The sequence below is a fragment of the Pantoea sp. X-Soil-TKNS-1211 genome (assembly GCF_059730495.1).
On sequence record NZ_AP035953.1, the window covers coordinates 1,255,757 to 1,370,543 of the forward strand.

Sequence of the window (114,787 nt, forward strand, 5' to 3'; positions counted from 1 at the left end):
AAAGGCGACACTTCGCTGCTTGGTCTGCCCCATTTTCTGATGCGTGGCTTTCGTCAGCGCTGCATCATCACTACGGCGGATAGCCCGATCACCACCCCGGCCCAGCTCAAAGGTAAGAAGATTGGCGTCACCGGCTGGCAGGATTCCGGCAATACCTGGACGCGTACTGTGCTGCGCGAAGCTGGCGTCGGGATTGATGATGCTTACTGGTTTGCTGGCCGTTTGACGGCAGACCATCCGATTGTGGATCGTCTGGCAGGCTTTGGTCGTCCGGGGCGCATTGAAGTGGCCCCAGGCGAACGCCCCCTGATTGAATTGCTGAAAGCCGGTGAGTTGGATGCCGTTTTCACCCCCTTCATGCCAGACGGTTTCTTCCTGCCGGAATCGGGTTTGCGCCAGTTGCAGCCGGACTTTGCCAGCGCTGAGCGTGATTACTTCAATCGTGTAGGTTATGTACCGGGGATTCATATCCTGGCTATGAAACCGGCGCTGGCGGCGGAGCATCCGTGGCTGCCGCAGGCGTTGAGTGAGATTATCGATCGTTCGTACCAGCTGTGGATGAAGAAACGTGAGAAATATGCCGACACCACGCCGTGGCTACTCGATGATTTGCGACGCACCGCGCAGGAATTACCGGCCGACTGGAATCAAAACGGATTTACCGCTAACAAAAAGATGATTGAGGATTTCGCCAGCGAGTTGTTCGAACAGGGTTTAACCAAAACATTGCTGACACCGGAAGTGATTTTCCCGGTGGCAGCTCAGGGGGAGTGATGATGAAAGTCGCGATGGGACAATTTGCGGTCAGCCGCGAATGGCAGGAAAACACAGATATCTGCATTGATCTGATGAACAAGGCGCTGGCGGGTGGCGCGGATTTACTGGTACTGCCGGAAGGCGTGCTGGCGCGTGATATCGCCGATCCTGATCTGGTACTGAAAGCGGCGCAACCGCTGGATGGTCCGTTCGTCACGCAGCTGTTGGCAGCCAGCAAAGGCAATAACCTGACCACCATGATGAGCGTGCATGTTCCTACGGAAGGACAGAAAGCGCTGAACGTGCTGATCGCTATCCGCAATGGTGAAATCATTGCCGAATACGAAAAACTCCACCTTTACGATGCCTTTGCGATGCAGGAATCACAACGCGTCAATCCCGGTCATGTTATTCCGCCGCTGGTCGAGGTTGCAGGTATGAAAGTTGGCCTGATGACCTGTTATGACGTGCGTTTCCCGGAGCTGGCTCGTCGTCTGGTGCTGGATGGGGCGGATGTGCTGGTGCTGCCCGCCGCTTGGGTGAAAGGACCGTTGAAGGAGATGCACTGGGAGTTACTGACCACAGCCCGCGCGCTGGAGAATACCTGCTACATGGTGGCGGTAGGCGAATGTGGCCCACGCAATATTGGCAACAGCCTGGTGATCGATCCACTTGGAGTCGCCATTGCGAAAGCGCCCGAATCAGCAGCATTAGTGTTCGCTGACCTCGATCCACAACGTATTGCTTACGCACGCAGCGTTTTGCCGGTTCTGGAGAACCGTTGTTTTGCCCGACCGGAATTGAAAACTCACTGACAGCACTGGGAAATTTGAGCATGAACAAAATCACTACCGCTATCGCGCTGGCTTTAGGGCTTGCGGCATCGTTTGCCCAGGCTGCTGACGCTATTCCTGGTCAAAAAGTGGATCAGGCGTTGCATGATCGTCTGCCTGCCGAGATTAAAAGCGCGGGCAAAATGATCGCCGTGAACAACGGATCTTTTCCTCCCTATGAGATCGTCAATGGTCCGCACTCAATGGACGGTGCTTCAGCTGACCTCGCCAATGCGCTGGGTGAGTTGCTTGGCGTGAAAATCGAACACGCGACCGTCAGCGGTCTGTCTGGTGTGCTGACAGGAATTAACTCTGGCCGCTACCAACTGGCGATTGGCCCGATTGGTGACTACCCGGACCGTCAGGAAAAAGTCGACTTTATCGATTTTGTGCAGGAGTTTGTGGTGTTCGGCGTGCAGAAAGGCAATCCGGCGAAGATTAATGGCCTGGATGATACCTGTGGCAAGCGCATCGCGGTGATGGCTGCGGGTTCTGCTGAACAGGTGATCCGCAAGCAGTCTGACGCCTGTGTGGCGGCGGGCAAACCCGCGGTAGTGGTGCAGTCCTTCACTGACCAGCCATCCTCGATTCTTGCTGTGCGTTCAAAGCGTTCTGATGCCTTCTTCTCGTCACAGGCTCCGCTGACTTACTTCGTTGAACAGGCCAACGGTCAACTGGAATTGTCCGGCAAAGGCCAGAAAAACGGCTTCGGCGATATTTTCCAGGGCACCGTCGTACCGAAAGGTTCTGAGCTGGGGAACGTGGTACTGGACGCCTATAAAGAGTTGTTCGACAACGGGACATACGCGGCGATCATGAAGAAGTGGAAGCTGGACGGAAACATGTTGCAGGCACCGGGTCGTAACCTGGCGAAAGGGGCGGCAAAATGAGTTTGAACACCAACGATTCGCGAGCCAGGGATAAGGCCGACGTGCAACAGCGCGACGTGGCTTTTGCCCGCAACGCGCCCACATATGGACGCTGGGTCTCATGGATTGTGGTGCTGGTGATCGCCTCCAACTTTCTCTGGTTGGTGGCGACCAACCCAAACTTTGAGTGGTCCGTGGTGCTGAAATGGTTCACGGAAGGATCCGTGCTGAAAGGTTTGCAGGTTACGCTTGGGCTGACGGTAGTGTCGATGATCCTCGGCACCTTACTGGGTTTGCTGCTGGCGGTGTGGCGTCTGTCGGAAAACAAACTGTTGAGCGGCCTCTCGTCGCTTTACATCTGGTTTTTTCGGGGGACGCCACTGCTGGTGCAACTGATTTTTTGGTACAACCTGTCAACGCTGTTCCCGACGCTGTCGATAACCCTTCCCTGGACCGGTATCACCTTTGCCAGCTGGAACACCAATGATCTGATTACCCCGTTAACCGCAGCGATTGCCGGGCTGGCGTTGAACGAAGCGGCGTATATGGCGGAAATCATCCGCGCCGGTTTGTTATCGGTGGATAACGGTCAGGTGGAAACCACTCAGGCTTTCGGTATGAGCCGTACACGGGCGCTGCGTCGCATTATTATTCCGCAGGCTATGCGCTCCATCATCCCGCCGACCGGCAACCAACTGATCAGCATGATCAAAGCTACCTCGTTGGTGAGCGTAATTGCGATGGGCGATCTGCTGTATTCAGTGCAGGCGGTGTACAACCGTACCTTTGAAATCATTCCGATGCTGATGGTGGCGGTGATTTGGTATCTGATCATTACCTCGATTCTGAATGTCGGTCAGTCGGCTATCGAACGTTACTATGCACGCGGAACCAAACGCACGGTGGTCGCGCCTAAACGCCGCACGCAGGGCGAGGATATTGGCCGTGGTGCCCTGGTGCAGAAGGAGGATGTATGAGTCACGTTCAGCCGCTGGTGCGCGCCCGCAATGTGCAGAAAAGTTATGGTGACAATGAGGTGCTGAAAGGTATCGATCTGGATGTGTTCCCCGGTGAAGTGGTGGTGATCCTCGGGCCTTCAGGCTCGGGTAAGTCGACCTTTCTGCGCTGTATTAACCATCTGGAAGATATGAACGCCGGTTCTATCATGGTCGGTGAGGAACAGATTGGCTATGAACTGAAAAATGGCATTTTGCATCGTCTGTCGCCACGCAAGGTTGCCCACCAGCGTCAGAAGATCGGCATGGTGTTTCAGCAGTTCAACCTCTACCCGCATATGACGGTATTGCAGAACATCATTGAAGCGCCGATTGGCGTGCACAAGTTTCCACGTCAGGAAGCGTTGCAGCATGCTCATGAGTTGCTTGCCACGGTAGGGTTAAGTGATAAAGCAGATGCCTGGCCGCGTCATTTGTCGGGTGGCCAACAGCAGCGTGTAGCAATTGCCCGGGCATTGGCGATCAAACCCGCGCTGATGTTGTTTGATGAACCGACATCAGCGCTCGATCCTGAATTGGTTGGAGAAGTGCTGGCGACCATGCGCACCCTGGCGGACCAGGGGCTGACCATGATTGTGGTGACGCACGAGATTGGTTTCGCCCGTGAGGCTGCTGACCGGGTGGTGTTTATGGATGGTGGCGTAGTGGTGGAGCAGGGCAGCCCGGAGCAGGTGATTGGCAATCCCCAGCATCCGCGTACCCAGGCGTTTTTGAGTCGTTTTATCTGATCGAGGACCTGTAGCGGCGCGATTAATCGCGCCGCTACAAAAGTGTGCCGTCCTGATCTTAATCTGTTACAGATTGCAGTTGAGCTGCTGAGCTTTCTGCGCGTAAATAACAGTCACCGTTTTTCGCTAAGGTTGAAAGGTTAATTATGGAAGGTATCAGTATTGCCAAACTGCTGATCATCGGTGCGCTTATCGTACTGCTCTTTGGCACCAATAAGTTACGTTCACTGGGTGGCGATCTGGGTTCCGCAATCAAGGGCTTCAAAAAAGCCATGAAAGATGATGAATCCACCGCAACCAAAAGCACTGCTGAGGAAGTCCCGGCAGAACGTGTCAGCCATAAAGAGTAATCTTTGCGGCTAACGTCAATAAGTGTAAAAATTTATTACGTTATAAAAAAACCAGACTGCGACCAGTCTGGTTTTTTGTTTTGCGTAGCGGCGCGATTTATCGCGCGCCTTTGACCTTGATGCAGCGGAACAAAAGCGCGATAAATCGCGCCGCTACGGATGGGGCAAGCGGAATTATTTCACTTCCAGCCCTTTGGCCTGCATATCAGCATGGTAAGAGGAGCGAACAAACGGGCCACAGGCTGCATGGGTGAAGCCCATTGCCATCGCTTCCGCTTTCATCTCATCAAACTCCGCCGGACTGACATAACGCTGAACCGGCAGGTGGTGACGGCTCGGTTGCAGATACTGGCCCAGCGTCAACATGGTGACACCATGACGACGCAGGTCGCGCATCACTTCAACGATTTCCGCATTGGTTTCGCCCAAACCGACCATCAGACCGGATTTGGTCGGTACGTTCGGATGCGCTTCTTTAAAACGTTCCAGCAGCTTAAGCGACCACTCGTAGTTCGCGCCGGGACGTACCTGACGGTAGACACGTGGCACGTTTTCCAGGTTGTGGTTGAACACATCCGGTGGGGTCGCGGTGAGGATTTCCAGCGCACGATCCATACGACCACGGAAATCGGGCACCAGGGTTTCAATCTTGATTGACGGGCTTTTTTCACGAATGGCGCTGATGCAGTCGGCAAAGTGCTGGGCACCGCCGTCGCGCAGGTCATCGCGGTCCACCGAGGTGATAACCACATAACGCAGCGCCATATCGGCGATGGTTTGCGCCAGTTTCACCGGCTCGTTGGCATCCGGGGCGTTCGGACGACCATGTGCTACATCGCAGAACGGACAGCGACGGGTACAAATAGCGCCAAGAATCATAAAGGTGGCGGTGCCGTGGTTAAAACATTCTGCCAGGTTAGGGCAGGACGCCTCTTCACATACCGAATGCAGGCCATTTTTGCGCATCGCTGCCTTGATGCCCTGAATACGGCTGGAATCCGCAGGAAGCTTGATCTTCATCCACTCCGGCTTACGCAGAATCTCCTCGCGTTCGGTGACGACGGTTTTCACCGGAATCAGCGCCATTTTGTCGGCATCGCGATATTTGACGCCACGTTCCATCTGAATTGGTTTACTCATAAATCTGCAGGTTCCGGTCGGGATTGCGATTTGAAAGCTTCCTCACTCAAACTGAGAACCAGGCTTTCAACTTTATTTGAAAAAATTGCAAAAATTATATCATCTCGCCGCGCGGGAATCAGCCGCTGTGTATGCCGTTAGGTTACAAAATTGTAAATCCGCACTGACGGATAAGGTCAAAACGGCACATCAGCATTCAACCATTCATTCTGGGCAAAACCCGTCAGACGGGAAAAATGTTGTACCAGGCGTGGCTGCACATCGGCAGTGGTCACGCCAGGCTGAAACTGTCCCAGCTGTGCCATGCGCATGCCAGCGTAGCCGCAGGGATTAATGCGCAGAAAGGGGGCTAAATCCATCGACACATTCAATGCCAGGCCATGAAAAGAGCAGCCCTTACGAATACGCAGACCCAGCGAGCAAATCTTCTCTTCTCCGACATAGACGCCTGGGGCATCAGGGCGCGCATGTGCAGTGACGCCGTAATCCGCGAGGGTCGCAACCACCGTCTCTTCCAGCGCTGTCACCAGCTGACGAACGCCCAGTTTGCGACGTTTAACATCAATCAGCACATACATCACCTGCTGGCCCGGCCCGTGATAGGTCACCTGACCACCTCGGTCGCTCTGTACCACGGGAATATCGCCTGGCGTCAGCAGATGCTCGGCTTTGCCTGCCTGCCCCTGGGTAAACACCGGGTTGTGTTCCACCAGCCAGACTTCATCCGGGGTGTCGCTGTCGCGTTGATCGGTAAAGCGGTGCATGGCGTCAGAAATGGGTTGCCAGTCGCGCTGGCCCAGTTGACGAACAAGAAGCGTATTGGCTGACAAAACGAAGATCCGGTAGAGAGTGAAAAGCAGAGTATAACGCTGGCAAAGATCCCTTTGCCAGCGTCAGCATTACAACACCATCCGAACGATATCGATGTTGCCCAGTTCTTCGTACAGGGTTTCAACCTGTTCAATGTGGGTAGCGATGATGGTGATGGAAACGGAGTGATAATTGCCTTTGCTGCTCGGCTTCACATCGGGCTTGTAGTCGCCGGGCGCATGACGCTGCACCACTTCAACCACTTGATCAACCAGCTCCGGTTGCGCCAGACCCATCACTTTATAGGTAAAGGGGGTAGGGAATTCGAGCAGTTCATTCAGTTTGGTTTTCATATTGACTCCGGTGCATAAAAACAGGCTCCCGCCGGGGCGGGAGCAATAATATTAACTTATATAGGGGCAAAGCGGCGTTTTTTCAATCGCGCCTTAACCGAACCAGTGGTGGAACATCAGTTTGATGTAATCGATGATGCGACTGATGAAACCCCCTTCCTGGACTTCGTTCAGCACCACCAGCGGGCGCTGTTCAACGGTTTTGCCATCCAGCTGGAAGTTAATGCTGCCCACCACCTGATTTTTCTGCAACGGCGCATGCAGTTCGGTGTTGTTCAGCACATAGCTGGCTTTCAGGTCTTTCATGCGGCCACGAGGGATCGTCAGATAAGCATCTTTCTCCACGCCAAGCTGCACACGATCGCTGTTGCCGAACCAAACCGGTTCAGAGGCGAATTCTTTACCTGCTTTCAGCGGTGCCACGGTTTCAAAGAAACGGAAACCCCAGGTCAACAGCTTTTTGCTCTCGGTCTCACGGCCTTTATAAGTGTGGCCGCCCATCACCGCCGAGATCAGACGCATCTGACCTTCAGTCGCTGATGCCACCAGGTTGTAGCCAGCCGCATCGGTATGGCCAGTTTTGATGCCGTCAACGTTCAGGCTGGTATCCCACAGCAGGCCGTTACGGTTCAACTGACGGATGTTGTTAAAGGTAAACTCTTTTTCGTGATAAACCGCGTATTCATCAGGTACGTCACGAATCAGTGCCTGTCCGATCAGCGCCATATCTCGGGCTGAACTGTACTGGCCGTCTGCATCCAGTCCGTGCACGGTCTGGAAGTGGGTGTTTTTCAGACCTAACGCCTGGACGTAGTTGTTCATCAGGCTAACAAACGCATCCTGGCTGCCTGCAACATAATCCGCCATCGCCACACAAGCATCGTTACCGGATTGCAGCACGATACCGCGCGTCAGCTGCGAAACCGGTACGCGATCGCCCGGTTTGAGGAACATCAGCGAGGAGCCTTTAAACACCGGGTTGCCGGTGGCCCAGGCATCTTTACCCACGGTGACGATGTCATCCTGATGGATTTTCCCCGCTTTCACCGCCTGACCAATAACGTAGCTGGTCATCATTTTGGTCAGACTGGCAGGGTCACGGCGCGCATCGGCATTCTTCTCGGCCAACACCTTGCCCGAGTTATAGTCGATCAGCACGTAGGCTTCAGCATCAATGTCCGGTACGCCCGGAATCATGGTTTTGAGGTTTACATCGTCCGCAAAAGCGGCATGGCTGAGAGAGAGGGCGACCAGTGATCCCACTGTCAGGCGTTTCAGAAAACGAGAAGGTTTCAGCGTATTCATGTTCAGGACTACAACATCCGTGGGTTTAGAGTTAAAAAAGTGCCTTACTATAGCAAACACCTGATTTGGCGGCATCTTGCTTTGCAAAACTGTTGTAACCAGGCACAACTATGCCTGGGTATTATCATCACATTCCGTTACGGGAGGTGGTGATGAAGGAACTCAACTGTGCTTCGTTGCTCAGACGCTGTTGCAGCGCTGCCGCTTCGGCACGGGTCTTGAAACCGCCCAACTGCACACGATAAACATTACCGTTGGCTTCAACGTAACCCTGGACACCAAAACGATGGCCGAGGCTGGCCGCTAATTGGTGCGCGCGGGCAGAATCGTTAAGTGCGCCCACCTGCACCACATAACTGCCAGCGCTGGTCGGTGTGGACGCGGCTGCTACTGGCGCGGCTGTAGCGACTGTGGTTGGTGTTGCAACTGCCGGTTGCGGTTCGCTGCCTTCCAGTACCCCATTGGCTAACGGCTGAGGCGCACCAAGGAAACCGTTACTGTGTACCGGCGCGCCCATGCTGTCGCTGCTTTGCAGGGTGCTGTTATCGACCGCACGCACATCCTGCGCTGGCGGCGTGCTGGCTGGAGTGGCGCTACTGCCGCCCATCATCACCGTACCGCCACCCAATTCAGGACGTGCAGGCAAGGCGTAGCTCTGTTTCGCCACGGTGGTGCCGATGGTGCCGGGGCCAGACAGCGTGCCGTCTGGTGCGACATTGATATAGTCAACGCGCACACGGGTGTTATTCGAGGTGTTCAGGCGATCGGCAGCGGCACGCGACAGGTCGATAATACGACCCGGAGTGTAAGGCCCGCGATCATTGACGCGCACCACGATTTGGCGGCCATTTGCCAGGTTAGTGACACGTACATAGCTGGGCAATGGCAGCGTGGGGTGCGCGGCAGTCAGCGCTTCCGGATCAAAGGTCTCGCCGATGGCGGTACGGTTGCCCCGGGCTTCATCACCATAGGAGGTGGCTAAACCGACTTCACTGAAGTTAGCGGGATTTTTAACGATACGGTAGGTTTTTCCGTTAACGCTGTAATCCTGACTGGTCGACGGATTAATCGGTTCATAGCGCGGTTCCACCCCTGGAATTTCAACCACCGGGCCATTGTAAGCCGGTTGTGGTGGGGCGGTATTCTGCGGTTCTTCCTGGGAGGAACAGGCAGCCAGTACCAATGATGCCAGAGCAATCCCAAGCCAGTCCTTACGCATGTGCAGCCTCTTAAACGCTTTTAGATAACATTTTTCGATGAGTATGGATCGACATCACGATGCCAAATCCGGCCATTAACACAATCAATGCCGATCCGCCATAACTGACCAACGGCAGCGGTACACCAACCACCGGTAAGATACCACTTACCATGCCAATGTTAACGAAAACATAAACGAATAAAATCAGCATGAAGCCACCAGCTATCACCCGGCCGAACGTCGTTTGCGCACGGGCTGCAATCACCAATCCGCGCAGAATCAACAGCAGGTAAAGCGCGAGTAGCACCAGAACGCCGACCAGCCCCAGCTCTTCCGCCAGAACCGCAAAGATAAAGTCGGTATGCCGTTCTGGTAAAAATTCCAGCTGTGACTGCGTCCCATGCAGCCATCCTTTACCACGCAGGCCACCTGAGCCAATGGCAATTTTTGACTGAATAATGTGATAACCAGCACCCAGCGGATCGCTTTCCGGGTTGAGCAGCATCATGACGCGAGTGCGCTGATAATCGTGCATCAGAAAGAACCACAGGATCGGGATAAAGGCCGCCAGCAGCAGTGCCGCGATGCCAATCAACCGCCAGCTCATACCTGACAGGAACAGCACGAACAAACCGGAAGCGGCCACCAAAATTGAGGTGCCGAGGTCAGGCTGTGCCGCCACCAATAGGGTAGGGGCGAAAATCAGCACTAACGCGATAGCGGTATTCTTCAGCGTTGGCGGACAGACATCACGGTTGATAAAGCGTGCGACCATTAACGGTACAGCAATTTTAGCGATCTCTGACGGCTGGAAGCGCACCACGCCGAGATCGAGCCAGCGTTGCGCGCCTTTACTGATATGCCCAAAGGCATCAACGGCAACCAGCAGGATCACACAGACAATATACAGATAGGGCGCCCAGCTTTCATACACGCGCGGCGGCACCTGTGCCATGACGACCATCACCAGAAGCCCGATAAGAATCTGCCCCGCTTTGCGCTCCATCATCCCAGGATCCTGTCCGCTGGCACTCCAGATAACCAGTGCGCTATAAATCAGTAGGGTCAGGATCACCAGCATAAAGAGCGGGTCAATATGGATACGCATCCAGATTGTTCTTTTCTGCGGGCTATCATTCATGGACATGCTTAATCACCTTCATAACCGGGCGGCGTCGGCGCGGCTTCAGGCAGCACCGTATTGTTATCGCCTAACATAATGTGGTCGAGAATCTGGCGCATCACCGTACCCACCGCAGGGCCTGCGCCGCCATTCTCCAGAATCATCGTGACGGCAACACGCGGTTTATCATAAGGCGCATAGGCGACCATGAGTTTGTGATCGCGCAGATGCTCGGCAATTTTGTGCGCATTGTAGGTTTCGTTAGCTTTCAAACCGAAAACCTGGGCCGTACCGGATTTGGCGGCAATTTTATAGGGAGCATTGGCAAAGCTTTTGTGTGCGGTGCCGTTCGGACGGTTGGCAACACCAAACATGCCATCTTTGGCGATCTCCCAGTAACCGGAATGGATATCGCCAATCGGTTCATCCGGTTGCTGACGATAGGGCACCATGGTATGGCCTTCGCGGGTTGCGCGAAGCAGATGGGGCACTTTAATCACGCCATCGTTAATCAGAATCATCAACGCCTTATTCATCTGTACCGGCGTGGCGGTCCAGTAACCCTGACCAATGCCTACCGGGATGGTATCGCCCTGATACCACGGTTTCTTAAAGCGCTTCAGCTTCCAGTCACGTGTTGGCATGTTACCGGGACTTTCCTGCGGTAAATCAATACCGGTGCGATGACCATAACCGAATTTTGTCATCCACTCAGACAGGCGATCGATCCCCATGTCATAGGCAACCTGATAGAAGAAAGTATCAGCCGACTCCTCCAGCGCTTTGGTGACATTGAGGCGCCCATGTCCCCATTTTTTCCAGTCACGATAGCGTTTATCTGAGCCTGGTAACTGCCACCAACCGGGATCAAACAGGCTGGTATTGCGGTTGATGACACCCGCACTCATTGCCGAAACCGCAACATAGGGTTTCACCGTTGAAGCCGGGGGATAAGCCGCCTGCAATGCGCGATTGTACAGTGGGCGGTTATCGTCATTGAGCAGCGCCTTGTAATCTTTACTGGAAATGCCTTCGACAAACAGATTCGGATCGTAACTGGGTGTTGACACCAGCGCGAGGAGTTCTCCTGTACGCGGATCACTCACCACTACCGCTGCGCGACTCCCGGTGAGCAGGGTTTCGATGTACTGCTGTAGTTTGAGGTCGATAGTGAGATAGATATCACGTCCAGCCTGCGGAGATTGCTCATGCAGTTGACGAATCACACGTCCACGGTTATTGACCTCAACTTCTTCATAGCCCGTTGTGCCGTGCAACACATCTTCGTAATAGTTCTCGATGCCTAACTTGCCAATATCATGTGTAGCGGCATAGTTTGGCCATTTGCCTTCCTGATCGAGGCGGGTAACATCACGATCGTTAATTTTTGAAACATAACCGACGACATGGGTCAGCGTCTGACCATAGGGATAGTAGCGGCGTTGATAGCCTTTCACTTCCACGCCAGGAAAACGGTATTGGTTAACCGCGAAACGAGCCACCTGCACATCGCTAAGTGCGGTTTTTACCGGGATGGAGGTAAAGCGGCGTGAACGTTTCCGCTCCTTCTCAAAGGCGTCCAGATCGTCATCGGTGAGATCCAGTATCGTGCGCAGATCCTGCAAGGTTTGTTTCAGGTTGTCGACTTTCTCAGGCACCAGTTCAGCCTGATAAATGGTGCGGTTCAGCGCCAGAGGGACGCCGTTACGATCAAAAATAATGCCGCGGCTGGGAGCCACCGGCACCAGTTTGATGCGGTTTTCATTGGAACGGGTACTGTAATCGGCAAAACGCAAAATTTGCAGGTGGTACAAGTTGACCACCAGAATGCCCGAAAGCAGGAGGATGCCGAAAAAGGCGACTAAAGCACGCCGGACAAACAATTTTTGTTCGGCTGTGTAATCGCGAAAGGCGTTGGTTTGTAATTTCATCCGCTGTGTTTAATATCCGGTGTGGCCTGGTGTTTATTCACGATGATAAGGATGATTGGCGGTAATGCTCCAGGCGCGGTACAGGCTCTCTGCGACCAAAACGCGCACCAGCGGATGCGGCAGCGTCAGTGCCGATAACGACCAGCTCTGCTCTGCCGCAGCCTTGCAGGCCGGTGCCAAACCTTCCGGACCGCCGATCAACAGACTGACATCACGGCCATCCTGCTTCCAGCGTTCCAGCTGTTGCGCCAGCTGTGGGGTTTCCCACGGCTGTCCTGGAATATCCAACGTCACAATGCGGTTGCCTTTCCCCACGGCGGCCAACATCGCTTCACCCTCTTTCTCGAGGATGCGTTTGATATCGGCGTTTTTGCCGCGCTTACCTGCCGTCACTTCCGTCAGTTCCAGCGGCATATCTTTGGGGAAACGGCGCAGATACTCGGTAAATCCGGTCTGAACCCAGTCGGGCATTTTGGTCCCGACGGCTACCAGCTGCAATTTCACCGCTTAACTCCAGAGCTTTTCTAGCTCGTACAACTGGCGGCTCTCTTCCTGCATGACGTGCACAATCACGTCGCCGAGATCGACGACGACCCAATCGGCAGCTGCTTTTCCTTCCACACCTAACGGCGCCAGTCCGGCAGCACGCGACTCCTGCATCACATGGTCAGCGATGGAGGTCACATGGCGGGTTGACGTGCCAGTACAGATAATCATGCAATCGGTGATGCTGGATTTGCCCTGAACGTCGAGTGCGACGATATCCTGGCCTTTGAGATCATCAATCTTATCAATAACGAATTCTTGGAGTGCTTTACCTTGCAAAAGGTTCCCCTCAAAACAGGTGATTACGGGCAGGCTGAATGCCCTGGAAACGCAGCCAAAATCTGAAGCGGCGCAGTATAGCATGTCGCGATCGGTCGGCGAAATATAGATATATTCCGCCGATCTTTCAGGTTGTCGGAAGATCAGCTGCGAATATTCTTCCTGGTCAGGCACAGCAGGATTTAGCGCTCTGCCGTCCTGATTACTCAAGGTATAAATCGGCTCGATCGATATAGTTAATGACCGCCGCAGGCAGTAAATCCGCACAGGAAACGCCCTGGTGGCGACGCTGGCGAATCTCCGTGGCTGAAATGTCATAAAGCGGCGTATCGGCCAGCCAGATAAGGCCGGACGGAAGGCGATGCAGTTGCTGCACATCGCGGGCGAGATGCTGATCCAGCCATTGTTGCATCTCAGAGGTGTCCATCTGTGCCGGGTAACCCGGACGCTTGCACACCAGCAAATGGCACAGCGACAACAAATCTTGCCAGCGATGCCATTTCGATAACGTTAGCAGAGAATCCTGACCGATGATAAATCCTAGCGGTTGTTGCACGCCGCGTTCCGCACGTAATGCTTCCAGGGTTGCCACCGTCCACGACGGCGTTTCACGCTCCAACTCACGTGTGTCGATGTCAAACAATGGGCGGTCGGCAATCGCGCAGCGTAGCATCTCGACCCGTTGTCGGGCACTGGCTTGCGGCTGTGGGCGATGTGGCGGCACGTTATTGGGCAACAGGGTGACTTTTTTCAGGCCGACCTGTTGCGCCAGTGCTTCGACCGGGTGCAGATGTCCATAATGGATCGGATCAAAGGTGCCGCCAAACAGGGCATAAAGTTCAGACATCAGCAAAGCTCATCGGGAAATCACGGTGACACAGCAACAGCGATAACGTCTCCAGCTGCGGCCACAGGTTTTGACCGTAATCCTGTTTCATCGACAGCTCAATTTCTGCCAGCAGATGAATGGCGCGTTGTAACCGGCGTGCGTCCAGGCGTTGCAGCGCCTCCATAAACAGCGCACGTCGGTTTTGCCAGATACGTTGTTGATCCATCAAGGTACGCAGCGCTTGCTGTGCCTGATGGCGTTGCAAATGCAGCAACGTCAGCAGATCGCGTTGCAGGCTGCGCAACAGGATCACCACCTCGCTGTCTTCTTTCTCCAGTTGATGCAGGATGTGCAGGGCGCGTTTACTTTTCCCGGCCAGCAGCGCATCGACCCAATGGAACGGCGTAAAGTGGGCGGCATCATTCACCGCCTCTTCCACCCGTGGCAGCGTCAGCTTGCCGTCCGGCCATAATAATGACAGCCGTTCCAGTGCCTGTGCCAGCGCCAGCAGATTGCCTTCATAACAGTAGCAAAGCAGTTGGATGGCCGCATCGTCCGCGTGCAGCTTCATCGCTTTGGCGCGATTCATGACCCAGCGCGGCAACTGAGCCTGCTCGGGGGTCTGGCACGGCACCAGCACCGCCTGGGTGCTCAGCGCTTTAAACCACGCGCTGTTTTCCTGCGCTTTGGTCAACTTTGCCATGCGCAGCACCAGCAGAATGTCACTGTGCAGCAGGCTGGCAAGTTTGACCAGCTGTTCCGCCATTGCCGCGTTCGGGCCGTTTTCCGGGAAGTGCAGCGTTAAGGTTTGTCGTTGCGTAAACAGGCTCAGTGACTGGCAACTGGCGAACAGATCATCCCAGCTGGTTTGTGCATCCAATGTCGCACTGAAATGCTCGTCAAATCCCTGAGCCGTTGACGCTGCGCGAATGGCATCTGCACTTTCCTGAATCAGCAGCGGTTCATTACCGGTGAGAAAATAACAGGCGCGCAGCCCCTCACGGAGCTGCGCGCTGAGTTGTTCAGGATAGATCCTGATCATTGCAGACTGGTGGCTGACGAGGAGGGCACTTCTGGTGAATCTCCAGGAACAATGACCTCAGGCTCTGGCAACGTGTCTTTGTGATCTTCCTGTGCTGCATGCACCGTCAGCAGCTTACGCACCAGTTGTTCGGCCGCGCGCTGACGCATTTCCTGCACGATCTTGTCCTGTTCGGCATCCTTCGCCAGTGCGGCGTTCGGGTTGTCAAAGAACGAACGATACACTGTGGTACTGATCGGGTAGATCCCTTTGCCCGGCAGTAATACCTGGGCGGTGACGGTCATCACCAGCGAGTATTCAGCAGTCGTACCACTGATAAACACCGATGCGGTATCACGGCCCTGGCGTTCACCACCCAGACGCAGCGTCGGAATAGTGGCACGTGCATCTTTGGTATCATCAACGATGCGCACATTATTCAGGCGCAGCTGCTGACGAACGGTTCGTGCCAGTGGGCCATAGGGGTCGCCGGTGGCGACGATCAGCGTTTTCATTTCCGCGGGTATCTGTGTCGTACCACGTGGATGAAAACCACAGCCAGCGGTGATCATCACCGCCAGCAGGACAAACAGCCTGATAATCAGTTGTCGCACAGTTCCTCCTGAACTTAACCCACGACCAGGTTAAGCAGTTTGCCGGGGACATAAATCACTTTACGAATGGTGACGCCTTCCAGATATTTCGCCACCAGATGCTCCTGCGCGGCACGCGCCTGCACCTGCTCCTGAGTGGCATCGGGCGCAACGGTGATTTTACCGCGCACTTTGCCGTTAACCTGAACCACCACCAGCAGTGAATCTTCAACCATAGCCGCTTCGTCCGCGACCGGCCAGTTGGCATCATCGATGCTGCCTTCACCGCCCAGCGCTTCCCACAAGGCGTAGCTGGTGTGCGGTGTGAACGGATACAGCAGACGGGTGACGGCAACCAACGCTTCCTGCAACAGCGCGCGATCCTGCTCGCTCTCCTGCGGTGCGCGGATCAGCTTATTCATCAGCTCCATGATTGCTGCAATCGCGGTGTTGAAGGTCTGACGACGACCAATATCATCCGCCACTTTGGCGATGGTTTTGTGCAAATCGCGACGCAGTGCTTTCTGATCGTCGTTCAGGGCGTTCACATCCAGCGCGACGGTCGCACCTTTGGCTACGTGATCGTAAGCCAGCTTCCAGACACGTTTCAGGAAGCGGTTCGCACCTTCCACGCCTGATTCCTGCCACTCCAGCGTCATTTCTGCCGGGGAAGCAAACATCATAAACAGACGCACAGTATCGGCACCGTAACGTTCTACCATCAACTGTGGGTCAATGCCGTTGTTTTTCGACTTTGACATTTTGCTCATGCCAGCGTAAATCACTTCACGGCCCTGATTGTCGATGGCTTTTACGATACGACCTTTGTCATCGCGCTCGACGTTGACGTCAACCGGGGAAACCCAGTTACGCTCACCGTTGGCACCGACGTAGTAGAAGGCATCCGCCAGCACCATACCCTGGCACAGCAGGCGCTTGGCAGGCTCGTCAGAGTTCACCAGGCCCGCATCACGCAACAGCTTGTGATAGAAGCGGAAGTACATCAGGTGCATGATGGCGTGTTCGATACCGCCAACATACTGATCGACCGGCAGCCAGTAGTTGGCAGCAGCCGGGTCCAGCATACCTTCGTTGTAGTTGGCACAGGTGTAGCGTGCGTAGTACCAGGATGACTCCATAAAGGTGTCGAAGGTGTCGGTTTCACGCAGCGCAGGCTGGCCGTTAACGGTGGTTTTGGCCCACTCTGGATCCGCTTTGATCGGGCTGGTAATGCCGTCCATCACCACATCTTCCGGCAGGATCACCGGCAGATGGTCTTCCGGGGTTGGCATCACGGTGCCATCTTCAAGCGTGACCATCGGGATCGGTGCGCCCCAGTAACGCTGACGGGAAACCCCCCAGTCGCGCAGACGGTAGTTAACTTTACGTACGCCGACGCCTTTAGCGGTCAGTGCATCGGCGATGGCGTTAAAGCCCGCCTGATGGTCGAGACCATCATAGTCGCCGGAGTTGAACAGGGTGCCTTTTTCGGTCATCGCGGCAGCACTCAGATCGGGAGCGGTGCCATCGAGGTTGAGGATAACCGGTTTGATCGCCAGATCGTATTTAGTGGCAAATTCCCAGTCGCGTTGGTCATGGCCTGGAACCGCCATCACTGCACCGGTGCCGTACTCCATCAGGACGAAGTTGGCGACCCATACCGGGATCTCTTCACCGGTCAGCGGATGGATGGCATGCAGGCCGGTGGCCATGCCTTTTTTCTCCATCGTCGCCATATCGGCTTCTGCCACTTTGGTGTTGCGGCATTCGTCAATGAAATCCACCAGCGCCGGATTGCTGGCTGCGGCCTGCTGCGCTAAAGGGTGACCTGCGGCGACAGCGACATAGGTCGCGCCCATAAAGGTGTCCGGGCGGGTGGTGTAGACCGTCACTTTCTCGTCGCTGTTGGCAACGTTGAAGGTGATTTCCACGCCTTCAGAACGGCCAATCCAGTTGCGTTGCATGGTTTTGACCTGCTCAGGCCAGTCTTCCAGCTTGTCGAGGTCGTTCAGCAACTCTTCAGCGTAGTCAGTGATTTTTACGAACCACTGGGGGATCTCTTTACGCTCAACTTTGGTATCACAGCGCCAGCAGCAACCGTCGATAACTTGCTCGTTAGCCAGAACGGTCAGGTCATTCGGGCACCAGTTAACCGCTGAGGTCTTCTTGTAAACCAGACCTTTTTCATAGAGTTTGGTGAAGAACCACTGTTCCCAGCGATAGTATTCCGGCTGGCAGGTTGCCAGTTCACGGCTCCAGTCATAGCCAAAACCCAGCAGTTTGAGCTGGTTTTTCATGTACTGGATGTTGTCGTAAGTCCAGGGAGCGGGAGCGGTGTTATTTTTGACCGCCGCGCCTTCAGCCGGCAGACCAAATGCATCCCAGCCAATAGGTTGCAGCACGTTTTTGCCCAGCATACGCTGATAACGGGCAATTACATCACCGATGGTGTAGTTACGCACATGGCCCATGTGCAGGCGGCCGGAAGGATAGGGCAGCATAGAGAGGCAGTAGTATTTCTCTTTGCCTTCCTGCTCGGTCACTTTAAAGGTTTCATTTTCGTCCCAGTGCTGCTGGACGCGGGATTCTATCTCTTCCGGGCGGTATTGCTCTTGCATGGCTGCCTGTGGTCCTTAATGGATATCGCTCTAAGCGTACTTTTAGATCCGCATAGCATACCCATAAGGCTGCCCCTCAACAACACTTCACGCCTTTGCCCCAGCGATTTCTGCCGAATGCGCCGCCACATTCACCCTTTTGTGATTTCTTCAGTTGGTACCCCTGCCAATGACTAAACTTAGTCAGAGCATCCGCAGCAGAAAGGAGAACAAAATGAATAACGTGGCGCAGGTCTATCGTGCGACGGTAGCGGCATTAACCCAACGGCTGGAGCGGGGCGAGCGAGATATCGATGCGCTGGTCGCCAGCGCCCGCCTGCGCCTGTTGGCGCAGCAGAATTTGACCTCGGCGGAGGTCGATGAAGTGATGCGTGCGGTACGGCGGGATTTACAGGAGTTTGCGCTCAGCTATGAAGAATCTTCCGATGCGCTGGGTGACTCGGTCTTTATGCGGGTGATCCGTGAAAGTATCTGGAAGGAGCTGGCTGATATCACCGATAAGAGTCAACTGGAGTGGCGTGAGGTGTTTCAGGATCTGCGCCATCACGGCGTCTATCAAAGTGGCGAAGTGGTGGGGCTGGGGAATCTGGTGTGCGAGAAGTGTCATTTTACCCGTGCCATTTATACCCCGGAGACATTAACCCGTTGCCCGGAATGTGGGCACGATCAGTTCCAGCGTCAGCCGTTTGAACCCTGATCCTATGTCTTAGCGGCGCGATTTATCGCGCAATTCCGTGCGCGTTGCCGGAAAAAACGCGTGATAAATCGTGCCGCTACGGGTTATGCGTTAATGCAGGATCTTCGCCAGGAAGTCTTTGGCGCGGTCTGACTGCGGATTGTTAAAGAAGTCATCTTTGTTGGTGTCTTCAACAATCTTGCCTTCGTCCATAAAGATCACGCGGTTGGCCACTTTGCGCGCAAAGCCCATCTCGTGGGTAACCACCATCATGGTCATGCCTTCCTGTGCCAGTTCCACCATCACGTCCAGTACTTCGTTGATCATTTCCGGATCGAGTGCCGATGTCGGCTCATCGAACAGCATCGCCACCGGGTCCATGCACAGCGCGCGAGCGATCGCCACACGCTGCTGCTGGCCGCCGGAGAGCTGGCCGGGAAACTTGTTAGCATGCGCGGATAAACCGACACGTGCCAGCAGCTTCAGACCTTTTTCACGCGCTGCCTGCTTATCACGCTTCAGTACTTTTACCTGCGCCAGCGTCAGGTTGTCGACGATGCTGAGATGCGGAAACAGTTCAAAATGCTGGAACACCATGCCGACTTTGCTGCGTAATTGCGCGAGGTTGGTTTTCTTGTCATTGACTTCAATGCCCGTCACCTGAATGCTGCCCTGCTGGATGGGTTCCAGACCGTTTACCGTTTTGATCAGCGTCGATTTACCCGAGCCGGACGGACCGCATACCACCACGACCTCACCGGTTTTCACCTCGGTGGAGCAGTCGGTCAGCACCTGAAAGTGCCCATACCACTTAGATACATTTTTCAGGCTAATCATTTAAACCGTCCTTTTTCTTTTCAGATAGCTAACCAACAACGAAGCGCTCAGGCTGATCACAAAGTAGACCAGACCAGCAAACAAAATCATTTCTACCTGGGTTCCGTCACGCTCACCAATGGTGGACGCGGTACGGAAGAAATCTGCCAGGCTGAGTACGTACACCAGCGAGGTATCCTGAAACAGGACAATCCCCTGGGTCAGCAACAGCGGCACCATCGCACGAAACGCCTGCGGCAGGATGATGTACTGCATGGATTGCCAGTGGGTCATACCCAGCGCCAGTGCAGCACTGGACTGCCCACGGGCGATACTGATGATGCCGGCGCGGATAATCTCCGAGTAGTAGGCGGCCTCAAACAGCGAAAACGCCACCATCGCAGAAATCAGGCGAATATCGGTCTTTGGTGACAATCCCAGCACCTGCTGCAGAAAACTCGGCACCACCAGGTAGAACCATAGCAGTACCATGACCAGTGGCACTGAGCGGAACAGGTTGACATACAGTTTGGCAAACCAGCGAACGGGCGCGAAAGAGGAGAGCCGCATCACGGCGAGCAGGGTGCCCCAGATGATGCCGAACACCACCGCAGTTAGCGTGATTTTGAGCGTAATCACCATACCGTTCAGCAGGTAGGGCAGGCTGGGAGGAATCGAACTCCAGTCGAAATCGTACATTATTTCCCTCCCATATTGCCGGGCAGACGTACTTTGCGCTCCACCAGACTCATCAGCAGCATAATCACCAGGTTGATACCAATATAAGCCAGGGTGATGGCGGTGAAAGATTCATAGGCGTGCGCCGAGTAATCCAGCAACTTACCCGCCTGCGCGGCCATATCCACCAGGCCAATGGTGGAGGCGATGGCGGAGTTCTTCACCAGGTTAAGCATTTCCGAGGTCATCGGCGGTACAATCACGCGATACGCATTCGGCAGCAGCACGTAGCGATAGGTTTGCGGCAGCGTCAGCCCCATCGCCAGGCCCGCGTTTTTCTGCCCATGCGGCAGCGACTGAATCGCGGCCCGGACCTGTTCACTCACGCGGGCGCCGGTGAACAGTCCGAGGCACACCATCGAAGAGGTGAAAAACTGGATATTGGGATCCAATTCCGCTTTAAACCACATTCCGAGTTTCTCTCCGACCAGTTCCGGGGCCACCAGATACCAGAAGAAGAACTGCACAATCAGCGGAATATTACGAAATAACTCCACGTAGCAGGTGCCAAGCGTCGATAAAATCCGATTAGGCACGGTACGCAGAATGCCGAAGAAGGAACCTACAAAGAAAGCGATAATCCAGGCACAGCAGGAGACAGCGATGGTCACCTGAAATCCGGACCACAGCCAGCCGAGGTAGGTCGTATTGCCGAACGGGGCCTGTTGTAAAAAGATGCCCCAGTTCCAGTCGATACCCATAACAAGCTCCGGTAAAAAAAGGGTAACTTATACCTGTAGGGTATAAGTTACCCGGAAGATTGATGAACGGTGTCTTGTTTATTCTTCTCAGGGGAACGACCTGAGAGAGTCTGTCTGTCCGCACCGCGTTTTCAGCAATCGAGCGGGCAGCGATGCCGCCCTTGTTGTCGTTGTTAGTTTAGTGCTTTATCGTTCGGTGATTTGAACAGCGCTTTCATGTCGTCTGACAGTTCAAAGTTCATGTTCAGATTTTTTGGCGGAATCGGCTGTTTAAACCAGGTATCAAACCATTTAGCGGCGTCGCCTGAGGTTTGTGCTTTTACGATGGTATCGTCAACCAGCTTTTTAAATTCCGGGTCATCTTTACGCATCATACAGCCGTAGGCTTCTTTTGATTGCGGTGTGCCGACGATCTCCCAGTCACCTGGTTTCTTCGCTTTCGCACGTTCACCCGCCAGCAGTGCATCATCCATCATAAAGGCAACGGCGCGACCGGTTTCCAGCGTACGGAATGAATCACCGTGGTCTTTGGCGCTGATGATGCGCATGTCCATTTTTTTCTCGTCATTCAGCTTATGCAGCAGAACTTCAGAGGTGGTGCCTGAGGTCACCACTACGGTTTTGTCTTTCAGATCGGCGAAATCATGAATCGGGCCACCTTTTTTCACCAGCAAACGTGTACCGATGACAAAAATGGTGTCAGAGAAGGCTGCCTGCTGCTGGCGTTCCAGATTATTGGTGGTTGAACCACATTCAAAATCAAAAGTTCCGTTTTGCAACAATGGGATACGATTCTGTGAGGTAATCGGCAGCATTTTAATTTGCAGATCAGGTTTGTTCAGTTTGGCTTTAATCGCCGCAACAATCGCGTTGGAGTAGTCTTGAGAATAGCCAACGACTTTTTGCTGGTTGTCGTAATAAGAAAAGGGAACTGAGGATTCACGGTGACCAACGACAATTACACCGCTGTCGTTAATTTTTTTCAGCGTACCCGTGAGATCTTCCGCCTGGGCCGTTCCCGCTGCTGCACCTAACAGCAGAAGAGATAATGCCACTTTGCGCATCTGCATGTTCCAACTCCTTCGTGTGAATGTTGCGCAGCACATTTACTACGCATATTTGTGATGTTGTGTGTATTTCCTGCTGCTTTTCTGGTTATCCCCGCACACAATGGCGCGCAGTTCAGGATTAACATAGCGAATTGTTAACACAATGAAACGGAGAAGTTTCTTTTTTGCGAGCCGTGCCGCACCAATAAAAAGCAAAACTCTCCCTCTGCGCAAAAATAGTGCGCATCGGTGCGTCTTAATGGTGCAAAACAAATGGCATTGTGCTGACAAAAGCCTGTGTTTGCGAAAAACACTGAAATAAATAGCAATGATCGTGCCAAAGCATTTCATTTGTATGAAAAGCCAGCAGAGAATCTGGAAAAGCGGAAAGAAGAGAGCAAAAAAAAGCGAAGGGTGAGCTTCGCTTTCTACAGGCATTAACGGCGACGGCGTATCAGGGCCAGTACGATACCCAGTAAAGTCAGTCCCCACACCGGCCAGATACCTGCTGCGGCGTAAGGCGTCTTCCCTGTGGTTGGCGTTACTTTTGCTGTCAGCACATCACGCGTGAACTGGGGTAGCATCTTCTCAACATCACCGTTGGCGTTAACCACCGCCGTTACACCATTGTTGGTATCACGCAGCAGCGGACGGCCCAGCTCCAGCGCCCGCATTCTGGCCATCTGGAAATGCTGCCACGGGCCAATGGAGTGGCCAAACCAGGCATCGTTCGAGACGGTGAGCAGGAAGTTGGTATCCTGACGGAAATTGGCGCGTACCTGTTCTCCAAGTACGATTTCATAGCAGATGGCGGTGGTCAGATTATAGCCCGCAGCTTTCAACTGTGGCTGAATATAAGCCCCACGGCTGAACGATGACATCGGCAAATCGAAAAACGGTGCCAGTGGTCGAAGCAACTCTTCCAGCGGTACAAACTCGCCAAACGGCACCAGATGGTTCTTCTGATAGCGATTTTGGCTTTGATAGCTATAAGGTTGTTCCCCGCCCAGCACAATCACTGAGTTGTAATCGTGGTAACGGTTGTCACCTTCCAGACGTGAATCGACGATACCGGTAATCAGCGAGCTACCACGTGCACGTAACTCTTCATCCAACGCGCGCAGGAACGGTTGCTGATTACTTTCCAGGTCGGTAATCGCCGATTCCGGCCAGATGATGATCGGGGCTTTACCCATCCACGGCTGGCTCAGGGAAGTGTAGACGCGTAGCGTATTCAGCAACTGTTGTGGATCCCACTTCATCGATTGCGGAATGTTGCCCTGTACCATCGCCACATCAACGCTGCGCTCTGGCAGCGGTTGATACCACTGCAACATGCGTAACGGCCACGGCAGCAGCAGTAGGAGTACGGCAGCGATCAGGCTTTTCACATTACGTTGATGCAGCGCATACACCAGCAGGCCAGCAATGATCATCAACAGGAAGGTAATGGTTTCTACCCCTGCCAGCGGGGCCAAACCTTTCAGCGGGCCGTCAATTTGGCTGTAGCCAAACTGGAGCCACGGAAAGCCGGTGAGGATCCAACCGCGCAGGAACTCGGTGATTTGCCATAACGCCGGTGCCGCCACCGCCAGACGCCATAGCGTAACGCGCGGCCACAGACGATTAAGCAGGATGGCAAACAACATTGGGTAGAGCGACAAATACGCTGCCAGCAACACCACCAGGAAAACGTTAACCGGCCCCGGCATGCCGCCAAAGGTCGCGATGCTGACGTACACCCAGTTGATACCGCTGCCGAACAGGCCAAAAGCCCAGACGAAGCCAATTGCGGCAGCCTGTGTGGTGCGACGGTCCAGTAACAGCAGTTGCAGACCGCACAGCGAAATCAGTGCGGCGGGCCAGAAATCATACGGGGAAAAGGAAAGGGTGCCGATGGCACCCGTAATTAATGCCAGCAGCAGGCGAACCCGCTGCCGCGAGTAAAGAGAGGCTAAAGCCATAAAGTTATTCGTCATCCAGTTGAGGGAGCGGCGAGTCTTCCGGAATTTTTACATGTACCTGGATGATACGGCGGCTGTCAGCCATGGCGACCTTGAATTGGTAACCATCAATTTCAATGCTTTCACCGCGCGCGGGAAGGTGGCCGAATCCCTGCATCACCAGACCGCCAATGGTATCCACTTCGTCATCGCTGAAGCCGGTACCGAACACTTCGTTGAAGTCTTCAATTGGCGTCAGCGCACGCACTGTGTAGGTGTGGCGGTTTAACTGACGAATATCGCGATCTTCTTCATCGTCGTATTCGTCTTCAATTTCCCCGACGATCAGTTCGAGGATGTCCTCAATGGTCACCAGACCCGACACGCCGCCAAACTCATCAATCACAATCGCCATATGGTAGCGCTGTGAGCGGAACTCCTTCAGCATGCGATCCACACGCTTACTTTCTGGTACCACGACCGCAGTGCGTAGTACTTTCTCCATGCTGAACGGTTCTGAGGCGCTGCTCATAAAGGGCAGCAGATCCTTCGCCATCAGAATGCCTTCAACGTGGTCTTTATCTTCGCTGATCACTGGGAAGCGGGAGTGGGCCGATTCAATGATCACCGCCAGGCACTCTTCGAGGCTCTGGTTACGTTTCAGGGTAATCATCTGGGAACGTGGGATCATGATGTCGCGCACGCGTTGTTCGGCAATATCCAGCACCCCTTCCAGCATGTCACGGGTGTCCTGGTCGATCAGTTCTTTTTGCTCAGAATCGCGGATCAGCCCCAGCAGTTCGTCACGGTTTTTCGGTTCACCGTGGAACAGTTGGTTGATTAGCAGGGAAAAAAATCCCTTTTTACTACTGGGTGCGTCGCTGTTTTGAGAATGGTCGTCGCTCATGGCGTTTTTATTTAGTTCTCTCTGGTGAGGGAAGGAAACTGCCGGCATCCGCGCCAGCAGCATAATGACCTGAGCCAGTGGCTCAGGCGTCTTCTTTCTCCGAAATGTACGGGTCCGGATAACCAAGGGCAAGCATTATCTCGGTCTCCAGCGCTTCCATTTCTTCGGCTTCATCGTCTTCGATATGGTCGTAGCCCAGCAGGTGCAGTGTACCGTGTACCACCATATGCGCCCAGTGGGCTTCCAGGGTTTTCCCTTGCTCGACGGCCTCTTGCTCCACCACCTGGCGGCAAATGATCAGGTCGCCAAGCAACGGTAGCTCAATGCAGGGCGGGGCTTCGAACGGGAAAGAGAGCACGTTGGTCGGCTTGTCTTTACCTCGATAAGTCAGATTTAGCTCATGACTTTCCGCCTCATCGACCAGGCGAATCGTCACTTCGCTCTCTGGCTGAAATGGGGTGACGGCAGCTTCCAGCCAACGCTGGAAAGTGGCTTCGTCAGGTAAACCCTGGCTGTCGGCACAGGCGAGTTGTAGATCAAGAATCACCGCGCTCATGAAGGCTCCTGCGGGCTGGGTTGGGCGGCGGCAAGCGCGTCACGTTTGCGCTCTTCGGCCTGTTTATCACGGCGCTTCTGGTCTGCTTCTTCCCAGGCTTCATAGGCGATAACGATGCGCGCCACGACCGGATGGCGTACCACGTCTTCGCTGTGGAAGAAGTTAAAGCTCAGCTCATCAACTTCCGACAACACCTCAATCGCATGGCGCAGACCCGATTTGGTGTGGCGCGGCAGGTCAATCTGCGTCACGTCACCGGTAATGACCGCTTTCGAGTTAAAACCAATACGCGTCAGGAACATCTTCATCTGCTCGATGGTGGTGTTCTGGCTCTCATCAAGGATGATAAAGGCGTCATTCAGTGTACGGCCACGCATATAGGCCAGCGGTGCGACTTCAATGACGTTGCGTTCCATCAGCTTCTCAACCCGTTCAAAGCCGAGCATCTCAAACAATGCATCGTAGAGTGGGCGCAGATAAGGATCGACTTTCTGGCTGAGATCGCCCGGCAGGAAGCCAAGCTTTTCTCCGGCTTCCACCGCCGGACGAGTCAGCAGAATACGACGAATTTCCTGGCGCTCCAGCGCATCGACCGCCGCGGCGACCGCCAGATAGGTTTTACCGGTACCGGCCGGGCCGATACCAAAGGTGATGTCGTGATCGAGAATATTGGCGATGTACTGCGCCTGGTTGGGCGTACGCGGTTTAATGACACCGCGCTTGGTCTTGATATTGACCGCCTTGCCGTACTCCGGCACGCTTTCCGCGCTCTGCTCCAGCACGCGACTCTCTTTAATCGCTAAGTGGATTTGCTCGGGTTCAATGTCCTGGAACTGACCGCGTACTGGTGCCGTATCAACATACAGGCTACGCAGAATGTCCGCAGCTGCATTAACGCACAGCGTGCGGCCCACCAGTTTAAATTGGTTGTCACGGCGGTTGATTTCGATTCCCAGACGCCGTTCCAGTTGTTTCACATTGTCATCAAACGGGCCGCACAGGCTGAGCAGTCGGCGGTTATCTACCGGTTCAAGGGCGATTTCACGAGTTTCGATATTCAAATGAATCCTTTGGGTCACTCAGGGCCAGTTGAAAAAGTGTATCCGACGCGTGGCAGCAAGGCCCAGCGCATCATGACGGAATTATTTATGGGGCAACGCCTGGGCGCAAGCTTCAGGGGAGATATTTGGGCAGCACTGCCAGAATGCAAGTGCTGCCTGAGGTAACAGACGACAGCGTTTTGTGCGCTGTCGCTCAAAGGTCGGGGTTTCAAGGCTGGAACAGACCTACGCCAATTTCGTTCTCTTTACGCGTACGCGCAATCACCGACGCCGGGCTTTCCACCACACGCAGGCCCATCTCGCCTTCGGTACGCACCACTTTGCCACGCAGCGAGTTGGTATAAACATCGACGATTTCCACATCAACAAATTTACCAATCATGCTGACGGAACCTTCGAAGTTCACCACGCGGTTGTTAGCCGTACGGCCTGACAGCTCCATCACGTTTTTACGTGAGGTGCCTTCTACCAGGATACGCTGTACGCTGCCCAACATGCGGCGGCTAATGCCCATTGCCTGCTGGTTGATACGATCCTGTAGGATGTACAGACGCTGCTTCTTCTCTTCCTCGGGCACATCGTCCGGCAGGTCTGCTGCTGGTGTACCTGGGCGTGCAGAGTAAATAAAGCTGAAGCTCATATCGAAATTGATATCGCCAATCAGCTTCATGGTCTGTTCAAAATCTTGCTGGGTTTCACCAGGGAAGCCGATGATAAAGTCAGAGCTGATTTCAATATCCGGACGCGCCACGCGCAATTTACGGATGATCGCTTTGTACTCCAGCGCCGTGTGCGCACGCTTCATCAGCGTCAGAATACGGTCAGCGCCGCTCTGTACCGGCAGATGCAGGAAGCTGACCAACTCCGGCGTATCACGGTACACATCAATGATATCGTCGGTGAATTCAATCGGGTGGCTGGTGGTGAAACGAATACGGTCAATGCCGTCAATCGCCGCGACCAGACGTAGCAACTCGGCAAAAGTGCAGAAATCGCCGTCAAAGGTTGCGCCACGATAAGCGTTGACGTTTTGCCCCAGCAGGTTGACTTCACGTACGCCCTGAGCCGCCAGCTGCGCGATCTCCAGCAGAATGTCGTCACTCGGACGGCTCACTTCTTCGCCGCGGGTGTAAGGCACCACACAGAAGGTGCAGTACTTGTTGCAACCTTCCATGATGGAAACAAACGCGGTCGGACCTTCTGCGCGCGGTTCCGGCAGGCGGTCAAATTTCTCGATTTCCGGGAAGCTGATGTCGACGATTGGGCTTTTGCTGCCACGTACCGTGTTGATCATTTCCGGCAGGCGATGCAGGGTTTGCGGACCAAATACAATATCGACGCAGGGTGCGCGCTGGCGAATATGGTCGCCTTCCTGAGACGCGACGCAGCCGCCCACGCCAATGATCAGGTCAGGATTGTGCTCTTTCAGCTTTTTCCAGCGTCCTAACTGATGGAAAACCTTCTCCTGCGCCTTCTCACGGATAGAACACGTGTTAAGCAGCAGAACGTCTGCCTCTTCGGCTTCCTCAGTCAGGGTGTAGCCGTGGGTGCTGTTGAGCAGGTCAGCCATCTTCGATGAATCATACTCATTCATCTGACAGCCCCAGGTTTTGATATGCAGTTTTTTGGTCATCGGACTAGCCATTAATTCAGTGCAGGTGAGTGCTGGGCGCGTATTGTAATGCTTTGCTGCTGTTGTGACCAGTATAAGGGTAAGGGCTTTTCTGATCGTGACGTGAATTTCCGGTACACTTCGCACAATGAGCGCTGCGTTAACAAGAGGGATAACGGCAATGCAGGATTCACATTTTGATGTGGTGGTGATCGGCGGCGGTATGGTTGGGGCCGCACTGGCCAGCGGTCTGGCGCAGCAACAATTCCGCGTGGCGGTGGTTGAGCGGGCGGAACCCGCCCCTTTTGATGCTGCGCGAGCACCGGATGTGCGCATTTCTGCCATCGGTGCATCATCGGTAGCGTTGCTGCAACAGCTTAACGTCTGGCCACGCGTGCAGGCGATGCGCTGTGCACCTTACCGCAAACTGGAAACCTGGGAGTGGCAAACTGCCCATGTCACCTTTGATGCGGCCTCGCTGGGGTTGCCCGAGCTGGGTTATATGGTCGAAAACAGCGTGCTGCAACGTGCGCTGTGGGAAAAGATGCAGGAAGATGGCGTGACCTTATGCGCGCCGGCCAGTCTGGATAATTTGCTACCGCACAGCGGCGGCTGGCATGTGCAGCTGGACAATGGTACCACGCTGGATGCAAGGCTGGTGGTCGGGGCCGATGGAGCCAATTCACGTGTGCGTCAGTTGGCCGGAATTGGTGTGCATGGCTGGAACTATGCGCAATCCTGCATGCTGATTAGCGTCGAATGTGAACATGAGGTTGGGGACGCCACCTGGCAGCAGTTTACGCCGGAAGGGCCACGCGCGTTCTTACCGCTGTTCGATCGCCATGCTTCTCTGGTGTGGTATGACGCACCGTCACGAATCCGTCAGTTACAGAGCCTGCCGTTGCCCCAGTTAGAGAAAGAGATACACGCGCATTTCCCGGCACGCGTCGGGCGTTTTCAGGTGCTGGCAGCGGCATCGTTCCCGTTGGTACGGCGTCACGCGACACGCTATATCACCGCCGGACTGGCGTTGGTCGGCGATGCGGCGCACACCATCAATCCGCTGGCCGGGCAGGGCGTGAATCTGGGCTATCGCGACGTGGATGCGTTGCTGGACACACTGGTAGAGGCGCGTCGTCAGGCGGAGCAATGGTCATCTGCGGCAGTGTTGCAGCGTTATCAACGTCAGCGCCGTAGAGATAATTTGCTGATGCAGGGCGGGATGGATCTGTTTTATTTCGCCTTCAGCAATAAACTGCCACCGCTGCGTTTCGCCCGTAATCTGGGGCTGATCGCCGCTGAGCACGCCGGTGCGTTAAAACGTCAGGTGCTGCGTTACGCGCTGGGATTATAAACCTACGTTTTGCACATCCCGTAGCGGCGCGATTTATCGCGCAGGTTTTAAAATCACAAGAGCGCGATAAATCGCGCCGCTACGGGAGGATATGTGTTTACATGAACGCAGAAAACAATAAAGCCCGCAAAAGCGGGCTTTATTGTGCAATTTGGCTGGGGTGCAGGGATTCGAACCCCGGAATGCTGGAATCAGAATCCAGTGCCTTACCGCTTGGCGACACCCCAATAGGTGTTTGGTCAAATTGTCTTTTGTATGGCTGGGGTGCAGGGATTCGAACCCCGGAATGGTGGAATCAGAATCCACTGCCTTACCGCTTGGCGACACCCCAATTTTATATGGTGGCTACGACGGGAATCGAACCTGTGACCCCAGCATTATGAGTGCTGTGCTCTAACCAGCTGAGCTACGTAGCCAAATTGTACTGCTTTACATCACATCCGACGATGGCTGGGATACCTGGATTCGAACCAGGGAATGCCGGTATCAAAAACCGGTGCCTTACCGCTTGGCGATATCCCAATAGTCGACTCATATCCACGAGAGTTCATCGGATTGGCTGGGGTACCTGGATTCGAACCAGGGAATGCCGGTATCAAAAACCGGTGCCTTACCGCTTGGCGATACCCCATCCGGCTGCCGAAGACTGGAAATGGTGCGGGAGGCGAGACTTGAACTCGCACACCTTGCGGCGCCAGAACCTAAATCTGGTGCGTCTACCAATTTCGCCACTCCCGCAAAAAAAGATGGTGGCTACGACGGGAATCGAACCTGTGACCCCAGCATTATGAGTGCTGTGCTCTAACCAGCTGAGCTACGTAGCCATCTTTTTTTCGCGCTACCTTCATCGGCGTTGCGGGGCGCATTATGCGTATTGAGCTTTGTAGCGTCAACAAATTTTTTACCGTTTTTTGCCTTAATGCGCCTGTTTGTCTGGCTTATAACCAGGCTGATGATTTATTCGGCAATTTTCGATCAATACAAACGCAATCGATAAAAAAAGAGGCCGTTTCCGGCCCCTTTTGCTTGATACTAAAAACCTTATTTATAGGCTGACTGATGCACGCCTACCGCACGACCTGATGGATCGTCCATCGATTTGAACGCTTCATCCCACTCGATCGCTTTGGCAGAAGAACAAGCTACTGATGGGCCACCCGGCACGCATTCTGCGGCACTTGGGATCGGGAACAGCTCTTCAAAGATCTCACGGTACAGATACGCTTCTTTCGAGTTCGGCGTGTTGTACGGGAAGCGGAAGTGTGCGGTCGCCAGCTGCTGATCGCTAACCTGCTTCGCGGCCACTTCTTTCAGGGTGTCGATCCAGCTATAGCCTACACCGTCAGAGAACTGCTCTTTCTGACGCCACGCCACGCTCTCCGGCAGGTAAGAGGAGAAGCACTCACGCAGGATGTGTTTTTCCATCTTGCCGTTGCTGCCACACATTTTATCTTCCGGGTTGATACGCATCGCGACATCAAGGAATTTCTTGTCGAGGAACGGCACACGCGCTTCCACACCCCAGGCGGACATCGCTTTGTTGGCGCGGGCGCAGTCATACATATGCAGTGCCAGCAGCTTACGCACGTTCTCCTCGTGGAACTCTTTGGCGTTCGGCGCTTTGTGGAAGTAGAGGTAGCCACCAAACACTTCATCAGCGCCTTCACCAGACAACACCATTTTGATACCCATCGCTTTGATTTTACGCGACATCAGGTACATCGGCGTTGACGCACGGATGGTGGTCACATCGTAGGTTTCGATGTGGTAAATCACATCACGAATTGCATCCAGGCCTTCCTGCACGGTGAAGTGGATTTCATGGTGCACGGTGCCGAGATGTTCCGCGACAGATTTGGCCGCTTTCAGATCCGGCGAGCCTTCCAGACCTACGGCGAAGGAGTGCAGCTGCGGCCACCAGGCATCGCTCTTGTCATGATCTTCCACACGTTTCGCGGCAAAGCGTTTGGTCACCGCAGAGATGATGGAGGAGTCAAGACCGCCAGACAGCAATACGCCATAAGGTACGTCGGACATCAGGTGGCTTTTGACCGACTCTTCCAGCGCGGCTTTCAGACCGGCGGCATCAGTGACGTTGTGCTCAACGGCTTTGTAATCCATCCAGTCACGCTGCCAGTAACGACGGATTTCGCCATCGGTGCTGGAGAGGTAGCTTCCCGGCGGGAATTCTTTGATGGAACGGCACACCGGCACCAGCGCTTTCATTTCTGAAGCAACATAGAAGTTGCCGTGTTCATCGTTACCCATATACAGCGGGATGATACCGATATGGTCACGACCAATCAGGTATTGTTGCTTGACGCTGTCCCACAGAATGAAGGCAAACATACCTTGAAGATCATCAAGGAAATCAACGCCTTTTTCCTGATACAGCGCAAGGATCACTTCACAGTCAGAACCGGTCTGGAACTGGTAGCGATCGCTCAGTTCCGCACGCAGTGCCTGATGGTTGTAGATTTCACCGTTTACCGCCAGTACGTGAGTGTGATCGGCGTTGTACAGCGGCTGTGCGCCGTTGTTGACGTCAACAATTGACAGGCGCTCATGCGCCAGAATGGCTTTGTCATCGGCATAGACGCCTGACCAGTCCGGGCCGCGATGGCGCATCAGACGGGAACATTCCAGCGCTTTCTTGCGCAATTCAACAGGATCGGTTTTCAGATCCAGCACACCAAAAATCGAACACATAACTGACTCCTGATCTCACCCTGTGGGGATGTTATTTCTACGTTTGTCCGGCAGCATCAGCTGCGTGATGTATAAGAAAATGCGCTATTTGGTGGTGGTAATGCAAGCAAATTCACGATTAGTTGATAAAAAGAATGTTGTTGTGGTGATTAAATTGAATTTTATTTAATAAAAGATGCATTTTATTAGATGCTGTCTAATAAAATTCTGTTTTGGGTCGTTTTGTGAGCAAGGTTGGGCGCGGAAAAAAGAAACCCGGCGAACTTTTTTGCTTCGCCGGGCCATAAGTTTTGTTGATGGGGAAAATCAGAACAGATCGATATCGGCAACCGAAGGATAAATCCAATCCGGACGGAACGGCATGGCATCAATATCGCTCAGCGTTGAGACTCCCGACAGCACCAGCACCGTTTCCAGACCGGCCTGGAAACCGGCGAGAATATCGGTACGCAGGTTATCACCCACAATCACCGTTTCCTCGGAGTGTGCCTGCATCTTGTTGAGTGCGGCACGCATGATATACGGGCTGGGTTTGCCGACATAAAACGGTTTGCGACCGGAGATCTTCTCAATCCCCGCACAGAGCGCACCACAAGCAGGGACAAAATTACGTGCGTGAGTATCCGGGTTGGTGGCGATAAAGCGTGCGCCGTTGGCGACAAAAAAGGCCGCCTTATGCATCATCTCCCAGTTAAAGGAGCGAGTTTCGCCAACAATAACGAAATCAGGATTGATATCGGTGATGGTGAAACCGGCTTTGTACAGCTCATGAATCAGCGCGCCTTCGCCAATCACATAGGCTTTTTTACCTTCCTGACGGCGCAGAAAATCAGCTGTCGCCATCGCCGAAGTGTAGAACACCGAATCCGGCACTTCGATGCCGGATGAGGCGAAACGGTTCGCCAGATCTTTGGCCGTTTGCGATGGATAGTTGGTGAGTACCACCAGCGGCATCTTTTTTTCAAGGATGCGTTGCAGGAATTCCTGGGCGCCAGGAACGGCTGTGTTGTCGTGCATCAACACGCCGTCGATGTCACAGATTACGCTTTTAATTGTCATAGATTGCATCCGGTATAGCCTGCCGGAGGGCAGGCATCGATTACTCTTCCAGCAGATGTTGCAGCAGAATGCCATTCAGCATCGCGCGTTTTGCCAGCGCAAAAGCGCCGATGGCGGAGCGATGATCCAGTTCTGAGCGTACCACAGGCAGATTTTTACGAAACGCATTGAGTGCCTGAGTATTGATGCAGCCTTCAATCGCTGGAAACAGCACTTTGTCGGCCTCGGTGATTTCTCCGGCCAGTACCACTTTCTGTGGATTAAACAGGTTAATGGCAATCGCAATGGCTTTTCCGAGATAGCGACCCACATATTCGATCACTTCACTTGCCAGCGCATCGCCCTGATTGGCCGCGCGGCAGATTTGCGGCATCTGGCAATCATTCAGGGTCAGTGAGCTGGGATAGCCCTGATTCAGCAGATGACGTACCCGGTTTTCAATCGCGCCATTGGCAGCGATGGTTTCCAGGCAACCGAAGTTACCGCAATGGCAGCGCTCGCCCAATGGGTCGACCTGAATATGGCCAATTTCACCCACGTTGCCATTGCTGCCGAGAAAGATGTGTCCGTTGGCGATGATACCGGCCCCGGTGCCACGATGCAGACGCACCAGAATGGAATCTGCACAGTCACGACTTGCACCGAAGTAGTGCTCGGCAAGGGCCAGGCTACGGATATCATGGCCGACAAAACTGGTCACGTTGAACCGTTTTTGCAGGCTGGAGACCAGCGGCCAGTGGCTGACGGCAATATGCGGCATGTAGCGAATCACACCGTTAATCGGATCCACCAATCCCGGCAGAATCACCGCAATGGCGATCAGTTCATGAATTTTACGCTGGTGGGCGGCCATAAACCCGCTGATGGCGTTGAATAACGCATTTTCCAGCGTTTCCTGGGTACGTTCCGGTAACGGGTAATCTTCCTGCGCCAGTGATTTGCCACTGAGATCAAACAGCGTCAGCGTGGCATCGTTACGTCCGAGGCGCACGCCAATGGTATGAAAATGACGGGTTTCGGTGATGATGGAGATGGCGCGGCGACCACCGGTGGATGCCTGTTGCTCCACCTCTTTGATCAGGCCGCGCTCAATCAACTGGCGGGTAATTTTGGTGACGCTGGCGGGCGCAAGCTGGCTGACTTCGGCTATCTGAATGCGCGAAATAGGCCCTTGTTGATCAATCAACCGATAAACGGCTGCACTATTGAGTTGCTTGACAAGATCGACATTTCCTATTTGAGTCTGGCCGCCAGTGGTCATTCAGTGCTTACTCGCTGAGGACGTTCTCTCCATTGACGAACGTCTTAATGATTTGAAAATCGCGGGTAAAGACAGTCAGGTTGGCGACTTTTCCAGCTTCGACCGTGCCCAACTGTTTTTCCACCCCCATCGCCTTTGCCGGATAGAGCGTTGCCATGCGCAGAGCTTCATCTAACGCAATGCCGCAATGTTCCACGCAGTTTTGAACCGTTTCAATCATGGTAATCGCGGAGCCACTTAAGGTCCCGTTCTCATCCACACAAAGGCCATTGCGATAGTATATTGTTTTGCCTGCAAAAATAAATTTATCAATCGATGCACCTGCGGGTGCTGTCGCGTCAGTAACCAGTACCAGCTTGTCACCCTTGATACGTTTTGCATTGCGCACATTAGCGTAGTGGACATGTAAACCATCTGCAATGATGCCGCAGTATACATCAGGTGAATCAAACAACGCGCCGATCAGACCTGGTTCGCGTCCGGCAAAGGTCGGCATGGCGTTGTAAAGGTGGGTGGCAAAACTGACGCCCGCAGCGAAACCGCTTTTGGCTTCTTCATAAGTGGCGTTGGAGTGACCCGCTGAAACGATTATGCCCGCCTCGCGTAACTGGCGGATCACTGCACTTCCGGCATTTTCCGGGGCCAGCGTCACTTTGGTGATCACATCGGCGTTCGCGCAGAGAAAATCCACCAGTTCTGCATCCGGCAGACGGATCAGTTCCGGGTTGTGCGTACCTTTTTTCACTTTATTCAGCCACGGGCCTTCGAGGTGCAGACCCAGCGCTTGGTTTTGATGTTTGTTCAGATACGCGCGCATGGTTTCGATCGCGCGTTTCATCAAGGCGTCAGTGCTGGTAATCAGTGTCGGCAGGTAGCTGGTGCAGCCTGATTTCTCATTGGCGCGCTGCATAATTTCCAGCGTTTCCACGCTTAACGCATCGATATCATCGTTAAACTGCACGCCGCCGCAGCCGTTGAGTTGCAAATCAATAAAACCGGGAGCGATAAACGCACCCGCAACATCCTGTTGCGGTAGGGTGGCATCCAGCGCGTCGCGTGGGCAGACGCACTCAATCAGGCCATCGGCAATCACTACCGCATGATTGTCCAGAATTTCGTGACCGGTAAAAATCCGGCCGTTAACTAATGCGTACATCGTCTTTCTCTCCCGGCTAAGCCTGCCGCAGTGGCAGCAGGTGCTTTACAACGTGGTCTTACACACCTTTCATATTTTCCGCTTCCATTTCGCGGAAATATTTCACGGTTTTCACTTTCAGTTCCATGGTGGCGGGTTCGTCACAGACCACCACGCCTTTGGCATGCAGCTGCAGGCAACTGATGGTCCACATATGGTTAACGTTACCTTCAACCGCCGCCTGCAACGCCAGCGCTTTGACATGACCGGTAACCAGAATCATCACTTCTTCGGCATCCAGCAACGTGCCAACGCCTACAGTCAGGGCATATTTTGGCACCTGATCCACATCGCCGTTAAAAAAACGGGAATTGGCGAGACGGGTCTCGTGTGTCAACGTTTTGATACGGGTACGGGAGGCAAGCGAGGAGGCAGGTTCATTAAAGGCAATGTGACCATCATTGCCCACGCCACCCATAAACAGATGGATTTTGCCCAGGGCGCGGATCTTCTCTTCGTACTGACGACATTCTGCGTCAATATCTTCCGCATTGCCATTCAGAAGATTGATATTTTCTGGTTGGATATCAACGTGATCGAAAAAATTACGATACATAAAACTGTGGTAACTTTCCGGGTGCTCTTTGGGCAGGCCAACGTATTCGTCCATGTTGAAAGTGACCACATGTTTGAAACTAACCTGGCCCGCTTTATGCATCTCGATCAGGTGCTTGTACGCTTCCAGTGGGGTACCACCGGTAGGCAGACCTAGCACGAAGGGACGATCTGGGCCAGGATTAAACGCATTAATGCGGTTAACAATGTGGCGCGCGGCCCATTTACCCACCTGGGTAGGTGTGGCTAAAGGGATCAGTCTCATGTCTTCACCTCAGTTAAAGATTGGAAAGTGGGGTCGCCGTTTTCTCAACAGACCGTTCTTAAGCGTAATCCGTTTAAGCTCAACCATACGGGGAAAAGTGCGTCCTGATATTTTTCATCATAAAATAAGTTTGGGGTGATGGCTAGCAGTTCGGGGGTGCAAACGTCATTTTTGGTGATAAAAGTCACAGTTGTTGTGGTTTTAATTTGCGAGGCGAATTAATTTATCTCTACACTTCGCCTCGTGGTGAAGAGTGTCATCAAGGTACCGGGTGCCGGGATAATAAAATCAACCCGCATTACGGCAAAACGCCAGTCTCAAAGGGGGAGAATAAGGTGAGTATTTTAGGATATCTGCAAAAGGTCGGCCGAGCGCTTATGGTGCCGGTAGCGACCCTGCCGGCAGCGGCAATTTTAATGGGGGTGGGGTACTGGATTGATCCTGACAGCTGGGGGGCGGGTAACGCTCTGGCGGCGTTGCTAATCAAGTCCGGTGCCGCGATCATTGAACATATGTCGGTGCTGTTTGCCATCGGTGTCGCCTATGGCATGTCAAAAGATAAAGATGGTGCTGCGGCGCTGACTGGCTTTGTTGGCTTCCTGGTGGTGACCACGCTGTGTTCACCGGCTGCGGTGTCAATGATTCAGAAAATTCCATTGGATCAAGTGCCAGCCGCTTTCGGCAAAATCGAGAACCAGTTTGTGGGTATCCTGGTGGGGATTATCTCGGCAGAAGTGTATAACCGCTTCAGCCACGTGGAGCTGCCAAAAGCGCTGTCGTTCTTCAGCGGCCGTCGTCTGGTACCGATCCTGGTCTCCTTCCTGATGATCCTTATCGCGTTCATTCTGATGTATATCTGGCCGGTGGTGTTTAATGGCCTGGTCAGCTTTGGTGAGAGCATTCAAAAACTGGGTTCTGTTGGCGCAGGCGTTTATGCCTTCTTCAACCGTCTGCTGATTCCGGTTGGCCTGCATCACGCGCTGAACTCCGTGTTCTGGTTCGACGTAGCTGGCATTAACGATATTCCGAAATTCCTTGGTGGCGCACAGTCCATCGCTAATGGCAGCGGGATCCCGGGTATCACTGGTCGCTATCAGGCGGGTTTCTTCCCGATTATGATGTTCGGTCTGCCCGGTGCGGCGCTGGCGATTTACCACTGCGCGCGTCCGGAAAACCGCGCCAAAGTGGGCGGTATCATGCTGGCGGCGGCGTTTGCAGCTTTCTTTACCGGTATTACCGAACCGCTGGAATTTTCCTTCATGTTCGTGGCCCCGGTGCTGTATGTCATCCATGCGCTATTGACCGGTCTTTCGGTATTTATCGCAGCGAGCATGCACTGGATTGCTGGCTTCGGCTTCAGTGCCGGTTTAGTGGATATGGTGCTGTCAACGCGTAACCCGCTGGCGGTGCATTGGTGGATGCTGATCCCACAAGGTCTGGTGTTCTTTGCCATCTACTATGTGGTGTTCCGTTTCACTATTCAGAAATTCAACCTGATGACGCCGGGCCGCGAACTGGCTGCGGATGATGAAACTGATGGTTATGACGTCAACGTTGACCACAGCGGCAGCGGCGAAAGCCAGACTGAATCGCTGGCACGTCGCTACATCGGTGCCGTTGGTGGTTCTGAAAACCTGACCAATATCGATGCCTGTATCACCCGTCTGCGTCTGAATGTTAAAGATGCCGCGCAGGTGAATGACAGCGTGGCAAAACGCCTGGGAGCGTCGGGCATTATTCGCCTCAACAAGCAGAGCGTGCAGATCATCGTCGGTACGCAGGCGGAAAGTATTGCCAGCGCGATGAAAACCGTACTGACTAAAGGTCCGGTCGCCGCTGCGGCTACCGCGTCTGCTGCTGCACAACCCGCTGCACCGCAGCCGCAAGCGGTGTTGAACAGCGAAAAAGGCGTGATCGCCACGCTGGTGGCGCCGGTGAGCGGTGAAGTGGTGGCACTGGATGCCGTGCCGGATGAAGCCTTTGCCAGCAAAGCGGTTGGTGATGGCCTGGCGATCAAACCCACCGGTAAAACCGTGGTGGCACCGATTGCCGGTACTATCGTGAAAATCTTCAATACCAACCATGCCTTCTGTCTGGAAAGCGAAAACGGTGTTGAGATCGTGGTGCATATGGGTCTGGATACCGTGGCGCTGGAAGGTAAAGGCTTCTCACGTCTGGTGGAAGAGGGCGCGACTGTGGTCGCCGGTCAGCCAGTACTGGAGATGGATCTGGATTTCCTCAACGCCAATGCCCGTTCAATGATTAGCCCGGTCGTCGTCAGCAACAGCGATGATTTTGCTGGCCTTAATCTGCTGGCGAGCGGATCAGTGGTCGCCGGTGAAACCCGTCTGTACGAGGTGAAAGGCTAAGTCCTTGTGCTAAACCCTAAAGGCAGGAAGCGATTCCTGCCTTTTTTGTTTTAAAACGACCAACAAACGGTTGTTTCCCTTCTGCGCTTTGTGGATCATACTCCGTTACTTTCCAGGACAAATCACCCGTATTGTATTTGAGGATTTTGAGATGAGTGAGGCTGAAGCCCGCCCAACGAACTTTATTCGTCAGATTATCGACGAAGATTTGGCGAGCGGTAAGCACAACAGCGTGCATACCCGTTTCCCGCCTGAGCCCAATGGTTACCTGCATATTGGCCATGCGAAATCGATCTGTCTGAACTTTGGTATCGCACAAGATTACCAGGGTCAGTGCAATCTGCGCTTCGACGACACCAACCCGGTGAAAGAGGATATGGAATTTGTCGAGTCCATCAAGCGCGACGTGCAATGGCTGGGCTTTGAATGGAGCGGAGACGTTTGTTACTCCTCAGACTATTTCGACCAGCTGTACAGCTACGCGGTTGAGCTGATCAACAAAGGCCTGGCCTATGTTGATGAGTTATCGCCAGAAGAGATCCGCGAATACCGTGGCTCCCTGACTGCGCCGGGTAAAAATAGTCCGTTCCGCGATCGCACGCCTGAAGAGAACCTCGCGCTGTTTGAAAAAATGCGTGCGGGTGGTTTCGAAGAAGGCAAAGCCTGCCTGCGTGCCAAAATCGATATGGCGTCAAACTTTATCGTGATGCGCGATCCGGTGCTGTATCGCATCAAGTTTGCTGAACACCATCAGACGGGTAACAAATGGTGCATCTACCCGATGTACGATTTTACCCACTGTATCTCCGATGCGCTGGAAGGCATTACCCATTCGCTGTGTACGCTGGAGTTCCAGGATAACCGTCGTCTGTATGACTGGGTGCTGGACAACATCAGCATTCCTGTGCATCCACGTCAGTACGAATTCTCGCGTCTGAATCTGGAATACGCGGTGATGTCGAAGCGTAAACTGACGCAGCTGGTGAGTGAGAAAGTCGTAGAAGGCTGGGATGACCCGCGTATGCTGACCGTGTCAGGTCTGCGCCGCCGGGGTTATAGCGCCGCATCGATTCGCGAGTTCTGCCTGCGTATCGGTGTGACCAAACAGGACAACATCGTTGAGATGGCCTCGCTGGAGTCATGTATCCGTGACGATCTCAACGAGAATGCGCCGCGTGCGATGGCGGTGCTGGATCCGTTGAAGGTGGTGATTGAAAACCTGCCTGCGGGTCATGAAGAGATCATCACCATGCCAAACCATCCGAACAAACCGGAAATGGGGACGCGTGAAGTGCCGTTCAGCCGTGAAGTGTGGATCGATCGCGCGGATTTCCGTGAGGAAGCCAACAAGCAGTACAAACGTCTGGTGCTGGGTAAAGAAGTCCGTTTGCGTAATGCTTATGTGATTCGTGCCGAGCGCGTGGCAAAGGATGATGAAGGCAATATCACCTGTATCTACTGTACCTGCGACGTCGATACTCTGAGCAAAGATCCGGCTGATGGCCGTAAAGTGAAAGGCGTGATCCACTGGGTTTCTGCGATCCATGCGCTGCCTGCGGAATTCCGTCTGTATGATCGCCTGTTCAGCGTGCCAAACCCGGGTGCGGCGGAGGATTTTCTCACCACCATCAACCCGAATTCGCTGGATATCAAACAAGGTTTTGTTGAGCCAGGTCTGCGCGATGCAGTAGCGCTTGCGCCGTATCAGTTTGAACGTGAAGGCTATTTTTGCGCGGATAGCGTTTATTCGCAGCCATCCAGGCCGGTATTTAACCGCACCGTTGGTTTGCGTGATACCTGGGCGAAAATCGGCGATTAATCCTTTTTGTCGTTTTCCCCATATCCTGATAAAAGGGCGAGAAATCGCCCTTTTTTATTGGCTGTAATTCAAGGTTAGCCATCTTTTATGCTGTGGGTTGTGAAACGTGCTTGTTACCGGGATTTGAAACTAATCTGACTTTAGCAGAATTAATCCATTTGCCAGTGTTAAAAACTTTTTTTCAGGTAGGCTATGCGCTCTCAGACGTTGCTCCGCGGGTTATAAAGGAAAAAAAATGACAAGTCTCGCTCAGGAAGCCAAACATAGCGTAGTGGTATTACATCAGCTTATCGAACGTATTTTTAATCAGTCAGAAAATACAGACGACAGCATTGAACTGTTCCTTTCGCACTTTCACCCGGATTTCAAAATGGTGACGCCGCAGGGTAAGCAATTGGATTTCAATGCAATGGAAGTGCTGTTCCGTCAACTGCGTGGCCAGCGTGAAGGAATGCGTATTGCTACCAGCGAACATGCCATCATCTCGCAGCAAAGCAAGGAAGTGACGATTCAGTATCGTGAATTGCAAATGATGAACGGCACCAACCAGAGCCGCATCTCGTTGGCGGTCCTGGATTGCAGTACCTCCATTCCACGCTGGCGATATTTGCAGGAAACGCTGGTGTTGTGATGCAGCGATAAAAAAACCGGTGCCTGGGCACCGGTTTTTTTATACTGCATAGCACATTTTATTGCTTGTCGTGGAGCGTCTCGTCTTCGCGGCAGTCTCCTAACGCACAGTGGCCGTACAGATACAGGCTGTGGTTAGTCAGTTTGATCCCATGACGTGTGGCGATTTCGCGCTGACGGGTTTCAATGGATTCATCGCTGAATTCAATCACTTTGCCACAATCCAGACAGATCAAGTGGTCATGGTGATGCTGCTGTGTCAGTTCAAAGACGGATTTACCACCCTCGAAGTTATGGCGGGTGACGATTCCCGCGTCATCAAACTGGTTAAGAACGCGATAAACCGTTGCCAGACCAATCTCTTCGCCCATGTCGATCAGGCGTTTGTACAAATCTTCCGCGCTGACGTGATGGCATTCGGGTTCCTGAAGCACTTCCAGAATTTTCAGTCTGGGTAGCGTGACTTTCAGGCCAGCCTTCTTCAATGCGGAGTTGTTGTCAGTCATGCGGATATTGTCCTGTTACTTAGCTAGTCACTTGCGGCGCAGGGCCTTGAATGTCGATCACGCGCATTCTCATTTGCGTCTCATTATAGAACTCAAGCAGTGAAATGAAAACCAAGGGAATATCCTGAAAATCACCAGTGGCTGTAAGGAAAAGTGTCTCTAACGCCGGCGGGGATCATGCAGGTCTTTGTTTCCATTTCACTCAGCCTCATTCTGATGCCAGAGGAATAAGCGGATGACCGTTATGGGTATTCTACAGAATTGCGGGAAAAAGTTAAAAAACAGTAGCTATTATTTTTATAGGAAATCCCTTTAACTCAATGTGAGCCAGCGCCCACATTGAGGAGGGCAGGGGATCAGGCTTCGATGATCTCTTTCAGTTGCAGCTCATCGAAAATCTGTTTCACCCACTTATCAACACGTTCGTTGGTCAGCTCAGGCTGACGATCTTCGTCGATGGCCAGGCCAAGGAAGTGTTTATCATCTGCCAGACCTTTAGACGCTTCGAAATGGTAGCCTTCGGTTGGCCAGTGGCCAACAATCACCGCACCGTTAGGTTCGATGATATCGCGGATGGTGCCCATCGCGTCACAGAAGTATTCTGCGTAGTCTTCCTGGTCACCGCAGCCGAACAGCGCAACCAGTTTTCCATTGAAATCAATCTCTTCCAGCGTCGGGAAGAAATCATCCCAGTCGCATTGTGCTTCGCCGTAGTACCAGGTCGGAATGCCCAGCAGCAGGATATCGAATGCTTCGAGATCTTCTTTGGTGCTCTTGGCAATGTCATGCACTTCGGCCACATCTTTACCCAGTTGTTTCTGGATCATTTTTGCAATGTTTTCAGTATTGCCGGTATCGCTGCCGAAGAAAATGCCTACGATTGCCATGAGTTAAGTAACCTCTTAAATCCTGATTAGGAGTTGAATGCACAGTTAAGCGAATGATAGCAGACCGGGCAAAGTGGCGGAACTTGTAAAGCCGTGACTTTTGTTCCTGCGTGCGGTCTGCACGTGTTACGACAGTTTGAGTTGCGCCAGCAGCATTTGTTCAATCAATTCACTACGGCTGATGTTTTGCTGCTCTGCCAGAGTATTGAGCGCGTCAACCGCCTCACTACTCATTTTCAGTTCCACGCGCCGCAAACCACGTACTTTGTCGCGTTTCAGCTGATTGCGCTTGTTAATGCGCAACTGTTCGTCACGCGTTAGCGGACTGGTTTTGGGACGACCGGGACGTCGCTCATCAGCGAAGAGATCGAGCGTGGTACGGTCAGTTTGTTCTTTTGCCATTTTTTGTAAAACTGAGTGGGCGCGAACGGCGGAAAGGCGCTGCGCAATTTATACATTATCGGCCCTGCCACGGTGAAAAAATCATCCGTGGCAAATTTTTAGCGCGACATCATACTCCAGCACCCCTTGCGACGCCAACCTTAAACGGTCTACGGCAAGCTTTTGCTTTTACAGTACAAAAAAGCGGCGAACCGCGCGTAAAACCGCCTCAGGCTTTTCGGCATGGACCCAATGACCTGCGCCACTGATGACGTGCGCATGTGCCAGAGGGAACTGCCGCAGCAGTGCATCGCGATGCTGATTATCCAGATAAGGTGACTCGCTGCCGCGGATAAACAATGCCGGATGCGGCCAGGCCGGGACCTCTTGCCAACCGGAGATGGTGGCGTAGTTATCCCACAACACCGGCACATTGAAGCGCCATTCCCCATCCTGGAACGACTTAAGAATGAACTGAATCACGCCCTCTTCAGTAAGACAAGTACGCATCACCTCGGCGGCTTCACTGCGTCGCGTCACACCCGCAGCGCTCACCGCACGGATGGCGGCGAAAATCTCATCATGGCGACGGGTCTGATAATCCACCGGTGCGATATCAATCATCACCAGCTTTTCAATGCGTTCCGGCGCAATGGCGCTTAACGTCATGGCAATTTTGCCGCCCATCGAATGACCGATGACGCCAACACGGTCGAGGCCTTGGGCGTCGAGGGTCTCAACGATATCCTGTGCCATCGCCGCATAGTTCATCACGTCGCTGCGCGCGGAGAGACCGTGATTGCGCACATCCACCTGCAAGGTGGGGCGAGCATCACGCAGGCCTCGCGCCAGCACACCCAGGTTATCCAGGCTGCCAAACAGGCCATGAATTAACAGAATGGGAGGGGCATCAGGGGCAGATTGTTCAGTTTGCAGACGGGCATTCAAAATCATGGCAAAGTTCTTACGGTTGTGGGCTGCGCTTAGGTTATCATGAATCCACCTGTCCAGGAGCCAGCCTGGTGGGCATTAGGGCATATTCCGACTTTTGCCCTGAAACGATGCCAGCGCTATCGGCCGCCTGGGATTTAACTTTATAATCCTCATGTTAGAGCCCGCTCACATTTTGCACGGCAGGATTTTGCTAAGGCCTTTGCAGAAATGCGTGGTTCTGTCATTTGCCAGAATCGTACGGAAAAAGATGAAAACGATTGAAGTTGACGAAGAACTCTACCGTTATATTGCCAGCCATACCCAGCACATTGGTGAAAGCGCCTCCGAAATTTTGCGCCGCATGCTGAAGTTCACTGCCGGTCAGAGTGCCCCTGCAACCCCTGCTGTGGCTCAGGCTGCGGCAAAAGAAGCCCAGCCAGTTGTGACGCAGGCACGTCCGCAGGATCGCGTTCGCGCGGTACGTGAGCTGTTACTTTCCGATGAGTATGCGGAACAGAAAAAGGCGGTTAACCGCTTTATGCTGGTGTTGTCAACGCTCTATCGTCTTGATCCCGCAGCCTTTGCGGATGCCACGGCGTCACTGCAAGGACGCACCCGCGTCTACTTTGCCGGTGATGAGCATACGCTGCTGCAAAATGGCACCCATACTAAGCCGAAGCATGTGCCCGGCACGCCGTACTGGGTGATCACCAATACCAATACCGGTCGCAAATGCAGCATGGTGGAACACATCATGTTAGCCATGCAGTTCCCGCAGGAACTGACAGAGAAAGTTTGCGGCACCATTTAAACCGAAGCGTCAGGGAGAAGCGCCAATGGCCAATCACCCCCGTGCCGGGCAGCCCGCCCAGCAGAGCGATTTGATTAACGTTGCACAATTAACCTCTCAGTACTATGTCCTGAAGCCGGACGTGGACAACCCTGAACATGCGGTGAAATTTGGTACTTCCGGTCACCGTGGTAGCGCAGGACGTCACAGTTTCAACGAAATGCATATTCTGGCGATCGCGCAGGCGATCGCGGAAGATCGTAAGAAGAACGGCATCACCGGTCCGTGCTATGTCGGGAAAGACACCCATGCGCTGTCTGAACCGGCGATTCTGTCGGTACTGGAAGTGCTGGCGGCGAACGGCGTGGATGTGATTGTGCAGCAGGACAACGGCTATACGCCGACACCGGCAATCTCCAACGCAATCCTTGAGCACAACAAACGCGGTGGTGCACTGGCGGATGGTATCGTCATCACCCCGTCGCACAACCCGCCGGAAGATGGTGGCATCAAGTACAACCCGCCGAACGGTGGCCCGGCCGATACCAACGTCACCAAAGTGGTGGAAGATCGTGCCAACCAACTGATGAAAGCGGGTCTGCAGGACGTGAAACGTCTGCCACTGGATCAGGCGTGGGCCAGCGGCCATATCGTCGAGCAGGATCTGATTCAACCGTATGTTGAAGGGCTGGCGCAGGTCATCGACTTCCCGGCGATTCAGAAAGCCGGCCTGAAAATCGGTGTCGATCCGCTCGGCGGCTCCGGTATGGCCTACTGGCAGCGTATCGCTGAGCATTACAAGCTTGATATCACCATTGTGAATGATGCGATCGATCAGACCTTCCGCTTTATGCATCTGGATAAAGATGGCGTGGTGCGTATGGATTGCTCGTCAGAGTGTGCGATGGCGGGCCTGCTGGCTTACCGTGACAAATTCGATCTGGCTTTCGGTAACGATCCCGATTATGACCGTCATGGCATCGTGACGCCAGCCGGTCTGATGAACCCGAACCACTATCTGGCGGTTGCGATCAACTATCTGTTCCAGCATCGTCCGCAGTGGGGCAAAGATGTCGCCGTGGGTAAAACCCTGGTGTCCAGCGCGATGATTGACCGCGTGGTAAACGACATCGGTCGCAAGCTGGTGGAAGTACCGGTTGGTTTCAAATGGTTCGTTGATGGCCTGTTTGACGGCAGCTTTGGCTTTGGGGGTGAAGAGAGCGCCGGGGCATCCTTCCTGCGTTTCGATGGCACCGCCTGGTCCACCGATAAAGACGGCATCATCCTGTGTCTGCTGGCTGCGGAAATCACGGCGGTAACCGGTAAAAACCCGCAGCAGCATTATGATGAGCTGGCCGCGCGCTTTGGTGCACCAAGCTACAACCGTTTGCAGGCAGCGGCGACCTCGGCACAGAAAGCGGCACTTTCTAAGCTGTCACCCGAAATGGTGAGCGCCGACACGCTGGCAGGTGACCCGATCACCGCACGCCTGACGGCGGCACCGGGTAACGGGGCTTCGATTGGTGGCCTGAAAGTGATGACGGAGAACGGCTGGTTTGCGGCGCGTCCGTCCGGCACCGAAGATGCCTACAAAATCTATTGTGAAAGCTTCCTCGGCGCAGAGCATCGCCAGCTGATTGAGAAAGAAGCGGTAGAGATCGTGAGCGAAGTGTTGAAAAACGCCTAAGCGCAGCGAAAGGGAAAAAGGCGCGTAATGCGCCTTTTTTATGGCATAAATCGATAGCCAATGCCGGTTTCGGTCAGCAGATGGCTCGGTTGGGTGGGGTTGGCTTCCAGCTTCTGGCGCAGATGCCCCATATAGATGCGCAGATAGTGGCTATGCTCCACCGCATTTGGTCCCCAAACCTGGTTCAGCAGTTGACGTTGTGTCAGCACTTTACCGGCATTGTTCAGCAGCAGGCTGAGCAGCCGGAATTCGGTCGGTGTCAGATGCACCTCTTCGCCAGCACGCAGCACACGTCGTGCGGCCAGATCGACCGTGACCTCACCAAAACTTAATACCGGTTCGGGCTGGCTGCCCTGATGACGGCGCAACGCCACTCGTACCCGTGCCAGCAATTCGCCAATACCAAAGGGTTTGGTGAGATAGTCATCAGCACCGGCATCCAGCGCATCGATTTTATCTTGCTCATCGGTGCGGGCAGATAACACGATCACCGGCATGCTGCTCCACTGGCGCACTTCGCGGATAAAATCATTGCCATCGCCATCGGGTAGACCGAGGTCGAGGATCACCAAATCAGGTTTGCGCGTGGCGGCTTCAATCAGGCCGCGTTGCAACTGCTCGGCTTCCACAATTTTTAACCCTTCACCCTCCAGTGCCAGGCGCACGAAACGGCGGATCTCCTTTTCATCTTCCACGATCAAGATGGTGGTCACACGAACTCCTGCGGCAAAAAATGGATAACAGCCCACTGTAGCAATAAATCGCGCCGACGTCCGTGCGGAAGTTTGTTACTCAGTGGGAACCTGGTGTTTACATTCGTGTAACTTAATTTCAGCCTGACGATGAAATGGACAAAAAAAGATCAAAAAAGTGGTCGGATGAGTAGTAAAATTACACAACCAGGCGTAATATTCGTGTCAGATCACATTTTCTAAGACTCACCAGGAGGCAACCATGTATCAGGCATATCCGTTCTACAAAGTTGTGCTGCGGCGTGCGCTGGTGGTGTTACTGGGGGTGCTGGCGCTCCCTGTGATGCTGTTCCGTGCTGACCGTGCGCGTTTCTACAGCTACCTGCACCGTATGTGGTGCAAAACCAGCGCTAAGCCGGTATGGCTGGCGCAATCTGAAGCGGCAAGCGGCATTTTCTGGTAACGCAGTATCGCTCCCGCTCCACCCGGTGCTTTTCCTGAAGCACCGGGTTTTTTTATGCCAATTTTTCACTCCGCATTCCTTCAGACGCTGTGTTCGCCGTGCATTTCAGCTACACTTTAAACCTGTACAGAATTTATGGAGTTGTACAAGTATGCGCGAAAAAATTCCTGTCGGTATCAGTGCCTGTCTGCTCGGGGATAATGTCCGCTTTGATGGCGGCCATAAACGTTTTGCCTTTGCCACAGACGAACTCTCCCCCTTTGTGCATTTTGAAGCGGTGTGTCCGGAGATGGCGATTGGTCTGCCGACACCGCGCCCGGCGTTACGTCTGGTGAAAGAGGAGGATGCGCGTGTGCATCTTTGCTTCAGTAAAGCGGGCGGTAATGAAGTCACCGATCAGATGGCACAGTGGTCAGCTCAGCGAGTGAAAGCGTTGCATCATTTGTGTGGCTACATCCTGTGTGCCAAATCACCCAGTTGCGGCCTTGAGCGGGTACGGGTGTATGAACCGGACACTAACAACAACCGTAAAGCCGGAACCGGCATCTTCACCGAGTTTCTCCAGCGTGAACTGCCGTGGTTGCCGCTGGAGGAGGATGGTCGTCTGCACGATGCGGATATCCGCGAGAACTTTATTGGCCGCGTTTATGCCCTGCATGAATTCAATCAGATGTGGCGCAACGGTCTGACGCGTCATCAACTGATGGCGTTCCACAGCCGCTACAAACTGCTGCTGCTGTCCCATTCTCAGGATGAATACCGTGAGTTGGGACGTTTTGTGGCAAAGATGGAGGCATGGGATACGCTGGATCATTACGCCTTTGAATATCGCAACCGGCTGATGCGCCTGCTGGCTCACCCATCAACCCGACGCAACCACACCAATGTGCTGATGCATGTGCAGGGTTACTTTCGCCCTCAACTGACCTCGCCGCAGCGTCAGGAGCTGGCTTTGCTGATTGACCGCTACCGTCGTGGGGTGCAGCCGTTGCTGGCACCGATCACCATGCTGAAACATTACATGGCGGAATTTCCGCATCCGTGGCTGACCCAGCAGCGTTATTTTGACCCTTACCCGGAAGCGCTACGTCTGCGCTATGGCCAATAATTTCAGGAGTGTTATGACCACGCATCTTGTCTGGCTGCGCAATGATTTACGCATCAATGACAACAGCGCGCTGTATGCCGCCTGTCGCGATCCGAACGCCCGCGTGCTGGCGCTGTTTATCGCCACGCCCGGCCAGTGGCAACAGCATCATATGGCAGCGAAACAGGCGGCATTTATTTATCAAAGCCTGTGTCTGTTGCAGACGTCGCTGGCGGAACGAGGTATCCCGCTGCATTACCAGCAGTGCGACGATTTTGCCGCGTCGCTGGATTTGCTGGCGGAGTTTTGCCAGCAGCATCAGGTGGATCAACTGTTTTACAACTACCAGTACGAAATCAACGAACGTCAGCGTGATGCCGCAGCAGAAAAACGTCTCGATGATCAGGGGGTGATTTGTCAGGGCTTTGATGACAGCCTGCTGCTGCCGCCGGGCAGCGTGCAGACAGGTAATCACACCATGTTCAAGGTGTTTACCCCGTTCAGCAAAGCCTTTGTTCGTCGTCTGCATCAGGGACTGCCCGAGTGCCATATGGCACCCCGCGCCCGTCAGGGTGCGCCGATCAAGGTCGATAAGAAAATCCCGCCTTTCGATTATCCGTTGGAGGATTTCGACGTCGCGCTGTTTCCCGCAGGGGAAGAGGCGGCACTGAAACAGCTGCGCCATTTCGCGCAGCAATCCGTGGTGGATTATGCCGCTGAAAGGGATAAGCCCGCCGTGGATGGCACCAGTCGGCTGTCGGTGTATCTGGCGACTGGTGTGCTGTCACCGCGCCAGTGCCTGCATCGCATCCTCAAACAGCACCCGGATGCACTGGATGGCGGTCACGCGTTTGTCTGGCTGAACGAATTGATCTGGCGCGAGTTCTATCGTCATCTGATGGTGGCGTTTCCTGCATTGTGCAAGCATCAGCCGTTTGTCGCCTGGACGCGTAACGTGCGCTGGCAGAAGAATCAAAGCCACCTCACCGCCTGGCAGCAGGGCAAAACCGGTTATCCGATTGTGGACGCGGCGATGCGCCAACTGAATACATTGGGCTGGATGCATAATCGGCTGCGTATGATTGTCGCCAGTTTTCTGGTGAAAGACCTGTTGATCGACTGGCACGACGGAGAACGCTACTTTATGCAGCAGCTGATTGATGGCGATCTCGCCGCCAACAACGGGGGTTGGCAGTGGGCGGCCTCCACGGGTACTGATGCGGCTCCCTATTTCCGCATTTTTAACCCAACTACCCAGGGGGAACGTTTCGACCCGCAGGGGGCATTTATTCGTCAGTGGCTGCCGGAGCTGGCAGACGTCCCGGACGCGCATATCCATCAGCCGCACGTCTGGGCGCAGAAAAATAATATGGCACTCGATTATCCCGCGCCGATCGTGGAACATAAGGACGCACGTAAAAAGACACTGGATGCCTTCGAGCGCGCGCGCAGCGCGGCCTGAAAGGTCAGGGAGCCATTATGAATCATGTTGAATTAGAGCACATCGTTAACCAGCAGCTGAACAGCAGCACCTTCAGTGACTATGCGCCCAATGGGTTGCAGGTCGAAGGTCGCCCCGAGGTTAACACCATCATCACCGGTGTCACCGCCTGTCAGGCATTGCTGGACGAAGCGGTGAAACGCAATGCGGATGCGGTGATGGTGCATCACGGTTACTTCTGGAAAAGCGAAGCGCCAGTGATTAAAGGGATGAAACGCCAGCGCCTGCGTACGCTGCTGGCCAATGATATCAACCTGTATGGCTGGCATCTGCCGCTCGACGCCCATCCACATCTTGGCAACAACGCGCAGCTGGCGCGCCTGTTCGATATCGAGGTGAAGGGGGAGGTTATGCCGCTGGTGCCGTGGGGCGAGCTGGCGGAGCCGTTGAGCGGAGAGGCGCTGGCACAACGCATCGCACAAGCGCTGGGACGCACGCCGTTGCATTGCGGTGATAATGCGCCGGAGAAAATTAAACGCATCGCCTGGTGTAGCGGCGGCGGTCAGGGCTTTATTGACAGTGCGGCAGCGTTCGGCGTCGATGCGTTTATCACCGGCGAAGTATCGGAGCAAACCATTCACAGCGCGCGTGAACAGGGACTGCACTTCTTTGCCGCAGGTCATCACGCCACCGAACGTGGCGGCATCAAGGCACTGGGAGAATGGCTAGCGCAGAGCTACGGCCTCGACGTCACCTTTATTGATATCGACAATCCTGCCTGATTTTTCAGCTATTACGCCCTTAGCTGCGGCCGGGGGCGCAAATCGGTTGACACACCTCTGACACTTTCGCATAACTGGTTGCCTTTAAAGCATAAGCGATACGCGTTTATCGGGCGGCAACCTCGGTTGGCTGCCCGCGAGAAAGTGAATCAGGAGGTGGGTTTTGCAACGAGCACGTTGTTATCTGCTGGGTGAACGCGCGGTGGTGCTGGAACTGGAGCCACCGGTTTCCTTAGCCAGCCAGCAACGCATCTGGGGATTGTGCCAGCGGCTACAGGGCAATGAAAAAGTGTCGGAAGTGATTCCCGGCATGAATAATCTGACGCTGCTGCTGCGCGATCCGCAGCACAATGCGCTGGATGCCATCGAGAGTCTGCAACGCTGGTGGGAAGAGAGTGAAGCGCAGCGACCCGAATCGCGCCTGGTCGAGATCCCGGTGGTGTATGGCGGCGACGCCGGGCCGGATTTGTCGGTGGTCGCCGAACATGCCGGTATGACGTCACGCCAGGTGGTTGAGCTGCACAGCAGCACTGACTATGTGGTGTATTTTATTGGCTTTCAGCCAGGATTCCCCTATCTGGGCGGCCTTGATAGTCGCTTACATACGCCGCGCCGTGCCGAACCACGCGTGATCGTGCCTGCCGGTTCGGTGGGTATCGGTGGTAGCCAAACCGGCGTCTACCCACTGGCGACGCCGGGCGGCTGGCAATTGCTGGGGCAAACCACCGTCGGGCTGTTTGATCCGCAACAGCAACCGCCGACGTTGTTGCGTCCCGGCGACAGCGTGCGCTTTGTGCCGCAAAAGGAGGGCGTATGCTAAAAATTCTTCGTGCCGGATTGATGACCTCCTTGCAGGATCAGGGCCGCTACGGCTGGCGACAGTTTGGTATCAGCGTCAGCGGCGCGCTCGATCAACCGGCAATGCGAACGGCCAATATGTTGGTGGGCAACGCCGAAGGCAGCGCGGTACTGGAGATTGTGCTGGGTCAGTTTAAAGCGCAGTTCCAGCGTGACGGTTGGTTCGCCCTGACCGGTGCGGGCTGCCACGCCGATCTGGACGGCAAACCGGTTTGGACTGGCTGGCGTCTGCCGGTGAAAAAAGGTCAGGTACTCAGTCTGTCGATGCCGGTGCACGGTATGCGCAGCTATCTGGCGGTCCACGGTGGCTTTGCCGTGCCAGAGATGCTGGATTCCACCAGTACCGATCTGAAAGCCGGATTCGGTGGTTATCAAGGACGCAAGTTGCAGGATGGCGACCTGTTGCCACTCGGCAAGACCACCCGCGACTTTAGTAAGAAAGCCGGGGTACGGCAGTTGCTATGGGGCAATCGTATCCGTGCACTGCCTGGCCCGGAATACAACGAATTCACCCGCGAAGCACAGGAAGCGTTCTGGCGCAGCGCGTGGAAACTCAGCCCGCAAAGTAACCGTATGGGTTATCGCTTGCAGGGACGCACGCTGCACCGTAAAGCCACGCGTGATTTGCTGTCACATGGCCTGGTGCCGGGGGTGATTCAGGTGCCGCCGAACGGCCAGCCGATTGTGCTGATGGCCGATGCGCAAACCACCGGTGGATATCCCCGCATTGCCTGCATTATCGAAGCCGATCTCTACCATTTGGCGCAAATTCGTCTCGGTGAACCGATTCATTTCACTCATTGCACACTGGAAGAGGCGATGCAGGCGAAGCAGCAGCAACAGCGCGTATTTGATCAGATGACCTGGGGACTATCACATGAAAATTGATCTCAATGCCGACCTCGGCGAAGGCAGCCCAAGCGATCAGGAACTGTTACAGCTGGTCAGCTCAGCCAACATCGCCTGTGGTTTTCATGCCGGTGATGCCGCAACCATGCTGCAATCGGTACGTTGGGCGCAGGCTGCGGGTGTAGCGATTGGTGCGCATCCCAGCTTTCCCGACAGGGAAAATTTTGGCCGCACCGCCATGCAGTTGCCGCCTGAGACCGTCTATGCGCAGATGATCTACCAGATTGGTGCGCTGAAGAGTCTGGCGGAGAGCGAAGGGGCACGCCTGGTGCACGTCAAACCGCACGGCATGTTGTACAACCAGGCGGCGGGTGATCCGCAACTGGCGGATACCATTGCTCGCGCGGTCAAAGCGGTCGATACCGGTTTGATCCTGGTGGGCCTGGCGGGCAGCGAGTCGATTCGCGCGGCGGCGCATTATGGACTGAAGACACGTGAAGAGGTGTTCGCCGATCGCGGTTATCAGTCCAGTGGTGCGCTGGTGCCGCGTGGTCAGCCGGGAGCGTTGATTGAGGATACTGCGCAGTCGATCGCCCACACGCTGACGATGGTGCAGCAGCGCAAAGTACAAAGCATTTCTGGCGACTGGGTGACGGTGAATGCGGAAACCGTGTGTTTGCATGGCGACGGCGCTCACGCATTGCAGTTTGCGCACGCATTGCGCTCGGCCTTTGCGGCACAGCACATCACGGTGACCGGCGCATAAGTTTCGAACAATTACCCGGCTTACACATTTCGTAGCGGCGCGATTTATCGCGCTGTTTTGACCTTTGCGGTGGAAATAACGCGCAATAAATCGCGCCGCTACAAATATACACAATGCCGGGCTTTTTATTTCTGATGAGGGGAGAAAACATGGAGAACGTGGTGAATCTTTGGCCGCTGCTGGGTATTGCCGCCATCGTGCTCGGCTTTGTGCTGCGGTTTAACCCGGTACTGGTAGTGATTGTGGCCGGTTTTGTCACCGGACTGGCGGCACATATGCCGCTGGCCGACATCTTAGAAAAACTGGGTTCCGGGTTTCTGAATACCCGTAACCTGCCGTTGATTCTGCTGCTGCCGTTGGCGGTAATCGGCCTGCTGGAACGCCATGGATTGAAAGAGCGAGCGCAGAGCTGGATCGCGCAGATCAAAACCGCCACGGCGGGACGGCTGCTGATTGTCTATCTGTTTGTCCGCGAAATCACCGCCGCGCTGGGGCTGACCAGCCTCGGTGGTCATCCGCAGATGGTGCGGCCGTTGCTGGCTCCAATGGCGGAAGGGGCGACAGAAAACCGTTATGGCGAGGTATCGCCCGAGGTGCGTCATCGTCTGCGCGCCATGTCGGCCGCCACCGATAACGTCGGGCTGTTCTTTGGTGAGGATATCTTCGTCGCCTTTGGTGCCATCATCTTTATGCACAACTTTATGCAGGAGTCGGCGGGCATCCAGACCGAACCGTTGCATATCGCGGTATGGGGCATCCCCACCGCGATTTGCGCCTTCCTGATCCACTCTGCCCGCCTGATGCGTCTCGACCGCCAGCTGGCGCGTGAGCTGGGTGCACTAAATCACCAGGCGTTACAAGCCAAAGGAGCGGAATGATGTTCCAGCAACAATATCTGATGTGGCTGGCAGGCATCATTCTGCTGATTGTCGCGGTGTTTTCCTGGCGGGATCGGGCCAATCCACGGCGTCTGACCACCGGGTTGTTTTGGGCGTTGTATGGTGTGATCTTTCTGATTGGCGATGGCACCTATCAATGGATAGCGCCGCGCTCACTGCATATCGCTGTGGGCGTGGCCGTGGTGGTTATGGCCTTGATCGCCGGGTTTGGCGGTGTGCGCCTCGGCAGTTATCACCAGCGTAGTGACAAGGAAAAACAGGCCAGCGCCCAACGTCTTGGTAACAAACTGTTTATCCCGGCACTGGCGATTCCGGTGGTGACCGTGATTGGTGTGCTCGCCTTCAACAATCTTCCTGGCCTGCAACAGGCGGTATTTGGCCCCGGGAACCATTCTACGCTGGTCACCCTGTTCTCAATGATGGTGGGATGTGTGATTGGCTGGCTGGTGGCGCTGAAGCTGACTCGCGAAAAGCCGCTGCAATCGATGCAGGAGACGCGTCGCTTGCTGGATGCGGTCGGCTGGGCCTTTATCTTGCCACAAATTCTGGCCACGCTGGGTTTGCTGTTCACCAGCGCCGGGGTCGGTAACGCGATTTCCCATCTGACCGAGCAATACCTTGCCGTCGATAACCGCTTTATCGCGGTAGCGGTGTATGCCATCGGTATGGCGCTGTTGACCATGGTGATGGGCAATGCGTTCGCCGCGTTCCCGATTGTCACCGCCGGTATCGGTATCCCGATTCTGGTGCTGCAACACCACGGCAACCCGGCAGTGATGGCGGCGATTGGCATGTTCTCCGGCTACTGTGGCACTTTGATGACACCAATGGCAGCTAACTTCAATATTGTCCCGGCACGCCTGCTGGAACTGCCGGACCGCAATGCGGTGATCAAAGCGCAGGTACCGACCGGCGTTATGCTGTTAGTGGTCAATATTTTCCTGCTGTGGTTCATGATGTTTTTGTGAGGAAAGAATGAAAACGGTATTAATGACCGCGTTTGAGCCTTTTGAGGGCGAAAGCATCAATCCCTCATGGGAAGCGGTACGATCTTTTGATGGTAAGGTGATTGACGGTGCGCGCGTGGTGGCACGTCAGTTGCCGGTGGCATACAGCCGCTGTGGTGCCGTGCTGATGCAGGCGCTGGAAGAGTTGCAACCCGATCGCATTCTCTGTATCGGCCAGGCGGGCGGGCGCAGCGATATCACCGTGGAGCGCGTGGCGATCAACATTGATGATGCGCGTATTCCTGATAATGAGGGGCAGCAACCGATTGATCAGCCGGTGGTGGTGGGTGGTCCGGCGGCTTACTTTTCGACGTTGCCGATCAAGGCGATAGTCGCGGCAACGCGCGAGGCTGGCGTACCGGCATCGGTATCGCAAACGGCGGGTACGTTTACCTGTAATCATGTGATGTATCGCCTGCTGCACTGGTTGGCAACGCATCAGAGCAGCGCGCGCGGCGGTTTTATTCATATTCCTTATCTGCCGGAACAGGCGGTGAAACACCCCGGAGCACCGAGCATGGCGGCCACCAGTGTGATCCAGGCGCTGGAGATAGCGATCCGTGTGACGCTGCAGCTGGATCAGGATTTACAGGTCGCGGGTGGCGCGACCCATTAACAGGAGTCGTTATGCCTGAAGGACCGGAGATCCGCCGCGCGGCGGATCAACTGGCGGCGGCGATGACGGGCAAACCGCTCACGGATGTGTGGTTTGCCTTTCCGCAGCTGCAAACTTACGAACCGGCGCTACTGGGTGCAACCATCACGACGATTGAAACCCGTGGTAAGGCGCTACTCACACATTTCTCCAATGGCCTGACGCTCTACAGTCATAACCAGCTGTACGGTGTGTGGCGGGTGGTACCGACGGGGACTGAACCCCAAACGTCGCGCCAGTTACGGGTGCGGTTGGCCAATGCTGAACAAACCATTCTGTTATATAGCGCTTCAGACATTGAGTTGCTCAACGCTGAGACGCTGGCGGTGCATCCTTTTTTACAACGTGTCGGGCCGGATGTGCTGGATGCCAGCCTGACGGTGGAGGCGGTGCAGGCGCGCCTGTTGTCGCCACGCTTCCGGCGGCGGCAATTCAGCGGTTTGCTGCTTGACCAGGCGTTTCTTGCCGGGTTAGGCAACTATCTACGGGTTGAGATTCTGTGGCATGCACAATTGCTGGCGCAGCATCGTGCCGTGGACCTTAATGACGTACAGCTGTGGGCGCTGAGTGCAGCGCTGCTGGCGGTGCCGCGCCATTCTTATCAGATGCGTGGCAGTATGAAGAAATATCATGAAGATGCGGCTTTCCGCTTTGAGGTGTTTCATCGTCAGGGCAAAAAGTGCCGTCGCTGTGGCACGGTGATCGAGAAGGGGGTGTTGTCATCCCGACCTTTTTACTGGTGTCCGGGGTGTCAGAGTTAATCATGACGGGTCTGACGCGCGATAAATCGCGCCGCTACGCCAGGAGCTGGAATTGTAGCGGCGCGATTTCGATGCAGCAGGCGGGATAACCCGCCTGTAAACTTACTTCTTCAGCGCCGAATTGAAAGGACGCTCGGTATAACCGGTATACAGCTGACGTGGACGGGCAATCTTCATGCCTTCGTCGTGCATTTCTTTCCAGTGTGCAATCCAGCCCACGGTACGCGCCATCGCGAAGATTACGGTAAACATGGAAGAAGGAATGCCCATCGCTTTCAGAATAATGCCAGAGTAGAAATCGACGTTCGGATAGAGTTTACGTTCAATGAAGTACGGGTCGTTCAGCGCGATGTGTTCCAGTTCCATCGCCACTTCCAGCAGATCATCTTTCATACCCAGCTCATTCAACACTTCGTGACAGGTTTCACGCATCACGGTGGCTCGCGGGTCGTAGTTTTTGTACACACGGTGGCCGAAGCCCATCAGACGGAACGAATCGTTTTTGTCTTTGGCACGACGCACGAATTCCGGGATGTGCTCCACGGTGCTGATCTCTTCCAGCATACGCAGCGTGGCTTCGTTAGCGCCACCGTGTGCGGGTCCCCACAGGGAGGCGATACCGGCCGCGATACAGGCAAACGGGTTAGCACCAGACGAACCGGCAGTACGCACGGTAGAGGTTGAGGCGTTTTGTTCGTGGTCAGCATGCAGAATCAGAATACGATCCATCGCACGTTCCAGTACCGGGTTTACCTTGTACTCTTCGCACGGGGTGGCAAACATCATATGCAGGAAGTTACCCGCATAGGAGAGGTCGTTGCGCGGATAAACGAACGGCTGACCAATCGAGTATTTGTAGCACATCGCGGCCATGGTCGGCATTTTGGACAGCAGGCGGAATGCCGCGATTTCACGGTGACGTTCAATATTGACGTCCAGTGAGTCGTGATAAAATGCGGCCAGTGCACCGGTCACACCACACATTACCGCCATCGGATGCGAGTCACGGCGGAAGCCGTGGAACAGACGGGTGATTTGTTCGTGAATCATGGTGTGGCGGGTGACGGTGGTGCGGAATTCTTCAAACTGTTCCTGGGTCGGCGCTTCGCCGTTAAGCAGGATGTAACACACCTCCAGGTAGTTTGAGTGGGTCGCCAGTTGATCAATCGGAAAACCGCGATGTAACAGAATGCCTTCATCACCATCAATAAAGGTGATTTTTGATTCGCATGACGCTGTAGATGTGAAGCCAGGGTCGAAGGTAAACAGGCCTTTATTGCCGAGTGCGCGGACATCAACGACATCCTGTCCCAGCGTGCCATGCATCACGTCCAGTTCAACTGCCGTATTGTCTTGTAGGGTTAGCGTCACTTTTTTATCTGTCATTTTTCGTCTCCATAGCGCCTTGGTAGGTAAGGATCTTAGACACCAGAATAGCCTTCATGTTGCATATACCCGTCGTCATTCAAGACGCCGCTGCGTTGGCTACGTGGACTCATCCCAGTCACTTACTGGAGTAAGCTCCTGGGAATTCGTGCACTTGCCGCCTTGCTGCGCCTCAAATGACTTAGGCTATAAAAAACCACAATCTTCACAGTATCACTCTGCGGTCACGTTTGTCGTGCAAGGTAGAGTACAGAGCGAACGATGCGTTTGGGGCAGTGGCGTCCGGGCATGACATGCTGCAAATCGCGGATGTTAAAGATCCTGTCACGACATAACTTTTTGGTAACCAATAACCTGATGCTTTGTAATGCTCTGAGTGGCAATGTTACATAACTTCAGCTTAGGGGAAAGTGTATCCCCATAACTTTTGTGCATCATAGGGCTTTAATGCGTTTGTTTGTAACCGAATTGTTGAACTTTTGTCAAATCAGATAATTAAAAATGTATGAAATGTGAAATCCGTGAGGGGGATCACTGTTCAGCTTAAATGTGACCAAAGAGATTGTAGGGGAATTGTAATCAGAATGTGATCCTCCTATACTGCCGCCAGGTCTCCGGAATACCCTGACACCAGGAGCCACCCAGCGTTTTCCCCGCGTCATTGAACACTGGATGTTGCTTCTTTGGTGACGGTTGCACTCTGAACACGTCCTGTGTCTCTGGTGCAACCCAGGACCGGAGGAAGCAAAATAAAAAAGAGCTGTGTGGGCAAAACCGTGAAAAAACAAAGACCTGTTAACTTGGATCTCTCGACGATCCGGTTTCCCGTTACTGCAATATCGTCCATTCTCCACCGCGTCTCCGGCGTGATCACCTTTGTCGCTCTCGGAATTCTGCTCTGGTTGCTGGGTCTCTCTCTCTCTTCTCCCGAAGGTTTCCTGCAAGCCGCATCCATTATGGATAGCTTCTTCGTCAAATTCATCATGTGGGGCATCCTGACTGCGCTGGCTTATCACGTGGTTGGCGGTATCCGTCATATGTTGGCCGATTTTGGCTTTATGGAAGAGACCCTGCAGGTGGGAACCCGTTCCGCGCAAGCGGCTTTTGTTATCACTGTCGTGCTGTCTATTTTGGCTGGAGTCCTCGTATGGTAAGCAACGCTTCTGCATTAGGACGCAACGGTATCCATGACTGGCTGTTACTGCGTGCTGCTGCAATCTTAATCGCGCTCTACATTATCTATCTTCTCGGTTTCGTGGTGATGACTGGCACGCTGACGTATGACGTCTGGCGCGGCTTCTTCGCTTCCTCTTTCACTAAAGTGTTCACGTTGCTGACGCTGTTCTCGATTCTGATCCACGGTTGGATTGGGATGTGGCAGGTCCTGACTGATTACGTGAAGCCGCTGGCTACCCGTCTGGTATTGCAGCTGGTGATTGTGGTCGCGCTGTTGTCCTATGCAATTTATGGAACCGTTGTGGTGTGGGGTGTGTAAATGAGTTTGCCAGTCAGAGAATTTGATGCCGTGGTGATCGGCGCGGGTGGTGCAGGTATGCGCGCCGCTCTGCAAATCTCCCAATCAGGCCTGAGTTGCGCTCTGTTATCGAAAGTGTTCCCGACCCGTTCTCATACCGTATCGGCGCAGGGTGGTATCACCGTAGCACTGGGTAACACCCACGAAGATAACTGGGAATGGCACATGTATGACACCGTCAAAGGTTCCGACTATATCGGTGACCAGGACGCGATCGAATATATGTGTAAAACCGGCCCGGAAGCCATTCTGGAGCTGGAGCATATGGGCCTGCCATTCTCCCGTCTTGATGACGGCCGCGTCTATCAGCGTCCGTTTGGTGGTCAGTCAAAAAATTTCGGTGGTGAGCAGGCAGCGCGTACCGCTGCGGCAGCCGACCGTACTGGCCACGCCCTGCTGCATACCCTGTATCAGCAGAACCTGAAAAACAAAACCACCATCTTCTCCGAATGGTATGCGCTGGACCTGGTGAAAAACGAAGACGGTGCGATTGTCGGTTGTACCGCCATCTGCATCGAAACCGGCGAAACCGTCTACTTCAAAGCCAAGGCGACTATCCTGGCGACTGGCGGTGCGGGACGTATTTATCAGTCGACCACCAACGCCCACATCAACACCGGTGACGGTGTCGGTATGGCGCTGCGCGCAGGCGTACCGATGCAGGATATGGAGATGTGGCAGTTCCACCCAACCGGCATTGCTGGAGCGGGTGTGTTGGTAACAGAAGGTTGTCGTGGTGAAGGCGGTTATCTGCTGAACAAACACGGCGAACGCTTTATGGAACGTTACGCGCCGAACGCCAAAGATCTGGCGGGTCGTGATGTGGTAGCGCGTTCCATGATGGTTGAGATCCGTGAAGGCCGCGGCTGTGATGGCCCTTGGGGGCCGCACATCAAGCTGAAACTCGACCATCTGGGGGCTGAAGTGCTGGAATCTCGTCTGCCGGGGATCCTCGAACTGTCGCGTACCTTTGCTCACGTTGATCCGATCAAAGAGCCGATCCCGGTGATTCCAACCTGTCACTACATGATGGGTGGCGTGCCGACTAAAGTTACCGGTCAGGCGCTGCGCGTTAATGAGCAGGGTGAAGATGAAGTGATTGCCGGTCTGTTCGCGGTGGGTGAAATCGCCTGCGTATCGGTACACGGCGCAAACCGCCTCGGCGGTAACTCACTGCTTGATCTGGTGGTATTTGGTCGTGCGGCCGGTCTGCATCTGGCGGAGTGTATCGCAGAGCAGGGCGAACTGCGCGATGCCACTCAGGAAGAAATCGACGCGGCAATGGCGCGTTTCAACCGCTGGGAAAACAACACCACCGGTGAAGATCCGGTTGAGATCCGCAAAGCATTGCAACGCTGCATGCAAAACAACTTCTCGGTGTTCCGTGAGGGCGAAGCGATGGCGCAGGGTCTGGAAGAGTTAAAAGTGATCCGTGAGCGTCTGAAATCGGCGCGTCTGGATGACCGTTCACCGGACTTCAATACCCAACGTATTGAGTGCCTCGAACTGGATAACCTGTTAGAAACCGCCTATGCCACAGCGGTAGCGGCCAACTTCCGCACGGAAAGCCGTGGTGCGCATAGCCGCTTCGACTATCCGGATCGCGATGATGAAAACTGGCTGTGCCACAGCCTCTATGTTCCGCAAACGGAAAGCATGACGCGCCGTGAGGTGAACATGCAACCGAAACTGCGTGCGGCCTTCCCGCCGAAAGCGCGTACTTACTAATTGCGGAGATCATCATGAGACTCGAATTTTCAATCTATCGTTACAACCCGGAAGTGGATGACGCACCGCGCATGCAGGAGTACAGCCTGGAAGCGGAAGACGGTCGCGATATGATGCTGCTGGACGCGCTGATCAAGCTGAAAGAAAAAGATCCGACGCTGGCTTTTCGTCGTTCCTGCCGTGAAGGTGTGTGTGGCTCCGATGGCCTGAACATGAACGGCAAAAACGGCCTGGCCTGTATCACACCGGTCTCGGCACTGGGTAATGGCAGCAAGAAAATTGTTATCCGTCCGCTGCCAGGTTTGCCTGTGATCCGCGATCTGGTGGTGGATATGGGGCAATTCTACGCACAATATGAGAAGATTAAGCCTTACCTGTTGAATAACGGGGAAAATCCACCGGCGCGTGAGCATCTGCAAAGCCCGGCGGATCGTGAGCATCTCGATGGCCTGTACGAGTGTATCCTCTGCGCCTGCTGCTCCACCTCGTGTCCGTCGTTCTGGTGGAACCCGGACAAATTCATTGGCCCGGCCGGTTTGCTGGCCGCTTACCGCTTCCTGATTGACAGCCGCGATACGGAAACGGATGCGCGTCTGGATAATCTGAACGATGCTTTCAGTGTATTCCGCTGTCACAGCATCATGAACTGTGTGAGCGTGTGCCCGAAAGGACTAAACCCGACGCGCGCCATCGGTCATATTAAGTCGATGCTGCTGCATCGCGGAGCGTAAAAACGTACCACTGCCGGGAACCTCAGGTTCCCGGCAGTTTACGGAAGCCTTTATAAGCGCGGTTAACACCACGCTTATAAAGGTTCCCTTACGAGTCGGGCGCCGATAGCGCAAGGGCTCGTATCGCTGAACTCACTACGGCAAGCCGCGAAAGCGGCAACAATGAAACCTCAAAAAAAGCATACTAATGCTTAAGGGATCACAATGCAGAACAGCGCGATGAAGCCCTGGCTGGACTCCTCCTGGCTGGCCGGCGCGAACCAATCTTACATAGAGCAACTCTATGAGGATTTCCTGACCGATCCTGACTCTGTTGATGCAGTGTGGCGCGACATGTTCCAACAGCTGCCTGGCACCGGCGTGAAACCTGAGCAGTTTCACTCCACCACGCGCGATTACTTCCGCCGCCTGGCTAAAGACGCAACGCGTTACACTTCCACAGTCACTGATCCGGCCGCCAACTCTAAACAGGTTAAGGTGCTGCAGCTGATCAACGCCTTCCGCTTTCGCGGACACCAGCACGCTAACCTTGATCCGCTCGGCCTGTGGAAACAGGACGCCGTACCGGATCTCGACCCGGTTTATCACGACCTGACCGACGCCGATTTTCAGGAAAGCTTTAACGTAGGTTCTTTTGCTATCGGCAAAGAGACCATGAAGCTGGCCGATCTCTATGAAGCGCTGAAGCAGACCTACTGCGGCTCCATTGGTGCCGAGTATATGCACATCACCAACACCGACGAAAAACGCTGGATTCAACAACGTATCGAATCGGTGGTAGGCCACGCGACATTCAGTGCTGACGAGAAAAAAGGTTTCCTGAAAGAGCTGACCGCGGCAGAAGGGCTGGAAAAATACCTCGGCGCTAAATTCCCTGGTGCAAAACGCTTCTCGCTGGAAGGCGGCGATGCACTGGTTCCGATGCTGCGTGAGATGATCCGCCATGCCGGTAAGAGCGGCACGCGTGAAGTGGTGCTGGGTATGGCGCACCGCGGTCGCCTGAACGTCCTGATCAACGTGCTGGGTAAAAAGCCGCAGGATCTGTTCGACGAATTCTCCGGTAAGCATAAAGAGCATCTCGGCACCGGTGACGTGAAGTACCACATGGGCTTCTCGTCAGACGTGGAAACCGAAGGCGGCCTGGTGCACCTGGCACTGGCGTTTAACCCGTCACACCTCGAAATTGTTAGCCCGGTGGTGATGGGGTCGGTACGTGCGCGCCTCGATCGTCTGGCGGAACCGAGCAGCAATAAAGTGCTGCCAATCACCATTCACGGTGATGCCGCCGTGACAGGGCAGGGCGTGGTGCAGGAAACCCTGAACATGTCGCAGGCGCGTGGTTACGAGGTGGGCGGTACGGTTCGCATCGTGATCAACAACCAGGTAGGCTTCACCACCTCGAACCCGCTGGATGCCCGTTCTACGCCATACTGTACTGACATCGGTAAAATGGTGCAGGCACCGATTTTCCATGTTAACGCGGATGACCCGGAAGCGGTTGCCTTTGTGACCCGTCTGGCGCTCGACTATCGCAACACCTTCAAACGTGATGTGTTTATCGACCTGGTGTGCTATCGCCGTCATGGTCATAACGAAGCCGATGAGCCGAGTGCCACTCAGCCACTGATGTACCATAAAATCAAAAAGCATCCGACGCCGCGTAAAATCTACGCTGACCGTCTGGAAGCCGATGGTATCGCCAAGCTGGAAGATGCCACCGAGATGGTGAACCTGTACCGCGACGCACTGGATGCCGGTGAATGCGTGGTGCCGGAATGGCGTCCGATGAGCCTGCATTCTTTCACCTGGTCGCCGTATCTCAACCACGACTGGGATGAGAGCTACCCGGCTACTGTGGAGATGAAACGTTTGCAGGAACTGGCGCGTCGTATCAGCCAGGTGCCGGAAGCGGTTGAAGTCCAGGCGCGTGTTGCCAAGATTTATAACGATCGTAAAGAGATGGCCGAAGGCAACAAAGCCTTTGACTGGGGCGGCGCGGAAAACCTCGCTTACGCCACGCTGGTGGATGAGGGGATTCCGGTGCGTCTGTCAGGTGAAGACTCCGGGCGTGGCACTTTCTTCCATCGCCATGCGGTGGTGCACAACCAGGCGAACGGTTCGACCTATACGCCGCTGCACCATATTCATCACGGTCAGGGCCAGTTCAAAGTCTGGGACTCCGTGTTGTCCGAAGAAGCGGTTCTGGCGTTCGAATACGGTTATGCCACCGCAGAACCGCGCGTGCTGACCATCTGGGAAGCGCAGTTCGGTGACTTCGCCAACGGTGCGCAGGTGGTGATTGACCAGTTCATCAGTTCTGGCGAGCAGAAATGGGGCCGGATGTGTGGCCTGGTGATGCTGCTGCCACACGGCTACGAAGGACAAGGTCCGGAGCACTCCTCCGCCCGTCTGGAGCGCTATCTGCAACTCTGCGCTGAGCAGAACATGCAGGTGTGTGTGCCGTCTACGCCAGCGCAGGTTTATCATATGCTGCGTCGTCAGGCACTGCGTGGCATGCGTCGTCCGTTGATCGTGATGTCACCGAAGTCGCTGCTGCGTCATCCGCTGGCGATTTCCACCCTCGATGAACTGGCGAACGGCAGCTTCCAACCGGCAATTGGCGAGGTAGATGCCCTTGATGCGAAACAGGTAAAACGCGTCGTGATGTGTTCTGGTAAGGTTTATTACGACCTGCTGGAACAACGTCGTAAGAATGAGAAGAACGACGTCGCGATTATTCGTATTGAGCAGTTGTATCCGTTCCCGCACAAAGCGGTACAGGAAGCATTAAAAGTCTATTCCCATGTGCAGGATTTTGTCTGGTGTCAGGAAGAGCCACTGAATCAGGGCGCATGGTACTGCAGTCAGCATCATTTCCGCGAAGTGATTCCGTTTGGTGCGTCACTGCGTTATGCAGGCCGTCCGGCTTCGGCTTCACCGGCCGTGGGCTACATGTCCGTACATCAAAAACAGCAGCAAGACCTGGTTAACGACGCGCTGAACCTTGGTTAATAAAAAGGAAAGATAATGAGTAGTGTAGATATTCTCGTTCCCGATTTGCCTGAATCCGTAGCGGACGCAACGGTAGCAACCTGGCATAAAAAACCCGGCGACGCGGTCAGTCGCGATGAAGTGATTGTCGAAATTGAAACCGACAAAGTGGTACTGGAAGTGCCCGCTTCAGCCGATGGCGTTCTGGATGCGGTGCTGGAAGATGAAGGCGCAACCGTCACTTCGCGCCAGATCCTCGGCCGTCTGAAAGAAGGCAACAGCAGCGGGAAAGAGACTACCGCGAAAGTGGAGAGCAAGGAGTCAACGCCAGCACAGCGTCAGACTGCGTCTCTGGAAGAAGAGAGCAACGACGCACTCAGCCCGGCGATTCGTCGCCTGATCGCGGAGCACGAGCTCGACGCCAGCCAGATCAAAGGCAGCGGTGTGGGTGGTCGACTCACGCGTGAAGATGTAGAAAAACATCTGGCGAAGAAAACGGAAGCGAAAGCAGCCCCGGCTGCGCAGCCTGCTGCTGCTGCCGCTGCGCCGACGGCGATTGCTAATCGCAGCGAGAAGCGCGTGCCGATGACGCGTCTGCGTAAGCGTGTGGCTGAGCGTCTGCTGGAAGCCAAGAACAGCACCGCGATGCTGACCACCTTCAACGAAGTCAACATGAAGCCGATCATGGATCTGCGTAAGCAGTACGGCGATGCCTTCGAGAAGCGTCATGGTGTGCGTTTGGGCTTTATGTCCTTCTACATCAAAGCCGTGGTTGAGGCGCTGAAACGCTTCCCGGAAGTGAACGCGTCTATCGACGGTGAAGACGTGGTGTACCACAACTATTTCGACGTCAGCATCGCGGTGTCAACGCCGCGTGGTCTGGTAACGCCAGTGCTGAAAGATGTTGATGCGCTGAGCATGGCTGACATCGAGAAGAAAATTAAAGAGCTGGCGGTAAAAGGCCGTGACGGCAAGCTGACCGTGGAAGAACTGACCGGCGGTAACTTCACCATCACCAACGGTGGTGTGTTCGGTTCGCTGATGTCCACGCCGATCATTAACCCACCGCAGAGTGCGATCCTGGGTATGCACGCTATCAAAGATCGTCCGATGGCGGTGAATGGTCAGGTTGTGGTGCTGCCAATGATGTATCTGGCGCTTTCTTACGATCACCGTCTGATCGATGGCCGCGAGTCTGTCGGCTATCTGGTGGCCGTGAAAGAGATGCTGGAAGATCCGGCGCGTCTGCTGCTGGACGTCTAATTTTCACCGGGCGCGTTCTTAAGGGCGCGCCCAACACTCATTAGTCTTTTCAGACCTGAATGGATAGAACATCATGAACTTACACGAATACCAGGCGAAACAGCTGTTTGCACGGTATGGTATGCCGGCACCGACTGGCTACGCCTGTACTACGCCACGTGAAGCAGAAGAAGCCGCCTCAAAAATTGGCGCAGGCCCGTGGGTAGTGAAATGTCAGGTTCATGCCGGTGGCCGCGGTAAAGCGGGCGGTGTGAAAGTGGTTAAGAGCAAAGAAGAGATCCGCGCCTTTGCTGAACACTGGCTGGGCAAACGTCTGGTGACCTATCAAACTGACGCCGAAGGCCAGCCGGTAAACCAGATTCTGGTGGAAGCCGCAACTGACATTGATCAGGAACTCTATCTGGGTGCGGTAGTTGACCGTGCCAGCCGTCGCGTGGTCTTTATGGCCTCGACCGAAGGTGGTGTTGAGATCGAGAAAGTGGCGGAAGAGACCCCGCACCTGATCCACAAAATGGCGCTTGATCCGTTAGCGGGTCCGCAGCCGTATCAGGGCCGCGAGCTGGCGTTCAAACTGGGCCTGACTGGTAAGCAAGTCAGCCAGTTCACCAAAATCTTTATGGGTCTGGCGACCATGTTCCTTGAGCGCGATCTGGCGCTGGTGGAGATCAACCCGCTGGTCGTTACCAAGCAGGGCGATCTGGTGTGCCTCGATGGCAAACTGGGTGCCGATGGCAACGCCCTGTTCCGTCAGCCGGAACTGCGTGAAATGCGTGACCCGAGCCAGGAAGACCCGCGTGAAGCGCATGCGACTCAGTGGGAACTGAACTACGTCGCACTGGAAGGCAACATTGGCTGTATGGTCAACGGCGCCGGTCTGGCGATGGGTACTATGGACATCGTGAAACACCACGGTGGACAGCCTGCAAACTTCCTTGATGTCGGCGGCGGCGCAACCAAAGAGCGCGTCACTGAAGCCTTCAAAATCATCCTGTCTGACGATGCAGTTAAAGCTGTATTCGTTAACATCTTCGGCGGCATCGTGCGTTGCGACCTGATCGCAGACGGCATCATCGGTGCAGTGGCGGAAGTGGGTGTCAACGTACCGGTAGTGGTACGTCTGGAAGGTAACAACGCCGAGCTGGGCGCTAAGAAACTGGCGGACAGCGGTCTGAACATCATTGCAGCAACCAGCCTGACAGACGCGGCACAGCGTGTTGTTGCTGCTGCGGAGGGTAAATAATGTCCATTCTGATCGACAAAAACACCAAAGTCATTTGCCAGGGTTTCACCGGTGGCCAGGGGACTTTCCACTCTGAGCAGGCGCTGGCCTATGGTACGCAGCTGGTTGGCGGTGTGACGCCGGGCAAAGGCGGCACCACCCATCTCGGTCTGCCGGTGTTCAACACCGTGCGTGAGGCAGTTGAAGCCACTGGCGCAACGGCTACCGTGATCTACGTTCCGGCTCCGTTCTGTAAAGACGGTATCCTGGAAGCGATCGATGCCGGTATCAAACTGATCATCACCATCACTGAAGGTATCCCGACGCTGGATATGTTGACCGTGAAAGTGAAGCTGGATGAAGCTGGCGTGCGCATGATCGGCCCGAACTGCCCAGGTGTGATCACCCCTGGCGAATGTAAGATCGGTATCATGCCGGGCCACATTCACCTGCCGGGCCGCGTGGGCATCGTGTCGCGTTCAGGCACTCTGACCTATGAAGCGGTTAAGCAGACGACTGACATTGGTTACGGCCAATCTACTTGTGTCGGTATCGGTGGTGACCCGATCCCAGGCTCTAACTTCATCGACATCCTGAAAATGTTCCAGGAAGACCCGCAGACCGAAGCGATCGTGATGATCGGTGAGATCGGTGGTAGCGCTGAAGAAGAAGCCGCAGCCTACATTAAAGAGCATGTGACCAAGCCGGTTGTTGGTTATATCGCCGGTGTGACTGCGCCGAAGGGCAAACGTATGGGCCACGCCGGTGCGATTATCGCTGGCGGTAAAGGTACGGCGGATGAGAAGTTCGCTGCGCTGGAAGCCGCTGGCGTGAAAACCGTGCGCAGCCTGGCTGACATCGGTGATGCCGTAAAAGCTGTACTGCCTGCTAAGTAAAGTTTTTAGCTGCAAAAGCACCAAGCCACCTGCGGGTGGCTTTTTTTATGCCTGTAGCCACTGAAAAAGTGGGGAAAAATCCTGCGTAGTCAAAATTGCCGTCTATGCTTACTTTGTCAGAAAGGTAAAGAAGGGCAAACTCGAAGGCGTTCTGTTTGAAAATTAAGAAAGTCTTACCCGCCGCTTCGTTAAATTTTTATGGCAAAGGTAATTATTTTCTTAATTACGTCATCGTCTCATGACAACTAATTAACAACTTACCCCAGAATACATATCTGGAAATTTTGTGCGTTATCTCAGATCAATAAATGCTGAGATATAACAAACTTTACCGCTGGCAAAGCGCAGCGCAAAAGGTATAAATTGCGCTACATCAATTCAATCATTTCCGTGTTTTTTCAGGAGTTTGTGCCAGGCGTTGTTACATCAATTCTGTCGCCTCCGTACGCTCGCCTGTCAGAAACCGATTGTTGCGATGAGTTTTCAGGGCATTTTCATCACAGTTACTCGCTCACTTCGGGCAGCAGATTTCTCTGTTCTGTCGGTAACACAACAAAACTGGAATCAATAATCAGTCGTTCCTGACTCTTATTCTGCACGTCAATGTCTGTCTTTTACCGTTGTCGCCCGCAGAAAGAGTTCATGCGAGGAGCAAGGAGTCATCATGTTAGATATTGTCGAGCTGTCGCGTTTACAGTTTGCTCTGACGGCGATGTACCATTTCCTGTTCGTGCCATTAACGCTGGGTATGGCGTTTCTGTTGGCGATCATGGAAACCGTATACGTCCTGACGGGAAAACAGATTTATAAAGATATGACCAAATTCTGGGGCAAGTTGTTTGGTATCAACTTTGCCCTGGGTGTGGCTACCGGCCTGACCATGGAATTCCAGTTCGGGACCAACTGGTCTTATTACTCACACTACGTCGGCGATATCTTTGGTGCGCCGCTGGCCATTGAAGGCCTGATGGCGTTCTTCCTTGAATCCACCTTTGTCGGCCTGTTCTTCTTCGGCTGGGATCGCCTCGGTAAGGTACAACACCTGACGGTGACCTGGCTGGTGGCTCTGGGTTCGAACATGTCTGCGCTGTGGATCCTCGTGGCGAATGGCTGGATGCAAAACCCGATTGCCTCTGAGTTCAACTTCGAAACCATGCGTATGGAGATGGTGAGCTTCTCCGAACTGGTACTCAACCCGGTAGCGCAGGTGAAATTTGTGCATACCGTGGCAGCCGGTTATACCGCAGGGGCGATGTTTATCCTTGGTATCAGCTCCTGGTATCTGTTGAAAGGGCGTGACATCGCTTTCGCTAAACGTTCCTTTGCCATTGCGGCCAGCTTCGGTATGGCTGCGGTGCTCTCCGTTATCGTGCTGGGTGATGAATCCGGTTATGAAATGGGCGATGTGCAGAAAACCAAACTGGCCGCCATCGAAGCGGAATGGGAAACCCAACCGGCTCCGGCCTCCTTTACCTTGTTCGGTATTCCTGATCAGGATGCGCAGCAAAACAGATATGCGATCCAGATTCCTTATCTACTCGGTTTGATAGCCACCCGTTCGGTCGATACCCCGGTAACCGGCCTGAAAGAGTTGCTGGCGCAGCATGAAGTGCGTATTCGTAACGGTATGAAAGCTTATGCGTTACTGAACGAACTGCGTGCCGGTAGTAAAGATCCGGCGGTGCGTAGCGCCTTTGAGCAAAGCAAACAGGATCTCGGCTATGGCTTGCTGCTGAAGCGTTATACCCCGGACGTAGCTAACGCCACCGAAGCGCAGATCCAGAAAGCAACGGCAGACTCAATCCCGCGCGTCGCGCCGCTCTACTTCGCCTTCCGCATCATGGTGCTGTGTGGCGTGCTGTTGCTGGCAATCATTGCGCTGTCGTTCCTGAGCGTGATCCGCAATCGCATCGGCAAGTGGCCGTGGCTGCTTAAAGCGGCCCTGTACGGTATCCCGCTGCCCTGGATCGCCATCGAATCAGGTTGGTTTGTCGCCGAGTATGGTCGTCAACCCTGGGCGGTGGGTGAGGTGCTGCCGACGGCAGTGGCAAACTCGTCACTGACTACCGGTGATGTGCTGTTCTCTATGATTCTGATTTGCGGCCTGTACACCCTGTTCCTGGTGGCGGAAATGTATCTGATGTTCAAATTTGCCCGCCTTGGTCCGAGCAGCCTGAAAACTGGCCGCTACCATCATGAGCAGATTGGCGCATCGACTCAACCGGCGCGTGGATAAGGAGAGCTACCATGTTTGATTATGAAGTGTTGCGATTTATCTGGTGGCTGCTGATCGGCATTCTGCTGGTTGGGTTTGCCGTCACCGAAGGCTTCGACATGGGGGTAGGGATGCTGGTCCGTATTATGGGCCGCACCGATACCGAACGTCGCGTGATGATTAACACCATTGCTCCGCACTGGGACGGTAACCAGGTGTGGTTAATCACCGCCGGTGGCGCGCTGTTTGCTGCCTGGCCGATGGTGTACGCCGCCGCGTTTTCCGGCTTCTACGTCGCGATGATCCTGGTGTTGTCGTCTCTGTTCTTCCGTCCGGTCGGTTTTGATTACCGTTCCAAGATTGAAGATATGCGCTGGCGTGGCATGTGGGACTGGGGCATTTTTATCGGCAGCTTTGTGCCGCCGTTGGTGATTGGCGTCGCATTCGGCAACTTGTTGCAGGGTGTGCCGTTCCACGCTGACGAATATCTGCGCCTGTTCTATACCGGTAACTTCTTCCAACTGCTGAATCCGTTTGGTCTGCTGGCGGGCGTGATCAGTGTGGCGATGTTCCTGGCACAGGGCGCAACCTATCTGCAAATGCGTACCACCGGAGAACTGCATGTCCGTTCCCGTTCGATTGCGCAAATTGCCGCGTTAGTCATGATGGTGTGCTTCATTCTTGCCGGTGTGTGGGTGAAATACGGTATTGATGGTTATGTGGTGAAAAGCGTTATCGATCACCATGCGGCCTCTAACCCGCTGGGTAAAGATGTGGTCCGCGAAGCCGGTGCCTGGCTGGTGAACTTCCAGCAGACACCGATCCTGTGGATCTTCCCGTTATTGGGTGTGCTGATGCCGCTGCTGACCATCCTGTGTTCACGTGCGGAGAAGGGGGCCTGGGCGTTTATCTTCTCTTCATTGACCCTGGCAGGTGTGATTATGACGGTTGGCATTGCAATGTTCCCGTTCATCATGCCGTCCAGCACCGTGCCGGGCACCAGCCTGACGATGTGGGATGCGACCTCGAGTGCACTGACGCTGAAAATCATGACCTTTGCAGCCATCGTATTTGTACCTCTCATTCTGCTGTACACCACCTGGTGTTACTACAAAATGTATGGTCGTATCACCAAAGAACACATTGAGAGCAATACGCACTCCCTGTACTGATTAAGGAGAAAGAGCATGTGGTATTTTGCCTGGATACTTGGCACCCTGCTGGCTTGTTCGTTCGGTGTGATTGCAGCACTGGCGCTGGAGCGTGCGGAAGAAGCCGCAGCAAAGGGTGATAAAGCCTGATGCGCGGATTGTTTCAGACACTGTATCGTCTGATGGATAAGGGCCCGTTACGGGCCCTTTCACTGTTGCTGGCCTTATGGCTGGCGGGTTGTGTATTCTGGGATCCGTCGCGCTTCGCGGCGAAGACCAGCGCACTCTCGGTCTGGCATGGGCTGGTCGTGATTTGGGCGGTATGTACCGGCGTGGTTCATGGGACGGGGTTTCGCCCACGGCGCTTGCGTTGGCAGATAGTGTTCACACCGTTACCGGCTATGATCGTATTGGTCGCGGGCATTATCTGGTTTTACCGTTAGGTCCACAATCAGGACGAATATTGTCCTTTTTATGTAGAAATTTCAGGCGCTGATGTGAGTTTATGTCAGCGCCTGGTCAAGAAATCTGCCAAAAATCCTTCCGATTGTTACCGTGTGATAATTATTTTCTCGCGGCGTCAGCGGGCCATTCCCAAGCTGATCTCACTTGCGTATAGTAGCAACGTTTAAAATGATACCGGGATGTAGAGTGAGTACAACGCTGTTTCGCTGGCCGGTTCGGGTCTATTACGAAGACACCGACGCTGGTGGTGTGGTTTACCATGCCAGCTATATCGCTTTTTATGAACGAGCACGTACCGAGATGCTGCGCCAGCACCATTTCAATCAACAGACGCTGCTGGAACAGCAGATTTGTTTTGTGGTGCGGCGTATGACGGTGGACTATCTGGTGGCAGCACGTCTTGACGATCTTCTGGAAATCCAGAGCGAAGTGACCTCAATGACGCGAGCGACCATGACGTTCTCGCAACGTATCGTGAATACCGAAGGCAAAGTACTCAATGAAGCAGAAGTCCTGATTGCCTGCATCAACCCACATCTAATGAAGCCGATTGCGCTTCCCAAGTCTATTGTCGCGGAGTTCAAGCAGTGACTGACATGAATATTCTTGATTTGTTCCTGAAGGCGAGCCTTCTGGTCAAACTTATCATGTTGATTTTGATCGGCTTTTCCATTGCCTCTTGGGCAATCATTATCCAGCGCACCCGCATTCTGAATGCTGCCGGGCGCGAAGCCGAAGCGTTTGAAGATAAATTCTGGTCAGGTATCGAGCTGTCTCGTCTGTATCAGGAGAGCCAGGGTCGTCGTGATGAACTGAGCGGCTCAGAGCAAATTTTCTACTCTGGTTTTAAAGAGTTCGCGCGCCTGCATCGTGCCAACAGCCACGCGCCGGAGGCCGTGGTCGAAGGTGCCAGCCGTGCGATGCGTATCTCGATGAACCGTGAACTGGAAGCACTGGAAAACCACATTCCTTTCCTTGGCACCGTGGGTTCCATCAGTCCTTATATCGGTCTGTTTGGTACGGTGTGGGGGATTATGCACGCCTTTATCGCCCTCGGTGCGGTGAAGCAGGCTACTTTGCAGATGGTTGCGCCGGGTATCGCCGAAGCGCTGATCGCGACCGCAATTGGTCTGTTTGCCGCGATTCCGGCGGTTATGGCGTATAACCGTCTGAACCAGCGCGTGAATAAGCTGGAGCAGGGTTACGACAACTTTATGGAAGAGTTCACGGCTATCCTGCATCGTCAGGCTTTCTCCACCGACAATACGAAGTAAGTCGAGGTAAACGATGGCCAGAACCCGTGGTCGCGGACGCCGCGATCTTAAGTCGGAAATCAACATCGTTCCACTCCTGGACGTGCTGCTGGTGCTGTTGCTGATTTTTATGGCGACGGCGCCGATCATTACCCAAAGCGTGGAAGTGGATCTGCCGGATGCAACCGATTCGAAAACGGTCTCCAGCGATGATAACCCGCCGGTGATTGTCGAAGTTTCCGGGGTAGGGCAGTACAGCCTGGTGGTGGATCACGATCGTATGAACCAGTTGCCTCCTGAGCAAGTGGTGAGCGAAGCGCAGCGTCGACTGGAAGCCAATCCGAAGACTGTCTTTCTGATCGGTGGTGCGAAAGACGTGCCTTACGACGAAATCATCAAGGCGCTTAACCTGCTGCACCAGGCTGGCGTGAAATCTGTCGGTTTGATGACACAGCCGATTTAAAGCGAACCGTTTTTGGGAACCGAGAGTGTCGAAGGCAACCGAGCAAAACGAGAAGTTAAAACGCGCGATAATCATTTCGGTGATTCTGCACATCGTGTTGATCGCCTTGCTGATTTGGAGCTCGTTTAACGAAAAAATCGAATCCAGCGGCGGTGGCGGCGGTAGTGATATCGACGCGGTGATGGTCGATCCCGGTGCCGTGGTCGATCAATACAATCGCCAGCAGAATCAACAAAGCGATAGCAAGCGTGCTGAGCAGCAGCGCGAGAAACAGGCGCAGCAGCAGGCAGAAGAATTACAACAGAAGCAGGCCGCCGAACAACAGCGTCTGAAAGAGCTGGAGAAAGAGCGTTTGCAGGCGCAGCAAGAAGCCAAAGAGCAGGCGAAACAGCAGGCCGAGCAGCAGAAAGCGGCCGAAGCGGCGGCGAAGCAGGCGCAGGAAGAACAAAAAGCGGCTGAAGCGGCGGCGGCGAAAGCCAAAGCCGATGCCAAAGCGCAGGCCGATGCACAGGCAAAAGCGGCGGCAGAAGCTCAGGCGAAAGCCGCAGCTGAAGCGAAGAAACAGGCTGAGCAAGAAGCGAAAGCGGCAGCAGCCGAAGCGGCGAAAGAGAAAGCGGCGCAGGAAGCGAAAGCAGCGGCCCAGGCAAAAGCCAAGGCGGATGCGGAAGCCAAAGCGCAGGCCGCGGCAGATGCTAAGGCGAAAGCGGCGCAGGAAGCCAAAGAGAAAGCGGCTGAAGAAGCAAAAGCGACGGCAGCTGCTGAGGCGAAAGAGAAAGCTGAAGCGGCAGCGAAAGCCAAGGCAGATGCAGCGGCGAAAGCCAAAGCAGCGGCTGACGCGAAGAAGAAAGCCGCCGCCGAAGCCGCGAAGAATGAAAACGCTGTTGACGATCTGCTGGGTGGTCTCTCATCCGGTAAGAATGCGCCGAAAAGTGGTAACGCTTCCGCTGGTGGGGCAGCGGCTGGACAAGGTAATCAGAAGAAAGCCGGCGCTTCAGGAGCGGAAATTAACTCCTACATGGGCCAGGTTGTGGCAGCGATTCAGAGCCGTTTCTATGATGCCGATTCATACAAAGGTAAAGAGTGTAATCTGCGCATCAAGCTCGCTCCAGATGGCTTGCTGATTGATGTGAAAGCCGAGGGCGGCGATCCTGCATTGTGTCAGGCGGCGGTCTCGGCGGCGAAACAGGCTCACTTGCCGAAGCCACCTACCCAGGCGGTGTATGAAGTGTTCAAAAACGCACCAATGCGTTTCAAACCGGAATAATGCAGTAACGTTCGGCAGGTTGAACTAAGGTTAGCTTGCCGTACTCTATGAGTACCCGTGTTTTTTCAGGAACAGTGCGAATTATCATGAACTCAGGTTCAGATAAGGGAGAGAAGATGAAGCAGGCACTTCGTGTAACCTTAGGTTTTTTTGTACTGCTGTGGGCGGCCATGCTGCACGCAGAAGTACGCATTGAAATTACGCAGGGCGTGAATACCGCGCGTCCTATTGGTGTGGTTCCATTCCAGTGGGCCGGTCCGGGCGCTGCACCAGAAGATATTGGTGGCATCGTCGCGGCTGACTTGCGCAACAGCGGTAAATTCAATCCGCTGGACCGCTCACGTCTGCCGCAGCAGCCGACCAGCGCGCAGCAGGTTCAGCCTGCCGCCTGGAGTGCGCTTGGCATCGACGCTGTGGTGGTCGGTCAGGTCACGCCGAACGCTGATGGCAGCTACCAGATCGCTTACCAGCTGGTTGATACCGGTGGTGCACCGGGTACGGTGCTGGCGCAGAACTCTTACAAAGTGACGAAGCAGTGGCTGCGTTATGCCGCACATACTGCCAGTGACGAAGTGTTTGAGAAGCTGACCGGTATTAAAGGTGCGTTCCGTACCCGTATCGCCTATGTGGTGCAGACCAATGGTGGTCAGTTCCCGTATGAACTGCGTGTCTCCGATTACGATGGTTACAACCAGTTTGTGGTACATCGTTCGCCAGAGCCGCTGATGTCGCCGACCTGGTCACCAGACGGCAGCAAAGTGGCTTACGTGACCTTTGAAAGCGGTAAATCTGCGCTGGTGATTCAGACGCTGGCTAACGGCGCAATCCGTCAGGTGGCTTCTTTCCCGCGTCATAACGGTGCACCGGCCTTCTCGCCGGATGGATCTAAACTGGCGTTTGCGCTATCTAAAACCGGTAGTCTGAACCTGTATGTGATGGACTTGGGTTCTGGTCAGATTCGTCAGATTACAGATGGCCGCTACAACAGCACCGAACCGACCTGGTTCCCGGATAGCCAGACACTGGCTTACACCTCTGATCAGGCGGGTGCGCCTCAGATCTACAAAATTGGCATTAACGGCGGTGCGCCACAACGTATTACCTGGGAAGGTTCGCAGAACCAGGATGCGGATGTGTCTACCGACGGTAAAACAATGGTGATGATTAGCAGCGCCGGTGGCGCTCAGCACGTCGCCAAACAGGATCTGGAAACGGGAGCCGTTCAAACGTTAACGGACACGTTCCTGGATGAGACGCCAAGTCTGGCTCCTAACGGCACGATGGTAATCTATAGCTCTACTCAGGGGATGGGTTCCGTGTTGCAGTTGGTTTCAACCGATGGGCGTTTCAAAGCGCGTCTTCCGGCAACTGATGGACAGGTAAAATCGCCTGCCTGGTCGCCGTATCTGTGATGCATCAATCCCCTGCTGAGGTGGGGGATGATATGTATGGCAAACAATATAATAGGATAAAGAAATGCAACTGAACAAAGTGCTGAAGGGTTTGATGCTGGCTCTGCCGGTTATCGCAGTGGCTGCATGTAGCTCTCACAAAAACAACAACAACGACCAGACTGGTATGGGTGCTGATGGTGCTTACGGTTCTGGCCAGAACGGTAACATGTCTTCTGACGAGCAGGCACGTTTGCAGATGCAGCAGCTGCAGCAGAACAACATCGTTTACTTCGGCCTGGACAAGTACGACGTGCAGTCTGAGTACGCTCAGATGCTGGATCAGCACGCTGCTTTCCTGCGTAGCAACCCGTCTTACAAAGTGACCATCGAAGGTCATGCGGATGAGCGCGGTACGCCGGAATACAACATCGCCCTGGGCGAGCGTCGTGCAAGCGCAGTGAAAATGTACCTGCAAGGTAAAGGCGTGTCAGCTGATCAGATGTCTATCGTTTCTTACGGTAAAGAGAAGCCGGCAGTACTGGGTCACGACGAAGCGGCTTACGCTAAAAACCGTCGTGCCGTTCTGGTTTACTAAGATAATCACATGATGAGTAACTTCAGACTTCATCTGTTGAGTCTGTCGTTACTGGTTGGTGTAGCGGCCCCCTGGGCCGCTAATGCCCAGGCGTCAATCAGTAGCGTTGGCTCAGGCTCGGTCGAAGACCGTGTCACCACTCTTGAACGTATCTCCAATGCCCAGGCTCAGCTTCTGCAGCAGTTGCAGCAGCAGATGAGTGACAACCAAAGCGATATCGATTCGCTGCGCGGGCAAATTCAGCAGAACACCTATCAGCTTAATCAGGTGATTGAGCGCCAGAAGCAGATCTACCAGCAGATTGACAGTTTGAGTAGCGGGAATAACGGCGCTCAGGCCAGCGGTGGTGGTGATGCAGCGGCGGCAGCCAGTGGTGCTGAAGCAGGTGCTGCAACCGCCGCAGGTAGCAGTGATAGCGCAGCAGCAGCACCGACGCAAAGCGGTGATGCGAACAGCGACTACAATGCCGCTGTGGCGCTGATTCTGGAGAAGAAACAGTATGACCAGGCCATTACTGCGTTGCAGGCATGGGTGAAGCGTTATCCTGATTCTACCTATCAGCCTAATGCTAATTACTGGCTGGGGCAGTTGTTTTACAACAAGGGCAAGAAGGACGATGCGGCCTATTATTTTGCCACTGTGGTAAAAAACTACCCGAAATCGCCGAAAGCGCCAGAAGCGTTGTTTAAGGTTGGGGTGATCATGCAGGAGAAGAACGATACGGCGAAAGCCAAAGCGGTCTACCAGCAAGTGATCAAACAATTCCCGAACAGCGAGTCGGCAAAGCTGGCGCAGAAACGTCTCGCCGGGTTGTAATTTGTGCAGCACAGACCGGATTTCGTGTGATTTCTGGTCTGGCCGCATGAAAGGTAAGCAATTGAGTGATTTGCTGGAAAATAAGGGTTGCGCTACCCCGCTAAATCAGTAATATATGCCGCCGTTGCCGGGACATATCTTAATAAGTATCGGCAGCACTGAAGATGGGTCGTTAGCTCAGTTGGTAGAGCAGTTGACTTTTAATCAATTGGTCGCAGGTTCGAATCCTGCACGACCCACCATCTCAACCTCCAGTCGGTTCAGTGTTTTCTTCAGTTTGCTTCACAACCACGATGGGTCGTTAGCTCAGTTGGTAGAGCAGTTGACTTTTAATCAATTGGTCGCAGGTTCGAATCCTGCACGACCCACCATCTGGTCACTCTGGTTGTAAGCCCTCATCGAGCGGGTCGTTAGCTCAGTTGGTAGAGCAGTTGACTTTTAATCAATTGGTCGCAGGTTCGAATCCTGCACGACCCACCAATATGTAGAAAGGCGCCCTAAAGGCGCCTTTTTGCTTTTTCGGGTTTACGGATTTATCGCTCTCTTTTCTGGCCGTTACGTATCTTGCTTATTTGCGCGATAAATCGCGCCGCTACGCCAGATATGCAGCACCGCATAACTGCGCCACGGACGCCACACCTGCGACAGCAACTCGGCGTCTTTCGCACTCACCCCGCCAAGATTATTACGAATCGCGATATCTTCTTTGGGAAACGCATCCGGCCAGCGCAGCGCTCGCATCGCGATATAGCTGGCGGTCCATGGCCCGATACCTTTCAACGCCAGCAATTGTTGTTGCACCCTGTCTGGATTTACCGCGCCATTAAAGCGTAATGCGCCGGAGGCACAAGCCTGAGCCAGTGCGAGGATCGCCTGTGAGCGTGCGCTGACAATCCCGAGGCTGGCGATATCATCCTGGGTGGCTGCTGCCAGGGTTTCTGCTGTGGGCGAAAGGCGCGATAGCTCAGGCCAGGGGGTCGCCATTGGCTCGCCGAAACGTTGCGCCACGCGGCTACTCAGCGTCGTCGCCGCTTTTACCGTCACCTGTTGGCCGAGAATCGCTCGCACGCCCAATTCAAAGCCATCAAACGCGCCCGGAACACGCAGACCGGGATACTTCGCCAGACTCGGGGCCAGCAACGGGTCCTGCGCTAACTGGTCAGCAATCCGCTGCGGTTGCGCATCCAAATCAAACAAATCGCGCAGGCGGCGCAGCAGGGCTGGCAACACTGGCGTCAGGCTGGTGGTGAACTGCACCTTCAGCGACTGCTTCTCGGGATAGTGACTGACACGCACCCAACCCTGGCAGTCGCCCAGCGCCACGGTACGGTGATAAATGCCCCCTGATACCCATTCCACCTCCTTCATCACGCGTTGTTGCAGAAAATCGAGTATCGCTTCCCAGTCATAAGGCGGGCGATAACTCAGGCGGAGTTCTGCGCTCTCCTGCAACGGTGTTACCGGCGAAGGAGAAGACTGCTTACGCAATCGGGATGGGGTCATACGATAGCGAGCCTGGAACACATCGTTAAAGCGACGCAGACTATTAAAACCGCTGGCATAGGCGATTTCTGTTACTGGCAGGGAGGTTTCGGTTAACAGCTGCTTCGCCAGCAACATGCGTCGGGTTTGACGTAACTCAATCGGTGATACACCCAGTTCCTGCTGCACTACGCGGCGCAGCTGGCGCTCGCTTAAACCAAACTCGCTGGCAATCTCCGCCAGCGTTTCCTGCTCCTCCAGCAAGCCTTCTTCAATACGGCGGATCAGCCGATCGGCGATGCGATGGTGGCTATCAACCGGGGCAAAGCCGGGGGCCAACTCTGGACGGCAACGCAGGCAGGGGCGAAAATGGGCTTTCTCTGCGGCTTCAGCGCTGGCAAAGAACAGGCAATTTTTTTGCATCGGCGCTTTTACCGGGCAGATAGGTCGGCAATAGATGCCGGTTGAGGTCACACCGACAAAAAACAAGCCGTCAAAGCGGCTGTCGCGCGATGTCAGCGCCTGGTAAGCAATATCGGGATCAAACATCATCGTCTCCAGCAAATAAACCGCATCCTCGCGCAGCTTGACGACTAAAACTCGCTGCTTTCGGACAGCTAACCAGTTTAACTGCATGACCGAAAACAGCCAGTTTATCGCGATAAAAGTGCGATAATGCGCCACAGATATCAAGCCGGAGGCGCACTATGTATCATGCAAAAATTATCGCTACCCCCGTGGGCGATCTCACCTTAATTGCCAGCAATAAAGGACTGTCGGCGATTCTGTGGGAGAACGAAGGGTCACAACGTGTACCGCTCAAGCCAATCAGCCGTGATGACCTGCATCCCATCTTATGTGAAACCGAACGTCAGCTACGCGAATACTTCGCCGGACAACGCCAGCAGTTTGACCTACCCTATGACACCGTCGGCACTGAGTTTCAGAAAAAAGTCTGGCAGGCGCTGATCACCATCCCGTTTGGTGAAACCCGCAGCTATCGTCAGATTGCTGAACAAATTGGTAATCCGAAAGCGGTACGTGCCGTCGGCGCGGCCAACGGTAAGAACCCCCTGTCGATCGTGGCACCCTGCCATCGGGTGATCGGCAGCAACGGCAAACTGACCGGATTTGCTGGTGGGCTGCCAGTAAAAGCCTTCCTGCTGGAGCTGGAAGGGATGCCGAAACACTAACAGCATCACAGCCGGTCAGGTTTGGGTAAAAAAAACACGACACCCTCGGTGAGATCCGCTATCTTGTTTAGCATATAAAACACGATGGTGGATTTCATGCCATTTAATCGCCCGGCTAGGCGATTTTGTTAAATTAAGAAAACCGAGAGCCGTGTTATGAGCCTGATGTTCGATCCTGAAAGCGCGATCTACCCCTTCCCGCCAAAACCAGCGCGTCTTAGTCTGGATGAAAAATCGTTTTATATCGAAGAAATCAAACGGTTACTAAAAGAGCGTGATGCGGTGATGGTGGCGCATTATTACACCGATCCGGAAATTCAGGCGCTGGCGGAAGCCACCGGCGGCTGTGTGGCGGACTCACTGGAAATGGCGCGCTTTGGCAGCACCCACCCGGCTTCCACCTTACTGGTGGCCGGGGTGCGTTTTATGGGTGAAACCGCGAAAATCCTCAGCCCGGAAAAAACCGTGCTGATGCCCACTTTGCAGGCGGAGTGCTCGCTCGATCTCGGCTGCCCGATTGATGAGTTTAACCGCTTTTGCGATGCACACCCGGATCGCACTGTGGTGGTGTATGCCAACACCTCCGCAGCGGTCAAAGCGCGTGCCGATTGGGTCGTGACCTCCAGTATCGCGGTTGAACTGATTGAACATCTCGACAGCCTCGGTGAGAAAATTATCTGGGCACCGGATCGTCATCTGGGGCGCTATGTCACGCAGAAAACCGGCGCGGATGTGTTGTGCTGGCAGGGTGCCTGTATCGTGCACGATGAATTCAAAACCCAGGCGCTGCAACGCATGAAGGCGCTCTATCCTGATGCGGCGGTGCTGGTCCACCCGGAATCGCCTCAGGCGATAGTAGAGCTGGCCGATGCGGTCGGTTCCACCAGCCAGCTGATTCAGGCAGCGAAAAGTTTGCCGCATCCGCAGATGATTGTCGCCACTGACCGCGGCATCTTCTACAAAATGCAGCAGGCGGTGCCGGAAAAAGAGCTGCTGGAAGCACCGACCGCAGGAGAAGGGGCTACCTGTCGCAGTTGTGCGCATTGCCCGTGGATGGCGATGAACGGCCTGAAAGCGATTGCTGAAGGATTGTCACAGGGGGGCCGTGAGCATGAAATCCACGTCGATGATCAATTGCGCGAGGCGGCGTTGCTGCCGCTTAACCGCATGCTATCCTTTGCAGCGGAACTTAAACTCAAGGTGAAAGGGAACGCCTGACGCGCTGCACCTTTCAGACAGGTGCCCGTTATGGATTTCTTTAGCACGCAAAACATTCTGGTTCATATTCCTCTCGGCGTCGGCGGCTACGATCTCTCGTGGATCGAAGCGGTCGGCACCGTGGCTGGCTTGCTGTGTATCTGGCTGGCCAGTCAGGAAAAAATCATCAATTACTTCTTCGGCCTGATCAACGTCACCCTGTTTGCGGTGATTTTCTTCCAGATCCAGCTGTACGCCAGTCTGCTGCTGCAACTGTTTTTCTTTGTCGCCAATGTCTATGGCTGGTATGCCTGGAGTCGGCAAAATGCGGCGCAGGAAGCGGAACTGAAAATCCGCTGGCTGCCATTGCCAAAGGCGCTGGGGTGGGGCGCGGTGTGCGTGATTGCCATCGCGCTAATGACCTTCTGGATCGACCCGGTGTTTGCTTTCCTGACGCGCAGCGCGGTAGGGATTATGCAGGGGCTGGGTTTGCAGGTGGTGATGCCGCAGTTACAACCGGATGCTTTCCCGTTCTGGGACTCCTGCATGATGGTGTTGTCGATTGTGGCGATGATTCTGATGACGCGTAAATACGTGGAGAACTGGCTGCTGTGGGTGGTAATCAATGTCATCAGCGTGATGATTTTTGCCCGCCAGGGCGTCTATGCCATGTCGCTGGAGTACGCGATCCTGACACTGATCGCGCTGAACGGTTCCCGTTTGTGGATCAAAAGCGCACGCGAACATGGCTCGCATGCGCTCTCCTCTTAATGATGTTGATGCACATGGCCTTCATGGTGATGATGGTCATGCTGCGCATTACCCGAGTCCAGGCACAGTTCACAATCCGGCCCGCTACAGGGCTGGTATTCCATCTGCACTGTGGCGTGGGCGATCTGATAATGTTGGTGCAGGTAGCGATGAATGCGCACCAGCAGCGCGTCATGATCGTAAGGCGGAATCACCTGCACATGTAGCGTCAACACGGGTTTCTCGCCGACCTGCCATAAATGCACATGGTGGACATTACGCACTTCAGCGATATTGAGCGTCAGCTCGCGTTTCAGCTTATCAACATTGATATTGCCCGGTGCCCCCTCCAGCAGTTCGTGCAAACTCTCACGCAACAGTGACCAGGCGCTGCGCACCACCAGCAGCGAAACCAGCAGCGACAAAATCGGATCGATCGGCGTCCAACCGGTGAACATGATGATCACTGCCGCGACAATGGCCCCCACTGAACCCAGCAAATCACCCAGTACATGCAGGGCGGCAGCGCGCACGTTGAGGTTCTTCTCCTCGCTACCATGATGCAGTAGCCAGAAGGAGAGCAAATTTGCCAGCAAACCGGCCACACCAATCGCCAGCATCAGGCCACCGGCGACCGGTTGTGGTTGATAAAAGCGACGTAACGCTTCCCAGACAATCATCACGGTGATCACCAATAAGGCAATCGCGTTGACAAAGGCGGCCAGCGTGGTCAGTCGCAACAAGCCAAAGGTATGACGCGCATTCGGTTTGCGCTGTGAAAACTGTACCGCCAGCAACGCCATCAATAATGCTGCGGTATCGGTGAGCATATGACCGGCATCTGCCAGCAGTGCCAGCGAGCCTGAGATCCAACCGCCAATCGCTTCCACCAACATAAACAGGGCGGTGATGCCAAACGCCGCCGTCAGGCGGGTGCGGTTGCCGTCAGGCGTGTTGTGAGAATGGGTGTGTGCCATAACTTTCCAGTTGTTTCAGTAACCTGTTCGTTAATGATATCAGCAAATTAAGTTGCTCTGGTTCCAGCCGTTGCTGTTTTGCCGCTTCTGCCAACTGCTGGCACTGGGAGGCGATCTCATCCATCCCCAGCAATAGCCAGCTACCTTTCATCCGATGTGCGGCGCGTGCCAATGCTGGCCATTCCTGCGCTGCGCTGGCGGCCAGCAGGGTGTCACGGTCCTGTATCATCGTGCGTTGCAACGTCTGGCAAATGCGTGGAATCATGCTTTCGTTATGCTGTGCGAGGATAAGCAGGCTGTTGGACAGCGGCCTCAGCGGGTCCAGACTTGCACGCGCCAGCAGGGGCGCAAGATCGCTCAAGGTGATCGGTTTTACCAGCAGCGCCTCATTGAGTTGTAGCGTTAATTTGACCAGCTGTGCATCAGCAGAACAGATCACGCGCAAGGCGTTATCGCCGCGTTGCCGTTGGCGGCGGCGCAAAATCCTCAGCAGCGTGAGACCGTTGGGATGTGGCATCATCTGGTCGATAAACAACAGGTCGAAGGGTTGACGGGCATCGGCGCGCAGGAGTGCACGCCCTTCATCAAACACCTCGGCGTGGATAGCAAATAGCGCCAACTGTTGCTGCATCACCAGCAAGTTGGTGGGATGGTCGTCGACTATCGCCACGCGTAACTGCGGATAATGCGGCCAGGCGGCAGGGGCACTTTCGCTCTGGCTGTCGGCAAGCTGGAGGGGCAGCGTGACTTCAACGCGGGTGCCTGTACCCGGCGCAGAGGTGAGCGTCAGATTACCCCCCATGCGTTGCACAATCTCCCGGCAGATAAATAAGCCAAGACCACTACCCTGAACGGCATGGGCCTTACCCGACGGTGCCTGATACCAGGGTTCGAATAGCTGCGCTTGCTCCGCCTGCGGAATGCCGCTGCCGCAGTCGGCCACCACCAGCACGATGGCGTCATTGACCGCCAGCGTCAGGCGGATATCGCCCTGACGGGTAAATTTCAGTGCATTCGCTACCAGATTATTCACCACCTGTTGCAGGCGATCGCCATCCAGCAATACGGTGCCGGGTAGCGCGGTCAGTGCTTCCACCACCAGTTGTGGACCGGCATCACGCATTAACGGATGATAAAACTGCTGCTGTTGTTGTAGCCAGCGTGACAAATTGAGCGGATGTGGTGCCAGGCGGAAGCTGTGGTTTTCGATACGCGCGTGGTCCTGTAAATCATTCAGCAACGCCATCAGCGAGCGTGCGCTGCTGTGCATCAGCTCAAGCCGGGCGCTGGGATGTTGCTGCTGCTCCAACTCCAGCAGACCGAGAATCGCCTGCATCGGCGTACGCAGCTCATGGCTGGCGGTGGCGAGAAACTGACTTTTCGCGGCGTTGGCCCGCTCGGCCTGTTCGCGTTGCAGACGTTCGCGTCGCTGTTGCAGATAGCGACGTACCAGTAGCACCAGCAGCAGCAGAATGGCGATCCCGGCAGCGATCAGCACCAGCAACGGCACATTGCGCATCGTCATGGTGGTACCTGGCTGCGGTGGCACTGACCAGTTATCCCGCATCTGGTTCAGGGTTTCTGGCGGAATCTGCTGTAATGCGCGATCCATTAGCGCGCGCAGCACCGGTTGTTGATCGCTGATTTGCGGGGCCAGCGGCCAGGCGATATCACTGGCGGCGAACGCCAGATGCATACGATCGCCATAGTGGCTGGCGATACGCCAGCGGGCCGACAGCACATTATCCACCAGCGCATCGATCTGCCCGTTATTCAACGCTTGCCACAGCTGGGCGCGATCGTCAAAAACCGCGACGTTAATCCCACCCGGCAACATGCGTTGTGCGAGGTCGTCACGCAAGATACCCACGCGCTGTCCCTGCAACGCCTGCCAGTTCATGGGCTGGCGCGTCGACAGGGTGTAAATGCCCCAGATGGCACGCCACACCGGCAGGGTGGTGGTGCCGTCCAGTGTGGGTAACACGCTAAGCATCACCTGCTGTTGTTGCAGCAGCGACGCGGCCTGCTGCGGATTTGCTACCCAGTGCGGCGTAAAGCGCAAACCGGTGCTTTGACTGAGTGCGTTGAGTAAATCGATGGCAAAACCGCGCGCATTGCCGCTGGCGTCACGATAACTCCAGGGGGCGTTATCAGCCTCAGCGGCGTAAGGGATTTGTCGATGCTGCGCCAGCCACTGCTGCTCGGTCGCAGAAAGCATCAGCGTCTGTGTATCCTGATAGCGCAGCAGCGGGGGACTCCAGCGCTGCTGAACCCGGTTGCTGAACTCGGCAGGCAGCAGGCGTAGCTGCTGATTGAGCCATTGGATCAAGGCAGGATCGCGCGCCATTGCCCGCAGGGTGAGATCCCCGGCGCCAGGGTTGGCAGTGATTTGGTAGATTTGTCCCTGCTGCAACTGACTGAGCAGAAATCCGGCGCTGGTCTCATCGGCTACCAGATAATCGCTTTGCTGGTTGAGCAACGCATACAGCGCCTGAAGATCGCCGGGTAAGCCATACCAGCGGTGCGCACGCACGAAATCGTCCGGGAGCTGTGCCAGCGTCGATTGCGCCACGGTAAGTTGCGCATCGTGACTATTGAACATCACGGCGCGTTGATTTTCGCGGTTACGGTAGATACGCACCGGACTGGTGTACCAACTGTCGCTTAAGAGAAGGTCAGGCGATAGGGAAGCGTGGTCAGTACTCAGCACCAGATCGACCTCACCGTGTGCCAGCGCGGCCAACTGTTGGTCACGATCGGGATAGGTTTGTAATACGAAGTGGCTGCCGGTGAGCTGACTGAGCGCACTCAGATAATCGGCATCAATGCCCCAGATCTGATCGCCGATGCGCATTGCCCAGGGCGCGCTATTCTGCGCCAGTAGCGCCACGCGCAGCGGAGAGGCTGACCACGGCGTGCTGTGCGGCGCAGGCATCATTGAAGGCAGCATCACGCTGCTGGCAGGCTGTAAATCGGCCTGCGCCAGGGTGCTGAAAAACCAGACCAACAGCAGAAGCAGACGCTTCACTGATGTGCCTTCCACAATTCAGCCAGTTCAACTACCGATTGCACCCCGGTCTTCTCCAGGATGTTCTTCTTATGAGTACTGACGGTTTTGTTGCTGATATGCAACTGTTCAGCAATCTGCAAATTCGACAGGCCGCGTGCCAGCAGGGCGACAATCTGCTGCTCTTTTTCAGTCAGTGGTAAATCAATGCGTTCCGGCAGGGCCGGGAATGCTTGTTGGCCGCCCAGCACCGCGAGAATCGCGCTCAGCAATTGCGCCATGCTCTGACTTTTTACCACATAACCGGCGGCACCCAGCGAGGCGGCACGAAGCAGGGTATGGCGGCTTTGCTCTGCCGAATAGATCAGCACCGGGCAGTCAGGATGATGTACCCGCAGTCGACGCAGCAGTTCCAACCCGTCGCTGTCCGGCAAGCCAATATCGAGGATGACCAGGTCGACAGCGTGCTGTTGCAGTAGCTGGCGTGCCTGTGCTTCATCACCGGCGGCGAACAGTTGCAACGGAATCGGGGAGTTGACGCAGGCAGCGCTTAGCGCGACTTCAACTAACGGGTGATCATCTATAAGCAGCAGCGCAGCCATAATCCTGTCCTGTTGTTTTCGTTGTTTCAGCATAACGGAAAAGCAGGGGAATATTCATTATCTCCCCGGCATATGAGTGTTAACATCGTGGCGTTACCCTTTTTATGATGACGAAACGTGATGAATCTCCGGGAAAATATTGTCAGTCAGTTCAGTTCACTCTCGCCAGAGTTACAGCGCGCCGCCGAATTTTCCCTGCAACATGCCAACAAACTGGTGGTGCTGTCGATGCGGGCCTTTGCCGCAGAAGGCGGCGTCAAACCTGCCACGCTGCTGCGGCTGGCGCAACGTCTGGGTTATCAAGGCTGGGGTGAACTGAAAAGCGCCATGATTGACGATCTCGGCTTGCGCAATGATACATATGTATCCAAAGCGGAAAAACTGATTGCCAAAGGCACTCAGCCAGCCCTGTATGAAGAGGTTTTTCTGGCACATCAGGCCAATCTGGCTTTCACCCAGGCGGAAAACCAGCAGGCGATGCAGCAGGCAGTAACCTTGCTGGATGAAGCAGAAAACGTCTATATCTGTGGTTTTCGCGCCAGTTTCCCCATTGCCTGGTCGCTGTTTTACGTCTACCGCTTGTTCAACCGCCAGGTGTCATTGATTGATGGTCTGGCGAGCAACATCGAAGTCTTTACCCGCGAGTTAAGTGGCAAAGATTGTGTGCTGTTGACCAGTTTCGCTCCTTATTCACGTGAATCGCTGGATGTGCTGGATGCGGCAACTCAGGCCGGTACGCGCATTATCGCTATCACCGATTCACCGGTTTCGCCGCTGGCGCAGGCGGCGCATTGTACTTTGCTATTTTCCATCGACAGCCCCTCCTTCTTCCCCTCGGTGGTCTCTGGTATGGGGTTAGCTGAATGTCTGCTGGCGATGCTGGTGGCACGTCATGGGCGCGAAGCGGTCAGTAAAATTGAGAACGCGGAACGTTATCTGATTGATTCAGGTGCCTACGTTATTCCCGGCAAATCCTGATCAATGATCCATTTGTTACTGTCATAAAAAATGCAATGCATATGTATCGTATTTACGTTGACGTGATCCAAATGGATCATGCAAGATGCAGCCAATATATAGCGCAAGCGTTTTCAGGAGCAGGAACAGAGCATGAGCCAGATCATTCACCGTACCCTTCGTACCACACCCGCCGTCGCGGTGGGCGCGCAGGGGGCGTACATCACCGATCTCAGTGGTAAGCGTTATCTTGATGCCTGCGGGGGCGCGGCGGTTTCCTGCCTTGGGCATGCTCATCCTGAGGTGTTGGCCGCCATGCACCGTCAGATTGATCAACTGGCCTATGCACACACCAGCTTTTTCACCAGTGAAACCGTCGAGCAGTTGGCGGCACAGCTGACTCGCACCGCCCCTGGCGATCTGAACTATGCCTATTTTGTGTCTGGCGGCTCCGAAGCGGTAGAAACGGCACTGAAACTGGCGCGCCAGTATTTTGTCGAGATTGGACAACCCGAGCGCACTACCTTTATCGCCCGCAAGCAAAGTTATCACGGCAACACCCTCGGAGCGTTGGCAGTGGGTGGCAACGAGTGGCGTCGCCGCCAGTTTGCGCCTTTGCTGATGGATGTGGTGCGGGTATCGGCGTGCAATGAATATCGCGATCGCCGCGACGATGAAAGCCAGCAACAATATACCCAGCGTCTGTTAAATGAACTGGAAGAGGCGATCCTGACCACCGGACCGGAGAAAATCATCGGTTTCTGCGCGGAAACCGTCGTCGGTGCCACCACCGGTGCCACGCCGCCAACCCCTGGCTATTTCCTGGGTGTACGTCGTTTATGCGATAAGTACGGCATCCTGTATATCGCTGATGAAGTGATGTGCGGCATGGGGCGCACCGGCACCCTGCATGCTTTTGAGCAAGATGGCGTGATACCGGACATTGTCACCATCGCCAAAGGCTTAGGTGGCGGTTATCAGCCGATTGGTGCGGTGCTGGCGAGTGAAAAAATTGTGGCGGCATTACAGGCGGGAAGTGGCCTGTTCCAGCATGGTCATACCTACATCTGCCACGCCACGGCGGCCGCAGCGGCATTGGCGGTGCAGCAAATCATTGAGCGTGACAATCTGCTGGCGCAGGTTCAGCAACAGGGCGCTTATCTGCAACAGGCGCTGCGCGAGGTGTTGGGAGCGCTACCGCATGTGGGAGACACACGCGGACGCGGTTTGTTCGCGGGCGTGGAACTGGTGCGGGACAAAGCCAGCAAAACCCCGTTCGATCCTGCACTGAAGTTACATGCAGCGATTAAAGCGCAATGCATGGAGCGTGGCTTAATGGTATATCCGATGGGCGGTACTCTGGATGGCCAATATGGCGATCATATCCTGATCGCACCGCCGTTTATCGTCACCCGCCCGCAGCTGGATTTTGTCGTGGATACGCTGCATCAGGTGATTAGCGAAGAAACGCGCAAGCTGGTGGGGCGTTAATCATGAATCGCTTACCGCTTTTGGACGAGCAGCAATGGAGCGATGAGCAGCGCCAACTGGCTGAAGAGATCATCAACGGACCACGCGGCGCATTGTTGCCACCCTTTGAACCGCTGTTGCGTAGCCCGGAACTGATGGCCCATGCCCAGCGTATGGGAGCATATCTGCGTTATCGCAGCGCGCTGGGCCAGCGTCTGTCGGAGCTGGCGATTCTGCTTACGGCACGCCACTGGTCACAACCGGTAGAATGGGCAATTCACGCTCCTATCGCCCGGGAAAAGGGCATCTCCGCCCACGCGGTGCAGGCCATCAATGAGCAGCGCCTGCCCGACGATTTACAGGACGATGAGTGGGTGGTGTATCACATCTGCCAGCAGCTGCATCAGCAGAAAAAAGTCAATGACGACACCTGGCAGCAGGCCATCGCCCTGTGGGGTGAAAAAGGCGTAGTCGATCTGATTGGCATTAACGGTTATTACAGTTTTCTTTCTATGATTATGAATGGTGCACAGACGCCTGTTCCGGATAACGGCGAGGCGATGTGGGTGGGAGTGGTCGCGCAATGAAAACATTCAGGTTACAGGGGAGTGCTTTTGCCATTGGTCAGGCTTTGGGAGAATTTGGCCGTGAAGCCTGGCATAACAAGCTGACGCAAACCTGGCTGTGGCAAACCGTGATCGCCATGCAGGGTTCTGGGCAATGGCAGGCGATGCGTACGGCGGTTATCGCGCAGTATCCGCTGATTTGGCAGGAGCTGGAAGGCATGGCACAGGGGCTGGGTGTCCCGGTTGATGAGGTCTTTGCCTGGAACTGCCGTGGCGATTTAGTGCGTTCCACTTCGGACGGTTGTACCACCGTGACCGGGAGTAGCGCGATCGGAGAATGGATTATCGCCCACAACGAAGATGGCTTTCCGCAACTGCGTGAGGATTGTGCGCTGGTCAGCTTCACGCCGGATGAAGGGCTGGGGTTTACCAGCTTTGTCTATCCTGGCTCGATTCCCGGCCATACCTTTGCCGTTAACGAGAAGGGCATCGTCAACACAGTAAATAATATCCGTGCGCTGCACCGTCCGGCAGGTTTGCCGCGTCAGGTGCTGGCTCGTGCTGCGCTGAATGCCCGCACACTGGACGAGGCGGTGCTGGCGTTAACCACGCATACGCGTGCCGGGGCGTTCCATCATACGCTGGGGCAAATGGGTGATAGCCGCGTATTTAGCGTGGAAGCCAGCGGTTCAGGCTGTTCCGTGGTGCAGGTGACAACAGTGATGGGTCATGCCAACCACCTGATCCATCCGGTGATGAACGATGTACAGCAGGTCGTCACCGCCAGCTCTGCCTCACGCCAGTCAAGATTGAAGCTCTGGCAGGCCAACCAGTCAGAACTGGATGGGGAGGCGGCAAAAGCGATTTTGTCGGACCAGCATGATGGAGAGCTGCCGATTTACCGTTTATCACCGCACGACCCGGACGACGAAAACACCCTCGCCACGGCGGTATTTACCCTGGGGGCAAAACAAGTTGATTGGCAGGTCTTCACGTTGGATCGTCAGGTTGCGGCGTTACAGGGCTGCGTCAGTTAATGGTCAGGCTGTCATCGTGGAGATGACAGCCTGATTGAACAGGTTTACTGGCTGGTGCCGTCGGTTTTGGTATTCACCTCACCGCTACCCGTCTGGGTCTGGACTTTTTTATTCATATCCGGACATTTACCCTCTTTACACTGACTGTTTTTATGAATTTCGCTGGCAGACATATTGCTGCTGTCAGTGCTACCCGACGTTGCCGCGCTATTCACATCTGTGTTGTTAATTTTGCTGTTATCGACTTTATTCGGTGGCAGATTCTGCTTTGCGCCACCCGCAGCCGCACCGGCATCTGCCGCCTGATTGGCGGTCCCGTTATTGCTGTCAGCCGCCATTGCGGCACCGCTGCTCAGTGTCATTGCTGCCGTCAGAAAGATAATTGCAAACTTATTCATCATTATGCTCCTTTAATTAATGACAGTTGCCGTCTTAAACCCGATGGTGCAGTTTGACGAAAACAAAGCGCCTCGACGGAATATAATTCCATCGAAGATGTGTTATGTGAATTTAAGTGATGAAGATTATTTGATGCATAGTGCTTACTATTAAAAGTCTAGTGTAAAACCGCATAAATGCAAGTTTCACTTATACCCTTTCTCCGCGTGGGTAATTTACAGCGTTAGTCTGACGGGCTACAGTGGACGGGTTGCGTCCGGCGCGCGCCGGGCCAGAAATTGAATGGACTAAGTATGAATTACCAGAACGACGATTTAAGAATCAAAGAAATCAAAGAATTATTACCTCCTGTTGCGCTGTTCGAAAAATTCCCCGCGACCGATAGCGCGGCACAGACCGTCGCGAAAGCCCGCCAGGCTATTCACCGTATTCTGCATGGCGAAGATGACCGCCTGCTGGTGATCATTGGACCTTGCTCGATTCATGACACCGCGGCGGCAAAAGAGTATGCCGAACGTTTGCTGCAACTGCGTGATGAGCTGAGTGGCGAGCTGGAAGTGGTGATGCGCGTCTATTTTGAGAAACCACGTACTACCGTGGGCTGGAAAGGGCTGATCAACGATCCCTATATGGATGGCAGCTTCCAGATTAATGATGGCCTGCGTTTGGCGCGTAAACTGCTGGTGGATATTAATGATACCGGCCTGCCAGCGGCAGGCGAGTTCCTCGATATGATCACCCCGCAATACGTGGCGGACCTGATGAGCTGGGGGGCGATTGGTGCACGTACCACCGAATCGCAGGTGCACCGTGAGCTGTCTTCCGGCCTTTCCTGTCCGGTAGGTTTTAAAAACGGCACCGATGGCACCATCAAAGTGGCGATTGACGCCATCGGTGCTGCCAGCGCGCCGCACTGCTTCCTGTCGGTCACCAAGTATGGTCATTCGGCGATTGTCGAAACCAGCGGCAACGAAGATTGTCATATCATCCTGCGTGGCGGCAAAGAGCCGAACTACAGCGCCCATCATGTGGCGGCGGTGAAAACCGGGCTGGAGAAAGCGGGTCTGACACCGCAGGTGATGATCGACTTTAGCCACGCCAACAGCAGCAAACAATTCCAGCGCCAGATGGTGGTGGCGGAAGATGTTGCGCAGCAGATTGCGGGCGGTGAGCAGGGTATTACCGGCGTGATGCTGGAGAGTAACCTGGTGGAAGGCAATCAGAGCCTCGATAGCGGCGAGCCGCTGGTTTACGGCAAAAGCGTCACTGATGCCTGCATCGGCTGGGAAGATACTGACAAAGTACTGCGTCAGTTGGCTCAGGCGGTTAAACAGCGTCGCGATTAATTTCCGTAGCAGCGCGATTTATCGCGCTGATATAAAACCCGCGCGATAAATCGCGCCGCTACAGACAAAAAGGCCAGACTTGCGTCTGGCCTTCTTTTTTATTTCGCTTTACCCTGGTTTGCTACGGCGGCTGCTTTCGCAGCGATCTCGTCGGCATCACCCAGATAGTAACGTTTCAGCGGTTTGAAGTTCTCGTCGAATTCATACACCAACGGCACGCCAGTCGGGATGTTCAGTTCGAGGATTTCGTCTTCACTCAGGTTATCGAGGTATTTCACCAGCGCACGCAGTGAGTTACCGTGTGCTGCGATGATCACTTTCTCACCGCTCTTAATGCGCGGCAGAATGCTGTCGTTCCAGTAAGGGATCACGCGTTCGATGGTCAGTGCCAGGCTTTCGGTGGTCGGCAGCTGGGCATCAGTCAGTGACGCATAACGCGGGTCGTGGCCCGGGAAACGCTCATCGCTGCGATCCAGTTCCGGCGGGGTCACCGCGAAGCCGCGACGCCACTGTTTCACCTGATCGTCGCCATATTTGGCAGCGGTTTCGGCTTTGTCCAGACCCTGCAACGCACCGTAGTGACGCTCGTTAAGACGCCAGCATTTTTCTACCGGCAGCCAAGCCTGGTCCAGCTCGTCCAGTACATTCCACAGGGTGTGGATGGCACGTTTCAGCACGGAAGTGTAGGCAAAATCGAATACGAAACCTTCTTTCTTCAGCAGCTGACCGGCTGCTTTGGCTTCGGTGCGACCCTTGTCGGACAGATCCACATCGTACCATCCGGTGAAGCGGTTTTCCTGATTCCACTGGCTTTCGCCGTGGCGCACCAGAACCAGCTTAGTTACGGCCATAGCTTAACTCCTTAATGCTTGATGTATTATAGAAACCGGCGGCGGCCACCTGATGAAGCGGCTCACTGATAGCGCCATACCATAGCGGAAAACATCGCACTGCGTAAGCCTGTCAGCGACGCAGTGCGCGTTTTTCATCCGTTGGGTCAGTGCGGGGTGAGGCGATAACGCGTCACCGACTGCCAACTGTCGCCAGGTTGCAGCCAGCAATCCGGCTGTGGCCACTCGGTATGGTTGGGCGAATCCGGTAAAAATTCACTCTCTAAGGCGATGCCCTGGAAAGCAGTATAGCTTCCCTGCTCGCGGGCGCGGGTTCCCTCCAGATAGTTGCCGGAGTAGAACTGGAGCGCCGGGGCAGCGGTAAAGACGCTTAACTCCAGCTTGCCGTCGGCTGACCACAGTCGGGCGGCGGGCTGGCTGCTGTCACCTGCGGTATTCAGCAGAAACGCATGGTCATAACCTTTTACCGCTTTCTGATCGTCATCGGCGAGGAAGTCATCGGCCACGGTTTTCGGCTGGCGAAAATCGAAGCTGGTTCCCTCAACCGCTTTCAGCGGCGCATTGGGGATGCCATCACTGTCGACGGGCAGATAACGGTCTGCCAGCAGTTGTAAGCGATGCTGGCGCGCATCGCCATGATGCGCATCAAGGTTAAAGTAAGCATGATTGGTCAGGTTGACCGGGCAGGGCTTATCGGTGCTTGCTGCATAGCTGATCGACAGGCAGTTGTCGTCGTCGAGATGGTAGCGCAGGTCGGCAATCAGATTGCCGGGAAAGCCCTGATCGCCATCCGGTGAGTCGAGGCGATAATGCACTTCGGATTCGCTCTGGCCGATGATTTGCCAGCGACGTTTATCAAAGCCTTGCGGTCCACCATGCAGCTGATGCTCGCCTTGATTGGCCACCAGTGCCAGATTCAACGGTTTCAGCGTGGCGTTGGCGATACGGTTGGCATAGCGGCCCACCGTGGCCCCGAGATACGCGTCCTGATGCAGATAGTCAGAGGGTGTGGCACAGCCGAGCAACGCTTCACGCACGCTGCCATCCTGCATCGGCACGCGCGCCGACAGCCAGGTCGCACCCCAGTCCATAAACGTTACCACCATACCGTTGCGATTACGTAACACGGTTATACGCCACGGTTGTCCATCCGGTGCATGTGATTGCACATCATCTACCATTGGCCAGCTCCTTCAGAGGCTTTGCACACGTAGAAGGTTTCTTTGATACCGGTTTTGGCTTCGTACTGCTCGGCCACAGCCGCTTTCACCTGATCGACCAGATCAGTGGGCATCAACGCCACAATGCAGCCACCAAAACCGCCGCCGGTCATACGTACGCCACCGCGCGGTCCAATCACAGCTTTGACGATCTCCACCAACTGGTCAATCGGTGGCACGGTGATTTCGAAATCGTCACGCATTGAAGCATGGGACTCCGCCATCAACTTACCCATAAGTGTCAGGTCACCGGCGCTCAAGGCATCGGCGGCTTCCAGCGTGCGCGCATTCTCGGTAATCACGTGGCGTACGCGTTTGGCCACCAGGGGATCGAGCTGGGCTTCAGCGGCTTCGAATTCCGCCAGAGTGACATCACGTAGGGCGGGTTTATTGAAGAAGCGTGCACCGGTTTCGCATTGCTCACGGCGGGTGTTGTATTCACTGCCCACCAGCGTACGGCGGAAGTTAGAGTTAATGATCACCACCGCCACATTGTCAGGCATCGATACCGCGCGGGTGCTGAGGCTACGACAATCCAGCAGCATCGCGTGATCCTGCTTACCTAATGCGGAAATCAGCTGATCCATGATGCCGCAGTTGCACCCGACAAACTGGTTTTCCGCTTCCTGACCGTTCACCGCAATGGCAGCGCCATCAAGCGGCAGTTGATACAACTGCTGGAACACGGTGCCGACCGCCACTTCCAGCGACGCTGAGGAACTCAGGCCCGCGCCCTGTGGCACGTTACCACTGATCACCATATCCACGCCGCCAAAACTGGCATCGCGTTTTTGCAGATGTTTCACCACTCCACGCACATAATTGGCCCACATTGGCGCTGTTACCGGCTCAATCGGCGCATCCAGCGAGAAGCTGTCTTGTTGGTTGTCATAATCGACAGCCACCACGCGCACCTGGCGGTCATCGCGTTTGGCGCAGGCAATCACGGTTTGATAATCAATGGCGCAGGGCAGCACGAAACCATCATTATAGTCGGTGTGTTCACCAATCAGATTCACGCGACCTGGTGCCTGAATGCTGTGGCTCGGCTGATAACCAAATGTCTCGACGAACGTCTGTTGTGTAATGGATTTTAATGACATTTATTGCGCCTCGCGGAAATGGACATCGCTGACAGAACGCAGACGTTCAGCCGCCTGTTCTGCCGTTAAATCACGTTGGGTTTCGGCCAGCATTTCATAGCCAACCATAAATTTGCGTACCGTTGCCGAGCGCAGCAGCGGCGGATAGAAATGCGCATGCAGCTGCCAGTGATCGTTGGCCTCACCGTTAAAGGGCGCGCCGTGCCAACCCATTGAGTAGGGGAAGGAACACTGAAACAGATTGTCGTAACGGCTGGTCAGCAGCTTGATTGCCAGCGCCAGATCTTTGCGCTGCGCCTCAGTCAGATCGGTAATGCGTTTCACATGCGCCTTGGGTAGCAGCAGCGTTTCGAACGGCCACGCTGCCCACCAGGGCACAACGGCCAGCCAGTGGTCAGTTTCCACCACGGTCCGGCTGCCATCGTTCAGTTCACGCGCCGCGTAATCCACCAGCATCGGCGTGCCTTTTTCGGCGTAGTAGCGACGCTGGAGCTGGTCTTCCCGCTGCGCCTCGTTGGGTAAAAAGCTGTTCGCCCACACCTGACCGTGTGGATGGGGGTTGGAGCAGCCCATTGCCGCGCCTTTGTTTTCAAACACCTGTACCCACGGATAGTGCTGACCAAGATCGGCGGTTTGTTCCTGCCAGGTGCGCACGATATCTTCCAGCGCGTTGAGCGGCAGCTCTGGCAGGGTTTTGCTGTGATCCGGCGAGAAGCAGATCACCCGGCTGGTGCCGCGTGCGCTTTCGCAACGCATCAAAATATCGTCGCTTTGTGGCGCATCCGGCGTGTCAGTCATCAATGCGGCAAAGTCATTGGTGAAAACGTAAGTGCTTTTATAATCGGGATTCTTATCACCGGTGATACGGGTATTACCGGCGCAGAGGAAGCAGTCGGGATCGTGTGCCGGCAATGTTTCCAGCGCCGGAGTTTCCTGTGCGCCCTGCCACGGACGCTTGGCACGATGCGGTGAAACCAATACCCACTGATCGCTCAACGGGTTATAACGGCGATGCGGATGATCGACCGGGTTAAATTTTTCCATGTTGGATCCTGGTAAACGACAAACAGATAAAAATGGCTGCGATCAAAGTAGCATAAAGGTCAGACTGAAAGCGTGATCCAGTCTGGATAAATGGTATCGTTTACACAAGGTGACGATTCTCATTTTGTGGGGTTATCAGACGTGTTTGCCGAATATGTGGGCAATGAAATGGTAACGGTTACATTGAAGTGTGGGGCGTGATAAATCACGCCTCCGTAGGGGCGCGATTTATCGCGCGGGTTTTAACGCAGCTTTTCCTGCTGATACCCATACTCACCGCCATCCTGCGCAACAAAACTCAGGCGATGGGTGATGCACTGCGGCGCATCTTCGGCGTGGTGGGAAACAAACAGCAACTGGGTACGGCCTTCACCAATCAGCACATCCACAAAGCGGCGCACCAGCTGACGGTTAATCGGGTCCAGCCCCTGCAACGGCTCATCGAGTATCAGCAGCGCCGGATGTTTCACCAGCGCACGCGCAATCAGCACCAGGCGCTGCTGGCCCCAGGACAGGCCATGGAACGGCGCATCGGCTAACGCGTTATCCATCCCCAGCAACGCCAGCCACTGTCGCGCCAACGATTTTTGCCGATCCGACACCGCCTGATACAACCCGATGGAGTCAAAGAAGCCGGAGAGGATCACGGTACGCACATTGACGCTGACGCGGTAATCAAGGTGCAGGCTGCTGCTGACGTAACCAATATGTTGCTTGATGTCCCAGATGGTTTCTCCACTGCCACGACGGATGCCAAACAGGGTTAAATCGTTGCTGTAACCCTGTGGATGGTCGCCGGTGACCAGACTAAGCAGGGTGGATTTGCCTGCGCCATTGGGTCCGATAATCTGCCAGTGTTCGCCGGGATTCACCTGCCAGCTCAGGCCGTTGATGATCGGCTGGTCGTTATACGAGACCACCCCGTTACGCAAAATCACGCGTGGCGCATCATCTGCCAGTTGAGGAATTTGATCGGGAGCGTCGGCTTCCGGCAGCGCCATACCGGAAAGCGTTTCACTGTGCGCCAGCTGGGCGACCAGCGCTTCGGCCAGAATCGCTTTGCGTTCGCCGGTGTGAGTCAGGGTACATTCCGCCAGCACGCCAACGTGCTGCACAAAGTCAGGAATATCATCAAAGCGGTTCAGTACCAGCACCACGGTGTAGCCCTGCTGATGCAGGTCGCTCAGAATTTGCGCCAGACTGGCGCGGGAGGCCACGTCCAGGCCATCAAAAGGCTCATCGAGGATCAGCAGATCCGGCTGCGCCATCAGCGCCTGGCACAGCAGGGTTTTGCGCGTTTCGCCGGTAGAGAGATATTTGAAGCGGCGATCCATCAGGTAGCTGATGCCAAACTGCTGCGCCAGCGCCTGGCAACGCGCATCATCTTTGACGTCATCCTGAATGATCTGCGCAGCCGTGCGACCGGTGTCATCTTCGCCTTCACTGAGCATATCGGTGTTGTTGCGTTCCCACTCTTCAGTCACCAGCTTTTGCAGCTGTTCCAGCGATAAACGTGTCGGACGCTGAAAGCTATGGCTGACGCTGCCTTTGCCTGGTGGTAATTCCCCGGACAACGCGCGGGCCAGCGAGGATTTGCCGCTACCGTTAGCACCGACAAACGCCCAGCTCTCACCGCTATTGAGGGTTAAATCATTAAGGGACAGTACTCGGGTGTCGCTAAGACGAAACGTGCCTTGCGAAATTTGCAATGAAGCCATGATTTGTTCCATTTTATGCATCGTGTCACTCAGTTGTAGCGACCGCTGCCAGTGAAGTCAAATCATGGCCGGGATTTCAGAGCAGTGTGGCGATGATGGCGTGTTCCGCATTAAAACTGGCGGTGACGTCGTCGCCAGCTTGCAGATTCTGCTGTGCCACTTCGCTATTCGGCACCGTGGCGCAGAGAATTTCGCCGCCCGGCAGCGCCATCAACACTTCGCTGACCTGCTCACCCGGTTCGATAGCGGTGATCTGCACCGCCAGATGATTATCGGCATGGTGGGCGTCTCGGTTGACCTGAATCCACGGCGCTTTAATCAAAACCAGTACTTCTTTGCCATTTTCCAGTTGCAAACGCTCGGCGCTGCGTTGGGTCAGTGCCACTCGCAGACAGGTCACACCATCGCTCAGCAACACCTCAAGATGCTGCACCACTTGCTGATGGTCGCGCGCCAGCACCGTGCCGAACAATTGGTTGCGCGCACTGGTTTGTAGCGAGAAACGCGCGATGGCGGCCAGCAGGCTATCGAGTGGTAAGGTGTCGTTTTGCAGCACATCGAAGGCTTTCTGTTGGATCTGCTCCATCAACTGGAACAATTGGATCAAACGCTCGCCGTAACGTGTCAACTGCGCGCCGCCGCCGCCTTTGCCGCCGGTGGCTCGTTCCACCAGGGTCTGATCCGCCAGTCCATTCATCTCGTTGATGGCATCCCAGGCGCTCTTGTAACTGATACCCGCCAGTTTTGCCCCCTGGCTGATGGAGCCGGTCTCCTTAATCCGTTTCAGGAGTTCGATGCGGCGTGGATCGGCAAACAACTTCTGCTGTAGACGAATATGAAGAGAGAGTTCAGCTTGCATGTCAGCTCCTTAAGTTAGTGGGAGCAATTGTATGCGCTAAAGTAAAAGCACGAAAAGGGCATGGCACTTTATTCTCAAGCCGTTACAATCACTTTTTTATCATTTACGTGAGGTTTCCATGCTGGAACTGCTAAAAAGCCTGGCCGTCGCTGTCATTATGGTGCCGATTGTAATGGCCATCATGCTGGGTTTGATTTACGGCCTGGGTGAAGTCTTCAACGTCATCTCTAAATTTGGCCGTCGCGACGATCGTCCCGCCAACAGCTCACAACATTGATTCTTAAAACGCCCGCTTTCTGCGGGCGTTTTGCCCTTAACTTCCGTCAAATCCTGCCGATATAAACTTCATGACAGCATCGAAGCTAGCGTTGTAGTATTCAGTATATAACGTAACGAGGAGCTAAAAATGCTATCAAAATATTACCGCTGGGGTGCCGCTGCTGTTCTGACCTTTTCATTGACTGGACAGGCGTTGGCCGCTGAGAAAATCACCGTGTTTGCTGCGGCCTCACTGACCAACGCGTTGCAGGACATCGCCACGCAATATCAGAAAAAAACCGGGGTAGAAGTGGTGTCGTCCTTTGCGTCTTCTTCGGTGCTGGCGCGCCAGATTGAGCAGGGTGCACCAGCGGACCTGTTTATCTCTGCCGACCAGCAGTGGATGGACGATGCGGTGGCGAAAAACAGCGTCATCGATAACACGCGTTATACCTTGTTGGGCAACGATCTGGTACTGGTGGCCCCGCGCAGCGACAGCGCCAAAGCGGTGACCATCAATGCTCAGACCGACTGGAAAAGCCTGTTGAAGGGCCAACGTCTGGCGGTGGGCGACCCGGATCATGTTCCCGCCGGGATTTACGCGAAAGAAGCGTTACAAAAGTTAGGCGCGTGGGATACGTTAGTGCCGGTACTGGCTCCGGCTAATAACGTGCGTGCTGCGCTGGCACTGGTGGAGCGTAACGAAGCACCTTACGGTATCGTTTACGGTTCCGATGCGGTTGCCAGTCAAAAAGTCCAGGTGGTCGGTCGTTTCCCGGAAGACAGCCATAAGCCGGTCGAATATCCGATGGCGGTGGTTAAAGAACATCAGCGTGCGCCGGTAGAAGCCTTCTACAACTATTTGCAGGGGCCGGATGCCGCCGTAATATTTAAACAGTATGGATTTACGCCGAAGAAATGATATTGAGTGATCCCGAATGGCAGGCGGTGTTTCTCAGCCTGAAAGTCTCCACTGTGGCGGTGTTGTGCAGCCTGCCGTTGGGCATTCTGATGGCCTGGATTCTGGCGCGCTGCCAGTTTCCGGGCAAAACCCTGCTCGATAGTATTATTCATCTGCCGCTGGTACTGCCGCCGGTGGTGGTGGGTTATCTGCTGCTGATTGCCCTCGGGCGGCGAGGTTTTATCGGCGCATGGCTGTATGACTGGTTCGGTTTCAGCTTCGCCTTTAGCTGGCGCGGTGCGGTGGTGGCTGCGGCGGTGATCGCCTTCCCGCTGATGGTGCGGGCCATCCGCCTGGCACTGGAAGCGGTGGACACCAAACTGGAACAGGCAGCGCGCACCCTGGGAGCAGGGCGCTGGCGCGTGTTTTTCACCATTACCTTACCCCTGACCTTTCCCGGCATTATCGTCGGAACGGTGCTGGCCTTTGCCCGTTCACTGGGCGAGTTTGGTGCCACTATTACCTTCGTGTCGAACATACCCGGTGAAACCCGCACCATCCCGTCAGCGATGTTTACCCTGATTGAAACGCCGGGGGCGGAAAATGCCGCAGCGCGCCTGTGTGCGGTGGCGATTGTGCTGGCGTTGTTGTCGCTGGTGGCCTCGGAACTGTTGGCCCGCTGGGGCCGTAAGCGGCTGGGGGTTTAATGTTAACGCTAAACTTTTCCCAGCAGTTGGGCACGCACCAGTTGGATGTGGATGTCGACATTCCCGGCAAAGGGATCACCGCGATTTTTGGTGTTTCCGGCGCGGGGAAAACCTCGCTGATCAACGCGATTGGCGGATTGACCCAACCGCAGCAGGGGCAGATCAAACTGGATGAACGTCTATTGTTTGATGCCGCCACTGGAGTGAATCTACCGCCGGAAAAACGCCGTATTGGTTATGTGTTTCAGGATGCACGCCTGTTCCCGCATTACAGCGTACGCGGCAATCTGCAATACGGTATGGCGTCAGCGATGAAAACGCAGTTCGACAGTCTGGTGGCATTATTGGGCCTCGAAGCGTTGCTGCGCCGCTCGCCATCTTCCCTGTCTGGCGGGGAAAAACAGCGGGTGGCAATTGGCCGCGCGTTGCTGACGGCACCGGACATTTTGCTGATGGATGAACCGCTGGCCTCGCTGGATTTACCGCGTAAACGCGAGCTGATGCCTTACCTGCAAAAGCTGGCAAAACAGGTGGATATTCCGCTGTTGTACGTGTCGCACAGCCTCGACGAGATCCTGCAACTGGCCGATAACGTGCTGGTGCTGGATAGCGGCAAGGTTAAGGCCTTTGGTTCGCTGGAGAAAGTGTGGGGAAGCACCGCGATGCGCCCGTGGCTCCCGCTCAGCGAGCGCACCAGCGTGCTGCGCGTGCAGGTGCTGGAGCAACATCCCGATTACCCGATGACCGCGCTGTCGCTGGGCGATCAACATATCTGGGTCAGCCGGGTGAATCAGCCGCTGAAAACTGCGTTACGCATTCGTATCGCGTCAGCCGATGTGTCGCTGGCGTTGCAGCCACCGCAAAACACCTCGATTCGCAATATTCTGCCAGCGCAAGTGGTTGAACTGCTTGAGATTGACGATCAGGTGGAGGTTAAGTTGCGTATTGGCATCAGCGAATTGTGGGCGCGCATTTCGCCCTGGGCGCGGGATGAGCTGGGCATTCGGCCCGATCAGTGGCTGTATGCCCAGATTAAAAGCGTATCGATTACGCCCTGATGCCGGGAAATCCGTAGCGGCGCGATTTATCGCGCGGATTTTACAGAATTTCCTGGTAAATCACTTCAGCAATGCCGGGCTCCAGATTGGTGCCAATCACTTTGCGGGCGCGCGCTTTGATCGCGTCGTCGGCATTGCCCATCGCTACGCCGAGGCCGACTTCTTCCAGCATGCTGAGGTCGTTGTAGTTATCACCAAACGCCAGCACGTCTTTCATGCTCAGGCCCTGGCTTTCCACCCACTGCGCAAGACGTTTACCTTTGCTGTTGCCGCGCTGGGCGATATCCACCTGATCGTGCCATGACCATTCACACGCCAGCCCCAGTTCGGCTTCGGTGCGCTCGGCAAACCGTTGCAGCGCGTCGGTATCGGCATGAGACAGGGCAAACTTCCAGATCGACTGTGCATCCTGCGCGGCCTGTACCAGGCTCGGTACATGGAGGAAGGTTGGACGTTGTGCCGGTGGCAGCGATTCCGCCCAGTTAAGGGTGCGGGTTACGTGGCCGGTCGGCTCCTGGTAAAGCATCGCGTCATCAACATACAGCAGGCCGTGAATTTTCTGCTCATCCAGCATCTCGATCACCCGTACCGCTTGTGATTTTTCCAGCGGATCGGATGCCAGCACCTTTTTCGCCTGATAATCATACAAATAGGTGCCGTTACAGCAGATAGCAGGTGTATCCAGCTTCAGTGCCTGATAAAAAGGATGGATGGCACAATGGTGGCGACCGGTAACAATCAGCACCTTGACGCCTGCCTGCTGCGCGCGGGCCAGGGCTTCAAGGGATTCAGGCAGAATGGTTTTACGCGGGGTCAACAGGGTGCCGTCAAGGTCAAGGGCGATTACGCGGTAGCTCATTACTCTTTCCGTCTGGGTTACAAAGCAATCAGTCTACACCGGGTAACCGCTTTGAGACAAAAGGCAGGGCACAAATGATTCCTGCGTGGAAAAATGAAACGCGCTACAGTGATAACCCTTTCAGCAAGCCGAACAAGGAGAACGCATGAAACAAGTCGTGTATACCGCCAGCCCCGAGAGCCAGCAGATTCACGCCTGGCAGTTACAGGAAGATGGCGCGCTGACGTTATTACAGGTGACAGATGTGGCTGGTCAGGTGCAGCCGATGGTGGTCAGCCCGAAGAAAGATTTCCTCTATGTTGGCGTGCGTCCAAATTTTCGCGTGCTGGCATACCGCATTGCCGCTGATGGCACCCTGAGCGAAGCCGGTGAGGCACCGCTGCCGGGCAGCCCGACGCATATCTCCACTGACCGTGCTGGCAACTATTTGTTCTGCGGTTCTTATAATGATGCCTGTGTCAGCGTCAGCCCGATTGACAGCGATGGTCTGCCGCAGGCACCGAGCCAGGTGATTGGCGGACTGGAGGGTTGTCACTCTGCCAATATTGATGTGAAAAATCAGACGCTGTTTGTTCCGGCACTGAAGCAGGATCGCATTTGTCTGTTCCAGTTGGGCAGCGATGGCAGCCTGACCCCCGCCGCGCAGGCACAGGTCACCACGGTAGAAGGCGCTGGCCCGCGTCATATGGCGTTCCACCCGAACGGCAACTACAGCTATTGCGTCAACGAGCTGGACAGCAGTGTGGATGTCTGGGCCTTGAGCAACGCGCACGGTGAAGTGGAACGTGTGCAGAGCCTGAACATGATGCCGGAGGATTTCAGTGGCACTCGCTGGGCGGCGGATATCCATCTGACGCCGGATGGCCGTTTTCTGTATGCCTGCGATCGCACCAGCAGCACCATTACCGTGTTCAGCGTCAGTGAAGATGGCGGCTTGTTAACCATTGAAGGTTTCCAGCCGACAGAGACGCAGCCGCGTGGCTTTAATATTGACCATAGCGGTCAATACCTGGTCGCGGCGGGACAGAAATCTCATCATATTGCCGTGTATAAAATCAGCGATGATCGCGGTCTGCTAACCCCACTGGCGCGATATGCCGTCGGACAAGGCCCGATGTGGGTGGTGATTCACCAACTGGGTTAAATCGCTTAAATCCTTGCGCGATAAATCGCGCCGCTACGGGAGGCAGTGGTAGCGGTGCGATTTATCGCGCTGCTTTTCACCCCTGAAAATGATGCGAAAAATCCAGCGCATCGCGCACGGCGTCACTCAACTTCGCCAGCTCCGCAGACGTAATCACATACGGCGGCATCAGGTAGATCAGCCGTCCAAACGGACGGATCCACACACCACGCTCGACAAAAAACTGTTGCAGCGCCGCCATATTCACCGCCAGATGTGTCTCAATTACGCCTATGGCCCCGAGAACGCGCGCATCGGCTACCGCCGGATGGCTGGCTAAAGGCAGCAATGCTGCGCGCAGCTGCTGCTCAATCCGTGCCACCTGCGCTGACCAGTGACCTTCATTCACGATCTTCAGGCTTTCTACCGCCACCGCACAGGCCAGCGGATTACCCATAAAGGTTGGGCCATGCATAAAGCAGCCAGCCGCGCTGTTGCTGATGGTCTCTGCCACCTCGCGGGTGGTCAGGGTGGCGGAGAGTGTCATGGTGCCGCCCGTCAGGGCTTTGCCCAGACATAAAATGTCCGGCGCGATCCCGGCATGCTCGCAGGCGAACAACTTACCGCTGCGACCAAATCCGGTGGCGATCTCGTCGGCAATCAGCAGCAAACCGTAGCGATCGCACAGTTCACGCACCCGTTGCAAATAGCGCGGATGATAAAAACGCATGCCGCCTGCACCCTGCACAATCGGCTCGAGGATCACTGCTGCAATCTGGCGGTGATGTTGCTCCGCCAGGCGGGCAAAGTCGGCGCAATCAGCGTCATCCCATGCATCATCAAATCCCCGCTCAGGTGCTGCTGCGAACAGGTGCTCCGGCAGATAACCGCGCCACAAGCTATGCATCGAGTTTTGTGGATCGCATACCGACATCGCGGCAAAGGTGTCGCCGTGATAACCGCGTTTCAGGGTGAGGAATTTTTGCCGGGTTTCGCCACGTCCCAACCAGTATTGTAGCGCCATTTTCATCGCCACTTCGACGGCGATCGACCCCGAATCGGCGAGAAATACGCATTCCAGCGGTTCTGGTGTCATCGCCACCAACTGACGGCACAGCGCCACCGCTGCCGGATGGGTGATACCGCCAAACATCACGTGCGACATCTGCGCCAGTTGGCTCTGCAACGCCTGATTCAGTCGCGGATGATTGTAACCGTGAATCGCCGCCCACCACGACGACATACCGTCCACCAGTTCACGGCCATCCGCCAGCTGCAACTGGCAGCCATGCGCCGCTACCACCGGGTAGCAGGGCAGGGGATCGCGCATTGAGGTGTAGGGATGCCAGATATGCTGGCGGTCGAAATTGAGATCGTCCTGAGTGAACATGGGTGTTGTAAACCAAAAATAAAAAATATAGTTTACAAGTATAACCACGTTAATCGTCAGGATGAACCCTTTTTTGGAGTGAAGCAATGGCACATCGCTGGACACTGGCACAAGCCCAGGCACTGTTCGACAAACCTTTCCTTGAGCTGATGTTTGAGGCGCAGCAGGTACACCGCCAACATTTCGACCCGCGTCAGGTACAGGTCAGCACGCTGCTGTCGATCAAAACCGGCGCTTGCCCGGAAGATTGTAAATATTGCCCGCAGAGCGCGCGCTACAAAACCGGGCTGGAATCGGAACGTCTGATGGAGGTGGAAGCAGTACTGGAATCGGCGCGTAAAGCCAAAGCTGCCGGTTCGAGCCGATTCTGCATGGGAGCAGCGTGGAAAAACCCACACGATCGCGACATGCCGTACCTGGAGCAGATGGTGCAGGGTGTGAAAGCGATGGGGATGGAAACCTGTATGACCCTCGGCACCCTGAACCACAGCCAGGCGGAGCGTCTGGCCCATGCCGGGTTGGATTTTTACAACCACAACCTCGACACTTCGCCGGAATTTTACGGCAGCATCATCACCACGCGTAGCTACCAGGAACGCCTGGATACACTGGATAAAGTCCGTGGGGCGGGCATCAAGGTGTGCTCGGGTGGTATCGTCGGGCTGGGCGAAACGGTGAAAGATCGCGCCGGTTTGCTGGTGCAACTGGCGAACCTGCCGACGCCGCCGGAAAGTGTGCCAATCAACATGTTGGTGAAGGTCAAAGGCACGCCGCTGGCCGATAACGACGATGTCGAGCCGTTCGATTTTATCCGCACTATCGCGGTGGCGCGCATCATGATGCCATCTTCACACGTGCGCCTCTCTGCCGGTCGTGAACAGATGAGCGAGCAAACCCAGGCGATGTGTTTTATGGCCGGGGCGAACTCGATTTTCTACGGCTGTAAGCTGCTGACCACGCCGAACCCGGAAGAAGACAAGGATCTGATTCTGTTCCGTAAACTGGGGCTGAATCCGGAGCATACCGCTACCGCAGCCGGTGATAATGAACAGCAGTATCAGCTGAATGAACAACTGCTGCACGCCGATACCGCGCAATTCTACAACGCGGCGGTGTAATGAGCTGGTCGCAACGCATCGAACAGGCGCTGGCGGCGCGACGTGCTGCCGACGGCTGGCGTCAACGCGTCCGCGTTGAACACAACAACGTGCGCGAGCTGACCGTTGCCGGACAACGCTATCGTCACTTTTCCAGTAATGATTATCTCGGCCTGAGCCAGCATCCGGCGGTGATTGCCGCCTGGCAACAAGGTGCTGCCGAAGCCGGGGCCGGGGCAGGCGCATCGGGGCATGTGACTGGTTTTAGCCGTCATCATGCCCAGCTTGAAGAAGAGCTGGCCGACTGGCTGGGTTATCGCCGTGCGCTGCTGTTTATCTCGGGTTTCGCCGCCAATCAGGCGGTGATCCACCTGCTGGCGGAAAAGTCGGATCGAATTGTGGCCGACAAACTGGCGCACGCCTCGTTGCTGGATGCTGCTAACCACAGCCCGGCCACGCTGCGCCGTTTTGCCCACAATCAGCCAGCCAGTCTGGCGAAGCTACTGGCGACGCCGGTGGAGGGGAATACCCTGGTCGTCACCGAAGGCGTTTTCAGCATGGATGGTGACAGCGCACCGCTGGCGCAGCTTGCCGCTGAAACGCAACGTGCCAACGGCTGGTTACTGGTGGATGATGCGCACGGCATTGGCGTAACGGGTGAGCAGGGGCGCGGCAGCTGCTGGCAGCAACAGGTGCGGCCGGAATTGCTGATCGTCACTTTTGGCAAAGGTTTTGGCGTCAGCGGTGCGGCCCTGCTGTGCGATGACGCGACCGCCGATTATGTCGAACAATTTGCCCGCCATTTGATCTACTCCACTGCCATGCCGCCAGCGCAGTGCTACGCGCTGCGAGCGGCGTTGCAACAAATTCAACAGGGTGATGAATTGCGGGCGCGGCTACACAGCAATATCGCGCGCTTTCGCGCCGGTGCGGCGGATTTACCGTGGCAACTGATATCATCAGACAGCGCCATTCAGCCATTGGTGGTCGGCGAGAACAGCGCTGCGCTGGTGTTATCACAGCAGCTGAAGGCGGCAGGCTGTTGGGTCAGTGCCATTCGTCCACCGACGGTGCCGCCGGGCACCGCACGGCTGCGTATCACCTTAACCGCTGCGCATGATTCTGACGATATCGATCGTCTGCTGGAGGCGCTGTATGACGCTGCACGTCAATAAACAGGCGGTTGCTCAGGCATTTGGTCGGGCGGCGCAGCATTATGAGCAGCATGCGGAATTGCAACGGCAGAGTGGCGAGGCGCTGCTGGCGCTGGCACCCGCCGGATTTGGCCCGCACCTGCTGGATGCCGGTTGTGGCACCGGCTGGTACAGCCGCTACTGGCGCGATCGTGGACGGACCCTGACCGCACTCGACCTGTCGCCAGCCATGCTGGAGAGTGCGGCGCAGCAACACTCGGCACAGCATTATGTGCAGGGCGATATTGATGCTTTGCCACTGCCGGATGCCTGCGTCGATGGCGTGTGGAGCAACCTTGCGGTGCAGTGGAGCGGTGACCTGCGCACCGCGTTACAGCATTTTCTGCGCGTGACTCGTCCTGGTGGTACCGTGCTGTTTTCCACGCTGCTGGCCGGTTCGCTGCATGAGGTCCATCAGGCCTGGGCGCAACTGGATGGCCGTCAGCACGCCAACCGTTTTCTCAGCGCGGCACAGATCGCCGCCGCGACCGATGGCCTGTCGCTGCACCGCACGCAGCAGACCATTACCTTACATTTCCCCACTGCACTGAGCGCGATGCGTTCGTTGAAAGGCATTGGCGCAACCCATCTGCATGATGGACGCCAGGGTGGATTGCTGACGCGCAGTCAACTGGCACGGCTGGAGCAGGGCTGGCCAAGGGACGAGGCGGGTTATCGCCTGAGTTATCATCTGATGTATGGAGTATTAACGGCATGAAACGCTGGTTTATTACGGGCACCGATACCGAGGTTGGCAAGACGGTAGCGAGTGGCGCGTTGCTACAGGCGGCGGGGGCCGCCGGATTGATCACCGCAGGCTACAAGCCGGTGGCCTCGGGTTGTGAGGAAACGGCTGAGGGAATCCGCAACAGCGATGCGCTGGCGCTTCAGCGTTACAGTTCCCTGGCGCTGCGTTATGAGCAGGTTAATCCGCTGGCTTTTCTCGAACCCACATCACCGCATATCGTCAGCGCTGAAGAGGGGAGGCCAATCGATTTTACCGCACTGTCAGCCGGGTTGCGTGAGCTGGAGCAACAGGCAGAATGGGTGTTGGTGGAAGGCGCGGGCGGCTGGTTTACCCCATTGTCGGAAACGCTAACCTATGCCGATTGGGTAGTGGCCGAACAGTTACCGGTGATTCTGGTGGTGGGCGTCAAACTGGGATGTATCAATCATGCGCTGCTGACTGCCGCCGCAGTGCAGGCCAGTGGTTTACGTCTCGCAGGGTGGATCGCCAATACTATTCAGCCGCCGGGCAAGCGGCATCAGGAGTATCTGGCAACCTTACGTCAGCGTCTTGATGCGCCATGTCTGGGTGAAATTCCCTATCTTACCGATGACACACAGCAGGCAGAGTGCGGGCGCTATCTGACGCTTCCCTGAACCGTAGCGGCGCGATTTATCGCGCAGGTTTTTCCCACATCGTGCACAGAATTGCGCGATAAATCGCGCCGCTACGGACATGTAATATCAGGTTACGGTCAACCATTTATTGATGGTGACATCATCCAACTGTGCCACTTTCCCTTGTGCCACGTTGCGGCCACGATGCAGCAGCAGAAAATAGTCCGCGACGCGGCGGATAAACGAGACGTGCTGCTCCAGCAGCAGGATAGTCAGACCGTAATCACGATTCAGGCGACGAATCAGGTTACCCATCTCCTCTTCCAGCCACGGCGACATGCCCTCGGTGGGTTCATCAAGAATCAGCAGCTTGGGTTGCAGCACCAACGCGCGTGCCAACGCCAGGTGCTGCTGCTGATCCATCGGCAATTCACCGCTGCGCTGGTGGCGTAATGAGTAAAGCGCCGGGAATAAATCGAAGACCATTTCCGGAATCGCACGGCTGCGATCATCATGGGCCGCCATCAGCGCAATCAACAGGTTATCTTCCACGCTCATCTGCGAGAAGATATGCCGCCCCTGCGGTACGTAGCCGATACCCATGCGCGCGCGTTGTTCTGCGGGTTGCAGCAACAAATCTTCGGGTGGTGAGCCATCTTCCTGCCAGGTCATTGAACCGCTATTAATCGGCAGCCGTCCCATAATACAGTTGACCAGCGTGGTTTTACCCATGCCTGGGCTGCCCAGTACGCCCGTACAGGTGCCAGGGGGGAGATCCAAATCCACATCCCACAGAATATGATTTTGACCGTAAAACTGATTCACCGAACGTAAACTCAGCATCTGACATTCTCCTTCCAGATAATTAGCCTGAATGCTCCCGCTCTGTGTCGTCTGGCATACAGTCAAACACGATTCATCATTACCACTCTCACCATCAATAAGTTGATGCGAATGCTTATGGAGAAACCTGCAATTACCAGGCCAGTTTGCCGATGTGATGCAAAAAAGCGTCAGCGGCGAGGCGTAATCGACGATTAAAGTTGAGCAACGCTTAACAATTGCCAGAAGTGATAAAACGGATGCACTTTAGCGGTGCTGAATGCTTAACGTTTCTGGTGCATTTGTGCAGTAATAAGGCAGAACGCTCAGGAATAAGTGGCCTTATTTACTGGAAATTTCGCCCTTTCAGCACCGTCAGCACGGAAAAAGAATAGTTAATGCCACGCGGGCTGTGGGAAAAATAAGCGCAAAAAAAATTTTTTTCGCACACCAGGACAAGGCTTAGAAAATTATGCACAGGCGATGGCGGCGGGGCTGCCGTCAGTTATCCACCATTCCTGTGGATAACCTTGTGCATTAGAGACTGAAAACAGAGCGCAAGCGAGGAAATACGCGGCCTGGATACATTATGCTGAGAAACTGGGCTTTTTGGTAATTTATATATAAATCAGTATGTTATTTAAAATCAAGCCTGAGATTTATCTTGTTGGTCATACAACTGCAATTTTATGACGCTCTATTGACAAATGTTAAAAGCATCACCCACCTGGGGATAACCTTGCGCAACAAGGTTTTGCCTGACGCCTCATAAATTGCACTGAAGCGAGTCGTTGCACCTCCCCGTTATCGTGCAAGATATCTGTAAATATATCCAGTATTTTTTTCTGGCAAATTCGCTATAGCGGAGTAGAATTAGCAGCCTGCCCGTCGACATCTCCAGCAGGAACCGAAAAACCATGAGTAAAGCCTTCAAACTCAACTCCGCATTTAAACCCTCAGGGGATCAGCCTGAGGCGATTCGTCGTCTGGAGGAGGGTCTGGAAGACGGTCTGGCGCATCAGACGCTGCTGGGGGTGACCGGTTCGGGAAAAACCTTTACCGTTGCCAACGTGATTGCCGATCTCAACCGGCCAACGATGGTGCTGGCACCGAACAAGACGCTGGCGGCGCAGCTCTATGGTGAGATGAAGGAGTTCTTCCCGGATAACGCGGTGGAGTTCTTCGTCTCCTATTACGACTACTATCAACCCGAAGCCTACGTGCCCAGTTCCGATACCTTTATTGAAAAGGATGCGTCGGTGAATGAGCAAATCGAGCAGATGCGCCTGTCCGCTACCAAGGCGCTGCTTGAGCGACGCGACGTTATCGTGGTGGCGTCAGTATCGGCCATCTACGGTCTCGGCGATCCCGATCTCTACCTTAAAATGATGCTGCATCTGACGCGTGGCATGATCATCGATCAGCGCAGCATTCTGCGTCGTCTGGCTGAGCTGCAATATACCCGTAACGATCAGGTGTTCCAGCGTGGCACTTTCCGCGTGCGCGGTGAAGTCATCGATATCTTCCCGGCGGAGTCTGACGAAATCGCGCTGCGGGTGGAACTGTTTGATGAAGAAGTCGAACGGCTGTCATTGTTTGACCCGCTGACCGGGCAGGTGATTTCGGTGGTGCCACGTTTTACCGTCTATCCGAAAACCCACTATGTCACGCCGCGCGAACGCATCCTGCAATCGATGGAAGAGATCAAAAAAGAGCTGGTGGTTCGGCGTCAGGTGCTGCTGGAGAATAATAAGTTGCTGGAAGAGCAGCGTATTACCCAGCGTACCCAGTTTGACCTCGAAATGATGAACGAACTCGGCTACTGCTCGGGTATCGAAAACTATTCACGCTATCTCTCCGGGCGTGGGCCGGGTGAGCCGCCACCGACGTTGTTCGACTACTTACCAGCAGATGGCCTGCTGGTGGTGGATGAGTCCCACGTGACTATCCCGCAGATTGGCGGCATGTATCGTGGCGACCGTGCACGTAAAGAGACGCTGGTGGAGTACGGTTTCCGTCTGCCATCGGCGTTAGATAACCGTCCGCTGCGTTTTGAAGAGTTTGAAGCACTGGCACCGCAAACCATCTATGTTTCGGCAACCCCTGGCAATTATGAGCTGGAGAAATCCGCTGGTGAAGTGATCGACCAGGTGGTACGTCCGACCGGTTTGCTCGATCCGATCCTCGAAGTCCGTCCGGTGACTACCCAGGTCGATGATCTGTTGTCGGAAATCCGCAAACGCGTCGAGATCAACGAACGTGTGCTGGTGACGACGCTGACCAAACGTATGGCGGAAGACCTCACTGAGTATCTGGAGGAACACGGCGAAAAGGTGCGTTATCTGCACTCGGACATCGACACCGTGGAACGAATGGAGATCATTCGCGACCTGCGTCTGGGGGAATTTGATGTGCTGGTGGGGATCAACCTGTTACGTGAGGGTCTGGATATGCCGGAAGTGTCGCTGGTGGCGATTCTCGATGCTGATAAAGAGGGCTTCCTGCGTTCGGAACGTTCACTGATTCAGACCATTGGCCGCGCCGCTCGTAACATTAACGGTAAAGCGATTCTTTACGCAGACAGGATCACCAACTCAATGGCTCGTGCCATCGAAGAGACCGAGCGACGTCGCGAGAAGCAGCAGCGCTACAACGAAGAAAACGGCATCGTGCCACAGGGGCTGAACAAAAAGATCACCGATATTCTGGAACTGGGCAAAAACGTGGTCAAAACCCGTGGCAAGGGTAAAACCGCCACGCGCAGCACCGCCGAAGCCGAGGCCAGCTATCTGGCACTGACCCCACAAGCCATGCAGAAGAAAATTCACGAGCTGGAAGGGCAGATGCAGCAACACGCGCAGAATCTGGAGTTCGAAGAAGCGGCGCGGGTACGCGACCAGTTGCACGAACTGCGCGAGCTGTTTATCGCTGCATCATAATGCGCGATATATCGCGCCTTGTCTCAGAATGCCTGAATGGCGTGCTCCAGCGCCACGCGTAACAGCTGGCGGTCGTGGCGATATTGGATATCTGCGGCCTCCAGCGGTTCACGCACGATTAAGCGTCCTTCCACGCCGCGAATATCCGCCGCCGGGCTGACCACCACTGCATCAATCACCCGTTTACCTATCGCTTTTTCCATGATCACCAACTTATCCGCGACGGTGAGGCTGGCCGCTGCCGGACTGAGTTCACGCCCAAGGTTACCGATAAACACCATGGTGGCCGGGGTACGACGCAGCGCACGCGCCATCTCTTCCATCAGCAGAATGGGCATCAGGCTGGTGTAAAAACTGCCGGGGCCGATCAGAATCAGATCGGCTTCGGCAATCGCGTCCAGCGCTTCGCGAGTTGGCACCACATTCGGGTGCAGCATCAGTTCCTGCGGGGCTTGTTGCATCTCATCGACGGCGGTTTCGCCGTACACCATGTTGCCTTCACTGTCCTGCGCCACCAGATCGACGGGTTGCTCCGACATCGGGATCAAAAACGCATCCACTTTCAGCAGATTACGAATGATGTTGATCGCTTCCAATGGACGGACGCTGAGATGGTCGAGCGCTTTCAGGATCAGATTACCAAGGTTGTGGCCGGCTAATTCGCCATTGCCGGTAAAGCGATATTCGAACATCGCCGATCCCACGCTCGGTTCGGTGATCAACTGATTAATGCAGTTGCGCATATCGCCCCAGGCGATGCCGCCTTCTGAACGGCGGATGCGTCCGGTGGAACCGCCGTTGTCGGTGGTGGTCACAATGCCGGTCAGCCGCGATCCTAGCGGAGCCAGCGAGGACATGACACGGCCCAGACCGTGCCCACCACCCAGTGCCACCACGCGATCCAAATCTGCCAGGGTACGATTCATGTTGCTCC

General features: G+C 54.9%; 109 protein-coding genes and 10 tRNA genes (1 of these 119 only partly in view). 64 read left to right on the forward strand and 55 right to left on the reverse strand.

All coding sequences use genetic code 11. The annotated features are described in order from the left end of the window. The 6 genes from AC6I8W_RS05950 to tatE all read left to right on the forward strand — a co-directional run. Positions 1–774, forward strand: the 3' portion of a protein-coding gene (locus tag AC6I8W_RS05950; protein ID WP_497837372.1) for an ABC transporter substrate-binding protein. 186 nt of this gene lie to the left of the window's left edge; only the last 774 of its 960 coding nucleotides appear in the window; the start codon falls outside the window, past its left edge; its stop codon occupies positions 772–774. A gap of 2 nt (positions 775–776) precedes the next feature. Next, positions 777–1,571, forward strand: a complete 795-nt coding sequence (locus AC6I8W_RS05955) for a deaminated glutathione amidase (RefSeq protein ID WP_497838116.1) — start codon at positions 777–779, stop codon at positions 1,569–1,571. 20 nt (positions 1,572–1,591) lie between these two features. Then, complete coding sequence (locus tag AC6I8W_RS05960) at positions 1,592–2,479, forward strand: ABC transporter substrate-binding protein (protein WP_497837373.1); 888 nt, start codon at positions 1,592–1,594, stop codon at positions 2,477–2,479. Further along, positions 2,476–3,435 carry an amino acid ABC transporter permease gene (locus AC6I8W_RS05965; protein WP_497837374.1) on the forward strand — a complete coding sequence of 320 codons (960 nt, stop codon included), beginning with the start codon at positions 2,476–2,478 and terminating at the stop codon, positions 3,433–3,435. The genes AC6I8W_RS05960 and AC6I8W_RS05965 overlap by 4 nt, the downstream gene beginning before the upstream one ends. Further along, the gene (locus AC6I8W_RS05970; protein ID WP_497837375.1) at positions 3,432–4,202 is read left to right on the forward strand and encodes an amino acid ABC transporter ATP-binding protein; all 771 of its coding nucleotides are present in this window, start codon (positions 3,432–3,434) and stop codon (positions 4,200–4,202) included. Before AC6I8W_RS05965 ends, AC6I8W_RS05970 begins: the two co-directional genes overlap by 4 nt. Before the next feature lie 146 nt (positions 4,203–4,348). Then, positions 4,349–4,552, forward strand: coding sequence for a twin-arginine translocase subunit TatE (gene tatE / locus AC6I8W_RS05975; protein WP_013508244.1), 204 nt, complete (start codon positions 4,349–4,351; stop codon positions 4,550–4,552). A 174-nt stretch (positions 4,553–4,726) separates the two neighbouring features. Here tatE and lipA read toward each other — a convergent pair whose 3' ends face one another. From lipA to leuS, 13 genes are all read right to left on the reverse strand, one after another. Next, entirely contained in the window at positions 4,727–5,692 is a 966-nt protein-coding gene (gene lipA / locus AC6I8W_RS05980; RefSeq protein WP_480369336.1) for a lipoyl synthase, read from the reverse strand. A 176-nt stretch (positions 5,693–5,868) separates the two neighbouring features. Then, positions 5,869–6,522, reverse strand: a complete 654-nt coding sequence (lipB, locus tag AC6I8W_RS05985) for a lipoyl(octanoyl) transferase LipB (RefSeq protein WP_497837376.1) — start codon at positions 6,520–6,522, stop codon at positions 5,869–5,871. A 69-nt stretch (positions 6,523–6,591) separates the two neighbouring features. Further along, the gene (gene ybeD, locus AC6I8W_RS05990) at positions 6,592–6,855 is read right to left on the reverse strand and encodes a DUF493 family protein YbeD (protein ID WP_013508247.1); all 264 of its coding nucleotides are present in this window, start codon (positions 6,853–6,855) and stop codon (positions 6,592–6,594) included. A gap of 93 nt (positions 6,856–6,948) precedes the next feature. Next, entirely contained in the window at positions 6,949–8,160 is a 1,212-nt protein-coding gene (gene dacA / locus AC6I8W_RS05995; protein ID WP_480369344.1) for a D-alanyl-D-alanine carboxypeptidase DacA, read from the reverse strand. Between the two features lie 127 nt (positions 8,161–8,287). Further along, positions 8,288–9,379, reverse strand: coding sequence for an endolytic peptidoglycan transglycosylase RlpA (gene rlpA, locus AC6I8W_RS06000; RefSeq protein ID WP_497837377.1), 1,092 nt, complete (start codon positions 9,377–9,379; stop codon positions 8,288–8,290). A gap of 10 nt (positions 9,380–9,389) precedes the next feature. Then, complete coding sequence (gene mrdB / locus AC6I8W_RS06005) at positions 9,390–10,502, reverse strand: peptidoglycan glycosyltransferase MrdB (RefSeq protein WP_497838117.1); 1,113 nt, start codon at positions 10,500–10,502, stop codon at positions 9,390–9,392. Positions 10,503–10,510: 8 nt separating this feature from the next. Further along, positions 10,511–12,415 (reverse strand): peptidoglycan DD-transpeptidase MrdA, encoded by a 1,905-nt coding sequence (gene mrdA, locus AC6I8W_RS06010; protein WP_497837378.1) that lies wholly within the window; start codon positions 12,413–12,415, stop codon positions 10,511–10,513. A gap of 33 nt (positions 12,416–12,448) precedes the next feature. Beyond that, positions 12,449–12,919, reverse strand: a complete 471-nt coding sequence (rlmH, locus tag AC6I8W_RS06015; protein WP_013508252.1) for a 23S rRNA (pseudouridine(1915)-N(3))-methyltransferase RlmH — start codon at positions 12,917–12,919, stop codon at positions 12,449–12,451. Between the two features lie 3 nt (positions 12,920–12,922). Further along, the gene (gene rsfS, locus AC6I8W_RS06020; protein ID WP_036624423.1) at positions 12,923–13,240 is read right to left on the reverse strand and encodes a ribosome silencing factor; all 318 of its coding nucleotides are present in this window, start codon (positions 13,238–13,240) and stop codon (positions 12,923–12,925) included. Between the two features lie 202 nt (positions 13,241–13,442). Next, positions 13,443–14,087, reverse strand: coding sequence for a nicotinate-nucleotide adenylyltransferase (gene nadD, locus AC6I8W_RS06025; RefSeq protein ID WP_497837379.1), 645 nt, complete (start codon positions 14,085–14,087; stop codon positions 13,443–13,445). Continuing rightward, positions 14,080–15,111, reverse strand: coding sequence for a DNA polymerase III subunit delta (gene holA / locus AC6I8W_RS06030; RefSeq protein WP_497837380.1), 1,032 nt, complete (start codon positions 15,109–15,111; stop codon positions 14,080–14,082). The genes nadD and holA overlap by 8 nt, the downstream gene beginning before the upstream one ends. After that, a complete protein-coding gene (gene lptE, locus AC6I8W_RS06035; RefSeq protein ID WP_497837381.1) occupies positions 15,108–15,704 on the reverse strand; it encodes an LPS assembly lipoprotein LptE in 597 nt (198 codons plus the stop codon). The genes holA and lptE overlap by 4 nt, the downstream gene beginning before the upstream one ends. A 14-nt stretch (positions 15,705–15,718) precedes the next feature. After that, the gene (gene leuS / locus AC6I8W_RS06040) at positions 15,719–18,301 is read right to left on the reverse strand and encodes a leucine--tRNA ligase (protein WP_497837382.1); all 2,583 of its coding nucleotides are present in this window, start codon (positions 18,299–18,301) and stop codon (positions 15,719–15,721) included. Between the two features lie 214 nt (positions 18,302–18,515). Between leuS and AC6I8W_RS06045 the strand changes: the two genes are divergently transcribed. Then, positions 18,516–18,998 carry a zinc ribbon-containing protein gene (locus tag AC6I8W_RS06045; protein WP_480371510.1) on the forward strand — a complete coding sequence of 161 codons (483 nt, stop codon included), beginning with the start codon at positions 18,516–18,518 and terminating at the stop codon, positions 18,996–18,998. A gap of 90 nt (positions 18,999–19,088) precedes the next feature. On the opposite strand, the gene AC6I8W_RS06050 is transcribed toward AC6I8W_RS06045, so the two are convergent. The 9 genes from AC6I8W_RS06050 to miaB form a co-directional block, all read right to left on the reverse strand. Then, on the reverse strand, positions 19,089–19,814 hold the full coding sequence (locus AC6I8W_RS06050; RefSeq protein ID WP_497837383.1) for an amino acid ABC transporter ATP-binding protein: 726 nt from the start codon (positions 19,812–19,814) through the stop codon (positions 19,089–19,091). Next, positions 19,815–20,492, reverse strand: coding sequence for a glutamate/aspartate ABC transporter permease GltK (gltK, locus tag AC6I8W_RS06055; RefSeq protein ID WP_497837384.1), 678 nt, complete (start codon positions 20,490–20,492; stop codon positions 19,815–19,817). Continuing rightward, entirely contained in the window at positions 20,492–21,232 is a 741-nt protein-coding gene (locus tag AC6I8W_RS06060) for an amino acid ABC transporter permease (protein WP_497837385.1), read from the reverse strand. The genes gltK and AC6I8W_RS06060 overlap by 1 nt, the downstream gene beginning before the upstream one ends. Positions 21,233–21,405: 173 nt before the next feature. After that, entirely contained in the window at positions 21,406–22,302 is an 897-nt protein-coding gene (locus tag AC6I8W_RS06065) for an amino acid ABC transporter substrate-binding protein (RefSeq protein WP_497837386.1), read from the reverse strand. A 416-nt stretch (positions 22,303–22,718) separates the two neighbouring features. Then, complete coding sequence (lnt, locus tag AC6I8W_RS06070) at positions 22,719–24,245, reverse strand: apolipoprotein N-acyltransferase (protein ID WP_497837387.1); 1,527 nt, start codon at positions 24,243–24,245, stop codon at positions 22,719–22,721. A 4-nt stretch (positions 24,246–24,249) separates the two neighbouring features. Continuing rightward, on the reverse strand, positions 24,250–25,131 hold the full coding sequence (corC, locus tag AC6I8W_RS06075; RefSeq protein WP_480369373.1) for a CNNM family magnesium/cobalt transport protein CorC: 882 nt from the start codon (positions 25,129–25,131) through the stop codon (positions 24,250–24,252). A gap of 82 nt (positions 25,132–25,213) precedes the next feature. Further along, positions 25,214–25,687 (reverse strand): rRNA maturation RNase YbeY, encoded by a 474-nt coding sequence (gene ybeY, locus AC6I8W_RS06080; protein WP_497837388.1) that lies wholly within the window; start codon positions 25,685–25,687, stop codon positions 25,214–25,216. After that, on the reverse strand, positions 25,684–26,748 hold the full coding sequence (locus AC6I8W_RS06085) for a PhoH family protein (RefSeq protein ID WP_497837389.1): 1,065 nt from the start codon (positions 26,746–26,748) through the stop codon (positions 25,684–25,686). Before AC6I8W_RS06085 ends, ybeY begins: the two co-directional genes overlap by 4 nt. Before the next feature lie 208 nt (positions 26,749–26,956). Beyond that, the gene (gene miaB, locus AC6I8W_RS06090) at positions 26,957–28,381 is read right to left on the reverse strand and encodes a tRNA (N6-isopentenyl adenosine(37)-C2)-methylthiotransferase MiaB (protein WP_497837390.1); all 1,425 of its coding nucleotides are present in this window, start codon (positions 28,379–28,381) and stop codon (positions 26,957–26,959) included. 160 nt (positions 28,382–28,541) lie between these two features. On the opposite strand from miaB, the gene ubiF reads away from it, so the two are divergent. Beyond that, positions 28,542–29,714, forward strand: a complete 1,173-nt coding sequence (ubiF, locus tag AC6I8W_RS06095; RefSeq protein ID WP_497837391.1) for a 3-demethoxyubiquinol 3-hydroxylase — start codon at positions 28,542–28,544, stop codon at positions 29,712–29,714. Positions 29,715–29,866: 152 nt separating this feature from the next. Here the strand turns inward: ubiF and AC6I8W_RS06100 are convergent. The 12 genes from AC6I8W_RS06100 to nagB form a co-directional block, all read right to left on the reverse strand. Further along, positions 29,867–29,941, reverse strand: a tRNA-Gln gene (locus tag AC6I8W_RS06100). A gap of 29 nt (positions 29,942–29,970) precedes the next feature. Then, positions 29,971–30,045, reverse strand: a tRNA-Gln gene (locus tag AC6I8W_RS06105). Positions 30,046–30,053: 8 nt separating this feature from the next. Continuing rightward, positions 30,054–30,130 (reverse strand) — tRNA-Met (locus AC6I8W_RS06110). 31 nt (positions 30,131–30,161) lie between these two features. Then, positions 30,162–30,236: transfer RNA gene (locus tag AC6I8W_RS06115), tRNA-Gln, on the reverse strand. A 34-nt stretch (positions 30,237–30,270) separates the two neighbouring features. After that, positions 30,271–30,345: transfer RNA gene (locus tag AC6I8W_RS06120), tRNA-Gln, on the reverse strand. Between the two features lie 22 nt (positions 30,346–30,367). Beyond that, positions 30,368–30,452, reverse strand: a tRNA-Leu gene (locus AC6I8W_RS06125). A 9-nt stretch (positions 30,453–30,461) separates the two neighbouring features. Continuing rightward, positions 30,462–30,538: transfer RNA gene (locus AC6I8W_RS06130), tRNA-Met, on the reverse strand. Positions 30,539–30,755: 217 nt separating this feature from the next. Continuing rightward, positions 30,756–32,423 (reverse strand): asparagine synthase B, encoded by a 1,668-nt coding sequence (gene asnB, locus AC6I8W_RS06135; RefSeq protein ID WP_021182384.1) that lies wholly within the window; start codon positions 32,421–32,423, stop codon positions 30,756–30,758. A 306-nt stretch (positions 32,424–32,729) separates the two neighbouring features. Then, entirely contained in the window at positions 32,730–33,482 is a 753-nt protein-coding gene (locus AC6I8W_RS06140) for an HAD-IIA family hydrolase (protein WP_013508270.1), read from the reverse strand. A 40-nt stretch (positions 33,483–33,522) separates the two neighbouring features. Beyond that, positions 33,523–34,743 carry a DNA-binding transcriptional regulator NagC gene (gene nagC, locus AC6I8W_RS06145; RefSeq protein WP_497837392.1) on the reverse strand — a complete coding sequence of 407 codons (1,221 nt, stop codon included), beginning with the start codon at positions 34,741–34,743 and terminating at the stop codon, positions 33,523–33,525. A gap of 7 nt (positions 34,744–34,750) precedes the next feature. Continuing rightward, positions 34,751–35,899 (reverse strand): N-acetylglucosamine-6-phosphate deacetylase, encoded by a 1,149-nt coding sequence (gene nagA / locus AC6I8W_RS06150; RefSeq protein WP_497837393.1) that lies wholly within the window; start codon positions 35,897–35,899, stop codon positions 34,751–34,753. Between the two features lie 58 nt (positions 35,900–35,957). Further along, complete coding sequence (nagB, locus tag AC6I8W_RS06155) at positions 35,958–36,758, reverse strand: glucosamine-6-phosphate deaminase (protein WP_497837394.1); 801 nt, start codon at positions 36,756–36,758, stop codon at positions 35,958–35,960. Between the two features lie 341 nt (positions 36,759–37,099). On the opposite strand from nagB, the gene nagE reads away from it, so the two are divergent. The 3 genes from nagE to AC6I8W_RS06170 all read left to right on the forward strand — a co-directional run bounded on the left by nagE (position 37,100) and on the right by AC6I8W_RS06170 (position 41,577). Next, the gene (gene nagE / locus AC6I8W_RS06160) at positions 37,100–39,127 is read left to right on the forward strand and encodes an N-acetylglucosamine-specific PTS transporter subunit IIBC (protein ID WP_497838118.1); all 2,028 of its coding nucleotides are present in this window, start codon (positions 37,100–37,102) and stop codon (positions 39,125–39,127) included. A gap of 151 nt (positions 39,128–39,278) precedes the next feature. After that, positions 39,279–40,946: a glutamine--tRNA ligase gene (glnS, locus tag AC6I8W_RS06165; RefSeq protein WP_497837395.1), complete on the forward strand. Its 1,668-nt coding sequence runs from the start codon at positions 39,279–39,281 to the stop codon at positions 40,944–40,946. A 235-nt stretch (positions 40,947–41,181) separates the two neighbouring features. Further along, on the forward strand, positions 41,182–41,577 hold the full coding sequence (locus AC6I8W_RS06170; RefSeq protein WP_497837396.1) for a hypothetical protein: 396 nt from the start codon (positions 41,182–41,184) through the stop codon (positions 41,575–41,577). A gap of 58 nt (positions 41,578–41,635) precedes the next feature. Here the strand turns inward: AC6I8W_RS06170 and fur are convergent, their stop codons facing one another. From fur to ybfF, 4 genes are all read right to left on the reverse strand, one after another. Next, a complete protein-coding gene (gene fur / locus AC6I8W_RS06175) occupies positions 41,636–42,082 on the reverse strand; it encodes a ferric iron uptake transcriptional regulator (RefSeq protein ID WP_013508277.1) in 447 nt (148 codons plus the stop codon). A 356-nt stretch (positions 42,083–42,438) separates the two neighbouring features. Further along, entirely contained in the window at positions 42,439–42,969 is a 531-nt protein-coding gene (fldA, locus tag AC6I8W_RS06180) for a flavodoxin FldA (protein ID WP_013508278.1), read from the reverse strand. Positions 42,970–43,095: 126 nt separating this feature from the next. After that, a complete protein-coding gene (ybfE, locus tag AC6I8W_RS06185) occupies positions 43,096–43,371 on the reverse strand; it encodes a LexA regulated protein (RefSeq protein ID WP_013508279.1) in 276 nt (91 codons plus the stop codon). Between the two features lie 168 nt (positions 43,372–43,539). After that, entirely contained in the window at positions 43,540–44,304 is a 765-nt protein-coding gene (gene ybfF, locus AC6I8W_RS06190) for an esterase (protein ID WP_497837397.1), read from the reverse strand. 247 nt (positions 44,305–44,551) lie between these two features. Between ybfF and seqA the strand changes: the two genes are divergently transcribed. Continuing rightward, a complete protein-coding gene (gene seqA, locus AC6I8W_RS06195) occupies positions 44,552–45,094 on the forward strand; it encodes a replication initiation negative regulator SeqA (RefSeq protein WP_497837398.1) in 543 nt (180 codons plus the stop codon). 25 nt (positions 45,095–45,119) lie between these two features. Then, a complete protein-coding gene (pgm, locus tag AC6I8W_RS06200) occupies positions 45,120–46,760 on the forward strand; it encodes a phosphoglucomutase (alpha-D-glucose-1,6-bisphosphate-dependent) (protein ID WP_497837399.1) in 1,641 nt (546 codons plus the stop codon). Positions 46,761–46,798: 38 nt separating this feature from the next. On the opposite strand, the gene kdpE is transcribed toward pgm, so the two are convergent. After that, entirely contained in the window at positions 46,799–47,473 is a 675-nt protein-coding gene (kdpE, locus tag AC6I8W_RS06205; protein ID WP_497837400.1) for a two-component system response regulator KdpE, read from the reverse strand. A 241-nt stretch (positions 47,474–47,714) separates the two neighbouring features. On the opposite strand from kdpE, the gene AC6I8W_RS06210 reads away from it, so the two are divergent. From AC6I8W_RS06210 to nei, 11 genes are all read left to right on the forward strand, one after another. Further along, positions 47,715–47,915 carry a DUF2517 family protein gene (locus AC6I8W_RS06210; protein WP_013508284.1) on the forward strand — a complete coding sequence of 67 codons (201 nt, stop codon included), beginning with the start codon at positions 47,715–47,717 and terminating at the stop codon, positions 47,913–47,915. Between the two features lie 151 nt (positions 47,916–48,066). Then, entirely contained in the window at positions 48,067–49,023 is a 957-nt protein-coding gene (locus tag AC6I8W_RS06215) for a YbgA family protein (protein WP_497837401.1), read from the forward strand. Between the two features lie 13 nt (positions 49,024–49,036). Then, a complete protein-coding gene (gene phrB, locus AC6I8W_RS06220) occupies positions 49,037–50,464 on the forward strand; it encodes a deoxyribodipyrimidine photo-lyase (protein ID WP_497837402.1) in 1,428 nt (475 codons plus the stop codon). Positions 50,465–50,481: 17 nt separating this feature from the next. Further along, positions 50,482–51,225, forward strand: coding sequence for a type 2 GTP cyclohydrolase I (locus tag AC6I8W_RS06225; RefSeq protein ID WP_497837403.1), 744 nt, complete (start codon positions 50,482–50,484; stop codon positions 51,223–51,225). A 163-nt stretch (positions 51,226–51,388) separates the two neighbouring features. Next, the gene (pxpB, locus tag AC6I8W_RS06230; RefSeq protein ID WP_497837404.1) at positions 51,389–52,045 is read left to right on the forward strand and encodes a 5-oxoprolinase subunit PxpB; all 657 of its coding nucleotides are present in this window, start codon (positions 51,389–51,391) and stop codon (positions 52,043–52,045) included. After that, a complete protein-coding gene (pxpC, locus tag AC6I8W_RS06235; protein ID WP_497837405.1) occupies positions 52,039–52,971 on the forward strand; it encodes a 5-oxoprolinase subunit PxpC in 933 nt (310 codons plus the stop codon). The genes pxpB and pxpC overlap by 7 nt, the downstream gene beginning before the upstream one ends. Further along, positions 52,961–53,698, forward strand: coding sequence for a 5-oxoprolinase subunit PxpA (gene pxpA / locus AC6I8W_RS06240; protein ID WP_497837406.1), 738 nt, complete (start codon positions 52,961–52,963; stop codon positions 53,696–53,698). The genes pxpC and pxpA overlap by 11 nt, the downstream gene beginning before the upstream one ends. A 149-nt stretch (positions 53,699–53,847) precedes the next feature. After that, complete coding sequence (locus AC6I8W_RS06245; RefSeq protein ID WP_497837407.1) at positions 53,848–54,576, forward strand: DUF969 domain-containing protein; 729 nt, start codon at positions 53,848–53,850, stop codon at positions 54,574–54,576. Continuing rightward, a complete protein-coding gene (locus AC6I8W_RS06250; RefSeq protein WP_497837408.1) occupies positions 54,573–55,565 on the forward strand; it encodes a DUF979 domain-containing protein in 993 nt (330 codons plus the stop codon). Before AC6I8W_RS06245 ends, AC6I8W_RS06250 begins: the two co-directional genes overlap by 4 nt. 7 nt (positions 55,566–55,572) lie before the next feature. After that, positions 55,573–56,220 (forward strand): pyroglutamyl-peptidase I, encoded by a 648-nt coding sequence (gene pcp, locus AC6I8W_RS06255; protein ID WP_497837409.1) that lies wholly within the window; start codon positions 55,573–55,575, stop codon positions 56,218–56,220. A gap of 11 nt (positions 56,221–56,231) precedes the next feature. Next, on the forward strand, positions 56,232–57,020 hold the full coding sequence (gene nei, locus AC6I8W_RS06260) for an endonuclease VIII (RefSeq protein ID WP_497837410.1): 789 nt from the start codon (positions 56,232–56,234) through the stop codon (positions 57,018–57,020). Positions 57,021–57,122: 102 nt separating this feature from the next. Here nei and AC6I8W_RS06265 read toward each other — a convergent pair whose 3' ends face one another. Next, positions 57,123–58,406, reverse strand: a complete 1,284-nt coding sequence (locus tag AC6I8W_RS06265; RefSeq protein WP_497837411.1) for a citrate synthase — start codon at positions 58,404–58,406, stop codon at positions 57,123–57,125. A 764-nt stretch (positions 58,407–59,170) separates the two neighbouring features. On the opposite strand from AC6I8W_RS06265, the gene sdhC reads away from it, so the two are divergent. The 22 genes from sdhC to AC6I8W_RS06375 all read left to right on the forward strand — a co-directional run bounded on the left by sdhC (position 59,171) and on the right by AC6I8W_RS06375 (position 78,864). Continuing rightward, on the forward strand, positions 59,171–59,560 hold the full coding sequence (sdhC, locus tag AC6I8W_RS06270) for a succinate dehydrogenase cytochrome b556 subunit (RefSeq protein WP_497837412.1): 390 nt from the start codon (positions 59,171–59,173) through the stop codon (positions 59,558–59,560). Continuing rightward, entirely contained in the window at positions 59,554–59,901 is a 348-nt protein-coding gene (gene sdhD, locus AC6I8W_RS06275) for a succinate dehydrogenase membrane anchor subunit (RefSeq protein WP_497837413.1), read from the forward strand. The genes sdhC and sdhD overlap by 7 nt, the downstream gene beginning before the upstream one ends. Further along, positions 59,902–61,668: a succinate dehydrogenase flavoprotein subunit gene (sdhA, locus tag AC6I8W_RS06280; RefSeq protein WP_497837414.1), complete on the forward strand. Its 1,767-nt coding sequence runs from the start codon at positions 59,902–59,904 to the stop codon at positions 61,666–61,668. It abuts the gene before it with no gap. A 14-nt stretch (positions 61,669–61,682) separates the two neighbouring features. Next, positions 61,683–62,399: a succinate dehydrogenase iron-sulfur subunit gene (locus tag AC6I8W_RS06285; protein ID WP_013508299.1), complete on the forward strand. Its 717-nt coding sequence runs from the start codon at positions 61,683–61,685 to the stop codon at positions 62,397–62,399. Positions 62,400–62,603: 204 nt separating this feature from the next. Continuing rightward, on the forward strand, positions 62,604–65,411 hold the full coding sequence (gene sucA / locus AC6I8W_RS06290; protein WP_497837415.1) for a 2-oxoglutarate dehydrogenase E1 component: 2,808 nt from the start codon (positions 62,604–62,606) through the stop codon (positions 65,409–65,411). A gap of 15 nt (positions 65,412–65,426) precedes the next feature. After that, positions 65,427–66,653, forward strand: coding sequence for a 2-oxoglutarate dehydrogenase complex dihydrolipoyllysine-residue succinyltransferase (gene odhB, locus AC6I8W_RS06295; protein ID WP_497837416.1), 1,227 nt, complete (start codon positions 65,427–65,429; stop codon positions 66,651–66,653). A 73-nt stretch (positions 66,654–66,726) separates the two neighbouring features. Then, positions 66,727–67,893: an ADP-forming succinate--CoA ligase subunit beta gene (gene sucC, locus AC6I8W_RS06300; protein WP_013508302.1), complete on the forward strand. Its 1,167-nt coding sequence runs from the start codon at positions 66,727–66,729 to the stop codon at positions 67,891–67,893. Next, positions 67,893–68,768, forward strand: coding sequence for a succinate--CoA ligase subunit alpha (gene sucD, locus AC6I8W_RS06305; RefSeq protein WP_021182416.1), 876 nt, complete (start codon positions 67,893–67,895; stop codon positions 68,766–68,768). The genes sucC and sucD overlap by 1 nt, the downstream gene beginning before the upstream one ends. 664 nt (positions 68,769–69,432) lie before the next feature. Then, on the forward strand, positions 69,433–71,004 hold the full coding sequence (gene cydA, locus AC6I8W_RS06310; protein ID WP_497837417.1) for a cytochrome ubiquinol oxidase subunit I: 1,572 nt from the start codon (positions 69,433–69,435) through the stop codon (positions 71,002–71,004). An 11-nt stretch (positions 71,005–71,015) separates the two neighbouring features. After that, complete coding sequence (gene cydB, locus AC6I8W_RS06315) at positions 71,016–72,155, forward strand: cytochrome d ubiquinol oxidase subunit II (protein WP_497837418.1); 1,140 nt, start codon at positions 71,016–71,018, stop codon at positions 72,153–72,155. Positions 72,156–72,170: 15 nt separating this feature from the next. Continuing rightward, positions 72,171–72,284, forward strand: coding sequence for a cytochrome bd-I oxidase subunit CydX (cydX, locus tag AC6I8W_RS06320; RefSeq protein ID WP_013508306.1), 114 nt, complete (start codon positions 72,171–72,173; stop codon positions 72,282–72,284). Next, entirely contained in the window at positions 72,284–72,577 is a 294-nt protein-coding gene (gene ybgE, locus AC6I8W_RS06325) for a cyd operon protein YbgE (protein ID WP_497837419.1), read from the forward strand. The genes cydX and ybgE overlap by 1 nt, the downstream gene beginning before the upstream one ends. A gap of 190 nt (positions 72,578–72,767) precedes the next feature. Next, the gene (gene ybgC, locus AC6I8W_RS06330) at positions 72,768–73,190 is read left to right on the forward strand and encodes a tol-pal system-associated acyl-CoA thioesterase (RefSeq protein WP_480369464.1); all 423 of its coding nucleotides are present in this window, start codon (positions 72,768–72,770) and stop codon (positions 73,188–73,190) included. After that, a complete protein-coding gene (tolQ, locus tag AC6I8W_RS06335) occupies positions 73,187–73,873 on the forward strand; it encodes a Tol-Pal system protein TolQ (protein ID WP_480369466.1) in 687 nt (228 codons plus the stop codon). Before ybgC ends, tolQ begins: the two co-directional genes overlap by 4 nt. A gap of 13 nt (positions 73,874–73,886) precedes the next feature. Further along, positions 73,887–74,315 carry a colicin uptake protein TolR gene (tolR, locus tag AC6I8W_RS06340; RefSeq protein WP_013508310.1) on the forward strand — a complete coding sequence of 143 codons (429 nt, stop codon included), beginning with the start codon at positions 73,887–73,889 and terminating at the stop codon, positions 74,313–74,315. A gap of 25 nt (positions 74,316–74,340) precedes the next feature. Then, on the forward strand, positions 74,341–75,579 hold the full coding sequence (tolA, locus tag AC6I8W_RS06345; protein ID WP_497837420.1) for a cell envelope integrity protein TolA: 1,239 nt from the start codon (positions 74,341–74,343) through the stop codon (positions 75,577–75,579). Positions 75,580–75,695: 116 nt separating this feature from the next. Continuing rightward, complete coding sequence (gene tolB, locus AC6I8W_RS06350; RefSeq protein ID WP_497837421.1) at positions 75,696–76,991, forward strand: Tol-Pal system beta propeller repeat protein TolB; 1,296 nt, start codon at positions 75,696–75,698, stop codon at positions 76,989–76,991. Positions 76,992–77,055: 64 nt separating this feature from the next. Further along, the gene (pal, locus tag AC6I8W_RS06355; RefSeq protein ID WP_497837422.1) at positions 77,056–77,568 is read left to right on the forward strand and encodes a peptidoglycan-associated lipoprotein Pal; all 513 of its coding nucleotides are present in this window, start codon (positions 77,056–77,058) and stop codon (positions 77,566–77,568) included. A 9-nt stretch (positions 77,569–77,577) separates the two neighbouring features. Continuing rightward, on the forward strand, positions 77,578–78,384 hold the full coding sequence (cpoB, locus tag AC6I8W_RS06360) for a cell division protein CpoB (RefSeq protein ID WP_497837423.1): 807 nt from the start codon (positions 77,578–77,580) through the stop codon (positions 78,382–78,384). A gap of 166 nt (positions 78,385–78,550) precedes the next feature. After that, positions 78,551–78,626, forward strand: a tRNA-Lys gene (locus AC6I8W_RS06365). A gap of 53 nt (positions 78,627–78,679) precedes the next feature. Continuing rightward, positions 78,680–78,755, forward strand: a tRNA-Lys gene (locus tag AC6I8W_RS06370). Between the two features lie 33 nt (positions 78,756–78,788). Continuing rightward, positions 78,789–78,864, forward strand: a tRNA-Lys gene (locus AC6I8W_RS06375). Positions 78,865–78,939: 75 nt separating this feature from the next. Here the strand turns inward: AC6I8W_RS06375 and AC6I8W_RS06380 are convergent. Then, positions 78,940–80,415, reverse strand: a complete 1,476-nt coding sequence (locus AC6I8W_RS06380; RefSeq protein ID WP_497838119.1) for an AlkA N-terminal domain-containing protein — start codon at positions 80,413–80,415, stop codon at positions 78,940–78,942. Between the two features lie 158 nt (positions 80,416–80,573). On the opposite strand from AC6I8W_RS06380, the gene AC6I8W_RS06385 reads away from it, so the two are divergent. The 3 genes from AC6I8W_RS06385 to pnuC all read left to right on the forward strand — a co-directional run bounded on the left by AC6I8W_RS06385 (position 80,574) and on the right by pnuC (position 83,027). Beyond that, on the forward strand, positions 80,574–81,059 hold the full coding sequence (locus tag AC6I8W_RS06385; protein WP_497837424.1) for a methylated-DNA--[protein]-cysteine S-methyltransferase: 486 nt from the start codon (positions 80,574–80,576) through the stop codon (positions 81,057–81,059). A 156-nt stretch (positions 81,060–81,215) separates the two neighbouring features. After that, positions 81,216–82,277, forward strand: a complete 1,062-nt coding sequence (gene nadA / locus AC6I8W_RS06390) for a quinolinate synthase NadA (RefSeq protein ID WP_497837425.1) — start codon at positions 81,216–81,218, stop codon at positions 82,275–82,277. A 30-nt stretch (positions 82,278–82,307) separates the two neighbouring features. Then, a complete protein-coding gene (gene pnuC / locus AC6I8W_RS06395) occupies positions 82,308–83,027 on the forward strand; it encodes a nicotinamide riboside transporter PnuC (protein WP_497837426.1) in 720 nt (239 codons plus the stop codon). Here the strand turns inward: pnuC and zitB are convergent. The 3 genes from zitB to AC6I8W_RS06410 are packed head-to-tail and all read right to left on the reverse strand — an operon-like array spanning position 83,024 to position 87,592. Further along, positions 83,024–83,983 carry a CDF family zinc transporter ZitB gene (zitB, locus tag AC6I8W_RS06400; protein WP_497837427.1) on the reverse strand — a complete coding sequence of 320 codons (960 nt, stop codon included), beginning with the start codon at positions 83,981–83,983 and terminating at the stop codon, positions 83,024–83,026. The two genes, pnuC and zitB, sit on opposite strands and share 4 nt — an antisense overlap. Next, on the reverse strand, positions 83,952–87,026 hold the full coding sequence (locus tag AC6I8W_RS06405) for an ATP-binding protein (protein WP_497837428.1): 3,075 nt from the start codon (positions 87,024–87,026) through the stop codon (positions 83,952–83,954). Before AC6I8W_RS06405 ends, zitB begins: the two co-directional genes overlap by 32 nt. After that, on the reverse strand, positions 87,008–87,592 hold the full coding sequence (locus AC6I8W_RS06410) for a response regulator (protein WP_497837429.1): 585 nt from the start codon (positions 87,590–87,592) through the stop codon (positions 87,008–87,010). Before AC6I8W_RS06410 ends, AC6I8W_RS06405 begins: the two co-directional genes overlap by 19 nt. A gap of 120 nt (positions 87,593–87,712) precedes the next feature. On the opposite strand from AC6I8W_RS06410, the gene AC6I8W_RS06415 reads away from it, so the two are divergent. From AC6I8W_RS06415 to AC6I8W_RS06430, 4 genes are all read left to right on the forward strand, one after another. After that, positions 87,713–88,570 (forward strand): MurR/RpiR family transcriptional regulator, encoded by an 858-nt coding sequence (locus tag AC6I8W_RS06415; protein ID WP_497837430.1) that lies wholly within the window; start codon positions 87,713–87,715, stop codon positions 88,568–88,570. A gap of 132 nt (positions 88,571–88,702) precedes the next feature. Then, positions 88,703–90,040, forward strand: a complete 1,338-nt coding sequence (locus tag AC6I8W_RS06420) for an aspartate aminotransferase family protein (RefSeq protein WP_497837431.1) — start codon at positions 88,703–88,705, stop codon at positions 90,038–90,040. 2 nt (positions 90,041–90,042) lie between these two features. Next, positions 90,043–90,606 carry a carboxymuconolactone decarboxylase family protein gene (locus AC6I8W_RS06425; RefSeq protein ID WP_497837432.1) on the forward strand — a complete coding sequence of 188 codons (564 nt, stop codon included), beginning with the start codon at positions 90,043–90,045 and terminating at the stop codon, positions 90,604–90,606. Continuing rightward, complete coding sequence (locus AC6I8W_RS06430) at positions 90,603–91,622, forward strand: C45 family autoproteolytic acyltransferase/hydrolase (RefSeq protein WP_497837433.1); 1,020 nt, start codon at positions 90,603–90,605, stop codon at positions 91,620–91,622. Before AC6I8W_RS06425 ends, AC6I8W_RS06430 begins: the two co-directional genes overlap by 4 nt. Positions 91,623–91,666: 44 nt before the next feature. On the opposite strand, the gene AC6I8W_RS06435 is transcribed toward AC6I8W_RS06430, so the two are convergent. Beyond that, a complete protein-coding gene (locus AC6I8W_RS06435; protein ID WP_497837434.1) occupies positions 91,667–92,023 on the reverse strand; it encodes a YbgS-like family protein in 357 nt (118 codons plus the stop codon). A gap of 291 nt (positions 92,024–92,314) precedes the next feature. On the opposite strand from AC6I8W_RS06435, the gene aroG reads away from it, so the two are divergent. Then, on the forward strand, positions 92,315–93,367 hold the full coding sequence (gene aroG, locus AC6I8W_RS06440; protein ID WP_497837435.1) for a 3-deoxy-7-phosphoheptulonate synthase AroG: 1,053 nt from the start codon (positions 92,315–92,317) through the stop codon (positions 93,365–93,367). A 98-nt stretch (positions 93,368–93,465) separates the two neighbouring features. On the opposite strand, the gene gpmA is transcribed toward aroG, so the two are convergent. From gpmA to modE, 6 genes are all read right to left on the reverse strand, one after another. Next, on the reverse strand, positions 93,466–94,218 hold the full coding sequence (gene gpmA, locus AC6I8W_RS06445) for a 2,3-diphosphoglycerate-dependent phosphoglycerate mutase (RefSeq protein ID WP_013508332.1): 753 nt from the start codon (positions 94,216–94,218) through the stop codon (positions 93,466–93,468). A gap of 146 nt (positions 94,219–94,364) precedes the next feature. After that, entirely contained in the window at positions 94,365–95,399 is a 1,035-nt protein-coding gene (gene galM, locus AC6I8W_RS06450; protein ID WP_497837436.1) for a galactose-1-epimerase, read from the reverse strand. Next, entirely contained in the window at positions 95,393–96,541 is a 1,149-nt protein-coding gene (gene galK, locus AC6I8W_RS06455; protein WP_497837437.1) for a galactokinase, read from the reverse strand. The genes galM and galK overlap by 7 nt, the downstream gene beginning before the upstream one ends. Further along, positions 96,542–97,585 carry a galactose-1-phosphate uridylyltransferase gene (gene galT, locus AC6I8W_RS06460; protein WP_497837438.1) on the reverse strand — a complete coding sequence of 348 codons (1,044 nt, stop codon included), beginning with the start codon at positions 97,583–97,585 and terminating at the stop codon, positions 96,542–96,544. It abuts the gene before it with no gap. Positions 97,586–97,827: 242 nt separating this feature from the next. Next, complete coding sequence (gene modF / locus AC6I8W_RS06465; RefSeq protein ID WP_497837439.1) at positions 97,828–99,303, reverse strand: molybdate ABC transporter ATP-binding protein ModF; 1,476 nt, start codon at positions 99,301–99,303, stop codon at positions 97,828–97,830. 76 nt (positions 99,304–99,379) lie between these two features. Next, positions 99,380–100,162, reverse strand: a complete 783-nt coding sequence (modE, locus tag AC6I8W_RS06470) for a molybdenum-dependent transcriptional regulator (protein ID WP_497837440.1) — start codon at positions 100,160–100,162, stop codon at positions 99,380–99,382. Between the two features lie 118 nt (positions 100,163–100,280). On the opposite strand from modE, the gene AC6I8W_RS06475 reads away from it, so the two are divergent. The 4 genes from AC6I8W_RS06475 (at position 100,281) to modC (ending at position 103,086) form a co-directional block, all read left to right on the forward strand. Next, the gene (locus AC6I8W_RS06475) at positions 100,281–100,439 is read left to right on the forward strand and encodes an AcrZ family multidrug efflux pump-associated protein (RefSeq protein ID WP_013508338.1); all 159 of its coding nucleotides are present in this window, start codon (positions 100,281–100,283) and stop codon (positions 100,437–100,439) included. Between the two features lie 129 nt (positions 100,440–100,568). Continuing rightward, entirely contained in the window at positions 100,569–101,342 is a 774-nt protein-coding gene (modA, locus tag AC6I8W_RS06480) for a molybdate ABC transporter substrate-binding protein (RefSeq protein ID WP_497837441.1), read from the forward strand. Continuing rightward, complete coding sequence (modB, locus tag AC6I8W_RS06485) at positions 101,339–102,028, forward strand: molybdate ABC transporter permease subunit (RefSeq protein ID WP_497837442.1); 690 nt, start codon at positions 101,339–101,341, stop codon at positions 102,026–102,028. Before modA ends, modB begins: the two co-directional genes overlap by 4 nt. Next, on the forward strand, positions 102,028–103,086 hold the full coding sequence (modC, locus tag AC6I8W_RS06490; protein ID WP_497837443.1) for a molybdenum ABC transporter ATP-binding protein ModC: 1,059 nt from the start codon (positions 102,028–102,030) through the stop codon (positions 103,084–103,086). Before modB ends, modC begins: the two co-directional genes overlap by 1 nt. 40 nt (positions 103,087–103,126) lie before the next feature. Here modC and AC6I8W_RS06495 read toward each other — a convergent pair whose 3' ends face one another. Beyond that, entirely contained in the window at positions 103,127–103,945 is an 819-nt protein-coding gene (locus tag AC6I8W_RS06495; RefSeq protein ID WP_497837444.1) for a pyridoxal phosphatase, read from the reverse strand. A 145-nt stretch (positions 103,946–104,090) separates the two neighbouring features. Here AC6I8W_RS06495 and pgl point away from each other — a divergent pair, with 145 nt between their 5' ends. Further along, the gene (gene pgl, locus AC6I8W_RS06500) at positions 104,091–105,089 is read left to right on the forward strand and encodes a 6-phosphogluconolactonase (RefSeq protein ID WP_497837445.1); all 999 of its coding nucleotides are present in this window, start codon (positions 104,091–104,093) and stop codon (positions 105,087–105,089) included. Positions 105,090–105,165: 76 nt separating this feature from the next. Here the strand turns inward: pgl and bioA are convergent, their stop codons facing one another. Continuing rightward, positions 105,166–106,458: an adenosylmethionine--8-amino-7-oxononanoate transaminase gene (gene bioA, locus AC6I8W_RS06505; RefSeq protein ID WP_497837446.1), complete on the reverse strand. Its 1,293-nt coding sequence runs from the start codon at positions 106,456–106,458 to the stop codon at positions 105,166–105,168. An 86-nt stretch (positions 106,459–106,544) separates the two neighbouring features. Between bioA and bioB the strand changes: the two genes are divergently transcribed. The 4 genes from bioB to bioD are packed head-to-tail and all read left to right on the forward strand — an operon-like array spanning position 106,545 to position 110,131. After that, positions 106,545–107,576, forward strand: coding sequence for a biotin synthase BioB (gene bioB / locus AC6I8W_RS06510; protein WP_497837447.1), 1,032 nt, complete (start codon positions 106,545–106,547; stop codon positions 107,574–107,576). Next, positions 107,576–108,730: an 8-amino-7-oxononanoate synthase gene (bioF, locus tag AC6I8W_RS06515; protein ID WP_497837448.1), complete on the forward strand. Its 1,155-nt coding sequence runs from the start codon at positions 107,576–107,578 to the stop codon at positions 108,728–108,730. Before bioB ends, bioF begins: the two co-directional genes overlap by 1 nt. After that, on the forward strand, positions 108,711–109,466 hold the full coding sequence (gene bioC / locus AC6I8W_RS06520; RefSeq protein WP_497837449.1) for a malonyl-ACP O-methyltransferase BioC: 756 nt from the start codon (positions 108,711–108,713) through the stop codon (positions 109,464–109,466). Before bioF ends, bioC begins: the two co-directional genes overlap by 20 nt. After that, a complete protein-coding gene (gene bioD, locus AC6I8W_RS06525) occupies positions 109,463–110,131 on the forward strand; it encodes a dethiobiotin synthase (RefSeq protein ID WP_497837450.1) in 669 nt (222 codons plus the stop codon). Before bioC ends, bioD begins: the two co-directional genes overlap by 4 nt. 87 nt (positions 110,132–110,218) lie before the next feature. On the opposite strand, the gene AC6I8W_RS06530 is transcribed toward bioD, so the two are convergent. Beyond that, on the reverse strand, positions 110,219–110,935 hold the full coding sequence (locus AC6I8W_RS06530; RefSeq protein WP_497837451.1) for an ABC transporter ATP-binding protein: 717 nt from the start codon (positions 110,933–110,935) through the stop codon (positions 110,219–110,221). A gap of 896 nt (positions 110,936–111,831) precedes the next feature. Here AC6I8W_RS06530 and uvrB point away from each other — a divergent pair. Then, complete coding sequence (gene uvrB, locus AC6I8W_RS06535) at positions 111,832–113,853, forward strand: excinuclease ABC subunit UvrB (RefSeq protein ID WP_497837452.1); 2,022 nt, start codon at positions 111,832–111,834, stop codon at positions 113,851–113,853. A 23-nt stretch (positions 113,854–113,876) separates the two neighbouring features. Here the strand turns inward: uvrB and AC6I8W_RS06540 are convergent, their stop codons facing one another. Continuing rightward, complete coding sequence (locus AC6I8W_RS06540; RefSeq protein ID WP_480369631.1) at positions 113,877–114,779, reverse strand: gluconeogenesis factor YvcK family protein; 903 nt, start codon at positions 114,777–114,779, stop codon at positions 113,877–113,879. Between the last annotated feature and the right edge of the window lie 8 nt (positions 114,780–114,787).

Excerpts from the sequence above, each read along its gene's own strand:
- AC6I8W_RS05955 (WP_497838116.1), top strand. The coding sequence starts at position 777 with ATGAAAGTCGCGATGGGACAATTTGCGGTCAGCCGCGAATGGCAGGAA.
- AC6I8W_RS05960 (WP_497837373.1), top strand. The coding sequence starts at position 1,592 with ATGAACAAAATCACTACCGCTATCGCGCTGGCTTTAGGGCTTGCGGCA.
- AC6I8W_RS05965 (WP_497837374.1), top strand. The coding sequence starts at position 2,476 with ATGAGTTTGAACACCAACGATTCGCGAGCCAGGGATAAGGCCGACGTG.
- AC6I8W_RS05970 (WP_497837375.1), top strand. The coding sequence starts at position 3,432 with ATGAGTCACGTTCAGCCGCTGGTGCGCGCCCGCAATGTGCAGAAAAGT.
- tatE (WP_013508244.1), top strand. The coding sequence starts at position 4,349 with ATGGAAGGTATCAGTATTGCCAAACTGCTGATCATCGGTGCGCTTATC.
- lipA (WP_480369336.1), bottom strand. The coding sequence starts at position 5,692 with ATGAGTAAACCAATTCAGATGGAACGTGGCGTCAAATATCGCGATGCC.
- ybeD (WP_013508247.1), bottom strand. The coding sequence starts at position 6,855 with ATGAAAACCAAACTGAATGAACTGCTCGAATTCCCTACCCCCTTTACC.
- dacA (WP_480369344.1), bottom strand. The coding sequence starts at position 8,160 with ATGAATACGCTGAAACCTTCTCGTTTTCTGAAACGCCTGACAGTGGGA.
- rlpA (WP_497837377.1), bottom strand. The coding sequence starts at position 9,379 with ATGCGTAAGGACTGGCTTGGGATTGCTCTGGCATCATTGGTACTGGCT.
- mrdB (WP_497838117.1), bottom strand. The coding sequence starts at position 10,502 with ATGAATGATAGCCCGCAGAAAAGAACAATCTGGATGCGTATCCATATT.
- mrdA (WP_497837378.1), bottom strand. The coding sequence starts at position 12,415 with ATGAAATTACAAACCAACGCCTTTCGCGATTACACAGCCGAACAAAAA.
- nadD (WP_497837379.1), bottom strand. The coding sequence starts at position 14,087 with ATGTCTGAACTTTATGCCCTGTTTGGCGGCACCTTTGATCCGATCCAT.
- holA (WP_497837380.1), bottom strand. The coding sequence starts at position 15,111 with ATGATCAGGATCTATCCTGAACAACTCAGCGCGCAGCTCCGTGAGGGG.
- leuS (WP_497837382.1), bottom strand. The coding sequence starts at position 18,301 with ATGCAAGAGCAATACCGCCCGGAAGAGATAGAATCCCGCGTCCAGCAG.
- AC6I8W_RS06045 (WP_480371510.1), top strand. The coding sequence starts at position 18,516 with ATGAATAACGTGGCGCAGGTCTATCGTGCGACGGTAGCGGCATTAACC.
- AC6I8W_RS06050 (WP_497837383.1), bottom strand. The coding sequence starts at position 19,814 with ATGATTAGCCTGAAAAATGTATCTAAGTGGTATGGGCACTTTCAGGTG.
- gltK (WP_497837384.1), bottom strand. The coding sequence starts at position 20,492 with ATGTACGATTTCGACTGGAGTTCGATTCCTCCCAGCCTGCCCTACCTG.
- AC6I8W_RS06060 (WP_497837385.1), bottom strand. The coding sequence starts at position 21,232 with ATGGGTATCGACTGGAACTGGGGCATCTTTTTACAACAGGCCCCGTTC.
- AC6I8W_RS06065 (WP_497837386.1), bottom strand. The coding sequence starts at position 22,302 with ATGCAGATGCGCAAAGTGGCATTATCTCTTCTGCTGTTAGGTGCAGCA.
- lnt (WP_497837387.1), bottom strand. The coding sequence starts at position 24,245 with ATGGCTTTAGCCTCTCTTTACTCGCGGCAGCGGGTTCGCCTGCTGCTG.
- corC (WP_480369373.1), bottom strand. The coding sequence starts at position 25,131 with ATGAGCGACGACCATTCTCAAAACAGCGACGCACCCAGTAGTAAAAAG.
- ybeY (WP_497837388.1), bottom strand. The coding sequence starts at position 25,687 with ATGAGCGCGGTGATTCTTGATCTACAACTCGCCTGTGCCGACAGCCAG.
- miaB (WP_497837390.1), bottom strand. The coding sequence starts at position 28,381 with ATGACCAAAAAACTGCATATCAAAACCTGGGGCTGTCAGATGAATGAG.
- ubiF (WP_497837391.1), top strand. The coding sequence starts at position 28,542 with ATGCAGGATTCACATTTTGATGTGGTGGTGATCGGCGGCGGTATGGTT.
- asnB (WP_021182384.1), bottom strand. The coding sequence starts at position 32,423 with ATGTGTTCGATTTTTGGTGTGCTGGATCTGAAAACCGATCCTGTTGAA.
- AC6I8W_RS06140 (WP_013508270.1), bottom strand. The coding sequence starts at position 33,482 with ATGACAATTAAAAGCGTAATCTGTGACATCGACGGCGTGTTGATGCAC.
- nagC (WP_497837392.1), bottom strand. The coding sequence starts at position 34,743 with ATGACCACTGGCGGCCAGACTCAAATAGGAAATGTCGATCTTGTCAAG.
- nagA (WP_497837393.1), bottom strand. The coding sequence starts at position 35,899 with ATGTACGCATTAGTTAACGGCCGGATTTTTACCGGTCACGAAATTCTG.
- nagB (WP_497837394.1), bottom strand. The coding sequence starts at position 36,758 with ATGAGACTGATCCCTTTAGCCACACCTACCCAGGTGGGTAAATGGGCC.
- glnS (WP_497837395.1), top strand. The coding sequence starts at position 39,279 with ATGAGTGAGGCTGAAGCCCGCCCAACGAACTTTATTCGTCAGATTATC.
- AC6I8W_RS06170 (WP_497837396.1), top strand. The coding sequence starts at position 41,182 with ATGACAAGTCTCGCTCAGGAAGCCAAACATAGCGTAGTGGTATTACAT.
- fur (WP_013508277.1), bottom strand. The coding sequence starts at position 42,082 with ATGACTGACAACAACTCCGCATTGAAGAAGGCTGGCCTGAAAGTCACG.
- fldA (WP_013508278.1), bottom strand. The coding sequence starts at position 42,969 with ATGGCAATCGTAGGCATTTTCTTCGGCAGCGATACCGGCAATACTGAA.
- ybfE (WP_013508279.1), bottom strand. The coding sequence starts at position 43,371 with ATGGCAAAAGAACAAACTGACCGTACCACGCTCGATCTCTTCGCTGAT.
- ybfF (WP_497837397.1), bottom strand. The coding sequence starts at position 44,304 with ATGATTTTGAATGCCCGTCTGCAAACTGAACAATCTGCCCCTGATGCC.
- seqA (WP_497837398.1), top strand. The coding sequence starts at position 44,552 with ATGAAAACGATTGAAGTTGACGAAGAACTCTACCGTTATATTGCCAGC.
- pgm (WP_497837399.1), top strand. The coding sequence starts at position 45,120 with ATGGCCAATCACCCCCGTGCCGGGCAGCCCGCCCAGCAGAGCGATTTG.
- AC6I8W_RS06210 (WP_013508284.1), top strand. The coding sequence starts at position 47,715 with ATGTATCAGGCATATCCGTTCTACAAAGTTGTGCTGCGGCGTGCGCTG.
- AC6I8W_RS06215 (WP_497837401.1), top strand. The coding sequence starts at position 48,067 with ATGCGCGAAAAAATTCCTGTCGGTATCAGTGCCTGTCTGCTCGGGGAT.
- phrB (WP_497837402.1), top strand. The coding sequence starts at position 49,037 with ATGACCACGCATCTTGTCTGGCTGCGCAATGATTTACGCATCAATGAC.
- AC6I8W_RS06225 (WP_497837403.1), top strand. The coding sequence starts at position 50,482 with ATGAATCATGTTGAATTAGAGCACATCGTTAACCAGCAGCTGAACAGC.
- pxpC (WP_497837405.1), top strand. The coding sequence starts at position 52,039 with ATGCTAAAAATTCTTCGTGCCGGATTGATGACCTCCTTGCAGGATCAG.
- pxpA (WP_497837406.1), top strand. The coding sequence starts at position 52,961 with ATGAAAATTGATCTCAATGCCGACCTCGGCGAAGGCAGCCCAAGCGAT.
- AC6I8W_RS06245 (WP_497837407.1), top strand. The coding sequence starts at position 53,848 with ATGGAGAACGTGGTGAATCTTTGGCCGCTGCTGGGTATTGCCGCCATC.
- AC6I8W_RS06250 (WP_497837408.1), top strand. The coding sequence starts at position 54,573 with ATGATGTTCCAGCAACAATATCTGATGTGGCTGGCAGGCATCATTCTG.
- pcp (WP_497837409.1), top strand. The coding sequence starts at position 55,573 with ATGAAAACGGTATTAATGACCGCGTTTGAGCCTTTTGAGGGCGAAAGC.
- nei (WP_497837410.1), top strand. The coding sequence starts at position 56,232 with ATGCCTGAAGGACCGGAGATCCGCCGCGCGGCGGATCAACTGGCGGCG.
- AC6I8W_RS06265 (WP_497837411.1), bottom strand. The coding sequence starts at position 58,406 with ATGACAGATAAAAAAGTGACGCTAACCCTACAAGACAATACGGCAGTT.
- sdhD (WP_497837413.1), top strand. The coding sequence starts at position 59,554 with ATGGTAAGCAACGCTTCTGCATTAGGACGCAACGGTATCCATGACTGG.
- sdhA (WP_497837414.1), top strand. The coding sequence starts at position 59,902 with ATGAGTTTGCCAGTCAGAGAATTTGATGCCGTGGTGATCGGCGCGGGT.
- AC6I8W_RS06285 (WP_013508299.1), top strand. The coding sequence starts at position 61,683 with ATGAGACTCGAATTTTCAATCTATCGTTACAACCCGGAAGTGGATGAC.
- sucA (WP_497837415.1), top strand. The coding sequence starts at position 62,604 with ATGCAGAACAGCGCGATGAAGCCCTGGCTGGACTCCTCCTGGCTGGCC.
- odhB (WP_497837416.1), top strand. The coding sequence starts at position 65,427 with ATGAGTAGTGTAGATATTCTCGTTCCCGATTTGCCTGAATCCGTAGCG.
- sucC (WP_013508302.1), top strand. The coding sequence starts at position 66,727 with ATGAACTTACACGAATACCAGGCGAAACAGCTGTTTGCACGGTATGGT.
- sucD (WP_021182416.1), top strand. The coding sequence starts at position 67,893 with ATGTCCATTCTGATCGACAAAAACACCAAAGTCATTTGCCAGGGTTTC.
- cydA (WP_497837417.1), top strand. The coding sequence starts at position 69,433 with ATGTTAGATATTGTCGAGCTGTCGCGTTTACAGTTTGCTCTGACGGCG.
- cydB (WP_497837418.1), top strand. The coding sequence starts at position 71,016 with ATGTTTGATTATGAAGTGTTGCGATTTATCTGGTGGCTGCTGATCGGC.
- cydX (WP_013508306.1), top strand. The coding sequence starts at position 72,171 with ATGTGGTATTTTGCCTGGATACTTGGCACCCTGCTGGCTTGTTCGTTC.
- ybgE (WP_497837419.1), top strand. The coding sequence starts at position 72,284 with ATGCGCGGATTGTTTCAGACACTGTATCGTCTGATGGATAAGGGCCCG.
- ybgC (WP_480369464.1), top strand. The coding sequence starts at position 72,768 with ATGATACCGGGATGTAGAGTGAGTACAACGCTGTTTCGCTGGCCGGTT.
- tolR (WP_013508310.1), top strand. The coding sequence starts at position 73,887 with ATGGCCAGAACCCGTGGTCGCGGACGCCGCGATCTTAAGTCGGAAATC.
- tolB (WP_497837421.1), top strand. The coding sequence starts at position 75,696 with ATGAAGCAGGCACTTCGTGTAACCTTAGGTTTTTTTGTACTGCTGTGG.
- pal (WP_497837422.1), top strand. The coding sequence starts at position 77,056 with ATGCAACTGAACAAAGTGCTGAAGGGTTTGATGCTGGCTCTGCCGGTT.
- cpoB (WP_497837423.1), top strand. The coding sequence starts at position 77,578 with ATGATGAGTAACTTCAGACTTCATCTGTTGAGTCTGTCGTTACTGGTT.
- AC6I8W_RS06380 (WP_497838119.1), bottom strand. The coding sequence starts at position 80,415 with ATGTTTGATCCCGATATTGCTTACCAGGCGCTGACATCGCGCGACAGC.
- AC6I8W_RS06385 (WP_497837424.1), top strand. The coding sequence starts at position 80,574 with ATGTATCATGCAAAAATTATCGCTACCCCCGTGGGCGATCTCACCTTA.
- nadA (WP_497837425.1), top strand. The coding sequence starts at position 81,216 with ATGAGCCTGATGTTCGATCCTGAAAGCGCGATCTACCCCTTCCCGCCA.
- pnuC (WP_497837426.1), top strand. The coding sequence starts at position 82,308 with ATGGATTTCTTTAGCACGCAAAACATTCTGGTTCATATTCCTCTCGGC.
- zitB (WP_497837427.1), bottom strand. The coding sequence starts at position 83,983 with ATGGCACACACCCATTCTCACAACACGCCTGACGGCAACCGCACCCGC.
- AC6I8W_RS06410 (WP_497837429.1), bottom strand. The coding sequence starts at position 87,592 with ATGGCTGCGCTGCTGCTTATAGATGATCACCCGTTAGTTGAAGTCGCG.
- AC6I8W_RS06415 (WP_497837430.1), top strand. The coding sequence starts at position 87,713 with ATGAATCTCCGGGAAAATATTGTCAGTCAGTTCAGTTCACTCTCGCCA.
- AC6I8W_RS06420 (WP_497837431.1), top strand. The coding sequence starts at position 88,703 with ATGAGCCAGATCATTCACCGTACCCTTCGTACCACACCCGCCGTCGCG.
- AC6I8W_RS06425 (WP_497837432.1), top strand. The coding sequence starts at position 90,043 with ATGAATCGCTTACCGCTTTTGGACGAGCAGCAATGGAGCGATGAGCAG.
- AC6I8W_RS06430 (WP_497837433.1), top strand. The coding sequence starts at position 90,603 with ATGAAAACATTCAGGTTACAGGGGAGTGCTTTTGCCATTGGTCAGGCT.
- AC6I8W_RS06435 (WP_497837434.1), bottom strand. The coding sequence starts at position 92,023 with ATGATGAATAAGTTTGCAATTATCTTTCTGACGGCAGCAATGACACTG.
- aroG (WP_497837435.1), top strand. The coding sequence starts at position 92,315 with ATGAATTACCAGAACGACGATTTAAGAATCAAAGAAATCAAAGAATTA.
- gpmA (WP_013508332.1), bottom strand. The coding sequence starts at position 94,218 with ATGGCCGTAACTAAGCTGGTTCTGGTGCGCCACGGCGAAAGCCAGTGG.
- galM (WP_497837436.1), bottom strand. The coding sequence starts at position 95,399 with ATGGTAGATGATGTGCAATCACATGCACCGGATGGACAACCGTGGCGT.
- galK (WP_497837437.1), bottom strand. The coding sequence starts at position 96,541 with ATGTCATTAAAATCCATTACACAACAGACGTTCGTCGAGACATTTGGT.
- galT (WP_497837438.1), bottom strand. The coding sequence starts at position 97,585 with ATGGAAAAATTTAACCCGGTCGATCATCCGCATCGCCGTTATAACCCG.
- modF (WP_497837439.1), bottom strand. The coding sequence starts at position 99,303 with ATGGCTTCATTGCAAATTTCGCAAGGCACGTTTCGTCTTAGCGACACC.
- modE (WP_497837440.1), bottom strand. The coding sequence starts at position 100,162 with ATGCAAGCTGAACTCTCTCTTCATATTCGTCTACAGCAGAAGTTGTTT.
- AC6I8W_RS06475 (WP_013508338.1), top strand. The coding sequence starts at position 100,281 with ATGCTGGAACTGCTAAAAAGCCTGGCCGTCGCTGTCATTATGGTGCCG.
- modA (WP_497837441.1), top strand. The coding sequence starts at position 100,569 with ATGCTATCAAAATATTACCGCTGGGGTGCCGCTGCTGTTCTGACCTTT.
- modB (WP_497837442.1), top strand. The coding sequence starts at position 101,339 with ATGATATTGAGTGATCCCGAATGGCAGGCGGTGTTTCTCAGCCTGAAA.
- modC (WP_497837443.1), top strand. The coding sequence starts at position 102,028 with ATGTTAACGCTAAACTTTTCCCAGCAGTTGGGCACGCACCAGTTGGAT.
- AC6I8W_RS06495 (WP_497837444.1), bottom strand. The coding sequence starts at position 103,945 with ATGAGCTACCGCGTAATCGCCCTTGACCTTGACGGCACCCTGTTGACC.
- pgl (WP_497837445.1), top strand. The coding sequence starts at position 104,091 with ATGAAACAAGTCGTGTATACCGCCAGCCCCGAGAGCCAGCAGATTCAC.
- bioA (WP_497837446.1), bottom strand. The coding sequence starts at position 106,458 with ATGTTCACTCAGGACGATCTCAATTTCGACCGCCAGCATATCTGGCAT.
- bioB (WP_497837447.1), top strand. The coding sequence starts at position 106,545 with ATGGCACATCGCTGGACACTGGCACAAGCCCAGGCACTGTTCGACAAA.
- bioF (WP_497837448.1), top strand. The coding sequence starts at position 107,576 with ATGAGCTGGTCGCAACGCATCGAACAGGCGCTGGCGGCGCGACGTGCT.
- bioC (WP_497837449.1), top strand. The coding sequence starts at position 108,711 with ATGACGCTGCACGTCAATAAACAGGCGGTTGCTCAGGCATTTGGTCGG.
- bioD (WP_497837450.1), top strand. The coding sequence starts at position 109,463 with ATGAAACGCTGGTTTATTACGGGCACCGATACCGAGGTTGGCAAGACG.
- AC6I8W_RS06530 (WP_497837451.1), bottom strand. The coding sequence starts at position 110,935 with ATGCTGAGTTTACGTTCGGTGAATCAGTTTTACGGTCAAAATCATATT.
- uvrB (WP_497837452.1), top strand. The coding sequence starts at position 111,832 with ATGAGTAAAGCCTTCAAACTCAACTCCGCATTTAAACCCTCAGGGGAT.
- AC6I8W_RS06540 (WP_480369631.1), bottom strand. The coding sequence starts at position 114,779 with ATGAATCGTACCCTGGCAGATTTGGATCGCGTGGTGGCACTGGGTGGT.